The organism is Niallia sp. RD1 (assembly GCF_024219955.1).
Classification (GTDB): Bacteria; Bacillota; Bacilli; order Bacillales; family Cytobacillaceae; genus Niallia; species Niallia alba.
This window is the reverse complement of the sequence record NZ_CP100420.1, coordinates 4,019,871-4,135,213: the sequence shown is the minus strand read 5'-3', so window position 1 is coordinate 4,135,213 and position 115,343 is coordinate 4,019,871. Positions and strand designations below refer to the sequence as shown.

Below are 115,343 nucleotides of genomic sequence, written 5' to 3'. Positions count from 1 at the left end.
TCAAATAATTTTTGTAGGTTCATTTTGATTCCTCCTAATCTATAAAAACAGTGTCTGATGTTACCTGTTCATTGCTTGTTATTTTTACAACTGTTTTATCAGACGGTTTCAGCTTAAATGTCTCTATCTCGTAATCATCGATTATTGAAACCTTACTTACATAGCCACTTTTATAATTGAGAAATTCGCCATCCCAGTACCAATGATTAGTTAAGTTCGGATAATCTCTACTGTAATAGCTAATTTCAGATGGATTAATTGTTTTTAACAAAGCTTTTCTTCCAACGTAATCTATCTTCTTACCAAACTTAGGATAAGCTTCAATAAAATCGTCATATACTTCTGGCATAATTTCTTGAAGATGTGCTAAAAACAAAGGTACTTTTTCTTTCTGATAACTCGTTATTTCTCCACCCATCATTGCTTGTGGGCGATAAGAGCAGATGCGATATATCAAATCGCTATTGAATTTTTCTAACTCGATATATGAATTGCTGTTACTAAACAACGATGGATCTTCTACTACGTATTTTCCGCTATACGTCTTTGTAATTCGTATAAATGGATAAGGAAAAACAACAATATTATCGATTATTCCTAATTTTTGTGGTGGATAACTTAATTTGTTGTATTGTTCTTGATCTTGCCATTGCTTTTTAAATTGACTGTACTTCTTTGCTCTGCTTGTATATCCTCTGACTGTATTCACAGAGCCGAATTTACACCCTGAACTTAACGGAGCTCTTACATTTAGGCATTGTCCGTTTTTAAAAAAGGAACAATTTTCGTGTTTATCACAAGAAATAACACTTGCTTCAATCGGAGTTTCTTTTCCTCCAAATATGCTTTTACCACCATATAAACCAACATTGATAACTTCCATATTTACACTCCTTGCATTACAGTATCTAATTGTTTCTTCAACGATAAGAACCACTCTGTATCATTCGTATCAATCGCTAATCCAATCATTGCGATAATATCTGATTTTTCTAACTCTAAAGGTGCTGGTTGTACTTCATCTATTCTTTTTGCTGCTTTATGATTTACTACATATTCGCCAGTTGTTATGTCCTTTGCGTAGGATCCGATTGTTGCCCATGTATCTGTGCATCGATGAATAAATTCTATTTTCCCGTCTACTACTACCCAATCTCCTTCTCTCATTTTGATTCCTCCAATAAATTAGCGTTTTGATAGATATTGCCGATTACTTGGATAAAATAATTTCTACTTGTCATTTCTGATAGCTCTATACAACTGCCATATCTTCGAGTTAAAAAACCTCTGGTGAAAATTGTGTTAACATTGGGGTTGTAATGTTTAATTTCTTTTACTTTCAGACAAACAGTTCCAAAAAAAGCCCACTGTTCACCATCATTTTCATAATCAACCCATTCAATAGGTGCATAATATTCTCCACCATAGTGGCCGTCTTCAAAGACATGTAATATATCCCCTTCATAAATCTCCACACCATTTTTGTCTTTTAGGCCAGTGTATTGACGTAGAATTGCATCACCGTAATTTCCATCTAAAGAGAAGTGGCACCAGTCTCCAATAACTCCGCCGAAGTTTCCAACAACTGTGTTATCATTAAAATTGATTGATACAGGATTAAAATGTTCACCTGTTGGTTTATAGATAGCATCGAATTTAATCTCTCTCATCCATTAACAACTCCCACCCCTAATAAAATTCCTATCACACTTGCTACAACCCAAAAATATACGGGCCATAGCTTGTGATTGTGGTCTAGTAAAATATGTGTATCTTGCTGCGGTTCCTCAATATATGTTTCTATTTCTTTTCGTTCAGCTAACATATAAATACCGCCTATCCTTGTAATATTTTGATTGCTTGGCTTGCCTGTGATGATGTCCAGTTTTCCATATCAGCTGTTGTGTTCATGCGTTCTTTAAGGCTAGTATACAGACTGGTAAAGTCGTATTTATCCGTAACTTTTTTATTTAGCAGATTTTTTACAAGATTCAATTGTTTATCAGATGCTAAGTTTGTATTGCCGCTAGTGTTATTATTGTTTACGTTTCGTTCGTCTACGCTACTATCACCTTCTGGATCGTCTCCTGTAGGTATCATAAACACTTTCATTAACGCATACTTTTGCGCTCCTGTAATAGCCTTATATACAGCTTTATCACCTGCATCTTGACCTTCGCCAGCCATGTTAAAGACAATCGTTTCTCCTGTTTCTCCATCATAAAAAGTAAATTCCATATCTACAGTAACGATATATTCTGTTTTGCCTTTAGCATTTACATGTTCTCTTACATTATGGTTTGTCATGTTAGGGATCATCATGACTATTTTCTCGGCCAACACTTCACGTATTTTTTCAGCTACATCTGATTCTGTAGCATATTTGTATTTATGGAAAGCGTTAAAACCTTTCTTTTCTATATATTTAACTTCTTGCATTACTTCTGATAATTTCTTAACTAGCTTTCGTTGTTCAGTCATATTGATTCACGCTCACAATCTCTTTAATTTCGCCACGTTCTATCATTTCGTAATATGTTTGCTCGCTGAACGGAACGAAGCCGTTAGAACCGCTTATATGAGGTTTAGAAGCTATTAAGTAAATAATCATGTTAGCTTCAACTCAAATTTATCAGCACGTTCAATTACTTCTACACCTGGAATCACTTCACCGTTCGGATCGTATAATTTACCATTGTGAATTTGCGCTTGTTTTTTAATAGATGCCCAATCCGTTTTCACTACAGTTGAAACAAGGTTATTAGCTTTTGCATATTCCAGTAACGTATCATCATCTTTAATGAATTCCGGCTGCTGTTTCTTAAACGAGATTTTTCCGTATGGAAGGCTAAGTGTTTTCTTTGGTTTCTTCCCACTAGCTACTTGTTTTTCAATTTCTTCCGATAAATAATATTGCAGCATGTTAGCGTAATAAGATTGTTTTTCGGTTAGTGGTTCCTTTTCTTTTTCTCCCCACTCTTTTAATCGTTGTACATGTTCTTCTAATGTTTTAATTTTGTTTAGGAATGGTTCTAATTGCGATTCAACCACTTTATCAATCTCTTGTTTCTTTTCTTCAAAATATGCGATACGTCTATTGGCTTCAGACGCAGTTTCTAAATCACTTACTACAAATGGTGTAAACGTTTCTTCCTCATTCATGATTTCTTCTAATTCTCTATTGATTTCTGACATTTTATATCCTCCTTGATATTTTCATATATTATTGTTAGAATGTACGTAATGTATTTTGTTAAGGAACTAACTACGTGGCTGCGTATGTTAGTTTTTTTATTAATCTATTAGACTTGCCAAACATTGAAATAGAGATTCGCTTTTTCTGTTTGCAAGCATTTAACGGTTAAACCTTCATATAAGTTTTCTGTTTCCTTCATTTCTCCAAATACGGTTCTAGCTTCTTTCTTTGCTTGCTCATATGTTTCTTGATTAAAGTTACCCATTGATAATATGATACTTGCTCCGCTGTTTAGGGATTGGTTAATGTAATTTAGAAGTTGTACGTTATCCAATGTTCTTACCTCCTTATTGCGTAATAGTTTCGTATGTTGCGATTACTTCCTTCTCATATTGGCTACTTGTTTTTGAATCTTAACAGCAAGTAATTCTAATTCTTTAGCGCTCTTTTCGATAACGTCTAAGCGTTTGGACTTCCGTCTTATTGCTTGATATAAAATATCTTCATTCAATTGGTCTAATTGGTCGATAAGACTGAACAATTCTATATTTTTTTTGCTAGTTTTTACTACATAAGGTTTCAAAAGACCACCTTCTTTCTACCGCACTTAAGTTATCTACTACACATTAAGATATTTTTGAATTTGCTTGATTCGCTAACCAATTAGCAAAATTGATTTTTGTTACATACTTCAGGCGACCAATTTCCGTAGTTGGAAAATCAGTTTGTTTCATTAATTCATAACCGAAACGTCTCTTCTTATCAAAGAATTTTCCAACGTCTTCCGCTTTCATTAACTCTGGATAATCAACTAATAAATTAAGATAGTATTCTTGTTGCGCTCCCATCAAGAACCCTCCTTCCATTAAATTTGAACAATAATTCAAGTTTTTGCTTATAAAAAAATGAGTTATATCCATAGCTAGAAAAATTAGTTAACAACATCTTTCGTTTTTGAATGATAACTCAAGTTTTATTTCGTGATGCGATTGAATCAGTGTTCTATTTCATGTGTTTATCATAACTTTACTTGAATCATTAGTCAAGTAGTTTTGTGTATTATTTTTCTTCTTATTTCAATTTATTTCGTTTTATTTCATTCCATTTTTTAATATACAATCTTATCAATAGAATTATTATTCAAGATAAGCAACTTATATCTTGTGGATTTGTTCAAGTTTTAGGATAATGTATTTATGCTATTTTTATATATTAGGAGGGTGAACATTGAAGGGATTTGGAGTTAGAATTAGATCATTGAGAAAAGGAAAAGGATGGACACAAGAAGAATTAGCGAAACGTTTAGGAGTAACACACACATACGTTTCTAAGGTCGAATCAGAAAACACTACACCACCCATTGAGAGATTACAAGATTTTGCGGAAATATTAGATGTCTCTATTGTAGATTTATTAGCAGATAAAAAAGAACCACCTCAAGAATTAAAAGATGCTGGTGTTAAATGGATGATAGTTGGTAAGGAATTAGAGAAAAAAGGAATAACCCCCGAACAAGCGTTAAAATTTGCAGAAATAGTAGAAATGTTGGAAAGAAATGTGAATAATAAGGATAAAAAGTGATATTAATCACCAATATTACCAAACTCGAAACATGTCGAAAGATTGTTATTGTTTTCCTCTATTTTTTATCGTTAGATAAGCGTAATAATGATATACTAGATTATGTATTATAAGAACATTTGTTCTGCTTATTTTTCTTTTTGGTAGGGGGACCAACGTATGAGAATAGTTAGAGTTAGCGATTTACCTAAAGACACCATACTAATTACAGCAACATTGATAATTGTTGGAACAGGTAAAAAGGAGAGTAGGAAAAATGAAAGGATATGTGAGGAAACGCGGGAAGACATGGAGTTATACGGTTGATATTGGTCGAGATCCGGTTACGAATAAACGCAAGCAAAAAACAAAAAGTGGCTTTAAGACAAAGAAAGAAGCAGAAAAAGCATTAAATGAATTAAATTATGAAATTGGTAATGGTTTATGGATAGAGCCGACAAAAATAACTTTTACTGAATTTGCTAACGAGTTTCTAGTTAGTCATAAACCAAACATAAGACAAGTGACATTTGAACGTTATGCATCTACAGTTAAAAGGCAACTAATTCCATTCTTCGGAAATATGAAATTACAAGATTTAAAACCTATTCACGGTCAAAAGTTCAAGGATGAATATATTAAAAAATACAAAGTTTCGACAATGCGTAAAACTATCACATTTTTGAAACAAATTTTAAATCACGCAGTAGAATTAGAACTCATTAACAAGAACCCTTTTGAAAAGTTAAGTGTATCAGCTAAACGAAAAAGCAGTCTGCATGTTTGGACAGCAGCACAACTCAATAAGTTTCTTGCTGCTGCTAAAGAATACGATCGGTTTTATTACAACGTTTTTGCTTTTGCTGCTTTTACAGGGATGCGCAAAGGCGAAGTTTTAGGATTAGCAAGAATGAATATTGATTTTTCTAATAATGTTATTACTTTAAAACAAAGTGTTGTGGAATCGAAAGATGGAATAAAGTTATCTTTGCTTAAAAATGAATCTTCTTATCGGCAGATAGCTATTAATGATGTATGTGTTGAAGTGTTAAAAAGCCAAATCGAAAGAAATCAACAATATAAAAAGCTCTTTAAAAAAGAGTACCAAGATAACGGATTGATTTTTTGTAAAGAAAACGGAAGTATTTTCCGACCGACTAATCTAAATCGTCATTTTCGTAAAATTTGTAAGCTTGCTGGTGTACCAGAGATACGCATTCACGATTTACGCCATACACACGCAACTATTTTGTTAGAGTTAAAAGTTAATCCTAAATTAGTTGCTGATCGCCTTGGGCATTCATCGATAAAAATGACTTTGGATACATATAGTCATTCTTCTATTTCGATGCAGTCAAACGTTGCAGAATTGTTCGAAAAACGCGTAAAAGAATCATAATGTGGTCAAAATGTGGTCAAAAGAAAAGAAGCGCCCTCTTAAACACTGATACAAAGCGCTTCTTTTTAAATTACCACAATCCCGATTAAATTATGTCCACATGCATGACCTAATTCAGGTAAGGCATCATACTCTGCCATAAAGCCAATCACAGGACCGATTTTACCACTATCAAAGGTTGCTTTAAAAGCAGTAGGTAAATCACAAATTCCTGTTTCTACAGCGAATTGATGTTCTTTCAATGTATCAGTTAATATTTTGCAAGCTTTAAATTCCTCATGACCTAATTCAGGATTTTCGCCAATATAAATACTTATATTTTTAAATATCGATTCATTTTCATTAATTGCATCTAAGATGATTTGTTTCATCATTTTCGCACCTTTCTATCTTTCTACATTACTAGTTTACCAATTTTCTATGAAAAAGCTACTAAAAAATGTTTAAAAATAATTGTAAAAGTATATTTATGCATTATGGGTTAGACATTTACTTTAAATTGATAGGAACTATCCACAAAAAAACCGGTACATCCCTTATCGTAAAGATGCCCAGCGAATTTTTTGATTTATTTTATACCACTTATACTGTCCGTAAAGGTCTGATTGGTTCAACTAACCATCAGCTGGGGAGGAAGAAAACCCTCACTGATGGCAGTTTCACTTTATATTTTTTCCATAAAAAATCTCATTCATTTCCTCTGTAAGTTTTTCCGTTATAAAGATACGATCTGATGTAGATAGTTCATCTTCTTTATAGCCAAATAAATAATTATTTAAGTCAAATTGTTTCAACTTACATTTTGTATGAAAAATGTTTTCTTGATAAATATTTACATCAATCATATCAAATTGAGACTTCACATCGTCTGGAATATAGTTTTGAATGGAATTAATATCGTGATCGATAAAGAGTTTGTGCCCCTGTATATCCCGGGTAAATCCTCTTACTCGATAGTCCATAATCATAATGTCGGTATCAAAAGAATAGATTAAATAGTTTAATGCTTTTAAAGGCGAGATTTCACCACATGTAGAAACATCGATATCGGCACGAAAGGTACTGATTCCTTCATCTGGATGATATTCAGGATATGTATGTACCGTTATATGGCTTTTGTCGAGATGCATAACGACTGAGCCTGGAAGTGGTCCTGGTGATTCCTCAAAAACTTCCTTAGGTGCTTCTGTTACTGGTCCCTCTGAAACAAGTAGAGTGACGCTAGCTCCTTGTGGTTCATAGTCTTGTTTTGCGACATTTAATACATGCGCACCGATAATATCCGAAACATTTTTTAAAATTTTTGTTAGTCGATCTGCATTATATTGTTCGTCAATATATTGGAGATAAGCTTCCCGTTCACTTTTCGTTCGGGTATAACAGATATCGTACATATTAAAACTTAATGATTTCGTTAAATTGTTAAATCCGTGTAACTCTATACGCTGCTGAGGTGTTAAACTCATGTTTATCCCCCTTTTCCTAACATGTGAGTATTGTTATGTTACCCGAACAGGGAGTGGATTAACCAAAAAAATCACTATTCTCTCTTTCGTTAAAACGAGAGGTTAGTGATCATTTGGATTTTTAGAACATACTTAAATCATATTTTTTTGCGAGGATTTCTAATAACTTTAATCCTGCCACACTGTTACCTTTATCGTCCAAAGCAGGACCTGAAATTCCGATGCCGAAACGAGCTGGAACTGCTCCTAATATTCCGCCAGAAACACCACTTTTTGCTGGAATTCCGACTCGGACGGCAAATTCACCAGATGCATTGTACATTCCGCATGTTACCATAAATGTTTTGCAGATACGCGCAATAGAGGATGGCATTAATTGTTTGTTTGTTATTGGTTCTTTGCCATCTAAAGCGAAAACTATGCCAATTCGCGCTAAATCTAAACAGTTCACTTCAATAGAGCATTGCTTTGTGTATAAGTCTAATAATTCCTCTACATCTTCATTTATAATGCTGTGTTGTTTCATAAAAAAACACAGTGCTCTATTTAAATGAGAGGTTTCAAATTCGGATTTAGCCACCTCTTTTGAATAACTTATTTCTTGATTTCCCGACAGAAGTTTGACGAAATCAATGATTTTCTGAAATCGTTCTTCTACTGAACTACCTTTAATCATATGGGTAACAGCAAGTGCCCCAGCATTGATCATTGGGTTAAGCGGTTTTGATGGATTACTCATTTCTAGCTTAACAATTGAGTTAAAGGGATCCCCCGTTGGCTCATAGCCAACTTTGCTGAAAACGAATTCTTCCCCTGATTCTATGAGTGCTAGTGCTAATGTGATGACTTTTGAGATACTTTGTAAGGTGATTTTCTTATGAATGCAGCCTGCTGAATAGCAAGTACCGTCAGAATGATAAATTGCTACAGATAAATCAGCTGGATTGGCTTTACTAAGTGCGGGGATATAATCGGCAACCTTCCCTTTACTTGAATATTGTTTTGCTTCTAACAGAATGTTTTCTAATTCTTCATTTGATTGACAAGGCATTTTTTCACCAACTTTACTACAGATTTTTGCATACATTTTACCAATATGAGTTTAGTATACCCTTAGAAATGTAAAAAGAAAATGGTTACTATCTAAAGATATAATCTTTCCAATTCAGCAGGTGTTAATGCTTTGCTATAGAAATAGCCTTGGACTATATCGCATTGATTATCCTTAAGAAAATCGATTTGATCCTTTGTTTCTACACCCTCAGCGATTACAATGAAATTCATATTATGTCCCATATCAATAATAACCTTTGCTAAAGAACCTTTATGTCTTGGATGGCTGATATCATCAATAAAAGTTTTATCAATTTTAATCGTATCAATAGGCAGTGATCTTAAATAACTTAAAGAGGAATACCCCTTTCCAAAATCATCAATTGATATTTGAAATCCTAGTCTTTTTATATTATCTAATTCCCCTTTTGCTAATTCGATATTTTGCATGATGCTTTCCGTAATCTCTAATTCAATTTTTGCTGTATTTACTTGTAATCTTAGTACTTCTTGCTGAAGAAAAGGAAGGAAATCAATATACTGAAATTGGCGAGCTGAAATATTTATAGCCATTTTTACATCTTTCTTTCCGTTTGGGTCCCATTGCTTTTTTTGTGTAAATGCTTGTGTTATTACCCATTCGCCAATTGATAATATTAAATTTGATTCTTCGGCGATTGGAATAAATTCATCTGGAGACAAATAACCATATACTCCCATTGATGGAAGTTTCACTTTATTAGTTATCTTGTTCTTTTATTTGAGAATTTATTTTTATTAGAATAGGATGGGTGTGTTTGAAGAAAGCGAAAAAAAGGTAAACAGCAGGAATTACGCAAGCCTTCCTGCTATTTACCCTATAGCTCTAAGAAAGATTTGTTGTTTCTACTTGAATTCGAGGAGTATTCCATGTATCGAACCATTTTTTTGTAGCGGCAATAATGATAATAATCCCTAATATTAGCATGATGATGGAAAGCACAGCATTTAGCACATTATAACCTGCTGCTTCTGGATTTAAATAAACGTTCTTCACCATCCAAACACCGGCGTAATTTACGGTTACGAATAAATAGGCCATTGGGATTAAACATGTAAGCATATATCTTCGCTTATCAGCCATTTTTAGTATAACGGTTGCGCCAATAATAAGGCCGATTGTTGCCATTAGCTGATTGGATACACCAAATAGTGCCCAGACAGAGCTAATATCACCAGAGAATAAGAGGTATCCCCACATAATACATGCCAATGCGCTTGCAAAAATGGAACCAGGTAACCAATCTACTCTCTTAAGCGGTTTGTAAAATTCTCCGAGAAAGTCTTGAATTAAATAGCGTGCAGTTCTCGTTCCAGCATCAATGGCCGTTAGAATAAATACCGCTTCAAACATAATTACAAACTGGAAGAAATAAGAAGCAAGATGAGAGAACCAAGAGATTTCTGTGAATATATAGGACATTCCAACGGCTAATGTAACCGCACCACCAGTTCTGCCTTCTAAATCAATGCCGATTTCACGACTTAATTCTGGCAAGTTTGAAACACTCATCCCAAGTGTTTGAAAAACCTCTGGTGAGGAGTTTATCGCGAAATAATCACCAGGATGTAGAGCTGTAGCAGCAATAAGCGCCATAATACCTACCAAACATTCTACAAGCATCGCACCAAAGCCCACGACTTTAATATCGCTCCACTTATCAAGCATTTTCGGTGTTGTACCTGAGCCAACAAATGCATGGAATCCGGAAATAGCGCCACATGCAATCGTTATGGAAATGAAAGGCCATACTGGCCCTGCAATAACTGGTCCACCGCCATTTACAAATTCCGTAAATGCAGGAAATTCAATAGCTGGGTTGATGATAAACACACCGATAATAAGAGCAATAAACACGCCGATTTTCATAAAGCTACTTAAATAATCCCGAGGAGCCAATAGTAGCCAAACAGGAAGTGCAGCTGCAAAAAATGCATAAATAGGAAGAATAATAGCAAGTGTTTTTGTATCAAGTGTTAGCCAATCCCCAAGTACTGTACCTTGAATCATCGGTCCGACAAATACACCGATCATTAATAAGATGAAGCCAATAGTCGTACATAGTTTCAAGTTTCCCGTCTTTTTATAAAATATCCCCACTCCCATAGCAATCGGAATGGTGATTCCTACCGAGAACGTGCCCCAAGGATTTCTCTCTAAAGCATGCAGCACTACCATGGATAAACCGGCCATTGTAATTGTAATGATAAATAGCATCGCAAGACCTGTACAGAAACCCGCGACTGGGCCAAGTTCATCTTTTGCTACTTCAGATAAAGATTTCCCTTTTTTTCGCATACTAGCAAATAATACGACAGCATCATGAACAGCTCCCCCGATAACAGCACCAATCAAGAGCCAAATTAATCCAGGCAAATAGCCGAATTGTGCTGCAAGAATAGGTCCTACAAGTGGCCCAGCTGCAGCAATGGCTGCAAAATGATGTCCAAAGGTTACCCACTTATTTGTTGGTACGTAATCTTTGCCGTCATTTAATTCATGGGCAGGAGTTTTTTCCTTATCATTTAGTTTCAATACTTTTACCGCCATAAAGGTCCCGTATAAACGATAAGCAATCATTAAAATACATGCAGATGCTATTACGATTGTAACCGCATTCATTTTTATCTACCTCCTTTAATGGTTTTATTATAAAAAATGAAAAGGAGGAAAAAGCGTTTTCATGATAAAATGCAGAGAAATGATTTTGAAATGCAAAACTGACTGGATAAAATACAATGGTTTTATCCAGTCGGTTAAGTTATGTATTTCGAAAAGAATGAGGTTAAAATCCAAATAACAGCTTAATCTCTTTTGTATAGTTTCTACTTAATGGCACTTTCTCTCCATTATCCATACATAATAAATAGGTTGAGTTAAACCATGGTTCAATTTCGCTAATTTTTTCTTTATTAACCAAATAAGAACGATGTACTTTCATGATTGGGCTGTTTACTAATTTTTGTTCTAATTGCGTTAAAGTAAAGGTAATGACTAATTGCTCTTCTTCCGTAACAAGCAATGTTTTGCCATTTTGTGCACTAATATAGACAATCTTATTTAAATCAATGATCTTAATTCTGTCATTTGTCGTGACGGCTAATTTATTTTTTTGTATTGGAGTAGTGCTTTGGTTATTTTTTGATGTGTCATTCTTTTTCGTGCCTCTCCTATTTTGCAGTTTTACAATGGTTTGATTTATGCGTTCTTCTTCAAACGGCTTTAATAAATAGTCAACAGCATTCACATCAAAAGCTCGAAGTGCATACTCATCAAAAGCCGTAGCAAAGACTATTTCTGGTGCATTTCGTTTTTCTTTTATGCGCTCTGCTAAATTCATTCCGTTTTCTTCTCCAAGCTGGATATCTAAAAAAATAACATCTATTTCTTGATCATCTATTACTTGTAAAGCAGTATCTAAATCATCACATTCTGCCACTATCTCCATTTTATTGCTTCTTTTTAAAAGATACCTTAATTCATCTCTTGCTAATGGTTCGTCTTCCACTATTAATGCTTTAATCATCTACTCCCCTCCAGATCGTTGGTTCCTTAGATGGTAATGTAATCATCACCTTTGTTCCTCTATTCCATTCACTTTCAATCGTAAATCTCCCTTTATCTCCATATATCTTTTTCACTCTTTCCTGGATATTCCAAAGTGCAGTACCAGTACCAGTGCTAGAGGTGATATTTTTTTGACCAATCATGTAAAGAGTATCTTCACTCATGCCTTTGCCATCATCTTCTGTTATTAACACCATCTTGTCGTTATCTTTATAAGCACATATCGTTATCGTTCCTACTGTACCTTTTGAAAAAGCATGCCGAATCGAATTTTCTACTAAAGGCTGTAAAGTAAAAGGCGGAATAAGAACTTTTTTTAATTCAGACTCCACGGATTCATTTAAAATAAATTTATCAGGAAATCTAGCTTCTTCTAATGCTAAAAAGGCATGGACATGTTCTAATTCCTGACTTAAAGGGATTAACATATTTTTGGAACCTTGGATGTTACTGCGGAAATAGGTACTTAATTTGTGAATCATCTGCCGAGCCTTTTCCCCATCTGTGCGGATAAGCGCCGAAATTGTGTTCATGCTGTTAAAGAGAAAATGAGGATGGACTTGTGCTTGCAGTGCTTTAATTTCTGCATCCTTCAACAACTTTTGTTGTAGCTCTGCCTCTGCTAATTCAAGCTGTAAGGAAAATAACTTACTCAATCCTTCAGCTAATGTATATTCTACTAATTGAATGTTTTTAGGATTGGCAAAATAAAGTTTTAATGTGCCGACTGTTTTATTATTTGCTTTTAAGGGTAATAGAATGGCTGCGTGTAGTGGGCAGGCTTGATTGCTACACTGTATTTCATCTTTATTTTTGGCGATTAATATATTTCCTTCTCTTAACACTCTTTCTGTTAGTTTCGTAGACGTTTTTTCTAAAGGAATATGGTGATCTCCACCAAGGCCTTCATGTGCCAAAACAATCGACTTATTTGTTATAGACACAGCATCAGCATTGGTTGCTTTTAACATAATTTTAGCAACCTGTTTGCTAGATTCCGGGTTTAGCCCTTGCCGAAAGTAAGCTAAGGTAGATTGTGCAATATTTAAGGCAATATTTGTTTGTGCTGCTTTTGTTTTTTCCTCTTCTAAGAGAATGTTTTGAATAATATAAATAAAAATTAGCATCCCAAAGCCATTAATGACAATCATAGGAAAGGCAATAATCTTAACTAGTTCGAGTGCAAGTTGGAATGGCGACGCAATCAAAAGGATAAATACCATTTGAATAATTTCCATCGCAATGCCGATAATCACTGCTTTGCTGGCAGAATCTTGTTTAATGGAGTATTTCTTACCGATTAAGCCGGTCAATAACCCTGCCATGATGGTAGACAAGCCACAGGCTAATGCAGTAAAACCGCCTAATGTTAAGCGATGAAGACCAGCTATTAATCCCACGCCTAAACCTACTAATGGCCCACCAACCAATCCACCAATAGCAACACCCATAATTCTTGTGTTGGCAATAGCACTTGAAACATCTAATTCATGCTGCCATGTATGCGTGCTAATGCTTCCTTTTAATATTTCTACTCCAGTATAGTTACTAATAACTCCGAAGGCGCCAAAGATGAAAATTAAAGATAGTTTATCTTGCCATTGTGATTCATTATGGATAATGGAACGGAAAATCTTGATCCTCGACAATAAGAAGGCAAAGATAACTAAAATACCGACTCGTTCAATCATTAGTGGAAGTAGCTGTAGCAATATATTCCCCACCTTCCTATTTTACTCAACATCATTATAGTAAATTACAAGATTTATAGAAAGCCTTTTCAAGAGGTTTATAAGAAATTCTGTATATTTTTATTTCGACTCACTCGTATGATATGATTAACCAATAGGTGTGAAAGGTTGGATGATTATATGGCAGGAAAAAAATATTACGTAGTATGGAATGGCAGAAAAGCAGGGATTTTTTCTACTTGGGCGGAATGCGAAAGACAGACAAAAGGATTTAAAGGAGCATCATTTAAATCCTTTCCAACATTAGAGGAAGCAGAAAAAGCTTTTAATGAAGGTGGAAATGTAACAAAAACTGCTTCAAAAAGTACTACTTCTAAAAAGCAGGCTAGCACTTCTTTTGAGGCTATTGAGGAAAATAGTATATCAGTAGATGCGGCGTGTAGTGGAAATCCTGGCTTGATGGAATATCGAGGAGTAAATACGAAAACAGGAGAAGTTCTCTTTCACTATGGTCCTGTATTCGGTACCAATAATATTGGGGAATTTTTAGGGATTGTCCATGCATTAAGTCTACTGCAAAAACAAGGTAAGAACACAACTATATACAGCGACAGTATGACAGCATTATCTTGGGTTCGTAATAAAAAAGCAAATACTACATTAGTAAGAGATAAACGAACAGAGGAATTATGGAAATTAATGGAGCGCGCAGAAAAATGGCTAAAAGAAAACAGTTATTCAAATAAGATTTTAAAATGGGATACCAATAAGTATGGGGAGATTAAGGCCGACTTTGGTCGCAAATAACGAACTTTTTGTCCGATATGATAGCGTAAAATAAGCTTCTCATAAAAAAATACGATGAAGAAGCTGGGACATAAGTATTTTCAACCCAATACCCCCAAACGATTATACGTACATGCTAAGAAAGTTCGTATAATTGTTTAGGGTTTTATTTATTTTAAGAAAGAAGGTTTGTGGTGATCCCCGCAGCCTGAATATACTTCGCTTTCCATGGGGCAAGCGCCAGCCTCCCCGTTCCTGCAGGGTCTTGGACTTTCTCGCAGCTCCCATAGGAGTCTGCATGTATTCAGGCTGCTTTGTATTTCCTACTCATTATATTTTCTTTTAAAAAAATGATGGAACGAGTTGGTTTCGCTACTAAATGAGAGATTGTTCGTCTTTATCTATTATATATTTTGTTCTATCCCAGCCTCTTGTTGTGATTGAAATCTTGATTTTAACTACTTCTTATCTTAAAAGGGATAGATATTCAAAAGCAGTTAATCCATATACACTTTTAAAGTGTCTATTTAAATGGGTTAAATCAACAAAACCGCATTCTGTTACGGCTGCATATATATCTTTATTTTGTTCAATTAGCTGTTTTGCATATTCTACTTTACTATTTAGGAAATATTGGTAGGGAGAGGTTCCAGTATGAGTCTTAAACAATCTAATAAACTGAAATTTTGATAACTGGAGCTCTTTACATATCTCTTCTAACTTAAGTACATTTGCTAAGTTACTATGAATCATATCTTTTGCTTTTCTAATTAACACATTGTCTTTCTTAATGGATGAAGATGGATTTGTTTGTATAAGTCTATCTGTAAGTGAAAGTAGTAATTCAGCACACAGGGCCTCCTCTTTTTCGTTTAAAATTGCATGGGACAGCTTTAAAATTTTTTCTTCAAGTTGAACATCATAAATAATAGGTTGTGAAAATTGAATCAGTTCCTTTTTCTCTAATGCCTCTAATAGTAATTTTGGATCCAAATAGAGCATTACATAATCAAGACCTGTTTTATCATGGGCCATTCCGTCATGTGCCTGTTCTGGGTTGAAAAGCATTACTCCATTTGGATAAGATAACTGTAAACTACCATCTAAGGTATAGTGTTGAATTCCTCGCAATGTTACCCCTATCGCATATTCTTTATGAGCATGTTTTTTATAAGTAAAATCACGCATACTTGCTGATAGTGCCGTAATGCCAGCTGCTTTTTTATACAAAAATCTATCCATATTGTTCACCTCATAAAAGCTTGCCTACATCCAGTTCATTATTCCAGAATAAGCTAAAAATATTGCCATTAATATATTCACGATTTTCTTATGCCGCTGTAAAAAGCGCTTAAAGATTGTACCAAATAAAACCCATGTAATAAAAGCTAAAAATCCAATGATAGTGATCACAATAACTCCCATTGTTATGGCAGGTAGTTGCATATAGTTTGGCAATATAAAACTGGGAATCACGGTAATAGTAAAAAGAACTACCTTTGGATTAAAAAACTGCATAAGGAAACCTGACTTAAAGCTAGCTGAATGTTCAACGTTTTCTTTCGAAGAATCAGCTTTATATAGTTGATAAGCCAAATAAAACATATAAAAACTTCCTAGTATCTGCATACCGATAATTATTTTTGGGATGACCTCTATAAGCATAGAGTTTAACATAGCTGATAATACAAGTAGCAAACCAAAGGCAATAGTTGCGCCATATGTATATTCTAAAGCTTTTTTCGTTCCTTTATTATGCACGGTAGATAAAATGACAATATTAGTAGGTCCTGGTGTAAAAGTAACAATAACACAGTATAGTAAAAAAGCTGTAAAATCCATGAGCAAACTCCTTTCTTATGATTCTCATGGCATTATACAACGTCTTATTCATAAGCATATAGTACATTATTGCAGGTGAAAAACATGTTTAATTCCTTATTTAGCAAATAGTAGCTCTTATTTCTTTTTTACTAATTATTCACATTGATCTGATAGTATTATAGAATAGGTTATAGAAAGTAGCTACCATTATAGGGTTACTTCCCGTCCAAGCGGGGAATAAATGATTGTTTACATAGGAGTGAATGTTTTTGGCAAAGAAAGTTTATTTTAATCATGACGCTGGTATTGATGATCTAGTTTCTCTATTTCTTCTTCTTCAAATGGATGAAGTGGAGTTAATCGGTGTTTCCGTTATCCCGGCAGATGGCTATTTAGAGCCTGGTATCAGTGCTAGTAGAAAGATTATTGATCGATTTGGAAATGGAGCAATTGAAGTTGCTAGATCCAATTCTCGTGGAGTTAATCCTTTTCCGAAAGACTGGAGAATGCATACTTTTTATGTTGATGCCCTTCCGATATTAAATGAAAGTGGTGTTGTAAATGCACCTGAAAGCGAACTTTCTGCACATGAGCATTTAATCAAAGCAGTAAGGGAAAATCCTGACAAAACAACGCTTCTGTTTACTGGACCGCTAACTGATTTAGCAAGAGCTATTGAGATTGCCCCAGACATTCAAGCGAAAATTGACAAATTAGTATGGATGGGTGGAACATTTTTAGAGGTCGGAAATGTACAAGAACCTGAGCATGACGGTACTGCTGAATGGAATGCTTTCTGGGATCCTTGGGCAGTAGCAACCGTTTGGGCTAGCGATTTAAAAATTGAAATGGTTGCTTTAGAAAGTACAAATCAAGTACCATTAACCATCTCTGTACGTAACCAGTGGGCGTCCTTAAGAAGATTCACAGGTGTAGATTTTGTTGGCCAATGTTATGCAGCCTGTCCACCTCTTGTCCATGTTGAAACGAATTCAACCTATTATCTATGGGATGTGTTAACTACAGCAACAATTGGCAAAAAAGAACTTGTTAAAATGAAAGAAGTAAAATCAATCGCATTAACAGAAGCTCCATCCCAAGGGAGAATATTAATAAGTGAAGACGGTCGACCTGTTTCTGTTGTGCATGATGTAAATAGGGATGACTTTTTTGAATATATTACAGATTTGGCGAAGACTGCTAAAAAGGACTAATTAAAAAACCTATTTTTATGAAGTTTGTTTCTATTACTCGCAAGCTGAATAATTGATTTCCCCTTAAGAAAACAACAATTTATAGAAAATAGCCATTAAAAAAGACCATTTCCTCGTCCTATTTTTTTGAAAGTAGGAACAGTGTAATGGTCTTTTTACATTAATATTCTGCTAATGTTTCAATTATCCGATCTTCAATGTCTTTTCCTTTTTCTTCATCGACAAGGTGATTTAATAAAATAGAGAATATATATTTTTTCCCATCTTTACTCTCCATATAGCCAGACAATGAACTTACAGCGGTAAGCGTTCCAGTTTTAGCTAATACTTTCCCTTTTGTGTTATCAGAATTCAATCTATGTTGAAGCGTTCCGCCAACCATCCGATCTTCATTACCTGAAATCGGTAATGACTGACTGAAAGTTGGAAACCATGGCTCTGCCTGTACTTCATATAAAAGCATGCTTAGATCATCGGCAGATATAAAATCTATTGGAGAAATACCTGATCCGTCACGAATAAGCATATTATTTGGGTCAAGGTGGAAAGCCACTAATTCTTCTTCTAGTACCTCAATTCCCCTTTTAAAACTACCTTCCCCTTTCTTAACCACGCCCATTTCTTTAATTAGCGTCTCTGCGATTGTATTATTACTTAGTTTCATAAATGGAATAAGTAACTCAGAAAGTGGAATCGAAGAATGAGTTGTAATTATGGAAGCAATTTGTGGTGTCTTTCCTTTTTTGACCGTCCCTTTCCAGTGAATTCCTTCTTTCTTTAATGCTTGTTGAAACACGTCTAACGTGTATCTTGTAGGGTTATTAACGGAAATCCACTCTTTTTTTACGGAAGCGTTAATTGGTAGTCTTCCTGTAACAGTAACAACTTTACTGTTATGGTTCCTTTTTACTTTTAAGCTTGTTGCTGATTCTTTCGCACCTGTTTTGGCGTTATTTACAATGTTAATTTCATTTGTGTTAGGGAATGTATCTATTACGACCGGATCGCTTTCGTTTTTTCCAGGTTTTATTTCAAGTAATACAGTGCCAGCATCATATTCTTTATCTGGTGAAAGCGTTAATGCAGAGATTGGAGCGCCATAATAAGTGGTTTCATCGCTCCATGCTAAATCGATGGAATATGGCATGTCATCATACCACGAATCATCGCCTATAATATCCCCATCAATATAACGAATTCCTTTCTTTTTTATATCCTTAGATAGCTTGTCTAGATCTGATGCTAGGAGACTTGTATCACCATTTCCTTTTATGTATAAATTTCCTTTTAAACGGCCTTTATCCACCCTTCCATCTCCATAAATTTCCGTGATAAATTGATAATCTTCCCCTAAGACTTTTAAAGCGGCTGCCGAAGTCAATAACTTCATATTGGATGCAGGGGTTAAACGCAAATCACTCATATGTTCAAAAAGAATAGTTCCTGTTTCTTGATCCCGTATGCTAATTCCTGCTAAACTTCCCTTTAATTCAGGTTCTGTATTTAAAAGTGATTCCAATGCGGTAGATAATGTTGCTTTTTTATGATTTTCTGCTGCCAATGCTATCGGAGATAAAGGAATAGGTGTGCTGCCAGACAGGAAAATGGATAATAGTATTATAAGAAATAGTCCCTTTTTCAATAAAGGCATTTTCTCACTCCTTATCATTTCATTGTTCATTCATGGATAAGTTGGGCTAAAAGAATAGTCTGTCCTCATTTTAATAATTTAATCCTATTATATGCAGTCAGATTCTTAAAACTGACAGCCAGGACAATAAAAGCACTTTTTCGATGATATTTTTATCAACACTATTTTGTTCTTGCAGCGTGGACATATTTCTCCTTCTCTATCATATACTTTGCAACGTTCATCATAACTACCAGTTTTTTTATCGCCTACATAAAGTGGATGCTCCATATATCCTCCTATTGTAGTTGCTGATTTTAATGTTTGCAGCATGGAACGATAGAGCTTTCTATGTTCTGTTTCCTTTAACTTTTCTAGTTTTCTCATCGGCAAAATTTGTGCCTTATAACATATTTCATCAGAATAACAATTGCCAATTCCTGAAATGAAGTGTTGGTCTACTAATTTAAGCTTTATCGTTCCTTTTCTTTCCTTAAGTATATTTAGGAAAATTTCTTCTGTAAATTGAGGTTCTAACGGTTCTGGGTCAAGATCGCTTAGCATTTTGTTGCATTCTTTTTTCGTCAATAAATGAAGATACCCTAATCTTAATCCAATAAAGTATAAATGTTCTGCTCCAAATGATAACTGGACTTGAATGGTTCGTTTGGGCTTTTCCTCTTCACTCCCATAAAACATCCACCCACCAAGCATTAAATGTAATAAGAGAACCTTTTGATTAGATAGATGGAATAGTAAGTGTTTTGCTCTTCTTTCGACTTGAATAATGGAAGCATTGTTTAATTGGTTAATAAAAGATTGGGCTGGCATATTTATAGATTTATCTCGATTAATCGTAATAGAGGTAATCGGTCGACTAATAATTAATTCATTTAAGAGGATTTTATAGTTTTCCATTTCTGGCAATTCAGGCATCGTATCTTCTCTCCTTTGTATTTCCTTCTTATTTTTTTCCAGAATGATGAAAAACTATTTATCAAAAAAACAAAAAAACCATAGATAGCAGAAAAATTTCTTCTCTACTTATCTATGGTTTTCAGATTATTTTGTTGCATTCGTTTGTTTTTCTATGCGATAACCAAGTGCTTCAATCGCATAATCAATGCCTTGCTTCTAGGGTCAGTCCTGAATTTTACAAGTAAAAGTCCTATAAAAATCAACGAGGCATAATCATTTTGTGGATGTACTTACTAAATGATTATGCAGACAACTTTTCATTTAATGCAAATAAAAATAAATAAGCTAATTTTAATGCTTCCCCAATTTCCATCTCTTTTCGGAACCCACTAATTTTTTCTAAAGAAAAATTGAAATCCCAAAGGCCATCATTTCCATTGAACATTAAATGGTAAGAGGAATCATCTCCTGTTAAATGATTTTCCAAAAACGTTCGAATCTCCTTTTCTGCCTTTTTAGGACATTTTAACCCACATAAAATTTCGTATGTATCAAAAACAGAATCAACTTCTAAAGACATAGAATCAACGGAAACAATGTCAAATGCTTTCGTCTCTACATAGAGGTAAAATTCTATATTTCTCTCTAAATAACGTACTTCTTCTTTTAGAATCGTTTTTTGAACATTTTCTGTCACTACTTCGTCGGTTTCTTTATTGGCAAGCTCCATATACAAATCAGAAAAACGTTCAGCTGTATGTTCAACCACTATATTTTCGTCTATAAGACCTTCTTTTTTAACATAATTCAATTCCTCTTCAAAAAGAACTATTTTTTCTTCCGTTTGTAATTTTCTTTCCTCTAAATACTTATTCATTTCTTTTTTTAGCATGGTATGAACTCCTTTCACTATCACAACTATAGATTTTTGTACCAAAATTAAATTTTATCCGGCAATAAGACCCTTACCATAAGCTTGCGAAAAATCGAAGAAGCTAGGGGTTGAAACGTTCTCGTCAAGGTCGGATAGTGCAACTAACCATCAGCGGGGGATATGGAAAAACTCCCACTGATGGAAGTTTTCTTTATCTTTTTCCCGTTCGCTTTGTTGGTTTTGTCCATTTTTTTGTTGGAGATTGAGTTGAATTTGCTCTATTCTTACTGTTATTTGAAAATGGTTTACGTTTACTGTCACTTCCCTTTTTATCTGATGTGGCTGAGCGGGAAGATTCATCTTTATTTTTAGTAGAACTTTGTTTTTTGTAAGTCTTTTTCTGTGGTTTCTTTTCCATTCCTTTTTTATCTGAATCAGATTTTTTAGGTTGTTGGATTTTTTCGATTTTAATATCTAATTGATTTTCTATTGAATCTAACAAAGGTCTATCATCAGAGGAATAAAAGGTAACCGCATATCCTTCGGTGCCAGCTCTTCCCGTTCTGCCTATTCGATGAACGTAGGACTCTGCATCTTGAGGAATATCGTAATTATAAACATGTGTAATTCCATCAATATCTAACCCTCTTGCAGCAACATCTGTCGCAATTAATAATTGGAATTTTCCATCCCGAAATGCTTTCATTACTTGCTCTCTTTTTGTTTGAGACAAGTCACCATGCAATTGACCGCAGCTAAATTTATTTGCGAGCAATACTTCATATAATTTTGTTACACGACGCTTTGTTCGGCAAAAAATTACGGCCATATAAGGATTTGCTTCCTTAACTAAGGTCATTAACGTTCCCTGCTTGGCGCGATCAGTTGTATGTATACTTACTTGCTTAACGGTTTTTGCAGGTCCTTGTTTTGCTTCCACGGTAAAATATTCCGCATTTTTCGTATATTTCTTCGCAAGCTTTTCAACGTCCTTTGAAATGGTTGCAGAAAATAACATTGTTTGTCTTGATGTAGGGATATGTCTCATAATATAGCTAATCTCATCTAAAAATCCAATATGAAGCATTTGGTCTGCTTCATCTAGTACAAAATAGGAGATTTTACTTAGATCAATCGTTCCTCGTTTTATATGATCAATTAATCTACCTGGTGTAGCTACAACAATTGATACGTCTTTCTGTAAGACTTTCAATTGCTTGTCCACGTCTTGTCCTCCGTAAACAGCTAGAACCTTTACTGTCTCTTGTTTCATTTTCATGATTTCATCTGTTATTTGAATAGCAAGTTCTCTAGTTGGCGTTAAAATTAGCGTTTGAACGTGGTTTGCATCGGCATCCATTTTTTCTAGTATCGGTAGTACAAAAGCAAATGTCTTTCCTGTTCCTGTTTGTGCTTGCGCAATTAAATCTCCACCTTTAAGGAGTGGTGGAATCACCTTTGTTTGAATAGGGGTTGGATGTTTAATTCCTTGTTTTTTGAGCTTTTCAATGGTTGATGGAGACAATCCGATGTCTGTAAATGATTGCATTGTTATACCTACTTTCCCTTCGTATATACGATTTCTATTTTCTTATTTTGGCTTTTTCTACTGAAATTATCAGTTGAAATCTTCTTTGCAAAATGAAAAGACTACAAGCAGAGACGAACATGCAAACTCTACTTGTAGCCTGGCATATGCATATATTAATAGCGATTTAATTCTTTTATAATTTCCTCTAAGGCATCTTGGCTTTTGTTCTTTTCCATTTTTTCAATCATTACTTGCTTGTTTTCTTGAATTTGTTTTAAGGTGTTAAGGAAATGGTCTTTCGTTAAAGCTTCCTCTTCTATCATATAGGAGTAGCCATTTTCCGTAAAGACTTTCCCATTTAATATTTGATCGCCTCTACTTTGCTGTTTTGTTAATGGAATAATAAGCATCGGTATTTTTAATGCAAGAAATTCAAAAATCGAGTTTGATCCACCTCTTGTAACGACCACTTCTGTAGCAGCTAAAATATCAGCTAATTCTTCATAAACATACTCAAATTGTTGATAGCCTTTTATCCCAGTATGCTTTTCTGAAAGATTTCCTTTGCCACATAGATGAACGATTTGATACGTTTGTAATAGTGTTTCTAAATTATCACGAACCACTTCATTTATTTTCTTTGCTCCTAGACTTCCTCCCATAATGGTAAGGATCGGTTTCTGACTTGTAAATCCAAGAGCGAGTCTCCCTTTTGATACAGAACCAGTGAGAATTTCTTTGCGAATCGGAGACCCGATTGCTTTGCTTTTTTCTTTTGGTAAATAGCGTAAAGTCTCTTCAAAAGAGGTGAATATTTTCGATGCAAATCGCACCGATAATTTATTTGCCAACCCAGGTGTTAAATCACTTTCATGGAGTATAACGGGAATCTTAAGTTGGCGGGCTGCGATAACAACTGGTACGGATACAAATCCACCTTTTGAAAAAACAACATTTGGTTTAATTTTTTTCAGTACTTTTCTAGCGTCATAACAGCCTTTTATTACTTTAAAAATATCTTTAATATTCTCTTTAGATATATATCTTCTTAACTTTCCACTAGAAATGGGATGATAGGGTATATCAATTTTTTCGATTAAATCCTTTTCGATTCCTGCTTTACTACCGATATAAGCTATATCCCAATCTTGCTTGTTTAACTCATTAATAATGGCAATATTAGGCGTAACGTGGCCTGCTGAGCCCCCACCTGTAAACACAATTTTCTTCAAAATGTATTCGACTCCTATTCTTTGGTTCATTTTCGCAGCGAAAAAGCCAGATGTTATCTTTTTCGAATCTGGCTTCTAACTAGTTTAAATATATGATGGTTACACTAATTTCAGAATCTCTTCAATGGCGTATGCAACCCCATCATCATTATTACTTTTTGTAATATCACTTGCTCTTTTTTTGATTTCCTCAGGTGCATTTTCCATGGCAAATGATCTTGTAGAAACTTCAAATTGTGTTATATCATTCCCTCCATCTCCAAAGGAATAAACCTCATTAAAGGTAAGATTTCGAAGGTTTTCATAGCGACGAATTGCTTTTCCCTTTTGTGCTTCACTTGAGGTGATTTCACAGTTATTTGGAAAGGAGGATGAAAACGAAATAGTCTCCTGTTTTCTTAATACTTCTTTTACTTTATCAATTTTTTCTAATTGTGTTTCATCAACAACAGCTACTAATTTATATATTTTGAGATCTTTTAAGTGTAAAATAGCCTCATAATCTTGCTGATCAAACAGCGCTTGAATCTCATCCCAAGACTTTCCTCTTAACAGAGGAAGAGTACCAGGAAAACCGCCTTGGTTCGTATAAACAAGAACACCAACTTCAAGTTTTTGTAGTGTTTGTAGTAAGGTTTGATACAAATCAAGTGAGATTTCCGTTTCATAAAGAAGTTTTCCTGTTTCATCATACATCATACTGCCATTTAAGCAAAAAATCGGTAGCTCTAATTCCTTCACTCCTCTTACTTTTATAACATCTGCGTATTGTCGTCCTGTATTTAAAATAACATCTATATGATGTTGCTTAAGTTTTCGAATAACGTTTCTATTTGCTTCTGATATTTGATGATGGTCATCCAATAAAGTTCCGTCTAAATCAATGGATACACATTTCATTTTTCTTTTCCCCCTAGCAATTGCAACAATTGATCCTTCCATTATTGTAGCATACATTTTTCGTTTTTTTCTTTTTCTCTATATTGTTTTCGAAGCTTTTCATACTACTAATAATTAGTATGGTTTTTTATTTGTATCTAATGGTTCTAATATGGATTCAATATCTGCCCTTTTTGGCTCTAAAAATGGTGGTAGTGCTAGAGATTCACCTAGATGTTCCAGTTCTTCATCTGTCGCAAAACCAGGTCCATCTGTTGCAATTTCAAATAAGATACCATTTGGTTCTCTGAAATAAAGAGACTTAAAATAAAAACGATCTACAAAACCTGAATTTTGAAAACGTGCATCATTTATTTTTTAAATCCATTGATAGAGTTCGTCTTCATTGTCCGCCCGTAAAGCTACGTGATGAACACCGCCTCTGCCAAGTCGCTGTACTTTCAAGTCAGTGCGTTCCTCTAGGTGAATTTCCGCCCCAGAACCTCCCTCACCAGTTTCGAACACCATTATATGTTGTTGATTCTCAATTGTGGATGGAAAGCTATTTTTTAAGCGAAATCCCAGCAAATCTGTTAATACGCGAATAGTCGATTCTGTGCGGCGTACAGTTAATTGTACGGGTCCAAGTCCTGTAATCGCAAATTCTGTTGGAACTGGACTTTTATCCCATGGAATACCGGATTTTACACCGTTATCGTTTTCATCGGATACTAAGAAAAAGCGTTGTGTTTCAAAGTCTCTAAATTCTAACGTTAATCTGCCTGCTCTTTCGCTAATTTCTCCATGTTTTACACCATAATCATCGAAGCGTTTCAGCCAAAATTCTAACGCTTTATTACTTGGAACACGTAAAGAAGTTGCAGAAATGCTGCTCACTCCTTCTCTGTTGGGGGCCATATGTGGAATTTCAAAAAAAGTCAACTCTGTTCCCGGATTCCCCTGTTCATCTCCATAAAATAAATGATAGACAGATGGATTATCTTGATTAACTGTTTTCTTTATAAGGCGAAGACCTAAAATATCGGTATAAAATGGATAGTTCTCTTTTGCTTTCGCTGTCATGGCAGAAACGTGATGAATTCCTTTTAAATTCATATGAAGTTTCCTCCTTCTATGTATGTATGAATAACTTTCTACTTGTTTGAAAGTTATAATCTAACTATAGGTACAAGAAAATGATAGTTGCAGACGAAAAAGGGCATCTGCACCATAGTGAAGTGTTTTTACTCATCTTTCAACAATGGTAGCATTAATAGGATGCCCGTTTATTTAGGGTTATATTTGTATATCAAGTTGTACTGGACAATGATCGCTTCCCATTACATCGCAATGAATATTAACATCTGTTATATTATCTTTTAGTTGATTAGAAACGATAAAATAGTCGATTCTCCAGCCGATATTTCTTTCCCTTACTTTAGCCATATAGCTCCACCATGTGTACACATCTGTTCGCTCTGGATATAAATGTCTAAAGCTATCAACAAATCCTAATTCTAATAAACTGGTCATTTCATTTCTTTCTTCTGTTGTGAATCCCGAATTCCCTATATTTGGTTTCGGATTTTTCAAATCAATTTCTTGATGAGCAACGTTTAAATCACCACAATAAATGACTGGTTTGATTGCCTCTAATGATAAAATATATTGTTTTAGTTGCTTTTCCCATCCTACTCGATAAGATAATCTACTTAAATCACGTTTCGAATTAGGTGTATAAACATTTAATAGAAAGAAGTTTTCAAATTCTAAGGTAATGGCTCTTCCTTCTAATTCTTCAAAATCTTCTCCAACTCCATATGTTACAGCAAGCGGTTTTTCTTTTGTGAAGACAGCAGTCCCTGAATAGCCTTTTCTTTCTGCATAATTCCAAAACTGATGGTAGCCCTCTAACTCTAATTTAATTTGTCCTTCTTGTAGTTTTGTTTCTTGCAGGCAAAAGATATCTGCATCTATTTGTTGAAAGAAATCTATAAAGCCTTTTTTCACACAGGCTCTAATTCCATTCACATTCCAAGTTACTAATTTCATCTAATTCTCCTCACTATATCAATCTTCTAATAAATAAGACTATCACGAAATAGAGATTCGATAAAGGATAATATCTTGGCAGAAAAAGTTACGATCCATTCTTATATTTAGTGAGTTTAACTAAGTTGTATTACCACGTGATTATTTGTAATGCTGGATGCAAAAAAATTCATAACTAATTCAGTTATTGGAGAACTGCTAAATAAAATAGTAAATCGCCTAGTTACACTCGCCTTTGACTTTTATGCTGTAACATGGCAATTTACCTTATTTTTTAATTAACATAATGTTATTATGATAAACTCAATTGCCCTTTACTAAATTTTCGGTAGAATGCTGATAAAGAAGTTGATTAATTCCTTCTTTTATTTCATATCCGTACATTGGCATTCCATGTCCTGAATATAAAATATGTGGATCAAGTGCTAATAATTTTTCTATTGATGTGAAGCTAGTTTCTACATTCGGTGTGAAGTATGCTGGCGGTCCATGAATTTCTTTTTTCTGCATTAACACGGCAAATAACGACTCTTGTCTAACGGTAATAAGTGCATCCCCTGCTAATAGCAGACCGTCTTTTTCTCTAAATAGGGAGATATGACCATCCGTATGTCCCGGTGTATGGAGCCATTTCCATCCTTCTAAAAAGTATAAGGAATCTTCAGCTGAAATCACTTTTATATTGGAATGAAAAGCAATTCCATCGCGTGGATAAAGTGGGGAAAGAAAAGACATCATCCCCTTTTCTTTAAATGGTGTGGGAGGAGGATATTTTTTCTCACTTTCTAAATAGGACATTTCTTTTTCATGAATATATACGGGAACATCCCATTCTCTCACTAATGTTTGCAGTGCTCCGATATGGTCGAAATGTGCATGTGTTAAAATAATTGCTAACGGTTTTTTATCTTTAAAAAGCTTCTTTGAATTTTTCAAAATGAATGGAGCAGAAAATGGAACTCCTGTATCAATAAGTACCCACTCTTCCTTTGTTTCCCCTAATCCAGCAATATACGCAATATTGGCTATGGCTGTTCGATAGCCATAAACATTTTCTGCAATCTTCATCTAAGGAGACCTCCTTCTTACTTATAGTGTGACCAAATGAAAGAAAGAAACACATCGATTTTTCCTCTTTGTTAATCCTGCCTTCGTAGTGTAAATATGACTTGTAAGAGAAAATGATTGATAATTCAAATGAAACAGTGTACTATACAGTTAATTAAATAGTTATGGTTACACATTAAGTGTGATCGCCTTCGGGGTCGGGTGAAATTCCCAACCGGCGGTGATGAGTATCGGTATACTCTAAGCCCGTGACCCGTTTTATATTTAATATTGACTCCTACTATTCATTTGTTAATAATATTTTTAGCAGTGAATCAGTTTACATATGGTCAATACATAAAACGGTGGATTTGGTGAGAAACCAAAGCCGACAGTATAGTCTGGATGGGAGAAGGCAAAATTCATGACCAAAGTATATGCTTTATAGAATTCGTCAAGGAAGTTTTTTCTTGTCTGCTATAGGTTTGTTTTGTTATATTTTTACGGTTTGTTCAACCAAATTGCCACATATTTATACTTGTAATATGGAGAGTAGCGGCAATCGGCAGCGACTGGTAGCCAATATAACGTAAAACAATTTAGCCTTTCTATAATGCAATATGTTTATTTAAGTATACAATGACCCCGTATAATTTTTTTATACGGGGTTTTTTATTTGGTATTTTATTTAAAGTTTAGTTTATCTAAGTTGGTATGGCAGAAACCTATGCTCGATGCCCCTTATTAAACTTTAATTGATACATGTAAATATTTTTTGACCCCAATACACTATTTAAGAGCTTCGATTTTTCTAGAAAGGAGGAACTTCCTTTGTTTACAGGGCTAGTGGAAGAATTAGGTGTTGTGAAGCATAGTAAAAAAACGGGACATACAATTTCTCTTTCGATTCAAGCTGACCGAATTATGGAAGATATAAAAATTGGTGACAGTATTGCAGTAAATGGTGCTTGTTTAACGGTTACTTCCTTTAACAAAGGATGGTTTACAGTGGATGTGATGCCAAATACTTTCTATGACACGACATTGCAGCATCTTAAAAATGGTCAATCCGTCAACCTTGAACGTGCTATGCTAGCTAATGGTAGATTTGGTGGACATTTTGTTTCAGGTCATGTTGATTGCACAGGAACCATTTTGTCTACAGAAAATATAGAAAATAGCACATTAGTAGAAATTCGCATCCCGGAAGATAAGGTTCATCTGACAATGGAGAAAGGTTCAATCACAATTGATGGAACTAGTTTAACCATCTTTAAAACGACAGCTAACTCCATCTTTGTCTCACTAATTCCGCATACTTCTATCGTTAGCATTATTGGGCATAAGCGAAAAGGTGATCTTGTAAATATTGAGTTTGACCTTTTGGCCAAATATTTTCATTCGCTTATGGCGAGATCCAAAGAACCACTCATAAAAACAGAGTCAAAACTGAACGCTTCATTTTTAAAAGAAAATGGCTTTTTTTAAAAACAATTTACAGTGAAAGGAAGAAAACAATGTTTGATTCCATTGAAGATGCTTTATCAGATTTAACAAAAGGCAAAGTGGTTATTGTTTGTGATGATGAGGACCGGGAAAACGAAGGTGATTTCATTGGGTTGGCGGATCATGTCAGCCCAGAAATGATTAATTTTATGGCAAAAGAAGGTCGTGGGTTAATCTGTGTACCAATTCCGCAAAATCTCGCTACTAAACTTGATCTCCCTCCAATGGTAACAAGCAGCAGTGATCCGCGAAAGACTGCTTTTACCATTAGTATAGATCATAAGGAGACTTCAACGGGAATTAGTGCACATGAACGCGCCTTCACCATAAGCAAAATGGTTGATTCAAACGCAATCGCTGATGACTTTACTAGACCTGGTCATATCTTCCCTTTGATAGCAAAGGATGGTGGTGTGCTAAAGCGGAACGGACATACGGAAGCTGCTGTTGATTTGGCGATCCTTGCTGGAGCAACCCCTATCGGCATTATTTGTGAAATTTTAAAAGAAGATGGAACAATGGCAAGAGTAAACGATCTGCATCTATTGGCTAAAAAATGGGCTCTAAAAATGATTACGATTCAAGATTTAATTCAGTATAAAAAAAGTTTATTACAAGAGGTGGAGTAAAGTCTGAAATAATTATTGAAATCACTATCTCAAAAAGAATGCATGACAAATAAACCATCATTGGATGATTTTTTTAAAATTTATACGACAAAATCAAGATGCTTCTAACACATGATAACCATGGTTTTTAGCTAATAAAATCGCTTGTTCTACCGTGATTTCACGGTTTACTGGAAGAACATCCGATTTTAAATATAATTCAGCGTTATAGGCTTCTTTCTTTTTGAGAATATTGTAGATAGCTGTTAAAAGCATTCGTGCAATCGAAATAATTGCTCGTTTGTGACCACGGCGTTTTCTTAGCCGTAGGTAACGGTTTCGAATTTCGGGATGTTTTTCACTTTTAACCACTGCGGTTGCACATTGCACCAAAAGTGGTTTTATGTAACATCCAGCTCTTGAAATTCTTACTGACTTTTTCTTGCCGGCACTCTCGTTATTTGTGGGTGTAAGTCCTGCCCAGGAGCATAAATGCTTAGCTGTCGGAAACACGTCCATATCAACACCTATTTCGGAAACCACGGCAATGGCGGAAAAAATGTTTTTAAAAGACGGAACAGTTAAGATTAAGTTGATTTCATCATGGTAGGACGCGGCAAGTGAAAGAATAATTTTTTCAAGATCTGCTTTACGGGCTCCAAGGTCTTCATAATGTTGTTTAATAACCTTTAATTTTTCAGCCTGTTCAGATGTAATGTATCCATCAATAGCGAGCTCGAGTTCAGGAAGTTTATGCTTCATGGAGCCATGAATTAAAGGTTCTAAATCAAATGAGGTGTCTAATGGATCCTTTAGTAGCTTCTCAATAATGTTCATGGAGCTTTTGCCGAAGGTATCCGAAACAATATTTCCAAGCTGAATATTAGACACAGTTAAACTGTTTTGAAGACGGTTTTTCTCACTCGACATAAAGTTAGTCAGCTTGAAGCGATAACGCATAAGGTCACGAAGCTGCCTAATCTCAAGTGGAGGCATAAAGCTTCCGGCTACAAGATCATGTTTAAATAAATCAGCAATCCATTTAGCATCTTTTTTATCGGTTTTTTTACCGCGGATTGCCTTGACATACTTAGGATGCGCCAAGGTGATGTTACAGGAATCTTCTAGTACATTGAACACAGGAATCCAGTATTTCCCGGTAGATTCCATACAAACATCCTGACAATCATTTTCACAAAGCCATTGTGACAGCTCAAGCAATCCTTTTGTATAGGTTGAAAAGCGATGGCGTTTGTAAGTGGTTACTCCTTTGGAAGTGGAGGCAATACAAGCCACAACAAAGGATTTGTGGACATCAATTCCACAACAAATGGGATAAACAATTTTTAAAGCCATAGGGAAAACTCCTTTATAAGATTTATAGGGATAGACAACATTGACTGATTGCCCAGCAATAAACGAGTAATGTTTATACAAAGATAAGTCTGCGTGCTCGAAGTCACACTTATTTGTGCTTGGAAAGGCAATCTACACATATAAAAATGCGGTCACTCCACAACTGGAGCAGCCCACTCACCTCCGCGTGATTTGTAGTTGATTGGTATCCCTATGGCTATAGATTTGCCAAAATAACGCTCAGTGCAAACTTGTTTCATTACGTTTTGTGCCTTGAGCGAAGCGAAAGGAATGGATATAAAAATGAAACAAGTATTTGAAGGAAATTTAATTGGAACTGGCTTAAAAATCGGAATTGTTGTATCGCGTTTTAATGAATTTATCACGACAAGACTTTTATCTGGAGCGGAAGATGCTCTTAGCCGTCATGGTGTGAATGAAGACGATATTTCAGTTATGTGGGTACCTGGTGTATATGAAATACCTTTAGCAGCAAAAAAATTGGCTGCGTCTGGTAAATATGATGCAATCATTACAATTGGGACTGTTATTCGCGGAGCAACACCACATTTTGACTATGTAAGTAATGAAGTAGCAAAAGGAGTGGCTAATGTTTCTTTAAGTACAGAGGTCCCTGTTATCTTCGGAGTCCTTACTACTGAAAATATTGAGCAAGCGATTGAAAGAGCCGGTACGAAAGCTGGAAATAAAGGGTATGAGGCTGCTGTTAACGCCATTGAAATGGGTAATTTATATAATCAGTTAACAAACGCTTAAAAGAAAGAATAAAAAGGCTGGGACATAAGTATTCCAGCCATAGATAAACCCGAACAACTATCAAAGAATCCTAAATGGTTGTTCGGGTTTTATTAGTTTTATAAAAGGTTGTTTCAGTACAGTTAGTGTTAATATCCGCAGCCTGAATACACTTCGCTTTCCATGGGGCGAGCGCCGAGCCGCTTCGGCCTCTGGCCTGCAGGGTCTCGGACTTTCTCGCAGCTCCCATAGGAGTCTACGTGTATTCAGGCTGCTCCATATTTCCTACTAATTCATTTTTTCTAAAAAAACAATATTTTTTAGGGTATTGCCTTTAAAAACGGAGTGGAATGGAGCGGAAGACACTCGACTCCTGCGGGAAGTAGAGCAAAACCTAAGACCCCACAGGCTTTAGCCGAGGAGGCTTAGGTTGCTCCCCGCGGAAAGCGAGTTTCTGTAGCGCAATGGAACGAATTAGTTTTTACACTTGACTATATTTAAAAACATAAATAACCATTGTATAAAAGAAACCTTTATTTAAGAGATAAATTAGAGATTGTTCGTCTTTACAGATTGGCTATTTAGTTTTGTCCCAGCCTCTTTATCATTGTTATTAAAGTTGGAAATAAGAAATCAACATTCCTCCAATGGCTCCCGTAATAACGATTATCCATGGTGGCGATTTCCAATAGACTAGCATCGAAAACAAAACAGCAGCAAAGGCAAAATCTGTTGCATTTAAAATACTACTAGTCCATATGGGATGATAAAATGCAGAAATCAAAATCCCAACAACAGCAGCGTTTACTCCCAATAAAGCACTTTGAATCTTAGCATTCTTGCATAAAGTGTTCCAAAATGGAAGCACCCCGATAATTAATAGAAAAGCGGGCAAAAATATCGCAAATGTCGCAAAGATTCCCCCACCCCATCCATTAATGACTGTTCCGATATATGCGGCGAATGTAAATAATGGACCTGGAACAGCTTGGGTTGCACCGTATCCTGCAAGAAACGCTTCTTCACTTAGCCATTCACTTGGAACAAATTCACGCTCTAATAGAGGTAATACTACATGTCCTCCTCCAAAAACAAGAGAGCCAGATCGGTAAAAACTATCAAACATTGCGATCCACGGGTAAGCAAATATCTCACGAATAACTGGTAATAGGAATAAAAGAACAAAAAATAATCCTAAACAAAAACTAGCAAATTTTTTTGAAATGGGAAAGGAAATATATTCATGACTTTGTTCGATCGATTGTTGCTTATATAGGAAATGACCGATTACAGATGCTAGTATAATAACCCCTATTTGCGAAAAGACACTTTGCCATAATAATGTGATTACTAATGCGAAGAGTGCTATCGTCTTTCTTTGCAAGTCGGGTGTTAAATTCTTCGCCATACCGAGTATTGCATGGGCAACAATAGCAACTGCGACCATTTTAAGGCCATGAATCCAACCAGCATTTTCTATATCTAAACCTTCTATCAAACTTGCAAATATTATTAATCCAATCACGGATGGAAGTGTAAATCCTAAAAAGGAGATAATTCCGCCAATCAGTCCTCCCCGAATAATTCCTATCCCTATTCCTACTTGACTGCTGGCAGGACCAGGGAGAAATTGGCAAAGAGCTACTAAATCGGCATAGCTTTTTTCATCTAACCATTTCCTACGACGGACATATTCATCATGAAAATAACCTAAATGAGCTATGGGACCGCCAAATGAGGTAAACCCTAACTTTGTGGAAATAAGTAAAATTTCTAAAAAAGTTTTACTTTTCTTCGACTGTTTTGCTTTCTCCAATGATAAGCCTCCAATAACAATTAGTATCTTTATTATATAGGATGAAAGATATTTGACCAAGTTAAGCAAAAGAAACTTTACAAAAAATTAATAAAGTGAAACTTTCATCAGTGTGGGTTTTCCTTCATCTCCCACTATCTTCCTCGTATTTTCCTAAGCATGAGCAGGGAGTCTTACTGTCCGTTAAGAGTAGGATAAAAAAAGCTAATGACGATTTCATCAGTGTATCAAATCGTCATTAGCTTTAAGTTTACATAATATTATTATCATAAACCCTCTATTGCTTTACTTACTGCTATTGTTAATTCTTCTGCTATTTCCTCTAATTTAGGTTGCATGAGGTTATTGGTGATAGTTGGAAAAGTACCTGTAGAGTTAATCTCTAAAAAACCAGTCATTCTTGTATGATTCGCATCTTTTTCTTCAACCATAAAATAGCCATTCCCATCAAAATGATCATTGATCCCTTGCAGCTGAAAGGTAACTTGGGAAGGTTCTTTCCATTCTATTATGGTTACTTTCATCTCTACTTTTTTCTTAAAGAGTCCCATATCAATTTTAAACTCCCAAGTTGAAACCTTTTCGTTGATAATGTGATGATTAATATACCCAGGCACTAATGGAGCCCAGTTATTCATGGAGCGAACAAAATCCCATACTTTTTTCGCATTTGCACGGACGATAATTGAATGTTTCTTACTTGGCATGAAAACACTTCCCTTATCTTTCATTGACAGACGAATCCCTTCTCCCATTTACAAGCTCATTAAAACTAGCTTTGCCGTAAAAAATAGGGATTGCATTTTTATCACCCATCAAAACTATATATATTCTGCCAAATGTCCGAATATGAGTTTAAAATAAGTTAACATAATATATTTATAGTAACCTTATAAGTAATCGGATATTTCTAAATCCATCGCTTTCTCTTTTTGGGAATCAGAGACATGGGTATACTTTTGAGTCGTATTTAAATTCGTGTGACCAAGCAGTTCCTGTACAGTCCTGATGTCTCGACCATCTCGAACTAAATGTGTAGCAAAACTATGTCTTAATTTATGGCTGGAGATTCCTTTTTCCTTCCATTTTAATTCTGGATATTCCTTTGACATCTCATCAATAATTCGCTCTGTAATTTCCTGAATCCTCCTTCTGGAAATTCGCTTTCCTCTCCGCGAGATAAAGAGTGCATCCTCCTGCCCTTTCATCGGAAAAATCCTATTTTCTTCTATATATACATATAATTCTTCCATTAACTTTTTCGGTAAGGGTATGTATCGTGACTTATTCCCTTTTCCTAACACATGGATCCCTCTATTTTGATGTATAGAAGACAAATTAAGAGAATGTATTTCCATTACTCGTAAGCCTGCAAATGCCATTAATCCGAGGATCACTTTATTGCGTCGTTGATGCTGTTTTTGCGATACTTTTTCAACCATATCAAAAAATGATTTTAATTCATCCTTTTCTAGGTAGCTTGGTAGTTTTCCCTTCTGTTCTTTTGCACTCTCCAAATCGATTGCTGGATTTTTTTGCACAAGTTCATAATCTACTAGACATTTATAAAAGGAACGAATCGCTGTTAATCTTCTATTTCTTGAAGTAGATGAATTTGCTCGCTTTGTTTTTAACTCATTCATAAATAACGTTATTTGTAATTTCTTTACTAAATTTAAATCGATGTATTCTTCTTTTTTTCGCGTAATAAATTCTAAAAAGAAATAAATATCGCGCAAATAATTTTCAATAGTAAATCCACTATAGTCCTTATTATCCATCTCCGTCCGAAAAAGGGTCAATTCCTCTTCATACCAAGAAGACAGCGTTTCTTTTGTAATCATATATATGGCCACCTAATCTGTAAAATAGTAAGTTTAGTATACTATATTTCTATAAAAACCGCACATAAGAGATATTATGCGCGGTAATGATGATAAAACTCCTACAAAAGAATTACTAATAAATTTGAATGCAATTACCTATAGTGTTTTTTCGTTTAAATTGGGGTAGCGTCAGGAAAATGCGGATTTACAACGTTAAGGAAATCAAAATATAAAAAGCCTAATTTCTCGGTGTTATAAGTGAAAAATTAGGCTTTAGTTACTTCATTAAAGCGCCTGATTGTTGAAGACTAAAGTTTATATTCACCAAGAAAATTGATGTGCTCTTATCTTAACAAATTTTATTTAGGACTTACATGTATGCCTTCACTCTCTCGCCAATCTGCGTAAAGTATACGCTTTACATTATCATATCCATTGGTAGTTAATTGGTTATCTAACCACTGTTGATCAAATCCGAGTTCATGTAAATTATCCCATAAAATTTCCCCATCTATAATTAACGATGTTGGGAGGTCTACTGGACTTTCTGGAAGATTGAGATCTTGCTTGTCTGGTTTTTGATACTTGGATTTTAATAATAAACTTATTTGCCCATTAGCTTCCAATATACCGTATTTGACTTCGCGAACTGAGAAGACATTATTTTGACGGAGTATACTCAATACTTGATTTACATCCAATTTGTTCTTTGTAAGTAACTTTCTGTCCATAACACCTCATAAGCCCCAAAATGAACTTGGACAATAAGAGTAATATTTATTATACTGCTTAATGTACCAAGGAGGCTGACATCATGAAACGAATAAAACATTCTAAAGAATTTAAATTACAAGTCATCAAGGAAGCCCAAGACACAGGGAAGAATACCCTTGTAGCTCGCCGGTATGATCTGAATCCCAATATGGTTAGTCGCTGGGTTCGTGAATACAAAGATGGTAAATTTGGTGAAGTAGATGTGGCTGTGCTGCCAGATATAGACTCCAAAGAATTATCCAAAGAAAATGAAAAACTTAAAATGTTATTAGGTGAAAAAGACCTTGAAATAGCGATCCTGAGGGATCTTATAAAAAAGAAAAACCCTCACTTGCTGAAAAGCATGAAGTAGCTAACAAATGGATTCAAAAAGGCTACTCGATTTCAAAGGTGCTTAAAATCATAGGTATTCCTCGATCCACATACTATTATCAAAAGAATTATCGTGTTGAGGAGAAAAAAGTAAGTGAGGGACGTCCAGCACCAGGTTATTCGATCCAAGAGGACGGTCAAAAGATATCAGACGAACAGATTAAAGAATTTCTACTAGAAGAGATTGCCGGTGATTGCTATAACTATGGTTATCGCAAACTCACTAAGGTCTTAAGGCGAAAATACAAACTTAAAATTAACAAGAAAAAAGTATACCGGATTTGTAAAGAATTGGACATCTTACGCCCACAGCGCCAAAAGAAAGTCTCATACCCTAGGAAACTAGCAAGAAATCGCATTATTACAAGATCTAATCAGCTATGGGAAGCTGACATTAAATATGGCTTTATCGAAGGTGAGGATCGCTTTTTCTTTGTCATGTCCATCATCGATGTTTATGACAGGGGCATCATTACCTATCATATGGGATTAAGCTGCACTGGAGATGATGTCAAACAGACACTGAAAAGGGCATTATTAAAACGCCAACAATATGATGAATTGGAAAAACCTGTAATCCGAACAGACAATGGACCGCAGTTTATTTCCCATACTTTTGAAAAGTTTTGTGAAGATTCCAAAATTGAGCACGAAAGAATTCCACCAAGAACACCAAATATGAATGCTCATATTGAGTCTTTCCATCGCATTTTTGAGGACGATTGCCTATCCAGATGGCAGTTTGAAACCTACACAGAAGCATATCAAGAAGTCATGAATTTTATGGAGTTCTACAACGAGAGACGTATGCATTCTAGTATACTAGATTTGTCACCAAAGGAATTCTATCAAAAACAAGATTCATTGGTGATCAAGGAGGTTCGGGTGTAATGGATGTATTCATTCAAAGCATCAGCTTGATTTGGAGTGGCGGGCATGATAGCCTCGTTCGGCGATGCCAATGTTGTAAAACAGCTGGCTTCTTGGCAGGAGAATCATGCCCGCAGAGGCTCCATGTCAAGCAACATGGCCTTTTTGAAGAATAATGAAAGAAATCTATAAAATAAAAAACTGAGGAAATGAAAGAATAAGAGAGTTATTGTCCAAAATTCGGGGGTTAATCCGACACCATCTCGAATGATGATGTTAGGATTGCCTAATAAGAGAGAACGTGTCGATTTATTTTTTAGAGTCATAAACTCTATTCCCAACATAAGAAACGTCCACAATCCGATGGCATATAAAAAATGAAAAATCCCTACCTTATCTTCATAAATGGTATTTCCTAAAAAATCTCCAAGGCCTAACACAAAAACTAAGTGAAACGGGGTTAACTGATAGATGGATGTTCTGCCTGTTATGATAATGATAAATAATAAAGTGGCAAAACCAACGATGACTTTGATCGTCAGTAAACCAATATTAACTTCTTCCATAGTTTTTTTCCTCCAATTTAAATTTTACTTAGTTGTAAGATCTTGAGGTTTAGATAAAGATGCTAGTTTTAGTATTAAAGCTCGAGTTACAATTCCAACCATGATGTAATATATGAATGAATATCTGTATCTCCACTCTAAATAATTAACAAGTTTGACCCACTCGCAAAAGGGTTCACCTATATAGGCATATGTTAGTGCCATAATGATCTGGGCTAAAATAAAAGATTTCCATGTTCTAAAATATTGATATAACAACATGTAAGCTACAGGTACCATTGAAAAATCAAAAGGAAAGGCTCTAGGAATAAAAGGTAGGAATGCAATGGGGTAATCCCAAAAACTATATTGTGCACCAACTACATCTAATAAGGTTGTTGTCAAGATAATTACGGATTATGGTACCAAATAACAAAATTTCTAAAATAATGTCTCGTTTAACAAGTTTAGCCCATATAACCCAAGGCACAACTAAAAAAACGACAATGCTCCCGATTTTCAATCCTGTTTGGAGTATTATTTTCCACTATAGTTTCCTCCTTATTGATTCATATTTTGTGAAGGTTGATTTACATACTGTTGCATCTGTTGAAGCAGCTGTTGATAGTGTCGATCATGCATTTGTCCAGCTTGTTCAAGTGCTGCTCTTACTTCGGGATTTTGACATTGTTGAGCGAAAAAATGCATTTTCTTCATCGCAAGTAAATTCCAGCTTAACATATCGTTTACATAGAGATGATCCTTTGTTGACATTATTTCAGGCGGTTGTGTCATTAAAGCTTGTGCTTGTTGATTATTCATACCCGTCTGCATTTGTTGCATGATGTTTCCTCCTTGTTAACAATGTTGTAATCACTTTGGTAGATTGCCACACAGCGGTCAAAAATATGCAGGTATTTTAGACTAGTTTTAAAGACTCCCCCACCTCTAGATAGCATTAAATACTCCCCACCTATACGCAGGTGGGGAGTATTTGTGGCTAAACTAAATATTAATTTATACTATTCCAGATTCTGTCTAGGTCCAAGGCAACATATATTTTATCACCATTAATTTCCTTATGTATAATAGGATTGGAAAAATACTGATTTATATTTTTATTAAATTGCTTATACCTTGCTCGTGGTTTTGGTCCATATAAATCGTTTCAGGATAGTCCTTATACATACTCCGTCTACCTCTTTTTTAATTTTATGAAAAATGCAAACTGCATCAATACTCCATTTCTAAATAAGCATACCAGTCTTGCTTCTCGAAAAGGAAAATCCCCCTCGAATTGTAAAACAATTGTACTTTAATCAGCTTTTACAAAAGTACAACCGTCAAATTTACCCTATTCTCTCTTCCTTGATTTTTTTTGCCAAGAGTATTTTTTCCGAAAATAATAAAAATATAATTCGAATTTTAAAAACTTTGTATGAATAAATATTTCTATCTTCAAACATTCTAAGAAAGGTTTCAAAAAAAATAATAGGAGGTGTTATTCATGACAGTCATAAATGACGTTAAAACAGCTCTAGCAGGATTGAAAAGTGCTCAAGCTAGCTTTGAAACATTTGCTCTTAGTACAGATAATCAACAAGCTAAGCAACTTTACCAAGATGCAGCTAAGCAAACCCAATCCGTTGTAGACAGCATTGAACCACGTGTTCAACAAATCGAACAAGAAGAACCTCAATACAAACAACAATAATTAAAAAGACAAAAAAGGTTGGTCCAAGTAAACCAACCTTTTTTACTCTCTCAATAATGGATAAAACACAGAGGTGATTTTTCATGATATATAAAATAAAAAAAATTAAAGATCAGTCTTTTAGTATTAACGGTTATCGGAATAGAATCAGGATGTAACGGAAGCCAGAATCAGTTGGGTGAAAATAATAACGATTTGAGTATTTCACAGGTACATACAAGCTTTCTTTTTCGATTCTTAACACTGAACGGATTGAAGCGCTAAGGCAGCAACAATCACCTATACTAAAACAATATTAACGAGAAATAAATGAGGAAAGGATGCCCTTATTGAATCACTGAAACGGAAGACCATGAAATTAGAAGGTGATAACAAACAACTTAGTGAGTAATTAGTTGCTTATACAGAGGTATTTAAAAAAGTTTAGTTTATGGAGAGAATGGTGCTCTCCATCCCTGCCTGTTGAACAAACGGGCCATTAACTGAGTAAATTCTTTTCAAATGAGATCTTCTTAAGGCACTATGGATTAAAGCACAAATTCTAAACATAGGAATATGATAATTTTATAAAAATATGAGGGAATGATCAAAATGTATAATGTTCCAATCACGTACCCATATCCTTATTACGTCAACCCATCAATATATAACTCAAACTTGATGTTAAGAAATAGTCAAGGAAAGGATCGACTAGTATTTGAGGCAATACTTGACGGAATAAAAGGAGAAGCTTCAGCCATTGATTTATATAGCCGACTAGTAAATTTAGCACCAAATCAAAAGCATAAAAATGACATTCTGAATATTTTAGAAGACGAAAAGGTACATTGGCAGCAACATACAAATCTGTATATTTCGATGACTGGAAGACAGCCTGTGTACCAAATCGAGAAAGTATCTTTTCGAAATTATCGTGAAGGACTGCAAAAAGCTTATGAAACGGAATTAGCGAATTATGAAGAATATCGAAATGATTATTTGCTTTTGCAAAATTCACCAGTTGGTGATGTATTCCTACGTGCTTCCACAGATGAAATGGAGCATGCTAAACGATTGGCCTTTTTAAAATCATTTAAGAGCAAAGATAAAATTGAATTAAAAGATTATGGACCAGAACCGTTTATCGTTAATATACAGGAAGCTACGAAGCAAAACAATACGTATCGTACCGTTTTATGGACAGGAAGACATTTGCAAGTTACCTTGATGAGTATCAATGTTGGAGAAGATATCGGTTTAGAAATTCACCCCACAGTTGATCAATTCTTGCGTATTGAACAAGGTCAAGGGATTGTTCAAATGGGGGATCGTAAAGATAATTTAGATTTTGCAGAAAAAGTCTATGAAAACTTTGCCATTATGGTACCTGCTGGTAAATGGCATAATGTAACCAATACAGGTAATATCCCGCTAAAACTTTACTCTATTTATGCGCCGCCTCAGCATCCACATGGTACCGTTCACGTAACGAAAGCTGATGCCATGGCTTCTGGTCGTTGTTTTATGGCGAACTAAAATCGCTTGCAGAAAGTACACTATAACTTATCTGAAGAGCAGTAGTAGCCTATCACTGCTCATTTTTTGAAATGTATTTTGCTATTTTCACGTGTCAAATCATTAAAAAATTAAATAATAAAGCTACTTTTAAACACATAGTTTTGTTTTTTATATAAGTATTCAACTAATTAATCCTAAATTGATTCGAATACTTGAATAGCCCTATAGGGAAAATGACTTCATCATTTTCTTTAACATACAGAAATGGGCGCCTTTAACGAAACAGTGCTTGTCCTATTGCAATTGATTATTTTCCTTTTAAAATAAACCATCACCTATTAACCATTAAACTTTGCAAAAAAAGCCTCGAAATGCTTAATTTCTGGGCTTTACTTCTTATATGAACGTTTTTGTTACGGTAATTATATAAAAAAGTCTATTTTCACTAGTGTTGCATTAATTTATTTTCACTATTAAAAATACTCAAAATGTTCCATTTTATTATTTTGTGCAAAGAAAAAGTCCTTTATAATGGATAAGTCAGGTGGTAACCCGTCCAAATCCACTAAAAAAGGACCAACTCATGGACAATATTACACGAAAAACTTCATTTGGACAATGGTTTTCACCAATAAATCTTCAACTTTTTGAAGAAACCGTGAAAACGTTGAAATTAGATTACTATACGAAAAAACTAAAAACAGACTCATTTCTAAAATTACTCCTTTTTGCACAGCTACAAGAAGTCGAAAGTTTGCATGAGCTAAGCGATTGTCTTTTCGACGACCAACTACAAAAAGGCATTGATCTTGATTCAATCAGTATTTCTCAGCTCTCACGCCGATTAAACGGTATAAATTCAGATTTATTTCAAAGGCTTTTCCTTGATTTAGTCGCACAAATTCATGCAAAAACACATTATACAAAGCTTATTATGCCGTTAAAAATCATTGATTCAAGCACATTGCCACTTAATTTGACCAATCATAAATGGGCAAAGTTCCGCAAAACAAAAGCAGGTGTCAAGTTGCATTTGAGACTTGTGTTTATGGAAAAAGGGAGTTCCTATCCTGAAAAGGCTGTTTTAACAACGGCAAAAGAACATGATCGTGGTCAGCTTGAAATCATGGTTGATGATAAAGAATGCATGTATGTGTTTGACCGTGGCTACCTAGATTACGAGCGCTTTGACCGAATGACAGATGATGGTTACTTTTTTCTTTCAAGGCTACGGAAAAACGCAGTCATACGGGAAGTTTATAATTTTAAACTACCCGAGAATTCAGCTGTTTTGTCAGATCAAATGGTGTTGATTGGTACGACTCAAAACCGTGCTGAAAATTACTTTCGTCTTCTAAAAGTGATGGATTCAAAAGGAAATGAACTGCATTTAATTACCAATCGTTTTGATTTGAGTGCCGAAGAAATTTCAGAGATGTACAAATCACGGTGGGCAATTGAGTTGTTCTTTAAATGGATCAAACAGCATCTCAGCATCAAAAAGTTCTACGGTCAAAGTGAATGGGCCATTCAAAACCAAGTGTTTATCGCACTGATTGTTTTTTGCCTATATGTTCTCGTACAACTTGAAACAAGAAGTAAGCGAAAAACCTTACAAATTAGCCGTTATTTAAGGGCTGCATTGTGGAAACCAGCCCATATCTGGCTTCGAAAGATTGAAGGGAAAGCCATCCCTTAATAAGCAAATTGTTGTTGTCGCACAAGTCTAATTGTAAAAAAAACCCAAATGGATGGAGCCACCTTTGAATAGGTATTTACCTTTTTGGCTCTAAACAAGGAGGATAATCAGACTGAAAATTGCGACAATATTTATGCAACACTAGTGATAAAAAACTAAAATAAACTTTTTAGTAACTTTATTTACCTAAGAAAGATTGTAAAATACTAACTTAACTAAAAGGTACATTAATTGAGTAAGCAGCAAAAAAGGATCTTCTTACTGGAAGATCCTCAGAGGGTTTGTCAAACCGCTGGGAGGTGCGAACCACTTCGGTTTTATGCCAATGGTTTCTTCAATGAGAGCATTCGTCTTTTCTAACTCTTGTATGGTATCACTTTTAGATCGCTTCTTAAGATCTGGATGACTATAAGCATGATTTCCAATTTCATGGCCTTCCCGATAGATCATCTTAGCTAGGTCAGGATTCTTTTTAACCCAGCTACCATCGAAAAAAAATGTCGCCTTGACCTTGGATTCCTTTAGTGTGGTAAGGATCGTTGGAATGTACTCATTACCCCAAGCAACATTTATTAATAACGCCACCATAGGCTTTTCTGGATTTCCTTTATAAATCGGGATGGGTGCTAGATTTTCTAAATGGACATTTGGAGGTTTTTCCTTATAAACAACTTTGTTTTTGTGAAAATTACCATCTGATTTCATTTTTTTATAACTAGATTCAATATCTACATCCAATCCATTGTATCCAGGAATTGCCTTCCACACTCTATCGACTTTTGCATCAATCGGTTCAATTTATGTTCCTCTCTATACACTTTAATTTCTTTGTAAAGTTCATCATTTTTCTCCTTTAAGGCTGCTGTACCAGAGCCAATAGTATTAAATGGTCCAATAAGATCCGTAATTGTTAAAATGAAAGTACTTAAAAACACTATTAAGTATTAGCGAATTTTTTCCTCATAAAACTCCTCCGCAATATAAACTAATAATTTTAAAATACCCATCAACAATAGACTTATGTAATTAAAAAAAACAATCATAACACTAATCTTATAGGCTTATTATTCCCATCCCATTAACTACAGCGTAGGAAAAATCGGCTTTCTTCATGTCGATATTGCTTAGCGTATGTTTCCACGTTTGTTGTTGGGACTCTCAATAAAAAATTATTTTCCTTTAATTAAGGATGTTATTAAACCCACAGAGGTAATAGCTATACATGAATAAATGAAGGTATCTAATTTTAATAAAGCCAGACATGCCAACACAATAATTCCATCTATCAGTATGATTACAAGTGCAATATTTAACGAAAAAGTTTCAGAAATAATTTCAGCTAGTAAGTCAGTTCCTCCAGTACTTGTCTTATATCGCAGCATTAGACCAACACCAACTCCAATTATTGCACCTCCAATTAGTGCGCTTGCAAGTTGGGGAATAAAAAATTGAGAACGAAGAGGAACAAGTAAATCAATAAATAAGGACGAAACCAATAAGCCTTGCAAACTACTAAAAAAATACTCTTTTTTATTTATTGAGGAAAATATACAAATAGGGATACTTAATGTTAATGCTAAACTATATTGTCCAGAAATTGACGGTATACTTTGTCCCGATTTTGATGGAGAAAATGACCAAAAAATGGAGGCTGCGAATCACTAAGCCTCCATTTTCAATATCAAATTCCAATTTTATATATCTCATTTTCCTTTAAATCAAGCTTTACACCTTCAGATCCCATTACAATATACCACTGCCTATCTAATTCCAACCGACAAGGAATTCCAATGTCTCCTTCAATACAAAGTTCAAAAAACTCACCACAATGTATCATGTAGTTATCATCATCCATTACCACTGACCAGCAATCTAAATCCTTCTCATAGATCATATTCAACCACAGTCTGCTCATGACAGTTCCCCCTGAATGACATGCTTAACCATATGATCATCAATGATACGACGTCCATTTTGGGCTCCATACAGGAGACTGTGTGTGCATAATTTATTTATAAGTCTTGGCGTTCCACCAGAAAACCGATGAATTTCCTCCAAAGCACCGTCTGAAAAGATTTGTTGGTCTACCCCAGCATAATCTAGATGTCGTGAGACATATTCATTAACCTGAGCCTGATCATAGTGACTTAATCTAAATTGAATATCAATTCTTTGGCGAATGGCTGCGTATGATTGAAGACGCAGACGGTCCCATAATTCACTTTGTCCCACAAGGATAAGAGCCATCGGACTTTGCGCATCCATTTTAAAATTCAGTAAAAATCTAACCTCCTCAAGCATCTCACGGTCTAACAGGTGGGATTCATCTATTACAACTACGGGTTGGATCCCATGAATGCCTCTCATTAACTCAATTTCCCGATGTAGCTGCCGTTTTGCATCCCCTCGATAAAATTTCGCTTCCGACCCCAACTGCTCTAATAATCCTTTATAAAAATGCCGGGGAGTTAGTTTTGAATCGGATAAATATAGTACTTGAAATTTGCCGCCATCAAGGCCATCGACAAATTTCCGAATTGTTGTGGTTTTCCCAGTGCCACAATCTCCGGTTAATACGGCAAATAACTGTCTTTCTGCCGCATACTTTAACCGGCCCAAAACTTCTTGCATCGTAAACGATTCATAAAGTTGAGTTGGAGGAACATCCCGAGTAAAAGGGGTATGTTTCATTCCATAAAAGTCCTCAAACATCTTCGCCATCCTCCTTCCAAATAGCACGGAAAGAAACGGCTGGAGCTTGCTCAATTTTTCGTTCTTGATGCTTCTGTTCGGCTGCTTTAAGAAGTCTGGAAGAATCAGTTTTATGTGATTGGAGATGTGAAGGCAATGTTGGACGTTTCCCAGCTCTTTCACCAATCACAAGCTTTTTGGCTTTCCACGGGGAATGCCCCTCGTATTCAATTGTTAGCTCATCCAAGTACGCAGGGTCATAAACAACATCTACTTGACGACCAATAAAGGATAGGCCAACCTCATATTTCTGATCCATAAAACTAATGCATCCCGACTTATCTACTTTCCGCGTCTCACAATGCAAGAATGCATTCGCTAGTTTGTCAGGATCAATAAATCGAAGGGCTTTTTTATCGCTTCGAAAAGCAGTTTCAGGGCTAATGTTCTCCCCAAGACCGGAATGTGGTTTATTTTGATAACACTCTGATAACCATACTTGAAAGAGCTCATTCAAGCGATCTAATGAATTGGGCTTTTCAAGCGCTGCTTCACCTAAGAAAGAGTCTACCACTCTATTAAAGCGTTCAACCTTTCCTTTTGACTCAGCCGCATACGGTTTTGCATAGATTAGCCTTGTGCCTAATTTGGAACAAGTACGAGACATCCACCTAGTTCTGTACTGTTTACCGTTATCAAAATAAACAGCATCAGGGACGCCGTATTTTTGTATAGCGTTTCGAAAAGCATCTTCTATAATCCTGGAATCTAGGGTAGGATAGAAGGCACCATGCAGAATAAATCGGGTTGCGTCGTCTATTATAGCTACTAAATAGACCTGCTTCTTCGTGCCGTTTGGTCCAATGGGCAAATAAGGTCCATATTTAATATCCGATTGCCACAGCTGGTTACGATGACGCTTTTGAAATCGTCTAGCCGCTACTCCTGTTTGAGAGTAGAGCCTCATTTGCCTAGAACTATATCCTCTTTCAGTTAACTTTTCTTGAAGGGTTGAACGTTTTAGCTGCCCTGGTTTAGCCAAGCCCTCCCACTCTAGTATTTGAATAATTTGGGCAACACTTCTAGTAGGGGCTTCTTTTCGAAGAAGAATCGCTTGATCCAATAAATGCGAGGGAATGCCCTCTTTTTTCATTTGTTCTGAGATTCCTTTTGGCTTTAGCCCTTCAAAACTTTCATTACGATACTGCTCAAGGTAACGTCTGATTGTCCTTTCAGAAAGACCGCTGGTCTTACATATATGGTTTTTCAATTCCTTTGCTTTTCCAGCATCTAGCCCTTCCGCCAACAAAGGGGCAATGAGTTGGAACCTTTGTACTGCAATCTCTTCTGCCTTTTTTTGATTTCTCATGATAACACTCCTTTTACAAATGTGATTATCATGAGTGTAAATCAGCTTTCTTCGGACAAGAATGCAGAACGGGTATGTAGCCACAAATTAAAATTCACAATTGGCCGGACAATTCTCTCCAGCCATCTGGGGGCATTCCCCACCAGCCGTCCTATTCTTTGAAGTGCAGGCTCTGAATTTGCGGACGTCAAATTCAAAGGGACCTCGCCTTGTTTAGTTCGAAGCACAATAGACATAAGACAATTAGCCCAGTAATCTACAAAATAATTAAACCAATTTAACCAACGAAATAGGGTAGACTCATCAGCTGGAACATCATGTGAAGAAGGGTTCGAAAGAACCGACTCAATACACTCTGCCTTATACCTCTTATATGGAACTAAGAAATCTGGTAATTCATGATGAATCCGGCCGCATTGATCACAACCTAATCGCCGAATGTTGTATACTTTTGTCTCTCCAGAACTTTCTCTTGATTTTCTATCTCTAGTACCAATTACGCTCATGCTTTTCCCGCAACAGGGAGAAGGAATCCTCCCCGCACCTCTAACTAAAAACTCCTTTGTTTTCAATTAGTTTATAATCTGATACAATAATCATATGGTTTTTTAGGGGACGTCTCCCGTATATCTGTTGGCGCAGGTATACATAATGGGAGGCGTCTTTTCCTTTCTCCAGAATCATAATCATAAATGTCGAAATGTTTCGAATCATGTACATATGGACATTATAACCGTCTAATTCTGGACAGGCAACACCGTCAACTTTCGGTCATTTTGAATTAGCAAAAACAACTTAACCCCACCATTATAATACCAGTTGGAAATTTAAAATAATAATGAAGTAATAGTGCGATCCCAAGGATTCCACCATCTATTAAATGATGAGGAACTAGAAACCCATTCACACCAACTCCTAATAACAGACTTCCAATAAGAGTAGCTATTAATTTCTGAAAAATAACAATCACCTTGTCTCATTTTTAATCTAATAATATGTCGGGGTTTTAAGGTTAAGAATAAGAATGCAGAGAAAAAATTAAATATATTAGGGAATACTTCATTTATTAGGGGATAATCGCCTCCACTTTCCCCCTTTCTTAAAAGGCATTAAAGTACCCCATAAGAAGGACTTTTTTTAAGTGTCCATCTTATAGGGTACATTTTATAACGGAATGGGGCTTTTTACTATCGTGCCAGCGAAAGAATGCTAATGTAATGTCATTTCAACCTAGTGATTATACAATGATTATTAATAGCGATTCTCGTATAGAAGCTACAATAGTGAGCTTGAATGAAAAAGGATTACGTCTTTTACTTGATGGATATGTAATTTATACCGAGATAAATTTATAGATGCATTGTTACTTGAGAAGAATATGAATAAACTAAACAACCAATCTCCGATTACAATAGGTTACCAAACGATAATACTTCAACAAATGTATCTGATTTGTTGAATATAAAATAAAAAGCAGTCGATTTAGCAATACCGACTGCTTTTTTATTTGCTAATTTTTAAATGTACCACGTCTTCCTAAAGCTAAACTAATCCATAAAATCGCGATGAAGGCGATAATTAAAATATATAAATAGGATTTCGGGTCTTTATCAGAAATAGGCAATGTGACATTCATACCAAAAAAACTAAACACAAGGGTCGGTAACGTTAAAAAAACTGTAAATAGCGTGAGTGTCTTCATCGTGTTATTTAATCTATTGGATATCAAAGAAGAATAGGAACCCGTAATACTGTTCAAAATTTTTGTATATAACTCTGTAGTACCTATTGCTTGGTTGTTCTCTATACGAATATCTTCTAATAATGATTTATCTTCCTCGTATAATTTGACTGAACTTGTTCGAAATAAGCGATTAATTACTTCTACATTTGCTGTTAAGGAAATTAAAAAATAAACTAAACTTTTTTCAATTTCCATTAGGTCATATAACTGCTTGTTAGTTAAGGAATTTCGTAAATTGCTTTCAATTTTAAGACGTTGTCTATTCAGTAATTTCAGCTTTCCAATATATTGACTTGAAATGTTGAATAATATTTCTAATGCAAGTCTTGTCTTCATGGAAGTATTAATATTTCTTTTTATTAACTGTTCCTCAAAGTGAAGGGACTGACTACTAATGGTTACTATATAATCTTTGCCTAATAAAATACCGATCGGAATTGTAATATACGATTCAAATTGCTTATTATTTATATCAATGATCGGAAAGTCATTAATTATTAACGTACAATCCGTTTTTTCATCGTACTCAACACGTGCATTTTCTTCTAAATCTAATGGGTCTTCTAAAAATTCTAAAGGAATATTGTAATGTAATGAGATTTCATTCAATACTTCTTTGGTAGGAGCCGTAATATTTAACCAGCAGTCCTTTTCTAATCTATAATTTTCTTCCATTTTCCCATTTAAATCCGTTTTATAAATTTTCAACATAGTTTCACAACCTTTCGATTTATTACGATTGCTTGTATATTGAATAATCCTTCGTAAACGGAGAGCGCTCCTAAATCAAAAATGACTATGTTACATACAGTATTTTAAATTACCGGTCCAATAAATTAGTAAATACAAATTAAAATAGGGGAACCTGTGGAGATAGACTTGTATACTCTCCGTATAGAACATTTACGCAATATAAACTTTTTATACACTTTAATACTCCTGTCCAAAATAGAATGTTCCCCCTTTCAAATTTTAAAACCCTCTAGAGAAATATCTAGAGGGTTCGATACGCATAAGTAAAAAGCATATAGTCTCCTCCATAGTCGAGCTTTGGCACTATACAACGTAAAGGATAATCCTTAGCTACCTTATGAAAAGCCTTAATTCGGCAGTTCCTGTTCTACCCATTGGCATCTTTCGATGTTTCAGGGCAGTAGCCTATGTTTGTATAGGAGCCTCACCTAACGAGGACTGTAACCCTTAATATTGTACACTTGCTCATTAAAATTAGTCAATAACATATGGTATTCTGATTGAGTCAAGTTTTTGTGGGAGTTTTTTTAGCTCCCTTTTTTATAAAGTAAAACCTCTAAGTTTGTATCCGCTTTCCAATTGGTTTTGTTCTTCCAACTGTTGATTCTCTCATTTTTTAAAAACCTTTTAATCCCTGTAAGGCAAAGTGAACGGGTTTTCCAATCGCTTGATTTAAGTATGGCATGTTCTGACGCACGGTTTCTGTTACTAATTTTGTGGGTATTTTTCTTTTCGCTCGATGCTCTTTCTTTGATTTTTCCGTGGCTTTTTCCCATTTCCCATATATCGTTTGGATGGATAGGTCATCCTTCAATCCAATCCACAAGCGCGCCATGCTCATGACCCCTTTTTTGCTCCAGGCTCTTCCATTCTTTAATCGTTTGGCTAATTGATTCATCATCGCCTCTGCACTTCCCATTGGACGATACGCTGTCGTGTCCACACCTTTTTCCTGTAACCAACTACGGTAATCTTTTATGGTTTCCTGATGATGCGTTAAAAAGGCAAGGAAATGCTCTAGTTTTTCTTCTTTTTCTGGTGTATCCATTGTTCCTACTGCGCTATTCAACTCTAGAAGTAATGTTTCTACCTGGTAGTTTCTTAACGCTCTTTTCACGTAGCGGTATCGAGGATAGCTCTTCATTAGTTGCTTCATCGAACGAGCGACATGAAAACGGCGCGTTCCCGAAAATACTCCCGACATGCCGTTATCCAGCCTGCTCCATCACCATTAATAATAAGCAAGGTTTGGGTAGGATCATACGCATAATGATTCTGTAAGAACGTTTCAAAGGCTTCCCAAAAGGGTTCTTTTCCTTCATAAAGAAAATGCCTTTTATTTCGGAGCCTGATTCGCTTTCCGTTTTCTTTCCATCCCTCGTGTACAGCGGCGAATTTCAACTCCCATCCACGCTTTTTCTTTTCTTGACTCTTCACATATAATCCATCTACTTCGACAAACAATACCTTTTGAAAAGGGCGTTTTTCCTTAGCGGGAAGTACGCTTGTTTGAAGAAGATGTTGCCGTAATGCTTCGTGGCTCATCGCCGAATAGCCTAAAAATTGTTCGAACGTTTCCACCGCCTTTCGATAGGAGGAGCCATTCGTCGCTAGTTCTAGCCCCCATTCTTCTAGTAGCGGACTAAATCCCTTATTCCCCTGAAACTGTAAATAGTGATCTAATAGACAAATATATTTTTTAGTCACACGATCAAAATAATAATTACGCTTCAGCTCCACAGCTCCAAACGCTGTATCTAATCGTATTTCTCGTTTATCACGTAAAGCAAATCTTCGTTTGTCTAGTTGCTTTGCAATCTCTTGATCCCAATTTTCTAACGTTTGAATAAGGATTTCTTGAAACGTCATTTGTAGTGTTCGAAATAAAGTTTTTTCCAATTCTTTTAATGATGGCATTTTTATGTTACATTGATTCATGAGAGCCTCTCCTTTTCGTAGTTTTCGCCAAATTCTACTTTACAAAAGGATGCTCTCTTTTTTAATGCTTAATTTTTTCCAGCTACCGCGCTCTCGCTTGGTGGCCTTTTTGTCTAGTTGGGGGACGCGTCCCAATGTCATCAAGTTAAGAAACCAGTAATTACCAGTGGTAAACCAAAATTGATGTTTATAATATTCTGATAACTAAAAAAGCCAATAGGATGCCCGGGAAGTGCCTATTTAATTTTTTTGGCATTTCCCTGATTTTCCTATTTGTTCGTTTTGTTAGATAGCTGGTCGTTGTCCAAATCCATGTTTATTCGCATTTAGCCCTCTGGAACGTTTAAATTTCCTTCCAGGTCTAATTGGGACTCTATTTCGCTGAACTTCGTTCAGTAGGTCTTTATACATCTTTTTTCTTCGCCTTTGACTTGGTTCAATGATTAAACAAATGAGCTTATCTTTTAGTGCGCCAATTAAAATATTGGTGTTAGTTTTATATTTGTGCTTTAAGTCTTTATCCTTCTGATCCTCGGCGATGATCACATCTGACTCATGCTTTAGTAGGGAAGCCATGTTGCTTAAAAATAAAGCAGCATAAAACTCTTGTTCAATCGTCTGTTTTGTTTCGCCTGAGAATCTTTCAATCTGTATTTTGTTTTTTAAGACATCGTATTTTGTTTCGATTGACCATCGTTTAAAGTACAACTCTTTAAAAGCCGGAATATCAAAAGACTCATCTAATATATTCGTTATAAGTAATTCATCTTCTCCAGAGCCTAATGGGATACGGACCGCACGCAAACGCATGACGTTGCTTTTATACTTGAGTTCAATGACCTGATCAGGGATCCCTTCTTTTATAGCGGCTCGGTAAAAATTAACTGGCGTTCTAACAACAAAATTCACTTTATTCTTCAAAAGATAGTGAAAGAAATATTGAGATGGATACCCACGGTCAAAAAGAAAAAGGTCGTGGTTAGAACGCAGTTCTAGGAAACTATCAATTAATTCTATCGCTACTGTGCGCTCGCTATCTGTACATTTTGTGATTATCCCCTTTACAAATAAATCATTTCCGATATCATAAATAGTAGATACCATGGCTCTGGCAAGTTCCTTGCCATTGCCCTTTGATGCGCCGAAGGTATCTCTTAGCCTTTGGGAATTGGCTATTTCTATGATAGACGCATCAATCGCATATAACCGGAAGCCCTTATATTTAAAGGAGTTATTTGTCTGATAAAACCACGTCGTAATGGTGTCAAATAACGTCTTGAAGGCTTCTGGTTTTATTTTTTTTCGCGCTTGTGAAAATCCCTGTTTACTTATAATTTCTCCTTCTTTTTTAATCAACTCAAAAAAGTCATTCAACTCAATCTGCAAGCTTCTCGTTACTAGATTTAGCACAAACAAAATTGTTTCTGGGAAAGTCAATTTGCCTCCTTTACGTGTAAAGTAGGTTGATTTCATGCGGGAATCGCACATGAAATGGAAATCGTACAATACCTCCCTACATACTTCAATCGCTTCTAAAAACTTGCTTTTTTTCAACAAAAAAACCCCATTTCGTACGAGATATACCAAGAACTGGTATTCACGCTGATTATGGAGGTGTTTCTGAAAAGTCAAGGGGTTTTTTCAATTTTATACAACAATTTTATGAATCTTTTTTAATATTTACATATTTTTACAATTTAGGTTTATGACATTGGGACGCGTCCCCCAACTAGACAAAAAGGATATTTATTCTCCCACAAATATTTTACTCATACCTTTAGTAATCTATCCTTATTAAAAACATTCGTTTTTGATAAGAAATTTTCCTTTATTCGCCTATAGTCAATTGGGGCATATTTTAAGGTAATGAAGGAATTTAAATGTATCATCTTGAAATTGTAAGTATTTAATAAAAGGGAGTTTTTTTAGGAGGGAGTTTTTGAGTTCAAATCCAAAATTGCGACTAACACAAAATGAAAAAACAAAACTTAGAAAAGCTAAAGTGAAAATAAGTGAAGTACATACTCTTAGTACCGAACAATTAGCTCAGATGCTAAATATTCCAGATGAGAGAGCAAGGACTGTTAAAGGTCTAGCTGAGTTTCAAACTGTTCCTTCCATTGGTTATAAAAATGATCCCAATAGTAGTAAGCAATGGTTTGATTTCACAAATGAAAGAAAGAAGTATCGAGAAAAAGTAGGTTATCCTGAGGGAAGACCTAAAACAGCTTGGTATGAATAAAGGAGGAAAAAATGAAAACAAAACTAGCACATGTCAGAGTCAATGTTAAAAATTTAGATGCAGCTATTGATTGGTATACGACTAAATTAGGGTTTAAAGTAGCTGCTATATGGCCGCCTGAAAAGCCTAACTATGCCCATTTTGAAGCAGAATATGGAGCGACATTCGCTTTAATGGAAGATAATAATTATCCGTCACACGGGCGGTATAATTTTAATATTTCAGATGTTGATGCATTATGGTCTGAATTAAAAGACCACGTTAATGTGATTGAAGAACTGTTTTCAACTCCTTATGGGACAAAAAAATTCACCATTAGTGATTTAGATGGAAACGAATTAGGTTTTGTTCAAGAATCTGAAAGCTAATTTCCTTCTTCAGCTATAGGGATCTTTTCCAGAGTAAGGTGTGCGCTCTTTTCACGTCTAAGTGTATATTGCAAAAACAAGCTAATATCATGTTCTAAGACATTAGCTGGTTTTTGCTACTAATTGAAATAATGAAAATTACGAGACTTTCAACTTAATAGGTATTCGTTGATCCATATTTAGTTCAAAAGTACCGTATGGATTGACATGATGATAAAATAAAGGTGTTAATCCCCTAAAATCTTCTGGAGTCATTTTCCTCAACCAATATTGGTTGTTGTCATAAAGCACTTCTTGTACCATTAAGGTATTCATATAGACTAAGCAATTTTGCAGCAATTGAAGTGATAAGGCAGAAACCTCTTGATCTTCTATCGAATTGGAACGAATTTCACTGTTTTTTCCATAGAAAATATAGGTATTCACCGAGTTCCATTGTTCAACTGTATTTAATCCTTCATGGATCTCTCTGCGAATCTCTTCATAGTGTAAATAATCACATAAAAAGATTGTTTTAATCGCTTTTCCTAATTCACATAAAGCCTGATAAGTTGGATGTTTCGTATCCCGTGTAAATCGCTTTAATATAGATTCGGCAGAAGCAGTACCCAATCGTAGAGCAGTTGCGAACTTAATGATTTGTTCATACTGTTGTCGAATTAGATCCCAATTAATCGGTCTACTTAAAGCCTGTTGGAGGTGAGGGTACTCCTCATTCATGCCGGCTTCTGGACGATATATCTTTTGAGACCCGATATTTTTAAAGCGTGGCATCAGTTTAAAACCAAGTAGATGACAAAAAGCAAAAGCAACGACACTTTGTCCATGTGTATCGACATAATTTCTGTCAACATCCATGTCCGTACAGTGACGAAGAACCCCTTCCATCATTGCTGCCACTTCCGAAGAAAGACAGGACTTCAGCTGAGAATAAATACAAGCTGACTTACGATCTGTATGCCAATAGATCATGACACCATGTTTCTTATAACGAGGATGCCATTCAGAAAGTAGGTTTTGATCCCAAGAGCCAAAATGTTTTGAATCGGAAGCACATGCAGTGGTGGCTTCTCCCCATACTTCTTTCATTCGATTGTAGATGATATGGTTGGTAACCTCTGCGTTGGCTTTTCGCAAATGATCCTTATGAATAAATTTTTGACGTATATACCGAAGTTCCCGATAACTATCTAGGTGGTTTCCGGCAGAAACTGTTTTCAAACCTGTATTCGTTCCTAATCCAAATAAACTTAGAAGAAGCCGTCGTTGAACGGTTTCTCGATCTAAAATCTCTCGATTGGCTGTGGTTTTAAAGTGTTTGGTAAACTCCGTGTGAAAATCTGTTTCTTTTAGTAAATCCAATAGGTTAATGTCAGACCAACGGTTCTTAATCTCCTGTTTAAGCTTCGTTACATGTGGAGGTTCTGGTTGCTTTTCGAGTGGAGTAAGTCTAATCCACCCCTTGTTATTTTTAGTAGTAATCGCTACTTTTTCGTTGCTTTGATCGCCTAGCCCTTGATTCAATAAATGGAGTTTATCTTTCATCAACTGTATAATATCTTTGATAAAAGGCTCTACATCAAGAGGGGCTTTCAGTGCTTGAAAATGTTCTTCCTTGTGCTCATCAAAATCTTGAGGGAGATCTTCATCCGGGTTTCGATATCGATTAGCGCCCTCAATCCAAATTTCTTTACAACGAAGTCTAGTACGAAGCGATTGTATCACAGCAATTTCATAATTGATTCGATTCACTCTCTCAATCCCTTTGCTGTCTGTCTCGACAATAACGTCTTTCTATTTCGGCTGAATTACACCTTCAATGGGAACTTCATCTCCAGCAGCAAAATAACGCTGCCCACTTTCTCCATACTCTCGAATAAGTTGGATAGCCTCGATGATCGGCTGATGAAATTGATTATTCGAGCGAAAAGTAAGGTTGTTTAAAATTTTAGAAAGGGACTTTCGATAATGCCCTTGGTAAGAAGAATGCATTTTTGTATAGATTTTTTCTTTGTACTCTCGGCTATTCTTTGTCATGTCCTTAATAATATCTCGAATCATATCAGAGCTAACAATAGGGAATAGAGTATCTTGAATGACCCCTTCTGGGTGATCCACGGTTGCTTTTAACAAATTGACAATATGTTTATTTTTCCCTTGGACTCTTTCTAATTCTTCTACTGCTTCTTTACGGGTTGTATTTTTGGCCTTATTTCCGAATTTAAGCGTAATTTCATCCAATAAATCAGCTAAATAATCAATGACTTCCTCATGACGATGCGAAAATAAAATGACAAGAAGGGTATAGCGTATAGGTTCAGGGTGTGCACGTAATTCCGTTACGGTTTCTGTGGCTGCACGAAGTCGATATTTTTTTACTAGTTTAGGAGATATCTGTTTACATAAACCATCAGGAATTTGAAGATGTTGAATGGCTAATAATTTTTTGATTTCCATTTCTATTGTACTTACACTTGGTTTGCTGGGAGAAGATAAAAGCTGACGAAAAGTTAAAATATCTGATTCCTTTTCCTTATGAAACGCTTCTTCAAAACCTTCTGGTGATACTTCATCAGCATAAGATTCCAGAAGCGCATCTAATCGTGAACAGGTCTTAGGAGGAAGTTGCTGATAGGTCATTTTATATAAACTCTTTTCAAAATGATCGACAGCAGATTCAATCATTCGCCTTAAGCTTCCTACTGAAGGAGGTTCAACTTTCCACGTACGAAAGAGACTGTATGCTTTTCAAGTAGTCAATATCATGTGTAAACTGAACTTGTTCTCCTAACCATTCTGCAAAAAGATGATTGTCATTTGCAGTTAGTTCTCGAAATCCAAAAAGGTTACGTATTGCCTTTCGATGTTCTGTATAACTTCTTTCTTTTCCACCCCAACCATAGTTATCAAAAAAATCCTCAACCGAAGCATCTACTTGATTAGCTAAATGTTGAACAACTTCTTTGGGCACATCTTGCTTCTTGTTAGGAAACTGTGCTTCCTGTTGAAAATATTTAAGAATAACTGCAAACCCTATACGGTTTGCGCTTGTTTTCTTACTTAGCACTAAGTGATTTTCATTTGGCAATAAACTAAAATGTTCATCGAGTTCATTTTGATTCCAATTTCTCTTCAATGGCTTCCCTCTTCTCGCTATGTCTTTTTATAAACAGTATAAATTTCGACATAGCGAGCTATCAACAACACTTATCAAAATTACCAAAAACAATTTTACTTTTATTGGTAATAATCTTGCGGACTAGAGCAGCTACCCTGTCACTAAGCCTTAAAGGACCATAATGTTAAACAAACATGTCTAGATTAAACCAAAAAAGACAACCTATTGGATTGTCTTTTACTCTATATTTAAACCGGAAAATATTTCGTTAAATCTTTCAAGGATAAAGTCAATAAAATACCTACTTGCTATTGGTAACACCCTTTTGTCTTTATATGCCAAACTTATTGTGCGTGCAACAAATGGAGAGATTGGTTTTGTTAGAATATTATACGGACATCTATCTAAGACTAGTTTCGGTAAAATTGATATGCCAAGACCTTGTTCAACCATAGACATAATTGCATAATCGTCATGTACGCGGAATTGTATATTAGGTTCAATAAAATTTTGTTTAAAAATAGTTAATGCTTCATTTATTTCTCCTTCATCTAAAAGTATAAAAGGTTCATCTGTTAGTTCTTTCAATGAAACTTTGTTTTTAGATGCTAATCTATGACTTTTTGGCACTACGGCAAGCATTTCATCTTCATTTAATGGAATGGTTGTTAGTTTAGATACAGCAGCGGGGTTAACAAAGCCAAAGTCTACGAACCCTTCTTTAATCCAGTTAGAAATAACAGTATACTCTCCTTGATATATATTAAAAGAAACAGATGGGTACTTATTTTTAAAATCCTTTATCCAGTTTGGTAGCCAGTGACATGCAACGCTAGAGAATGTTCCAATACGAATAAGTCCACTTTGTAACCCCATCATCTCGTTTTGCTTTTCCAATAATTCCACATGTGAATTGCTAATATTTCTAATGTAAGGTAAAAATTCTTCGCCATCTGGTGTTAAAGTTATACCAGTTCTAGAGCGTAAAACAAGAGTTGTTGAAAGTTCTTTCTCTAAGGAATTCACCATCTGACTAATGGCAGACTGAGTATAGCCTAGTTCTTCAGCAGCCTTAGTAAAATTACCTGTTTCAATTACTTTCATAAAAGCATGATATGTGTTCATCCTATATACTCCTTGTATTAGAAATCATAATAATTCCATTATAAATATTAATTTCACTAATGTATATGTAGATGATACGATATAGCCACTAGTAAATACCTGAAAGGATAAAATTAGATGACACAAAAACAGGCAAATTTGTTATTGGCAACTGTCTCTTTAGGGTGGGGGACATCTTATATTTTTATGAAGCTTCTGGTGGATTCTGTTTCTCCTTTCACTGTAGTAGCCTTACGATTTGGAATTGCATTTCTAGTTATGATTGTGATTTTTTATAAAAAGCTAATTAGTGTAAATACTAAAATATTGAAATACAGTGCCATTGTAGGAGCACTTTTATGCGGGATTTTCATTGCGCTTATGTATGGAATGAAAACGACAACAGCTTCTTCAGCAGGCTTTTTAACAAGTACAACGGTCATTTTAGTGCCTATATTACAAACACTAATTACAGGAAAATTACCTCGCAAAGAAATTACATACGGGGTTATAACTGTTTCCATTGGCTTATCACTACTTACAATTACAAATAATTTTACATTTGCATTAGGTTCACTTTTATGTTTGGTTGCTGCCCTTCTTTATGCGGTACACATCATCGTTACAAATTACTTTGTTCAAGAGCTTGATGCACTTCAATTTGGGATGTTTCAACTGGGTTTTGCTAGTATTTATGCTACTATAGGTATTTTCTTATTTGAGACACCTGCTTTACCAATTGAAGCAGTGGAGTGGTTAGCACTACTTGGTTTAGCGATCATATGCTCTGCTTATGGTTTTGTGATGCAACCAATCGCTCAAAAGTACACAACTCCTGAAAGCACCGGTTTCGTATTTTCTCTCGAACCAGTTTTCTCAGCAATATTTGCATTTATCTTCCTAAGTGAAAACATGGGAGGACAAGGATATTTAGGTGCTTTGCTCATTCTCGTTGGTGTATTAATTGCAAACCTGCCATCAAAAAAGCAAATGATATTGGAGGAGATAAAGGAATGAATATTTTAATTATCTACGCACATCCAGAACCGAAATCTTTTAACGAGGCATTAAAGGACCTAGCTGTTTCAGAATTAACTTTATTAGGTCATCAAGTCAAAGTATCCGATTTGTATGATATGAACTTTAAGGCTGTTGCGGATAGCGACGACTTTATCAAACGAGAAAATAATGAGTTTTTAAAATATGCAGTAGAACAAAAAAATGCAGTTAAAACAAATAGCTTTTTGAAAGATATTCAAGAAGAACAAGAAAAACTTGTTTGGGCAGATTTTGTTATTTTCCAATTTCCTCTTTGGTGGTACTCGGTTCCAGCCATCTTAAAGGATGGTTTGATAGAGTTTTTGCTTCGGAATTTGTTTATTCAAGGGATATGCGGTATGACACAGGTGGCCTCAAAGGAAGGAAAGCAATGTTATCAATTACTACAGGTTCTCCAAAAGAGGCATATACTCCATATGGAATGGATGGAGATATACATGAAAAAATCCTTTATCATATCAATCATGGGATGCTTTATTTTGCGGGGTTCGATCCTGTAGAGCCATTCATTGCTTGGACTCCATCACATGATGAAGAAGAACGAAAAAGCTATTTAGAAGAGTATAAAAGGCGTTTACATCATCTTTTAGAAATACCTTCAATTCCATATCATCCACACTCACATTATGACGAAAATCATCAGTTGAAAAGCGAGTATAGATAGTAATTTGTTGTTAAAACTACCGAGTGCATTATGAAAGAGTTTTTCAACAAATGATTGAATTGTTGGCTGGCGCATTGTATTATTTGTAGTCCATTCCATAAATTTTATTCTAATGTTCATTGTGTTAATAAAGAACGTGGAGTTACTACTCTTGTAGATACCACTGCAGAAACCATTATTAATGAATTGGGCATTCAAACATCTGACATTCTTAACAAAAATGCAGTCGTATTTGTTGAAGGTAAAGATGATTATATTCTATTTAAGGAATTAATTGATAAGATTGCTAAGAACAAAGGGTATGGTGAAAACTTTGCAGGTCAAGAAATTGATATTATTCAAACGGATGGTTTTGACAAAATGAGTTTCTACGCTAATGCAAAGATTCTTCACAAAGACGCTGTGAGAACACCATTCTGGGTCATAACAGATTCTGATGGTGAAAATGTGGATGATAGAATACGCTTTTTAATAGACAAGGGTTCGTCTAATGGTGTTAGATTATTTTCTGAGCAATTAAAGGTACTAACAGAATACGCAATAGAGTCTTATTTCTTGGATCATACTTTAATTAATACTGTTTTTGCTATTGAGTTAGAAGCTGTACAAAAAATGTGTGACAGATATTTCCTCAAATATGAAGAGGAAAGATTAAAGGTACAAAGAAATCAGGGAAGTAAACGGAATTTCCAACAAAACTTAAAACCTAAAATTATGTTCTCAAATTTAGGGAAACAACAAGCACATATCGAACATATTCTAACGACTTATTACGATGCTGATGAAGAATTTAAGAATACTAGAACAGCTTTAATCCAACAATGGGAACAACGAGCAGAACCTATCAATTATTTTTTAGAAAAAATTACATTAGACCAATTAAAAGAGTCTAAAATGACAGAAATTATCTCAATTCTTGAAGAGATAGTTGATACTGTTCAAAATAATCGGCGATAAAAAAACAATTCTCTTTTACTTCAGCATTTTAAAAGAGTAAAATGTTTCTGGCATTTAAATGATGTTGGTTTTGGCAGTATGTTTATATATCAGTTTGTATTATTTCTTAATGAAAAACTGTATAAACACTGATATTTATACACAATTGGCAAGCAGTGTATTCGGCAATCAAAAAATGCTGTTAGTGGCAGTATATTTTACGAATTGAAAAAGAGCCAAAGTATACAAGTAGTGAATAAAAACTTGCATATTTCAGGCTCTTTAATTTAATTCCTTATTGTGTTGAAGCACCCGTTAATGAAATATTTATATAATCTTACCAGTGTACTTGAAATTTATTACCATTTGGATCATAAAAGTGGAAAAAGGCATGACCATTATCTTCTTGTATATCCTCCACCTTAACTTGATTATTAATTAGATGTTGATGAAATTCAGATAATTCTGGGCTTGTAAAGCCTATACTGAAAGCTGATTCATTATTAACTGTAAAATGTGCAAATGTGTCATCTTCAGTTGGAACTAATATAAGTAAAAAAGGACCTTCATTTACTTTTATAATTGCATATGGGTCCTCAGTAATGTTTAATAACCGGAGTCCTAATACATCTCTATACCATTGTGCAGACTGCTCTAAATCTTTTACAGGAATTCTAATATAATGTACTTGTTCAATATATGATTTACTCATAATCTACCTCTCCTTTATTTAATCGGGTATATCTAATAATTCCTTTTTTATATTCCTTTTTCCTTCCGATTTTTAAATTAAACTGCCCCGTTCGTATTATAAGGTTAACCAGAATGCTAAATATTTCTGGTTGACCATTTTTTATATGGTTTTATTATATCAGTAGCCAGGGAAGAACGTAACTGCTCGTGGGGCTTTGATCCCGTCAACTAAACCGTTCGCCCCCTACTTGTAGAAACATGATTGAGGCTGGTTGGGACATAGATCTCGTATAACAAGCGAAGCTGTGACACTGCATGGAGGTAACAGGGGTACTGGCAAATTACTAGTTTAGGAGGAGATTTAGAATGAATCCAGTCGTTGGTCTGAATGTTTCAAAAGGGGAAAGTCAGGTTCAAGCATTTTTAGATAAAGGCAAACCTTACCGTAGGAGTTTTAAAATTTCTCATACTATGGAGGGGCTTAGTTCACTTGTTTCTTTTCTTGAGGATGTGAAAAGAGATTCTGGCAGGAAACCATCAATAGTTTTAGAAGCTACTGGGCATTATCAAACTCCAGTTGTTCATTACTTGGAGGAACGGTGTGACCGTCAAGTAGAATGGGTTCTTACGCACTTTTGGTGAAGGGATATCAAGAATGGTATAGTAAGATAAAAAGGAGTATGGCAATTCATGTTTAATTTCTATCCTTCATTCGAAGGAGTTGAGCTTATTTCTTCGTTTCAAGCAGCCCATAGCTATATTTATATTCTAAAATCTAGCTATCAGTCTTGTTCTTGCCCTTCTTGTGGCAAGACCTCATCACGAGTACATAGTCGTTATACACGTTTTGTTCAAGATTTAGCTATTCAACAAACGTCTATCCATCTACAACTACAAGTAAAGAAATTTTTTTGCGATAGTTCGACATGCTCAAAACGGATATTTACCGAGAGATTTTCCTGGCTTCAATCTTATCAAAGAAAAACAAATCGTTTGCAAGATTTATTGCAACAAATTGTTTTATCTGCCAACTGTATGACGGTATCTAAAGTGACGAAATTACTAGGATTCCGGACAAGTCATGATACGCTTCTCCGCGTACTTTATAAATTGGAACTGCCTGCTCAACAAACCTTGGTTCACATTGGAATAGATGACTTCGCTTTTAAAAAACGCAATCGCTATGGAACGCTTATTATCAATCACGATACAAGACGACCTGTGATGATTTTAGAAAGTCGGACAAAAGAAAATGTGACAGAATGGTTGAAACAGCACCCTGCTATACAAACGGTAAGTCGTGATGGCTCGACTTCTTATGCTTCTGCCATTTCTGAAGCTCTACCTAATGCACAACAGGTAGCAGATCGTTGGCATCTATTGAAAGGACTATTTGATGCATTAAAAGAATCTCTAAACCAGTATGTTCCTAGGGAATGGAAGAAAACAGAATACACAAAAACTAATGAACCGATTCCCCTAGTACGGAAATTGGATGCTCAACGAGAATTGCATGAGGAGCGAGTCTGGCAACGCAGTCAACAAGTTCAAGCATTGGTTCAGCAAGGAAAAAAGATTGCCTGGATTGCTCGACACATGAGCATAAGTCGTGGCACAGTGTATGCAGACTTACAACGAAAACAGAAACCAGATTTCCATCGTAACTCTATCTTAAATCCATTTCTCTCCTCCATTCAAAAGTGGAACCTAGAGGAAAAGACTGTAGATGAAATGGAAAAATTTCTTCGAAAGAAGGGATACAAAGGCTCACGCTCTACTCTCAACTCGGTTGTCGCTCAAATACGAAGAGAACAAAAACTTGGAAAAACTACACTCCAAGTATCTCGAGCAACTCTTTTATGGTCTATATGGACAGAGACCCATTTTGAAAAGTGGAAAAATAGTTTACCAGTGGAATTTCACAAAGAATTTCCTGAGTTGAAACAAATTCATCGTATGATTCAAGACTTCTTATCTATTGTTCGTAAAAAGCAGGCGGAAAGCTTAATAAATTGGCTTATAAAATATAAAAGCTTACCTTTTTCAGCTATCCAAACATTTATGAGCTATATAGAGAAAGACATAAAAGCAATTACAGCAGCATGTTTCCTCTCTTTTAGTAATGGAATAACGGAAGGGCATGTTAACCGACTCAAAACCATCAAACGAATGATGTATGGACGTGCGAGCAGCAAGCTATTAACGCAAAGAGTATTATTAACTTTATAGAGAAAATGTTTTTCTAAAAAAATATTAGAATTCTTTTATATCCAGACATATACGTTTTCACCAAAAGTGCGTAAGAGCCGTAGAATGAAACAATTTTTGCTCGTTATTTTGAAACACTTTGTTCCCCAAATATGGTAGAACGATGCTTCATACGATAACTATCTTCATTTAAATGAATGATTTCTACTCGGTGAAGAATCCTATCTAGAATTGCTGTTGTTATAGCTTGATCACCCAATAATTCTCCCCATTCTTTTGGTGCCTTATTAGAGGTCAAGATAATGGAAGACTGATTATACAAGTCATTAATTAAATGAAAGAACATATTAGCTTCTTGTTGATCCATTGCCATAAACATTAAGTCATCTATTATGACTAAATCAGCCTCTCTAATTCTTTTCATTCTTGCTTTTGACTTTCGTGTGATTTCTTCTGTTTTCAGGTTATGAATTAAATCTCCCATTGATGTGAATATCGCTTTAAGTTTTTATTGAAAAATATTGACAAACTATTAGCTGGTTTAGTTGGATAAGAATAAATCTCCCTATCCTAAAAAATCTATATATCGTCCTATTTTTTGTTCTTTAGCTCTCTGATAGACATGCCATGCTCCCACTAAATCTTGAAAAGCTAGCCCCACGGATCCGTATACTGTAATTTGGTCGTTATTTGTTCTTCCTAAACTTTGGTCGAGAATAACCTCACCAATTTCAGCATGAATGTTATCCTCTGTTAATCCTACTCCACCTATAGCTCCCATTTGCACTGCAAGATCTCTATCATCGCAAATAAATATGGATTTCTCGATTAGCTCTGCACTAACTTCACATTTACCTGGCTCATCTGGGCCAAGTGTCGTAATATGCACACCTTTCTTAACCATGTTTGAAAATACAAAAGCCTCTCTTGACCATGTAGCAGTAATAATAATATCTGCATTGTATATTGCCTCTTCAACACTATTACAAACAGTTATGGGAATATTTAACTCCTCAGTCATATTCTTTGCAAAAGAACTTGCCTTTTCAAGAGATTTGTCATAAACATATACTCTAGAAATTTCCCTTAGATGTTTAAGAGAGAGAAGTTGAAGTGTACTCTGGACTCCTGCGCCAATAATTGCCACATTATCAGCATCCCTTCTTGCTAATAAATGAGTACCAATAGCACCAGATAACCCTGTTCGAATCGCAGTAATATAGGTAGAATCCATTATGGCTAATAGTTGTCCTGTTTCAAGATCATGGAGGTTTATGACACCTTTAATAGATGGGGAATGAGTTGGAAATTTAGCATGATCCTTTACCGTATATGCTGGAATATTTGAGATCAGTCCAGGGAACAAGAGCATAACACTGGTGTTTTCTTGAGGAAGGCTAGAACGGGCTCTTTGCGCTGGGATCTCACGAGATAAAGAATATGAAGAAAAGGCTGCTTTTAAAGCTGGGTAAAGCTCTAAAGGCTCCAATAAGTTCTGTTTCTGTACGAGTAAGCAATAATGTTTTCATTATAAAGAATTCTCCTTTATCTAAAAGGTGGTGATTAGTAAACATAATAATTAGAGATTATATTCGCTAACATTTCTTTAATAACCTCTTAAAATATAGATAAACTCTCAATTCTGAATCATCTTCCTTCTTCAACAAACCTGCACTATTAGTACAATAACTTCTACGATTAGGCACTTCGCCTTCTCGAAGTTAGTTAAATATGGTTATAAAATTATTCTATCAAAAATAACTTTTGAAATTTTTTTAATAATGTTACTCCTGAGTCCGTGACGTAATTAATAATAAATGTGCCCACAAAGCCTGATATAATAATGTTATCAGCTGATTTATGTTGATAATTTTATTTCACCAGGCAGGTGTTGAAATTGGTTAAGTTTATTTTAGAAGATTCCGATGATACATTAACGACCCATTCGGGTCTAGGTTTAATAGGTTTGCTTTTATCAAAAACAAAATTTTACAAACGTTTTTCATCCTTAAAGGTCCCAGAAATCAAGTCGTCTCCGGCCATTCTTAATGGGGATGTTACCACTTCTTATGTGGGTCTATTGTGCCAAGGTAAGAATGATTTCGACCATATCGAAGAATTTCGAGATGATCCCTTCTTTTATCGTGCATTGGATATTCAAGTGGTTCCATCAAGTCCCACACTACGGCAACGACTCGATCAAATTGCCAAGGTGACTGGATGGAAATCCATTGTTCTGGAAGAATCGGCTAAACTAATACGGCAATTTGATTCTCCTGTCACTCCAACAATTACTAGTGACAAAAAATCATACGTACCTCTGGATATTGATGTATCGCCATTTGATAACTCAAATACTAAGAAAGAAGGGGTTAGTCGCACATACAAAGGATGTGACGGGTATTCCCTTCTTTCTTAGTATTTGGGTCAAGAAGGCTACGTTGTAAATGTGGAACTTCGGGAGGGAAGCACACACGTTCAAAAGGATACTGAGAAATTTCTCGAGAAAAGTATTATATATTCTCGGATGATTACTGATCTATCGTTATTGGTCCGTATGGATGCAGGAAACGATAGTGTCGAAAACCTAAAAGTTTGTGTGAATGAAAAGGCCGATTTCATAATTAAACGAAATCCTCGCCGTGAAAAGCCTGAAAACTGGCTCATGGTAGCTGAACAATTCGGTAAATGCGTTCAGGAGCGAGAAGGAAAACGTGTATTCTATGGTGCTTTAGAAACAACTCCAAAGGGAATGAAAAAAGCCATTCGCCAAGTCTATAAAGTAACAGAAAGAACGATTGATAAAAACGGCCAAATCCTCTTAATCCCAGATGTTGAGTTTGAGAGCTATTGGACTACCCTACCTAATGAAACAGAGGAAATAATTAGCCTTTATCACGAACATGCCACTTGTGAACAATTCCACAGTGAATTAAAAACGGATTTAGACCTAGAACGTTTCCCTTCTGGGAAATTTGCCACCAATGAATTAATCTTACATCTTGGATGTTTAACCTACAATCTCCTTCGGATTATTGGCCAAGAAAGCCTGAAATCAGGGGATGCGCCGCTTAAAAGAAAGGTCTTCCGTCGCCGAGTAAAAACGGTTATCCAGAATTTGATTACATTAGCTGCAAAATTGGTAAAGCATTCCCGAAGAATTTACTTAAAGTTTGGAAATCATAGTCCTTGGTTTCCTACTTTTAAACGACTGTATCTTTCATTTACAACATAAGCCTAGGAAACTGAATAGGTAATAAGACCTGAAAAAAATTATAGGTAAGCAGGTTTTATTTAGTGTACACAAAAAACAATCAATCCAACTTAAATTAGTACGAATGGCAAGAAAATAAGGAATTCCTAAAATTATCGGAAGAATTATTTTTTATCACGGATTCAGGTAATATTTAATATACCATCTCACTAGTGTTGCATTAATTTAACTAAAAAAATAGACACTTCTAACACCTCTTAGGAAAAATCACCTTAGTCTGAAGTCAGACTAAGGATGTTCATCTCTTTGACTATACGGCAAAAATTAACAGAGAAAGTTAACCAGTAATGTTTTAATATTTTAAGCACCCTCTAATCAATTTAAAAAAAATATTTTTCCAAAGATTTTATTTTCAAGATTCGACTTAATGATATTATATAAAAAATGGTACTACTTTTTTGTTATGTGTCTTAAGATCATCCAAGATAGCGAAATAAACCATTATCCTTTTAAAATAGGCATCACTTTATCAATAGCTTCTTGTAGTTTTTCACTATTTTTACTATACATTTGCTTAGCTTCTTTTGATTCGGTTCCAAGAGCAAATAGTTCTAAGTCTGCTTGACATTTTTTCAAGGTTGAAAGAATTAAGGGCCTTTCTTGTGGGGGGGCGACTTGTAATTTATCGTCAAACAGATCAATCGTTAACTCTCCGTAAGAATTAACCTGTCCCAGAAATACATTTTCAATCGTTACCCCTAGTTTTTCTAATTCAGTTTGTAGCCAAGCCCGACTTCGTCCAATCGTGGCTAGTGGTTCATCCATTATTGTACCATCCATAATAATGGTCTGAGGCTCCTTGATTGAAGCAACCTTCAAGTTTATATCCTTTGCTGTTAAAGGTTGATTTTCTTTCTTTAGCATCACAGATAAATCACCTGTTGCCTCTAAAACAGCAAATTCTACATCAGAGACTTGAAAGACATCCTTCCTGCGAAGTAGCTCTAACAGTTCATCTGTCGTATATCTTTCCTTTTTTAAATTATCTTCCATAATCTTCCCATCTTTGATAAATACAGTTGCTTTTCCTTCTATAAAATTGCGAAAACCTTTGCTTTTTAAGGAAATTAAACCAGCGAAAAAGGGGATAGCCGCAAAAATGACAATTCCAATAATTCCGTGAAAAAAGTTCCGTTCAAGTCCTATAGCCACTTCTGCACCAATACTTCCAATTGACATACCGGTGACATATTCAAAGAAAGATAGTTCAGAAATTTGCTTTTTCCCTAACCACTTTGTAATGAAAAATAAAACAACAACATAGAATGCTGAGCGTACAGCTATATCTAACCATTCAGGCACTGCTTACACCTCCTGTAAATATAGTTTTTCTAGAAACCTTTGTACTGAAGTTCCTCTCCTTCTAGTTCTCCTACTCTTTTTTTTAAAACTTTTGTTACTTCGTGTACTACCATCATAGCCTCATGCAAAGTTCGCTTCGGTTCATCATCAAGAGTCCGTAATGCTAAACTTGAGAGACTTGCTTCTACCCCTTTTAGACTGGCAAAACACTGTTTAACATCTGATCCTACTGTCATCCTAATTCTCCTTATCCTTTTGGCTTAAAAATTAAAGCTCCTATCATGCCGAAAACAATGGCAGCTGAAATACCAGAACTAGTTACTTCAAACATTCCTGTCAGTACACCAACTAACCCATGTTTTTCTGCTTCCTGCATCGCACCATGAACAAGGGAATTCCCAAAACTTGTAATCGGAACGGTAGCCCCTGCCCCAGCAAAATCAATCAAAGGCTCGTATAGTCCAAATCCATCTAAAAGAGCCCCAATCACTACAAGAGCACTTAAGGTATGACCTGGTGTCAATTTAAATACATCAAACATAATTTGCCCAATGATACAAATTAAACCGCCTACGACAAAAGCCCAAAAATAGATCATGTTAATTGTTCACCTCCGTATTCAATTGACACTGCATGGGCGATACAAGGAATTGTTTCATTTTGCTGAAAGGACAACGGTGAAAGCAAAGCACCTGTAGCTACAACTAACATTCGTTTAAATTCACCTTTTTTCATGCGGTTTAATAAATGCCCATAAACTACCGTTGCTGAACAGCCTGCACCGCTTGCTCCTGCAAGAACGGGTTGTCCTTCCCGATAAATCATAAGGCCACAATCCTGGTATTGTTCTTCACTAATAGGAGTTCCATGCTTTTTAAATAGATCCATGGACACTTCCTGTCCGATTTGGCCAAGGTCACCGGTTACAATTAAATCGTAATAAGATGGCTCAACATTTCGTTCCTTTAAATGGGCTTCAATGGTATCAACCGCAGCTGGCGCCATAGCTCCTCCCATGTTAAATGGATCTGTCAATCCCATATCGATTACACGACCAATTGTGGCAGATGTGACATGAGGTCCTTCCCCAGAATCACTTAATAGGGCTGCACCTGCACCAGTAACCGTCCATTGTGCCGTAGGTGGCTTTTGTCCACCATACTCAGTTGGATACCGAAATTGTTTTTCAACAGCTGTATCATGACTGGAAGCTCCTGTTAACAAATATTTCGCTCCTTTTGTATTTACAATATAAGCACCTAGAGCCAGTCCTTCCATCGAGGTAGAGCAAGCACCGAATAAGCCAAAATAAGGAGCTCCAATCGTTCTGCTAGCGAAACTTGTTGGGGTGATTTGATTGATTAAGTCCCCAGCTAGGATAAATTGAACTTGATCCTTTTGTATGCCCCCTTTTTCCATGGCTTTTTGGCAAGCCTCTTCAAAAAGGATTTTATGTGCTTTCTCATAGGAATCCTGCCCAAGCCATAAATCAGCATGAAGAGTATCGAAATCATCTGGGATAGCACCATTGGCTTCAAATGGTCCACCAACGGTTCCAGTGGAGATAATGACAGGCTTTTGTTCGAAGATCCATGTACGATGACCTGCTAGCATTATAAACCACCCCACTGGATTAAAGTGGTTTTAATTAAGGCAATGACAAAAGAAGAAAAAACACCAAATAAAATAACCGCCCCCGCTAATTTAAACATGTTGCCACCTACGCCCAGTACAAATCCTTCGGTTCGATGCTCAATGGCAGGCGATATAACCGCATTGCCAAAACCTGTTACAGGTACAGCTGTTCCAGCCCCACCAAATTGGGCCATTCGATCATATACGCCAAAACCAGTAAGAAGCATTGTAATAAAAATTAACGTACCCACCGTCGGATTTCCGGCCGTTTGCTCAGTAAAATCGAAATAATAAATGTAAAAGTCTGAAATAAGCTGACCAATCAAACAAATAAGTCCACCGGTTAAAAAGGCCTTAATACAATTTTTAACAACCGGTCTTTTGATCTCTCGTTGTTTTTGCAATTTTTGATATTCCTGTTGCACAGGAGTAAGTTGTTTCTTTTGATTGTTAGACATAACTCGATCCTTCCTCTTTAGGTTTGTTCCTTCATAAGACTTTTCAGTTTGTTCAAATCATTTTTTAAGTTCTTCTTATTCATATCGTTTTTTTTCAGTCTTTGCTCGACCTTTTCAAGCTCCCAGAATATTTTTTTATCAGTCGAAACAAAAACTTTATAGTCGGGATATTTTTTTTCTAAGTCGGATTTTACTGACTTCTCGATACTCTTTAATCGAAATCGATCAAAATTCTCAACTTTAATCGCTGCCATAAGCTCTTTATCAGTATTCACAGCTTTTACGTCTGTAATATCTTCCTTGGCAATTATCTTTTCTTTCGCATGATTGGCAACGGATTGATCAATTGGCTTACTTGTATGTACTTGTGAAATACCAAAAGTACTATTACCTTGAATAAATTCATTTTGATTACCATTACATCCTGATGCGAAACCAATGACCATTATAATAAAAAGTAGGTTTTTCAATGTGGTTATTTTATCTTTCAAAAAAATCACCTCCATTTTTTCCTATTATTTGAACAGCTGAAAAAAGGTTGGTTAAGAGGCCAACCTTTTTTCGCCTTACTAATTACTGTTGTTTGTATTGAGGTTCTTCTTGTTCGATTTGTTGAACACGTGGTTCAATGCTGTCTACAACGGATTGGGTTTGCTTAGCTGCATCTTGGTAAAGTTGCTTAGCTTGTTGATTATCTGTACTAAGAGCAAATGTTTCAAAGCTAGCTTGAGCACTTTTCAATCCTGCTAGAGCTGTTTTAACGTCATTTATTACTGTCATGATAATTTCCTCCTTGAATTTTTTTTTACTCTTTTATTTTGCTTTATGGAGAATTTTTTATTCAATGATTTTTGGGAAATTTAAATCTAAATTATTTTTGACGTATAGCTCCATTTTTTCGATAATAACCCCTTTTCCATATCCCCATCATTTCTTCTATTTCTCGTTGACAGCAATAGCTCTTATAACTTTTCATTTTTTCTTTTCTCAACTTCAATTTCTTTTACACCCCTACCTTTATAAAATAAGATGATTGTATTTCCTGAAAGGACCATTTTTCGGATATTATCCCAAAGTTTTAAGAGTTTCTCCCTCTTAATCATCCTATTTATGGGTATTTAACATTGAAAATGTAATAACAAAGATAAACGCATGCATTTGTCGCCGTATTAAGGTTTGTCTAATACATAAAAAGGAACTGTTTTGTTATTAAACATCAAATTTTTCATACATTTTAGAAGGTGAAAAAATGACAACAAAACAAAATAGAAATCCTTTCAACGTTTAACGTTAAAACCAAAAAAGGACATTGAAGAAATAAAATTTGGGATTAAACTGGGAGAAAAAAAGGAAACCAAAAATCCGAGATTGGGCGAAAGAGATGTATAGCTATATTTGATGGGGATTAATACAGAATTACAGGTAGGTGACATTGTCAAATTAAAAGTTGGAGATGTGAAAGGGAAAAATTCTTTTATATTCTGGAAGGCAAGACAACAAAAAACAGAAAGTAAATATTACCTGAATTATTCATACTTCGAACTTAAGTCATAAATAATACCAAAATATAATACTTTTCTACACCCTCGAAAAAATTCATAGTAAATTGGGACACTTCGATGTGGTTTTCAAGCAAGTGCTTGAAGAAAGTCGGTTTTTGGGCAGACTACTCCCTTGGTCAGACATTAACTTTTAAAAAACAGGTATTAAGATGGTTACTCTAGCTTCAAGTTCTGAATTCGCCGAAGTACTTTCCAAAAGAATTCTTGGTACACAAAACTTGAAGATAGTTTAAAGTAAAGGGATCTTCCTGACTTTACTAATTTACTAGCAACTTTAATAATCCGTGTTCGTATTGTTTCGATTTGCATAGTCTTTTGTTCTTCCGGAAAACAAAGTGTACGCAGCCAATTCGTTAGGTTATAAGCTAGCAGACTCAACATCATCTTTACTTCGTTTACCTGGAAAGAATGACTATTCATTTTATCTAAATAGAAACCATTCTTGGCTTCCTTGATATAGTTCTCCATCGTACCTCTTTTCTGGTAAGAAAGAACAATATCTTTTGGTGAAAAGGCGTCTATCAAGTTCGTTACAAAAAAGGAATGCGTGAAAAACAACTCGTCTGCAGGACGGATGGATTTAATAATCACTTTTCTAGGCTTAGACCATGATTTCGCTTGATAAATGGTTTCTTCATAATAACATTCCGTATTCGTGACCTCGGAAGTCATAGATGATGGATGGAGTTCATCCGCAATTCGTTGTAGATTGGCATTTGCTTTGAGTCGAATAACGTAATAGACTGATTCTTTTTCGCACAAATCGTACAGAGCTGGGATGGCAAAGCCACTATCACCACGAACAAGTGGTGTAGTTTCTGGGAACTTTTCATTGTAATGTTCAATGAGCGGTTGAATGAAATCAACAACACCGTTAGAAGTATAGACATTCCCAGGACGAAGCTTAGCTTTGATAAAGTCACCGGTTACTCCATCGAAGGCAACTAATGGGTGGAAACCGACTGTTCCGTAATGGGCATTGTAAGCCGCGGACTCTTGATTTCCATAGGTATCTGAATGCGTGGAATCCAAATCAAAGATGAGTGCTTTGGACTCTCTGATTTGATGTGCTTTGTCAATAAGGTCTTGGTTAGCTAGATTTAATTCCGCTATGGATTGGCTATCAAACCGTTTAAAAAATCGTGACAAACTAGGCTGGGAAGCTAATGCATCCGTTCCAATAATTTGAGTGAATACAGGGTCTTTCGTTAGTTGATCGGCAGCGTCGTCTTCGGAATAGCCAGCAATGATTTGATATATCTTTTGACGAAGCAAGTTTTCATTTGAATGAAAATAGTAAAGTCTGTCATCTTTCAAATTTAAATGTTTAGCCAATGTTTCTGAAAAACCAATTTTTTCATCGAATTCTCTAAAGATGAATTCACCCGTATCGGACGAAAGAGAACCTCCATCATTTGATAATTTGACCTTATGATTGAAATCAAGCGTTAATTGCGGTAAAGTAGCCATTATAAGAATCCTTTCTGATGGTTATTTCGTAGTTGCTTTAACCTTATCAGAAACGGATTCTTTTTTCATTTATTAAGTGAATTACTTCTTAACAAAAAAGCTTATTATACAGGCGTTAGTTGCCAATTAATGATTTTCTATGAATAATTCAGGTATTAGTATGCTATCTAATAGAATTGATAAAAAAAATTGGATACATAATTGTTTCAAACTAAAAAGAATCAATATCTCTACCTAAGAATACAGGGAAAAAAGTGTTTATAATACTCATTAGAAGGTATGATAAAGAAGGAATTGGCAAACTTTGCACCAAAGATTCACTGTAAGCCAGTTTCTTTTTTGGATAGGTTTTTAAAATCATGTTTTAATCAAATATTAAATTATGGCTCTTATCACAAAAGGCAAAGGGATATCATCAAATTAAAGATATATTTTACGCTTCTGTTAGAGATACCGACCATTCACTAAACATTAACACATTTGATATTAGCGACTAATCTTAAAACGACTTCCCCTCCCTATATTAATCCTTTTCTAGACTTGATCGGCAAATAGAGAGATTTAACCTGAAAGTCGAGGCGGCTGCACTTGATTCGGGGTACCTTACAAATCCTATTTGTAAAGGCTTATCTGAGAATTCATAAAGGTAATCATCAAACAAAACCTAGTTGATTAACTCCCCTCTATCTATTTCAACTGAATTGGTGTCCATTTTTATGATCAAAAATAAAGTCCTCTATAAAGAGCGATAGTGTTTCTACAATTCTCAAACCTTTTTAAATAGCCGTTTAATAAGCAGTCAATCTCGTATGTTAGTTGTTACCTTATAAATCTACACAACACAATACACCCAAGAGAATTAAAAATGAAGGCAAAAAAACCACCCACGATGTTGTGGAGGCCACTGAAAAAGTCCAATTTTAAAGGTAGTTGATAGTTCATTTGATAGAACTTTCAACTGCCTTTTTACTGTATAATATGAGTATCAAGTGTTTAGGTGGTATCCAAGTGATCTCAAATCAGGAATCTTTCAACCTTAGTCCATATATGACTTTATACGATATTGTTGTACCAAAAGATAATATGCTTCGAAAAATTAATGAACTGGTAGATTTTACATTTATATTAGATGAATTGAAAACAAAATACTGTCTGGAAAATGGACGCAATGCAATATCGCCAATTCGTATGTTCAAATACTTACTTCTTAAATCCATTTTTGATTTGTCAGATGTAGATGTTGTGGAACGGTCCAAATACGATATGTCATTTAAATATTTTCTCGAAATGTCACCAGAGGATTCAGTAATTAACCCAAGCTCATTAACGAAATTTCGTAAACTCCGTCTTAAAGATGTGGGTTTATTAGACATGCTTATTGGCAAAACCGTTGAGATTGCTCTAGAAAAAGCGGATTGGACATACAACAGTTGATTCATCTTTCTTCGGATTTAAAACACATTTAGCTATGTGTGATGAGCGAATTATTACTGCTGCGATTGTTACTACAGGCGAGAAAAGTGATGGGAAATACTTGAAAGATCTAGTTGAGAAAAGCAAAATAGCAGGAATGACAATTGATAGAATCATTGGTGATACAGCGTATTCAGAGAAAGATAATATCCAGTATGCAAAAACAGAAGAAGTTCAACTAGTATCCAAACTAAATCCCCTGATTACACAAGGTAGACGTGCTAAAGAGGATGAGTATGAGTTTAATAAAGATGCAGGTATGTACGTTTGTCAAGCAGGTCACATGGCAATACGAAAAGCACGAACAGGAAAGAAGAATCAAGGAGAAAATCAAAAAGACACCTATTACTTTGACATTAAAAAATGTATGGTATGTCCGTTCCGTGATGGCTGTTATAAAGAAGGGGCAAAAAGTAAAACCTATTCTGTTTCCATAAAATCCACTGAACACAAGGAACAAGAAGCATTTCAAAACAGTGAGGAGTTTAAGGAACATGCACGCTCTCGATATAAAATGGAGGCGAAAAATAGTGAATTAAAACATAGACACGGGTATGAAACGGCATCATCTGCGGGTCTATTTGGTATGGAAATTCAAGGAGCTACAGCAATATTTGCAGTGAACCTCAAGCGAATACTGAAACTTCTTAATGAAAAAAATAAAATAGAAAAGGAAAAAGGCAATTTTCCGCCTAAAAAACCGGCGGAAAATTGCCTTTTTGCATTCATTGGAAATTAAAGAAATAAAAAACTTAAGTTTTTCAGTGGCCTCGTCACAAAGGAAGGTTGTTTTTATAAAGTCATGGTCTAATTAAAACAATTGCTGTCCCAAGAGCATACTTGAGACTGAAAAGGCACCAGCAGGTGGTAAAACATTAGTATATATGGGAGGTCCCAAACGGGTTGTAAAGGTTGTAGCAATCCAATTTCCGTATTCACCAGCCAGCAAAGAGGGAGGTTTCATTATAAACCGTCCACTTAAAATGAAATGCCGAATGCTTATAGCGGTCTCATCAAATATTGTCAAGTTGCCAAAAAAGGAGGCATATGGTGAATCGAAACTTATTTGTTTAGCGCTTTCGTCCCAATACCCATTAATCGGAATAGGTATACCACGAAAATTAACTGTACCTACTACTTTGTTGTCTACAATGGAATCAATGATAAGTATACCTCTAATAATGGATCTCCCCGCAATAGAAGCATCAATCCCCCATACGGATGGAAAGGGGATACTAACTTTGGCTGTCTTTGGAATTTTCAAAATTAACCTCTCCTTGATTATTTTATGTGTATGGATTGAGTTGTATTTAATCATAATCCTGTAGTAATGATACAGTATATGCACAGAGAATCACTTAGGTGTTTTGTTAAGAAAGAAGCATCAATAATCAATCAGCCTACTGTCTAGATGAACAAGAGTTTGCCTGACCCACGAAAAATATGGAACATTAATTGCTGCTCATACATATGGTCTCGCATTTGGAAAATTTCTTAGCTTTAAAATAAATCATCTAATTCAATGAAATGTAATGCCTATCATCACCTATTTTTATATGTGTCTCAGACGAATTCCTATACCTCCGTTACTCTTCGATCATATTTTATTTGTACGAGGTGGTGTAAAATGTTTAAATTATATTTAGATCCTGGTCACGGGAGAATGGACCCAGGAGCTATTGGCAATGGGATGCAGGAAAAAGAAATTACCTTAAATATTTCCCATAGCATCCGAAATCTCTTGGAAAACCATTATGAAGGCCTGTAAATTAAAATGAGTAGAACAGCAGATATTACGCGCAGCTTGAAAGAACGTACAGATGATGCGAATGCTTTGGGTACGGGGGCCAAAGGATGGATTTGTGGTGAAGTGGGAGTCAATGTGGCGTTAATTCGGAAACGAATCAAATCAACCAGCATGGTTTATGAAACGAAAAAAGTAGGCGTTCGCACGAAAACAACCGTTGCGATTCTATACATGCGTGACATTGTTGATCCTAAGATTGTTCAAGATATAAAGAATAAATTAGATGATCTTCACATTGACGGAGCGTTTAGCGCCACTCAGCTAGAAGAATTAATGGAACCGACAAAAGCATTATTTCCTTTGATGGGGTATACAGGAAGACCAGACTTTACCGTGAACTGTATGCTCAATGGGCGTGTAGCGTTGATTGTGGATGGTACACCGGCTGCGTTGATTGCGCCTGCCAATTTATTTTTGCTTGTGAAAGCACCCGAAGATATCCACTTTACTGCTTTGGCAGCTACATTTGGTCAAACGCTTCGTTTACTTGGCTTGTCCGTATCGCTACTGCTTCCTGCATTTTTTGTTGCTATTCTTTCCTATCATCAAGATCAGCTGCCCTATTATCTACTTGCCACTTTGGGGATTAACCGGTTGGGAATCCCTTTTGATGTGGCAGTTGAAATGTTTATTGCACTTCTCTTCTTAGAAATCCTGCGGGAAGCTGGTATCCGATTGCCATCTGCGGTCGGCTCCACGGTAACGGTTGTAGGAGGACTTATCCTGGGGGATGCGGCCATTCGTGCTGGATTCTTATCCCCAGGTATCGTTGTCATCGGAGCAATTACAAATCTTTGGTTCAACTTTATCGAGCCTATCATTGGCTGGAACGATTAGTACCTTACGCTTTTTTCTTTTCATTCTGTCTGCCACGCTTGGCATTTATGGCTTCTTTCTTGGATTATTTATTGTGCTCAGCCATTTAGCCTCATTGCGTTCATACGGCTTGCCTTACTTGGCCCCAATATCACCTCCATTTAAAGACTTGGCCAACGCTTTGTTTCGATTACCTTGGCCATGGCGAAACACTCGACCGGACATGTTGAAGACACGAGATTCTACAAGGCAAGGGGACAGGCATAAATGAGGAGATATAAAAGTATGGTTGCACTTTTCCTTCTTCTCACCCTTACCGGTTGCTGGAGCAGATATGAAGTGCAAAACATGAACTATGCTACGGCTGTTGGAATAGACTATGTCGATGGCCAATACACCTTATATGTGCAATTGCTTGATTTCTTGACAGTGGCCAAGCTGGAGGGACAGCAAAAAGCGGAGCAGCCCCCGGTTTGGGTGGGCAAAGGCGAAGGTTCCTCGTTTACAGAGGCGGCAAATGATTTGTACAGTACATCACAACAGCGCTTAAACTGGGGACAAATCTCTGCCATCTTGTTCAGCGAGAGATTGATGAAGGAAAACAAAGTCGGAGAAGTGCTGGAATTGATCAACCGTTATCGTGAAATAAGATACTTGGCCTGGCTGTTTAGTACAAGAGAGCCTCTTGAAGAAATCTTGCTGGCAACTCCATTTTTTAGATTATCGCCAAAGGCATCCATTCTTCACAATCCCGAGCAAAGTTTCAGACAGTTCTCTATCCTTGCTCCGGTCCGCCTGCAACAATTTGTACTGGACTCAAACGAAAAGGCTAGAACCAGTTATATACCGGAATTATCGCTTCGCAAAGGTCAATGGCAGGAAAGTAATAAACCAAAAGAGCTGCTTAGATATTCAGGCGTACAAGTATATGATCTAAACAATTATTATGGACGAATGGATCTTAAGGATTTGTCGGGAATGCCCTGGCTAAGTACTCACACGATCCGAGTACCTCTTGATTTGTTTACCGAAGAGAAGCTTGCGGCTGTTCTTGTCGCAGAAAAACCCAAATATGAAGTGACTCCTATTGTGAAATTGAACAAGGCGTATTTCGATATTTCAGTAAAAGTGAAGGCGGGGATCAATGAATTGCATACGGACCTTACCGAAAAGGAACTCACACAAATGGCTCAGGAAAAAATAGAGGAGCAAATCCGCAAAACGTATCATACTGCTTTTAAAGAGGGTATAGATATTTACAATTTGGGCGAATCTTTGTATCGCAAACATCCACATCAATGGAAGAGCATAGCCACAGGAAAACAGCAACTCGTTTTAAACCAAAATCCCCTGCGCCATGTAAAGGTTGAGGTGAATATTGTTTACCCTGGAGGATATAAATTACATGAACATGGTGAATCCACCTCGTGATTCTGGCAAGTGAAATTATTAACTCACCTTGCTTCTTCTGCTTAGCGTTGGGGAAGCAAGGTTTTTGTTTCCCAAAAAATAGTTTAACGTTGTAAATCCGTATTTTCCTGACGGAACCCCTTCAGGTTTTTATCAAGTTCCTCAGCTTACCTGCTCTTTATCTGTTTGTTAAGAACGTTTTAAAAATGCCTTTATACTTTTAACACCGGCCTTGTTTGCAAAGGAAAATTATACTTGCAGAATGCAACATATTTATCCGTTCGGAAAGAAAACAAAATTTATTTTGTTAAATGAGACAAATGCCTAGTCTAGGGACATAAGTGAAACATACCATAGAATTGTAAATTGGTTTTAAAAGGTATTTAACCTCATTTTACACGCGATATTGCTTCTTTTTTTAGAAGTGAAAAAATTTAAAAAGGGTGATAAAAAAATGGAAGCCCAAACGGAAAACTATAAATATTTATTGGGATGGTGTACCGACATTTATGTTCATTGGGAAAGTGTGAAACCGAAGTTCTCAAAACTCTTTGACTTAAGAACTTTAGAGGAATGGGAAGAGACATGGCGTAATTTAATGAGTAAATTACAAAAAAATTTAACAGTAGACTCTGAGGACTTTGAGTCAGCTACAAGTCTGTATGAACAGTGGGAGGTGCTATACAAAGAAGCACATCCAAATCTAGAGGGTAATGAATCCGATGAGAGAGAAAATTCGGATCAGGATTTGAAAAGTGAAACATTAATGGCAATAAAGCCTTTTGTTGATTATGGTCTAAAAGAAGTTACTCTTACTTCCTATGAACATGCGCTAACTGAAATTGCCGCAATGGCCTACCTTCTGGGAAAAGGCTTTGATCAACAAACAGCTTATAAAACCGTTGAATCTTGGGAAGTAAATGAAATGTTCGAAACCGAATATGGAAGATTCAAAATGAATAAATATTAAAATAATTTATTAGACTTTCTTTCTTTTTTTAACACTCTGATGTATAGATAGAAATTAAACTTTAAACTCTTGTATTTATGATTATTACGAAACGAGGAATCTACTTTTGCAAACTGCACAGAAACTCATGGTTAGTATACCTTTTCCATCAAAATGGGGTATTTCGGCTTCTATAGCCGGTCGACCCATTATTTGGGGAGTACTCATCATTAATTCTATTACAGGTAATAATAAAGTATCTGGTACAATTAATTTTCGTGGTACACCTATTCAAATTAATGGGTATTGGGAAGAAAACACCAAACAAATAAGTTTTGATTCACCATATGCCTCATTTTTTGGTAACTTAACTATATTTGATGATCCCTCGATTAGAATTCGTCATTTCGTTTTAAGTGGACGGTTTATTATGAAACCTCCCTCTTTGCTTGCAGGTGAGTACGGAACTTGGATTGCTACAACTGATACAGCACTCACTGAACCTCCTATATATCAGAACGGCGTTCCTCCTGCCGGAGTCTTTTTAACATCAGATATCCTGTACTAAATCACTACCCTCCCGTTACACTATGGTAAGATATCTTTATATATATCACATATATTAGGCGCATTAGTCCGTTAATCCACTTGAATAAATTATTTTTGTGTCACCCCGAATAATACTCTTTTTTTAGATTATGGTAATGGTTTCACATCAACCGGTTTTTAAATAGTATTTAGGAATGGATTCATTTTGACAATCGATTGCCCCCTTATCCATAAAGCCGATTATTTCTCGTAAGTTGAGGAAAAATCGGCTTTATTCATGACGAATTATGCTTAGCGTATGTTTTAAGCGCTTTTTGTTGGTGGGATCCCTTATATATAAAATAGCCTTATAATCAAAACGGTTGCTATATTTCATTGCTAAAAACTTTTATTGATTCCAAATTCTCTTTAAATCCAATGGAACGAATACCTTATTCCCATGTATCTCCCTATGTATGATAGGATTTGAAAAGCATTGATCTAAACTTACCCCTTCTTTTTTATGCCTAGCTCTTATAAAGTCTTCGGGTAATCGCATAACACTTGCTCCTTTTATATTTTTTATAAAACAACTCTTGGTAAGAAAACTTAGTTTTTATTCGCTCTCTGTAATATACCAAGAATGTTGCGACATAAAGCTTAGAATTGTAATTTTTACGAACGTGTGCTTCAGTTATTTTTTTTTATGAGACTGGGCTTGTTTGTTTTGTTGTCTTACTTGTTGTTCATTATTTTTGCTTGTAAACTCATTTCCTTATTGATTTTGTGCTCCTTGCGTACTGCCTTGGGAAGCTTGGCTTCCATCTTGGGCTTATTGCGGTTCTTCTTGTTCGATTTGTTGAACGCGTGGTTCAACGCTGTGTAGAATGGATTGAGTGTGTAGCCTCTTGGTAAAGCTGCTTAGCTTGTTGATTGCAAATGTTTCGAAGCTAGCCCTGTCTTTACGTCATTTTTTACTGTTATAAATAACGCCGCCTTTAATTTTTACTTTATTAGAATGATGTATAAGAATATTTTTTATAACTTCCAATTTTATCCTGATTTTAAATGACCAAAAACCCACAGTTATGTAATTATATGCCCAATAAGAGAGAACGTGTCGATTTATTTTTTAGAGTCAAGAACTCTATCCCCAACATGAGAAGCGTCCACAATCCGATGGCATATAAAAAGTGAAAAATCCCTACCTTATTTTCATAAATGGTATTTCCTAAAAAATCTCCAAGCACTAATACAAAAACTAAGTGAAACGGGGTTAACTGATAGATGGATGTTCTGCCTGTTATGATAATGATAAAAAATAAGGTGACAAAACCTACTATGACTTTGATTGTCAGTAAACCCAAAAAAACTTCACCCAAAGTTTATTCCTCCATTTTATATTTCACTCGATTTCAAAAATCCCTCATGTTTTAAAATATTTATATTACAACATGTAAGCTAAATTAAAATCAGAAAGATAAAAAATACGGGTTTTTTCAACTTATAATAATGGAGAAAGCACGCGAGCACCCTGTTCAACTATGCGCTCAGTCAGGGATCGTTGCAGCAAGTCTTCAATTCTTAATGGTACAGAATCAGTAAGATCCCTCTCGAACTGCTCTGTGAGTTCCCTTGCCACATCAGCACTGTACACGACTTGACACACCTCATAATTCAGGCGAAAACTTCTCATATCATAGTTTGCTGAGCCTACGTCTGCAATCTCCTCATCGATGGTCAACACCTTCGCATGTATCATTCCTTTGTCGTACTGGTAGATTTGAACTCCAGCTTGGACTTTGCCGACTCGAAGCCAAGCCCGCCTACAGTAAAATACCTTAAAGCATCGGCGATTATCGATGCTGAATCACTATATGTATCAGGTAACTTATCAGACTCATTATGAGAAGAGGTCAATCTTTTACGATGAATAAGCTTGGGATTTGATATGCTAAGATATAGTAAGAAACCAATGACAGGCAAAACAAGGACGATTACTATCCAATTCAAAGCTTTGGCTGGCCGACGAACTTCCCAAATTGCTATGAATAACATAAAGAACGTATTTAACAGGTATAGATAAAAAATCCACTCCAACTAAAATTCCCTCCTTAGTTTTTCCATTATGATGTACAAACAATGTACATCATGTAGAAGTTTTATAACAACGAAAAGCAACGGTTTCAAAAAGGGATTATTGCCTTTTGCTTTGGGCATCTTCCAATCCATTCTTTACATTAATTAAGCCACTACCAAATTCGTGATCAGTTCCAGGGATTCCTAAATCATAAGTAGAATTCTTAATAATGTCTATTACTTCTTGGTTCGTTAAATTAGGGTTTACTGAAAGCAAGAGGCCAGCAAGTCCTGCCACATGAGGCGAAGCCATAGAAGTACCTTAAAGCTGCATACTGCTGGTTAAAATAGGTGCTCGGAATTTGAACTCCGGGAGCTGCAACATCGATATAATCTCCATAATTTGAGAAAGGGGCACGTTGTCCGGTGTAACTTACGGCGGCGACACTTAGAACCTTAGAAAAAGCAGCTGGATAGCTCGGCTGCATAGTATTTTCATTTCCTGCTGCAGCAATCAAGACAACATTTTTACTGTATGCATAATCGATTGCCCCTTTTAAAAGGGAAGAATGCTGATAATTGCTAAACTCATATTAATGACATCGGCTCCATGATCCACTGCCCAAAAAATCCCTTTTGCTATATCAAAGGTCGTCCCATGCCCTTCGGCACCCATTGCTTTTATAGGCATTATTTTGTTATACCAAGTGATGCCTGCAACACCTTCATGGTTGTTTGTTTCCGATGCAATGATTCCTGCTACATGGGTGCCATGCCCGTTGTCATCATCAGGGAAATTATTATTCAACAGTACATTATAACCATTTGTAATTCGTCTTCTCAAATCAGGATGGTCCAGATCAACGCCAGTGTCTATAACAGCAATAATGATATGTTCATCCCCTTTGGTGATATCCCAGCCTGCTTCTGCTTGAATTGCCGATAAGTTCCATTGGTATTGTTCTCTATATAGCAAATCATTAGGAAGTCCAATTTGATTTTGCAGATAAAGATAATTGGGTTCAGCAAATTCAACCATAACCTGTCTGTTAAAATATTCAATAAGTTCCTTGGTCGAAAGCGTATTAGAACGAAAAACAATCGTAGAATTTAGCTTTTTAATGATAGTGCCATTTATCTCCTGTGTTATCCTTTTTATTTCCTTTGTTGAGGGAAGAGTATTGAATGTAACGTTTACTTCTTTCTTAATATAATGACTCTCAGTTTTTTCATTGTGTTTAATTAGAAAAACGGAAGGTTCATTTTTTAATTGATTCTTGATGGTTTGACCCATGGAAAGGCTGTTTATTTGAAGAACATTTTTTCGTTTTCAACATTTTGGACATTGGTTATAGGGGGATTAAATTTGTTTTTGACAGCAACTGTTTTATTTTCGGGATTCTCTTTGTTTCTTGTATTTGGTACTATGAATAATAACCCTATGGATAGAAGAATAAGTACGGAAACAGTAACCAATAAGGACTTTCGTAATTTTGTCATGAGACACCTCTATAAATTTATTATTAGAAAATGTTGCAATATAAGTATTAAATTTCTTATTAACATCCTTGAATCTTGATACAATCGAGTAGGAGGCACGTTTCCGTGCCGACCTCTCACACCACCGTACGTACCGTTCGGTATACGGCGGTTCGAAAGTTTATGAAATCACCTTCGATAAGGATTTTAAACCTTGTTCTTGCCAGTATTGATTATTTAAGGCAAGATGTAATATAGGGTTATTTGATAGGCGCCAATATCCCTTTCGGGAGTTGGCGTTTTTCTTTGCTTCCTCCCTAGATATCCCGAGCTTCATAAGGTTCTTATATTTCGTTTTCACCATTTTCCACTCTTTCCACCTACACGCTCTTAATCTACGTCTCGTGTGACTATCGATTTTATACGCGTATTTCTTAATATCCGCGACTTTAAAGTAATTCCCCCAACCTTGTATCAATTGATTTATTTTCTTCACACGAAATTCCATACTTACTCCCCAATTTCGGTTTGTGAGTTTCTTTAGCTTTTCTTCAAACCTTTTCTTTCGCTCTTTTGGCACGAATATTCTAGTTTTCCTTCCCCTTTGGTAGAAGCTTACACCTAAGAATATCCGCGCTATCGGCTTTCCCACCGCACTTTTCTCCTGATTCACCTTCAGCTTCAATTTTCTCTCGATAAATTGAGTGATGCCTTCTTTTATTCGTTCTCCTGCTTTCAGGCTTTTAACGAAAATATTGCAGTGAGTAGACCGAAGGAACCTCCCCCTCAGTCTCTCTCAGAACCGTACGTGAACCTCTCAGCTCATACGGCTCCCATTATTCATCGCCGGTTGTATTCCATATTTCCAATGCACAAATAACTTGCGTTCTCGATGTGCAATAGCTCCTAACCAATGTTCCGCTCTTCTTCGATGTTTTCGCTTTTTGTATTTTCGGCGAACCCATTTTACCAAGCAACTATTAATATATCGCAGTACACTGTACATTTCTGATTTATAGAAATGTCCATAGTAATTAATCCAACCTTGGATTTTCTTATTGAACATGTTGGAAATATCCTGCAGTGTTTTATCTACTTTGAGCTGTAGTCGCCAACTTCTCACTTCTTTTCTGATTGCTTTCTTTGCCTTGTCGGCAATAGCTGGCAAGAAGTTTGTAAAGAATTTTCCATATTTATTCTTTGAGTGCCTTGGACGAAATGTGTATCCTAGAAAATCGAAAGAGATAGTCGAATAGTCCCCTTGCCTATCATCATCTTTACAATAGACAATTTTCGTTTTCTCCAGGTTCAACTCCAATCCAAACAATTGAAATCTTTCTTCCAGTTTTCGTTGAAGATATTTGGCTTGTTTCAATGAAGCACAGTGTGCTATTCCATCATCAGCGTATCTTGCCCAAGGAATACTTGGAAATTCTTTTGTCATAAAATCATCAAATGTATAATGAAGAAATAGATTCGCAAGAACTGGACTGATGACCCCTCCTTGCGGAGTGCCAGAAGTCCGCTCTGTTAACGTTCCGTCTTCCATTTGAAAAGGTGCAGTTAGCCATCTTTGTATATATAAGATGACCCATTCTTGATTTGTATGACGTTTTACCATTTCAATGAGGTAATCATGTCGGATATTATCAAACAGTCCCTTAATATCGAACTCTAATACAGTCTTTCCTCCAACATCTTTTCCTTGTAGCCTCGATCGCATGAATCGCCGATTTATTTGGTCGATATCCATAAGAATCCTCATAAAACAATTTCTCCACTGATGGTTCAAAATATAATTTCGCAACCATCTGTGCCACTCGGTCTTCGACTGTAGGTATACCAAGTGTTCTTGTTCCACCGTTCTTTTTGGGAATAGCTATTGCTTTTACTGGTTTAGGAAAATAGCTTCCTGAGGACATACGATTCCATAGTTTGTACAGATTATTCTTCAAGTCTAGTTCGAAGCTCTCAATAGACTGTTCATCAATCCCGTATGCCCCTTTGTTGGCTTTAACTCGCTCAAATGCAGTCATTACTGCATTCTTTGAAATACTAAACGGTTTTGTTTCTTGCATAGGTTCCTCCTCCTTTCAAAGTTGACCTATCCTTTGAAACTGAATAACTTGGATTCTTCGCTCCGTTTCTATTACAGAAGTTTCATCACTACTACAACCCAATCTGCCCCTATGACTGCATCGGTACTCTTTTCTTGTGGGTCTTCCACTTGAAATACTCCCTTAACATCAGCCCGTAGGTTCCCACGTTCCGTACAAACGCCTGTGTTATGTTCATGCCACCTCTATGCCGCCCACCACTTAGACAGTAAACAGGTTTCCTCTAAGCTCATCCTAGGTTAACGACTACCCCCTAGTTTTGATGGAATCTCTACGCTTTCGACATTTCCGTAAGTGGTTCACATGTTCATTCATCTCCATAACACGCACTTGACAGTTCTTGACTGCCTTTTCCTTAACGCTCAATACCATAGCTTTTGACTACAGCACCTTAAGGTAGTTTGAAATCTCCACCTGTATGGCGACTCCGACGGGCCCACCGTCATCATTTGTACAGCATAGCTGCTTTGAGTAGTCTCGCTACTCACGCACACTTTCGTGGCGCACAATCGTCTGCATATCTCACAAATTTGTGTCCACGTTTCTCTAATTCTTTATCTAATTCGTGAAGCATAATGTTGCTTAATAACGGACTCAACGGACCACCTTGTGGTGTTCCTTCTGTATTCGGTTTAACTAACCCATTGTCCATCACTCCTGCTTGGAGATATCTTCTGATTAATTTCAAGGTTGGTTTATCAGTGATCGTTTTCGCGATGAGGGACATTAGTTTGTCATGGTTCACTCGGTCGAAAAATTTCTCTAGGTCTATGTCTACGACAAAGTTGTATCCATCTTCGATATATTGTCTTGCTTGTTCTATCGCTTGGTGTGCACTCCTGTTTGGTCTGAATCCGTAGCTATAAGAACTAAATTGCTTTTCGAAAATGGGAGTAAGTTTCTGTACAATTGCTTGTTGAATGACTCTATCTGTCACGGTAGGGATTCCAAGTTTCCTTGTTCCTCCGTTTGGTTTGGGGATATCCACCCTTCTTACTGCTTTAGGTTTATATTTTCCTTCTCTAATAAGTTCCGTAATCATTTGACCTTCTTCTTTCAAATAAAGGCGAGTAGCTTCTATATCTTTCGCATCGACTCCTGCTGCTCCTTTATTGCTTTTAACCTTCTTGAAGGCATGGTTCAAATTATTCAGTTCTGTTATCTTTTCAATTAAACTTATCGTTGATTTCATATTGTTCCCGTGCTGTTGAGGTTGCATAAGGATAACTCCACTCTATATACGGTTCTCCAGTTTTCCGAACCTTCGTTTCCCATATAGTCATTTTGTTTCTGCTTCTTCGTTTCCTTATCAATACCTCTAGCTCGGTCGCTCCTTTCGTTCCGTCCTTCTCAAATCCTAGATTTGATACTATGACTTCGGCTGACTTCTCTTGATTCAGCTATCTATCACTAGATAGGTTCCCAGTAGGATATTCAAGAGACCTCCCGGGGTAAGTTCACTCGCTTTCTCCTCATCTATCTGCCACATTTATTCTCATTTCATCCGGGGATATTTAGGACTTCGTTTTGTTTAGCAAACTCATCCTGAAATGAAAACCTCTAATGTGATTCGTATACCTCAGACCAAGGATTTGCCTAGGGCTTCCTTCAGATTCCGCGTCACCACGGACACCCTTGCCTTCGACTAATGGTTCGCATATCCCAACGCCCATAGCGGACTTACACCGCCTAGCTAGTGAACATGCCCGGCACACTAAAGAACACCGTTTGAGAACAAACGGTGTATAAACTTATTCATCAATAGTATCTGGATCTTTTGCGTCTTCAGGATCTTCAATTGATTCTTCTGTATCAGGGGTGACATTATGTTCATCAATAGTATCTGGATCTGTTGCGTCGATTGGATCTTCAATTGGTTCTTCTGTATCAGGGGTGACATTATGTTCATCAATAGTATCTGGATCTGTTGCGTCGATTGGATCTTCAATTGGTTCTTCTGTCCCTGGAGTTACATCCTCCGGTGGTGGATTATTATCGTCATCTCCATTATTACACCCCAATAACAAGAAAATTGAAAGAAAAACTGTTGATAAAAGTTTCATCCACTTAAGATTCATCTTTACCGCCCTTTCGATTGTTGTAATTTCTAAATTATTTTCTCCGTTTATTCTTTATTTATTCAGATAGTCTAAAAAGAAATTTGATGAAATACAGCAATAAGCAATTATGTATAGACTTATGATAGATAATATTACAAAGTTTCCCTATTTTATCCGATTCTATTTTTTGCTTTCTGAATAACCTCTTCTACAAACTGATCCAATTTACCCTATTCTCTCTTCCTTGATTTTTTTTGCCAAGAGTATTTTTTGCGAAAATAATAAAAATATAATTCGAATTTTAAAAACTTTCACTAGTGTTGCATAAATAATATCTAAATTTTCAGTTAAATAGTTCCTGCCTTTTATAGCCAAAAAGTTAAATGCCTAATTAAAGGTGGCTCCGTCCATTTGGAAATTTATTTACAATTAGGCCTGTTAGACTAGTGCGACAACGACAATTTGCGAATCAAGGAATAATTTTTCCTTCAATCTTTCGAAGCCAGATATGCGCTGGTTTCCATATCGCTGCCCGTAAGTATCGGCTAATTTGTAAGATTTTTTGCTTGCTTCTTGTTTCAATTTGCGCGAGTACATGTAAGCAAAAAACAATTAGCGCAATGAATACTTGATTTTGAATCGCCCATTCGCTTTGACCGTAAAACTTTTTTATACTGAGGTGCTGTTTGATCCATTTGAAAAACAACTCAATTGCCCAGCGTGATTTGTACATTTCTGAAATTTCGTCAGCACTCAAATCAAAACGATTTGTGATTAAATGGAGTTCATTTCCTTTTGAATCTAAGACTCTTATTAGGCGAAAATAATTTTCAGCACGGTTTTGTGCTGTACCTATCAACACCATTTGATCTGATAAGACAGACGTATTTTCAGATAATTTAAAGCTGTACACTTCACGTATTACAGCGTTTTTCCGTAGCCTTGAAAGAAAAAAGTAGCCATCATCAGTCATACGGTCAAATCGTTCATAATCTAGGTAACCACGGTCAAACACATACATGCATTCTTTGTCATCTACCATGATTTCGAGCTGTCCACGGTCATGTTCTTTGGCAGTAGTCATAACGGCTTTTTCAGGGTAGGAAGTTCCTTTTTCCATAAATACAAGCCGCAGATGCAGCTTCACTCCAGCCTTTGTTTTGCGGAATTCCGCCCATTTATGATTCGTCAAATTGAGTGGTAAAGTGCTTGAATCGATGATTTTTAATGGCATCACAAGTTTCGTGCAGTGCGTTTTGACGTGAATTTGTGACACTAAATCAAGAAACAGCCTTTGGAATAGATTTGGATTTAACCCATTTAAACGGCGTGACAGCTGAGAAATACTAATAGAATCAAGGTCAATTCCCTTTTGAAGCTGATCATCAAAAAGGCAATCCCCCAGCGCATGAAGGCTTTCTACTTCCTTGTAGCTGCGCAAAAAGAAGTAATTTTAGGAACGACTCCGTCGTTAATTTTTTCGTGTAGTAATCTAATTTCAATGTTTTCACCTGTTCATCAAAAACTCTAAAATTTATTGGTGAAAACCATTGTCCAAATGAAGTTTTTCGTGTAATCTTGTCCATGAGTTTAGTCCTTTTATAGTGGATTTGGACAGATTACCACCTGACTTATCCATTATAAAGGACTTTTTCTTTGCATAAAATGATAAAATTGAACATTTAGAGTATTCCTAATAGTGAAATTAAATTAATGCAACACTAGTGATATTGCTTATATAACAGGATTTCATGAGCAATTTATTCATGCTTCCAATAATCGAAAACCGGATAAAGAAGAAACAATTATTATTTAAGTAGTTCAGTTTTGGAGTAGAAAATTATAAATGGATACCAGATCCACATACCAAAAAACAGTGAATTTGATGTCAAAATAGCAACCCACTTTAGCACATAAAAACGCTTGGAATTTTTCCAAGCGTTTTTTACTTATTTTTTAGTATTTACTAATTCGAAACGCTCACAGACCAACATCATATCTTCCGAATATTCAAGCCCTAAATCACTCAATTCTTTAGTAAAGAATTTTTCGTGGGCTTCTTTCCAGTATTGATAAGTTCTATCTCCTTCACCTTCTGCAATAGCAAAATCCTCTGGAACCTCATTCATTGGCATTATTTTCACATCAACTGTTTTAATAATCGCTAAAGGTTCATCTTTACTATTTAAGATAATACTGTAATCTTCAACTGAAGGTAGTGGCTCGTTTTCATTTTCATAAAAAATTAGCCCCGAACAAGTGGCTGATTTTACACCATCTATTACTAATTGAGCCAAATGGTCTGGATTGTCTCCGAATTGCCACGCACTTACTCTTTTTGGTTTTTCTTGACCTTGAGATTTCCAAAATTCATCCCAATATATTTGCGATGCTTCATTCATATTTTTTCTCTCCCTAATAAAATTGATAGGCAATCTACCTAAAATAAATTATATCATTCAAATCAAAAACCTTCTCGGTAATGCCCAGCCTTTGAGCAGGAGTTAGTTTCTTTCCATCAGCAGTTTTAAAAGGTAGGCAAAAGTTAAAGTAAGTTCTCAAAATGGTTAAAGCATATTGAGCGTATTTCGGATTAAAATTCGCATAAATATAACTTTTTCCTTCGCCCCTTGCGGTCATTAAAGGACGTTCAAGGATGGACAACCTTCTTCTCATTTGTTGGATAAAAGCATTGGTGGCATTATCATTTACCTCTAATACCATTTCAGCAATATCTTTTGGCTCATAGGAAGAAAGGTCTGTTGTGCAATCTACCAAATGAAAGCCTTTATCTTTTGATGCCAACGGATGTTCAATTGGATTATTGGCATATTTATTAAAGGACTTTTCTCTGTTTGAAACTTGTTCGTGAAAAGTGTGTCGGCTAAACAGTTCGGTCAAATAATATTTAGCCAACTTCCTTAAATTTTTTGTATCATAACCACTTTGAAAACCCCACACCAACAAATCCTGTTTGGCATCTTCAAACTCCTGCAAACATCGTTTTCTTGATTTTTCTCGGTCAACAAGACTTAGAAAATGATGGGCATCGTATTGTTTGATTTCTTTGGCAAAAACACGAAAGAAAGCTGTTTTGATTGAACTGTCATTGTCGCTAATCATTCGCCATTCATTTGCCTTTACAAGCTGTTTAATTAGCCAATAATGAGCAATATTCGTGTATGTTGCGTTGACGTGCAGACCATCTACATATTGGCTCCTGTGTCTGATTTTATTAATGTCGTGCGTATATTGAGCATATTCTTCTTTTTTCTCTTTAGGTGGTTCTTGAGGGTAATGAGAAAAATCTAACCTTGCATTTTTCTTGGCGAACTCATTCAAGTGGTCATCTTTATATTGAATGGTATCCAAAGCCAATTCTTCAAAGGTAATATCCCAATCATAAGCGACATCAGAACGAAAAGCATACCTTGAAAAAACCTCTGAAGTAACGACAATGTATGTTTGCAAATTTAAATCTTCCAATCCCCGAAATTTACTTCCACCTTGACCTTTTATCCGAACATTGTTGAGTAAATAATGCATCTTATCGGTATTTAGCCACATTTCCTTAAAATGCTTGTCCTTTAAAGGTTTTGTTTCGTATCTGTCCAAAAACTCTAAACATCTACGATAAAGCCATTCTAACTTTTGATAATATGTTCCAACCCCAATATCTAAAATTTCACAAGCACGACTGATAAGAACCTTGTTTAACAGCAATTTTGCAAATGTGGGAAGTATGTCATTTCTTTGTTGGTGATAGGTGGTAGATTGTTTTCTGTTCGGCAAAACATTGGTGATTTTTTTACACTGTTTACATTGCCACCTTTGAGAATTACTTGTACTTTTCCCTTGCTTATAAAACTCTTTTTTATGGTCAAACGGGGTAAAACCTTCGTTTATACAGCCTTCTTTATGAAACACATAATCTGGTTCAACATCTTGAACTGTTTCAATTCTGACAAGCCGATTAATTTCTTCTGCAATAGACCAATTAGAATAGGGATAGGAACTAATGTCCGATACAACACCTACATTCGGCTGTATGGGGTCAGGATTGCACCTAATAACCTTACTTCGGTTCTTCGTACTTCCAGTTAATTAATATCTACTTGGTTTGTTTAAAACCTTTTCAAATCGTTCTTGGTCTCTTCCAAACCATTTGCAGAATGGGTCTGTACAAAAGTTATATTGAATTTGAAATGTTTTGTCATTCCAATGAAATTGAACAGGGCTAAAAAGTAAATGGTTGTATCTTTTAGCGTATTTTGTGGTGTCTAAAATGCCATAATGTTTTTTTCTATCTTCGATGTCGCCATCTGATACAGGCGGAACAACCGATACCACTGAGTCTTGTTTATTAGACAACCGCTTCAAACTAGCCAATAGATTTCACCTTCACCATATCTTCAATTTCCATCTGTTTTATTAACCGTTTGTTATTTCGTTTTTGCTCAATCCATTTAATGAAGTCTTTGTCGTCAAGAATGTTTTGCAAGAACTTATCGGCAACTTCACTTTCGCTATATTGCGTGTATTCGGCATAATATTTCACAATGGCTTGAGACCTTTCGGAAATCAGCCAATCAACCTTATCTGCATTTGTATTCTTGGGTTTAATGAACTTCACCGCATATCAACCTCCTTATTCAAATTATAACAACTTTCGACCTAAAATTATCAACGAAATTAGAACAACTTTTGGCATATGACCAACAGCCATTGTCCATCTTCTAATTAGTATGCCAATTAGTGTATTATTTCATACCCAATTTGCCAGTAAATATTGATATATCAACAAAAATAAAGAGTCCAATTCATATGCGAATTGAACTCAAAATTGTGGTGTTAATTTAATTTTTCTACCTTAAAACTGAACTACTTAGAATGGACTGGCAAGAGCTATTTTCTTCGGAAAACAAGGAGAGCTTAGGGAACGAACCATACAGCATCAATTGCAAAGAGCCAGTGCCTTAAACATCATTATCAATGCCATCAGTATCTGGAATACTTTACATCTAACAAAGGCAGTTGAATATCAAAAACGGTCAGGTAGTTTTAATGAAGAATTATTGCACCATATGTCACCTCTAGGTTGGGAACATATTAATTTACTTGGAGAATACCATTTTAATTCGGAGAAAATGGCCTCGTTAGATTCTTTAAGACCCTTGAAACTTTCTTAACGTTGTTAAAACTGGGGGAATAGTCGGGGAAATGGGCTTAGCGTTGTAAATCCGCATTTTCCTGACTGTACCCCAAATTGGGATAATTAGGAATAATATTAAGGGGTGGTAGTTTGAAGATTTTATTTCTTTTGCTAAGCCTATTAAATTTTCTCGATGGAATATTCACTTTTCTTGGAATCCAATTTAATCATATATCTGAATCAAATCCGATTATGAATCACTTATGGGAAATTTCTCCTTTCTTATTCCTTTTGTTAAAAATTGGTTTATCTTTATTTCTCTTTTACCTAGCAATCTATTTTTATAGTAAAAATACTCGTACCTGGATTTTTCTCCTATTTATTCCATTAGCATTATATTCTTCCGTTATGGTTTTGCATATTGTTTGGATGACGAATATTTAGTTTGCAATAATTTTATTATGTAATTTAAAGTCCTCCTATCTTTTTACTAGAATAACCATTAAAATAATATTATACAAACAGTAAGGAGTTAGGATTATGAGTGTACATAAAGAAATTACCAAACATGTAGAACAAATCAATTCTCGTGTCAATCATTTTAAGCAATTAGATCAGCTACGTGAATCCTATATTGAAGAAGCGATACTGCTTTGTAAAGCTGGGGAGAATTTTTCGGTTGATAAAATAAATGATGTAACCGAGCAAATGAATGAATTAGCTAGACTTGGTGTTGTTCCATCAAGAAAAAAGGTTACTAAAGCAATGGTAGTAGAATTTGCTACTCGTTCTATATAAAGTGAAACTTCCATCAGTGGGGGTTTTCTTTCATCCCCCCACTGATGGTTAGTTGAACCAATCGGACCTTTACGGACAGTTGATCTCCCACCTACTCTCATATGCTTGAGGTGGCCTTCTTAGTCTTACTATCCGTTAAGAGTGGGATAAAATAAAAACAACCTTGTTTGCTCGTGAAGTTCACGGCCAAGGCTGTTTTTTATACTCAAATATTCTAGTAATTCTCTATGACTGGATAAAAACGAAGGATTGCTTTTCCAATAACTGCTTCTTCAGAGATACAACCAAGTTGTCGACTATCGGTACTTTTTTGCCGATTATCACCAAGTACAAAAATATGTCCCTTTGGTACTTTTATCTTGAGATTTTCCGTTAATTTTTGATTAGGGAGTAAATGTTTCTTTTTTTCCTGTAAGTAAGGCTCATCATATTTATGACCGTTTATATAAAGAGCGTCATCCTGAATCTCGATGGTATCGTCTGGTAAGCCGATTACTCTTTTTATATAGTCCTCCTTCTCAATCGGTGAATGGAAAACGATTGTATCAAAGTGCTTTATTTGCCCCACTTTGGAAACGATAATTCGATCTTGATTCTCATATGTCGGTTGCATGGATTGCCCTACTACTTTTACAGGGGTAAAGATAAAGTTCCGGCATATAAAAACGAATACTAATGCACTAATAAGCGCAATAATCCATGACTTTAGTTCTTTATTAAACTCTGCATTCATGTAGATATTCCTTCCCCCCTTTCCTATACAATCATTATCAATTCACCATTTTATACATTAGAATATCGTCTACATATTCATTTTCAGCTATTTTAAACTCCTTTATTTTGCGACCTTCTTCTATAAATCCCATACGTTTATAGAAAGATATCGCTCGATAATTTGTTGAGAAAACTCTTAAAGGAATTTAATTCCATTATAACATATGATTTGTTTCCATTACTCTTGCTGTTTTCTTTTTTTTCTAAAAATAATCCAAACAATTACAATAACTGCAACTGGAATTAGAATCGGAGATAATCCAATAGCGAGTACTACTACACTTGATAAGAAGGAGATAACCCCGTTTATTGTACTGACAAACTGGCTTTTCGCTTTTTGCCAAGTATTTAAGGAGTCGCTATTTTTGATGTTTCCGACCTTTACTAACTCTTCTTCTAATTGAATGGTAACAGTGGAATAGTCGACATTATTTTTTAAGTATTTCATTCTCCCTAAGATTTGCTCTTTTTGCTCTTGTACAGTGGCTAGGTCGTTTGATATTTTCAGAAGATCTTCTGTTTTCTCTGCCTGGTCCATTAACGTTAATAGTCGTTTTTCTACTGCTTCTTTGGCTTTTAATCGAGACTCAAGATCAACAAATTCCTCTGTGACATCATTACTGCTTATATTTTTTTCGATTACTTTTATACTATTTTTTTCCACTTCATTTATATAGGATTGGAAATTCGCTTGTGGAACTTTCACAATAATCGATCCATTAATATAATCAGTGCCACTATTGTAAATAGATGATTGTACTACATAACCGTCAAGTTCGGTTGCTTTTTTCTGAATTTCTTCTTCTACTTGATGATAGTCCTTAACTTGTAAGGATAAATTAGCATTGTAAATCATCATGCGGTCATTTTCTGTTATTTCTGTTCCACTAGTATTCTTAATCTCTTTATCAGCGGATGCTAATTGGTCTTCCATCACTTCTCCTTCATGAGAATCCATTTGTGCTATTTCATTATTTGCAGCTTTCTCCGTACTATCTGCGCTTTTATTTTCTGATTCTTGGCTGCTACATCCTGCCATTAAAAGTAGAAAAAATAGAATGCCAATAAAGGAAGTTCTATACTTTTTCATCTTTCATACCTCCTAAGTTTAGTTACTCATTAGACGGATATTAAAATAATAAGTTTCAATATTATTACATATTTATTACAAAGCTGCTTCGTAAAGTTTTCTTTCTTAAAGAAAACAAAAATTTTACAATCAACTGGATATACGCTAACACCAATTCTCTATTCTGTGTATATGATAATACAAGTTTACTTTCGGTGATAATTACTTTTGATGAACATACAATGGTATAAAATGAGTTGGAAATATGCTTAGATGGAGGGATTTTTGTGGAGTTAGACAGGCACAAGGAAATAACCTTTCAAAACTTGCAAGAAAAAAATATGACGTTTGATATTGTTTTTCAACGTATCCTTGCCTTTATGTCTAGAAATCCGGCTGGAAATTATCAATTGATGATTGGTACAGATTCCCAAGTGCATGCGAAGCATACCACCTTTATTACAGGAATTGTGATTATGAATAAAGGGAAGGGTGCATGGGCATGTATCAGAAAAGTTGTTTTACCGAGAAAAGTATTAAGACTTCATGAGAAAATTTCCTATGAGACGACGTTAACCGAAGAAATTGTTAGTCTTTTTACCGAAAATAAGAAAAACCAGTTAATAGATGTTGTGCTTCCTTTTGTTTATCAAGGAGCAACTTTCTCTATTGAAGGACATATTGATATTGGAGCAGGTCAGAGAAATAAAACACGAGATTTTGTAAATGAAATGGTAGCAAGAATTGAATCAATTGGGATTGAACCAAAAATAAAACCAGATTCATTTGTTGCTTCCAGTTATGCCAATAAATACACAAAGTAGTCTCTTCTTGCATTAAAATAACCTGTCCTAAAGCAGAACAGGTCTAAACAATTAATCTTCTTTTGTTGCAGCAATCTCTTCGGAAACTTTTTTGTTCTTATTAATAAAATGAATGATAAAGGTGATGATAAACGCAGCAATTAGAATCGCAAAAAATACATAATGATCTAATTCAAAACCAAAGATACTTGCGAACATTTTCGCCGCGATTATACCAATTAAAACAAAAGCAGTATTCTCTAATTCTGGTACTTTTTCAATTAAAACTAAGAATAATTTAGCGACCGTTCTCATCATTAAAATCCCAAGCATTCCACCAATTAAGAGGATCCAAATTTCATTTGATACAGCAAGTGAGGCTAATATGCTATCAACGGAAAAAGCTAAATCCATTAATTCTACAGAAATAACGGTAGCCCAGAATACCCCGAAAAGTCTTATTGTCCAACTATTTTTTTTCATCGCTGAAGCATCCTCGTCACCATCACCAAGCCAGAAATGCTTAATTACAATCCAAGCTAAGTATGCTGCTCCAACTACTTTAATCCATGTAAAGTGGATTAAATAAACGCCTATTCCAATAAAGAAAAACCGGAAAAAATAGGCTCCAAATAAACCATACGTTAATGCTTTTTTTTGTTTGTCAGGCGGTAAATGTTTAACCATCACCGCTAAAACGAGTGCGTTATCCGCTGATAATAAGCCTTCTAAAATGACTAACGATCCAATTAATCCCCATGAAACTGGATCTGTTAATACTTCTTCCCACATCTCCCAATCAAAAAATGAAGCATAGGTTGATAATATTTGATGTAAAACGTCCACTTAAAAAGCCTCCATTATATATATGTAATGATATGGAAGCTATTATACTCCTATCATTTTCAGATAGCAACTTTATTTAAGATATTCCCATTATTCTTCATAAATCATCTTTACGGTCATACCACCATCTACCATGAGGTTTGTCCCTGTAATAAAATTATTTTGCGGATTAGTTAAAAATAGACAAGCCCTCGCAATATCTTCTGGTTTACCTACTCTTTTTGACAAATGCTGTTCATGATCGATTTCGCGAAGATTTTCATAGTCTTTTGTTTCAATCCATCCTGGTGAAATACTATTTACAGTTATATGTGCGTCTGCAAGACTATTTGCTAATGCATGTGTAATGGCCATAATACCACCTTTGCTAGCACTATAGCTTTCCGTATTAGGCTCAGACATATATGCTCTACTAGATGACATATTGATAATCGAGCCTTTAGAGTCCTGATCTCGCATGATTTTTGCGACTTCTCTTGAACAAAGAAACACGCTGCGGAGATTTGTATTTATTACATCATCCCATTCTTCAATCGTTAAATCGTAAAACGATTTAAAAACTCCTTTGCCCACATTGTTTATCAGAATATCAATCTTTCCAAACTTCGCTTTTGTTGTATGAACAAGATGAATGATTTCCGTTTCGCTTCGTACATCTGTTTTGATAAATAATGCTTTTTCCTTTTGTTCAATAGAATCAAGAAGTTGCTTCCCTTGGCTTTCATCTATATCTGCCAGCACAACATATGCTTCTTCCTGCAAATAAGCTTTTGCAATTGCTTTACCGATTCCATTACTAGCACCAGTAACAATTACAACTTTATCTTTGAACATCCTATTCGCCCTCCATCCATATAAAAAAAAGCAAGCTAATTTCTCAGCCTGCCTCTTTATATTTATTCTTCAGTGATTTCTACTTTTTCCATTACATCGCCATTTCTCATCGCCTTAACAGTAGAGATTCCAGATGTAACTTGTCCAAATACAGTATGAACACCATTTAAATGTGGTTGTGGATCATGAACGATAAAGAATTGGCTGCCACCTGTGTCACGACCAGCATGTGCCATAGAAAAAGCGCCTTCAACATGTTTATGAGGATTTCCTTCTGTTTCACATTTGATTGTGTATCCAGGACCGCCTGTTCCATTACCATTCGGGTCTCCGCCTTGGCTTACGAACCCAGGAATAACACGGTGGAAAGTTAGACCATTATAGAACCCTTTTTTAATAAGTTCTACAAAATTAGCTACTGTTCCAGGAGCTTCATTTGGATATAATTCAAATTCAATTTTTTCACCATTTTGCATTAGTATGTATCCTTTTGTTGCCATGTTCAACATCTCCTTATTTCAAAATCAACTTTTATCATATCATCTTTTGCTAGAGAAAGAAAATATTACGTCCCTATTAGATTGAGTCAAGTTTTTGTGGGAGTTTTTTTAGCTCCCTTTTTTATAAAGTAAAACCTCTAAGTTTGTATCCGCTTTCCAATTGGTTTTGTTTTTCCAACTGTTGATTCTCTCATTTTTTAAAAACCTTTTAATCCCTGTAAGGCAAAGTGAACGGGTTTTCCAATCGCTTGATTTAAGTATGGCATGTTCTGACGCACGGTTTCTGTTACTAATTTTGTGGGTATTTTTCTTTTCGCTCGATGCTCTTTCTTTGATTTTTCCGTGGCTTTTTCCCATTTCCCATATATCGTTTGGATGGATAGGTCATCCTTCAATCCAATCCACAAGCGCGCCATGCTCATGACCCCTTTTTTGCTCCATGCTCTTCCATTCTTTAATCGTTTGGCTAATTGATTCATCATCGCCTCTGCACTTCCCATTGGACGATACGCTGTCGTGTCCACACCTTTTTCCTGTAACCAACTACGGTAATCTTTTATGGTTTCCTGATGATGCGTTAAAAAGGCAAGGAAATGCGCTAGTTTTTCTTCTTTTTCTGGTGTATCCATTGTTCCTACTGCGCTATTCAACTCTAGAAGTAATGTTTCTACCTGGTAGTTTTTTAACGCTCTTTTCATGTAGCGGTATCGAGGATGGCTCTTCATTAGTTGCTTCATCGAACGAGCGACATGAAAACGGTCCATGGTGAAAAAGGCGCGTTCCCGAAAATACTCCCGACATGCCGTTATCCAGCCTGCTCCATCACCATTAATAATAAGCAAGGTTTGGGTAGGATCATACGCATAATTATTCTGTAAGAACGTTTCAAAGGCTTCCCAAAAGGGTTCTTTTCCTTCATAAAGAAAATGCCTTTTATTTCGGAGCCTGATTCGCTTTCCGTTTTCTTTCCATCCCTCGTGTACAGCGGCGAATTTCAACTCCCATCCACGCTTTTTCTTTTCTTGACTCTTCACATATAATCCATCTACTTCGACAAACAATACCTTTTGAAAAGGGCGTTTTTCCTTAGCGGGAAGTACGCTTGTTTGAAGAAGATGTTGCCGTAATGCTTCGTGGCTCATCGCCGAATAGCCTAAAAATTGTTCGAACGTTTCCACCGCCTTTCGATAGGAGGAGCCATTCGTCGCTAGTTCTAGCCCCCATTCTTCTAGTAGCGGACTAAATCCCTTATTCCCCTGAAACTGTAAATAGTGATCTAATAGACAAATATATTTTTTAGTCACACGATCAAAATAATAATTACGCTTCAGCTCCACAGCTCCAAACGCTGTATCTAATCGTATTTCTCGTTTATCACGTAAAGCAAATCTTCTTTTGTCTCGTTGCTGAGCAATCTCTAGATCCCAATTTTCTAATGTTTGAATAAGGATTTCTTGAAACGTCATTTGTAGTGTTCGAAATAAAGTTTTTTCCAATTCTTTTAATGATGGCATTTTTATGTTACATTGATTCATGAGAGCCTCTCCTTTTCGTATTTTTCGCCAAATTCTACTTTACAAAAGGATGCTCTCTTTTTTAATGCTTAATTTTTTCCAGCTACCGCGCTTTCGCTTGGTGGCCTTTTTGTCTAGTTGGGGGACTCGTCCCAATGTCATAAACCTAAATTGTAAAAATATGTAAATATTAAAAAAGATTCATAAAATTGTTGTATAAAATTGAAAAAACCCCTTGACTTTTCAGAAACACCTCCATAATCAGCGTGAATACCAGTTCTTGGTATATCTCGTACGAAATGGGGTTTTTTTGTTGAAAAAAAGCAAGTTTTTAGAAGCGATTGAAGTATGTAGGGAGGTATTGTACGATTTCCATTTCATGTGCGATTCCCGCATGAAATCAACCTACTTTACACGTAAAGGAGGCAAATTGACTTTCCCAGAAACAATTTTGTTTGTGCTAAATCTAGTAACGAGAAGCTTGCAGATTGAGTTGAATGACTTTTTTGAGTTGATTAAAAAAGAAGGAGAAATTATAAGTAAACAGGGATTTTCACAAGCGCGAAAAAAAATAAAACCAGAAGCCTTCAAGACGTTATTTGACACCATTACGACGTGGTTTTATCAGACAAATAACTCCTTTAAATATAAGGGCTTCCGGTTATATGCGATTGATGCGTCTATCATAGAAATAGCCAATTCCCAAAGGCTAAGAGATACCTTCGGCGCATCAAAGGGCAATGGCAAGGAACTTGCCAGAGCCATGGTATCTACTATTTATGATATCGGAAATGATTTATTTGTAAAGGGGATAATCACAAAATGTACAGATAGCGAGCGCACAGTAGCGATAGAATTAATTGATAGTTTCCTAGAACTGCGTTCTAACCACGACCTTTTTCTTTTTGACCGTGGGTATCCATCTCAATATTTCTTTCACTATCTTTTGAAGAATAAAGTGAATTTTGTTGTTAGAACGCCAGTTAATTTTTACCGAGCCGCTATAAAAGAAGGGATCCCTGATCAGGTCATTGAACTCAAGTATAAAAGCAACGTCATGCGTTTGCGTGCGGTCCGTATCCCATTAGGCTCTGGAGAAGATGAATTACTTATAACGAATATATTAGATGAGTCTTTTGATATTCCGGCTTTTAAAGAGTTGTACTTTAAACGATGGTCAATCGAAACAAAATACGATGTCTTAAAAAACAAAATACAGATTGAAAGATTCTCAGGCGAAACAAAACAGACGATTGAACAAGAGTTTTATGCTGCTTTATTTTTAAGCAACATGGCTTCCCTACTAAAGCATGAGTCAGATGTGATCATCGCCGAGGATCAGAAGGATAAAGACTTAAAGCACAAATATAAAACTAACACCAATATTTTAATTGGCGCACTAAAAGATAAGCTCATTTGTTTAATCATTGAACCAAGTCAAAGGCGAAGAAAAAAGATGTATAAAGACCTACTGAACGAAGTTCAGCGAAATAGAGTCCCAATTAGACCTGGAAGGAAATTTAAACGTTCCAGAGGGCTAAATGCGAATAAACATGGATTTGGACAACGACCAGCTATCTAACAAAACGAACAAATAGGAAAATCAGGGAAATGCCAAAAAAATTAAATAGGCACTTCCCGGGCATCCTATTGGCTTTTTTAGTTATCAGAATATTATAAACATCAATTTTGGTTTACCACTGGTAATTACTGGTTTCTTAACTTGATGACATTGGGACTCGTCCCCCAACTAGACAAAAAGGATATTTATTCTCCCACAAACATTTTACTCATACTCCCTATTATCGATTATTCTTTTACTGGTTCCTCATAATCAATTCCTTTTGTATCTACAGTAACTTGTTTCATCTTCATTTCTTTTAATGGCTTATCGTTATTCTCATCTCTATCTGTAGAGACAATTTTATCGACGACATCCATTCCTTCTATTACCTTACCGAACGGTGCGTATTCGCCATCCAAATGAGGTGCGTCTGCGACCATAATAAAGAATTGAGATCCGGCTGAATCTGGCATTTGAGATCTTGCCATACTGATAACGCCTCTTTCATGCTTTAAGTCGTTTTCAAAACCATTCTCCGAAAACTCTCCTTTAATAGAATATCCTGGTCCACCTGTTCCATTTCCCTTTGGATCGCCACCTTGAATCATAAAATCGGGAATGACGCGATGAAAAATCAGCCCATCATAAAAGCCTTGATTTACTAATGAAATAAAATTATTCACTGTATTTGGCGCTTTATCTGGATAAAGTTCTACTTTAATTTTCGAATCATCCTCCATAATAATAGTAACGATAGGGTATTCGTCTGAGGAAATCGCTTTTCCTTGTGATTTTTCTCCTTCATTTAGTGGTTCCGTGTTCTTCGTTCCACATCCTGAGAGTAATAATAAAAGGATGGATAAACTAAAGAATAGCATCATCCAACCAGTCCGTTTTCTACACACCATGACTTTTCCTCCTATGCTTAGATTCCTCCCTATTTTAGCGAAATCTTCTTTTCTGCACAATAAATAACCTTTAATAAAGAAAGTTAAAAAAGAGGCTGGGACAAAACTAGATAGCCAATCTGTAAAGACGAACAATCTCTAATTTATCTCTTAAATAAAGGTTCCTTTATACAATGGTTATTTATGTTTTTAAATATAGTCAAGTGTAAAAACTAATTCGTTCCATTGCGCTACAGACACACGATTCGCCGGGGAGCAACCTAAGCCTCCTCGGCTAAAGCCTGTGGGGTCTAAAGATTGCTCTACTTCCCGCAGGAGTCGAGTGTCTTCCGCTCCATTCCACTCTGTTTTTAAAGGCAATTCCCTAAAAAATATTGTTTTTTTAGAAAAAATGAATTAGTAGGAAATATGGAGCAGCCTGAATACACGTAGACTCCTATGGGAGCTGCGAGAAAGTCCGAGACCCTGCAGGCCAGAGGCCGAAGCGGCTCGGCGCTCGCCCCATGGAAAGCGAAGTGTATTCAGGCTGCGGATATTAACACTAACTGTACTGAAACAGCCTTTTATAAAACTAATAAAACCCGAACAATCATTTAGTATTATTTGATAGTTGTTCGGGTTTATCTATGACTGGAATACTTATGTCCCAGCCTCTTTGTGATTACGTTAAAGATTTTAATAGATAACTAGCTAAATATGGAGAATGAATACGGACTGCAAGGGAAGGTGGCTTGCTTTTATTCACCAATTCTGATGGAAAGCCAAACCAAACTACCTTTTGATCGATAACGACCATGGGAAATGGTATTTCAGAAGTAGATACGATCTTTGCCCGACCGAAAAGCTGCTTCCACTCTTGTGTTAAGATTTCTTTCCGTTGGGGAATGGATAAAAACACCTCGCTTTTTGAGCGCTCCATGTCTTTTTTTAATAATTCTATCCTCTGTCCATGCGTCCAAAATAACTTTGGATTCTTTTTTTGAATCCACTCGCCAATTTGTTGATTAGTTATCACACTATTAACCATTTCCTGATGGTTGACAAGCTGACGAATCGTTTTTCTATTATCAATTGTCGTTTTCATATAATGTCTGTTTACTATATGAATAAATTTTCCTTTAGCCCTACTTATCGCAACATTAATTAAACGCTCACTCTCTTTTCCTGTTAAAAGCATTCCTGGTCGTGAAAGTGGATTACCTTCCACACTATCAAAGATAATTACATCTCTCTCGCTGCCTTGAAAACGATGAACTGTTGCTATTGTTAAGCGCTTTTCTTCGAGTGCTTCAGGGAAAAATTCATATGCCATTGCTTCTACTATTTCAGCTTGAGCTCGATATGGTGTAACATAGCCAATACTAGTTCTTTTCTCACTTAATGCCTCATTGATAACTTGTAAAGCTAGTAAAAGATGCATATAATTCACTCGTGATTTCGAGCCTTTTTCAAAAGTTGCATAAACTCCGAAATGACTAGAATCTAGTAAGACACTTGCGCTCCCCTTGAAAGGTGGTTTGTCAGCAATGGATTTTCTTTTCTTCTCCACGTGCTTATGATCCCCTACCAATGAATGATAGATATATTTATTAGTAAATTCTGAGATGCTTGGATGCATTCGTCTTTGCTCGTTTAGTAGTAAAAGTTGGGGATGCAATGATGAACGATGCACAGTATTTGCTACACCTGTTGCATGAAAGACATCTTCCTTTAACCATTTGTCTACCAATGCATGGCGACTTGATGCAATCGGTGGTAGTTGTTTAAAGTCTCCACATATAATGATTCGTTTTGCAAGGGATGCAGCAAAAGCCACTTGTGGAATATATGCCATGCTGGCTTCATCTAAAATGACTAAATCGTATTCATCTTCATAAATGGCAGGATCTGTCGCTGCTTTGGCTAATGTAGTACCCACAATCTTCGCTTTTTGCATAAATTGTAATTCTCTTTTACGGATTTTTTCCATGACACTTGCCAATCTTTCTTCCATTTCTAACAGCTGAGAAGAATCTCTGACTGTAAACGAACTTGCAAGATCTTGTTTAAGCTTACGTTTTTCTTCGATAAACTGTTGTCTTTGCTTTGCAAGATCCATATCTTTTTTATCAAGCAAAGAGCTAGATGTAATTTGCTCTTGTTCCAGATTGCCATTGCTGTTATTTCCCCCGTATCGCAGGATATCGCCCAGTTTAAAACGGCCTTTTTCTTTTATCGTTGAGGTTATTTCTGTCAGTAGTACATCAACTGCCTGATTACTTTGGGCTAAAAGCAGTATTCTTTTCCCTTTCCAATAACGTTGTAATGCCACTCTTGCAAGTGTGTACGTTTTTCCTGTTCCTGGTGGTCCCCATACAAAAGAGACTTGATTATACTTACATCTAAGCGAAAGCTCATGAACATTATTTTTTAGCTCTTCACTAGGATGCTTAGTTGCTTCGCTAGGATGCATTAATTTTACTATTCTACTAAGCTTCCGTTTATTCTTTTTTATCAAATCAAAGCGAATTTGCAGCTGTTCTAAAAGTTCCCAGGGATCATGGGACAAATAGGCTTCAGCAATATCCTCACCAATCATCTTTTCTAAAATGACTAAAAGGCTCTTACCATCTGCCGATAATACTCGTCCTTTAACTGCCAGAGATCCCCAGTGGATGATTACATTTGAGCCAATGGGAACCTTTAGATTGCCGATACTTTCAAAATAATAGGTATAATCATTTTCTGTATTTAATCGTATCCCATTATATAAAGCAACTTTAGATTGACTATATTTTTTTAAATAATTTATTTCTATTTGCAGCGCTTGTTGCCACTGTTTGATTGTAGTGATAATGTTTGTCATTTTTCACTCTAATTCCTTTTCTTAAAAAATCGATTTTTCTATTATAGCACTTAAAAGAAAAGAAGGATAGAAACAGGAAAATCCAGTTCTCTCCTTCTTGCTTAATTTTTTTCTTCCATTTGTTTTTCTATATATTCATCGATTTTTGTATCTAACCGTTCTAAACTTTTTAATGCGCGTTCTTTTGTTATCTTACGATAGTGATGATGGCCACCAGGCTCCTCGTCCTTCTCATCAGCTAATTTGACTATTTTTTGCAGTGGTGATAGAGTGGCCGATCCTCCTGGAATAAAACTATCTGTATGAAAAAGGACCGCTAACGCTATTTCTTTTGCTTTTACAGGATTTTCTCCTAAACGAATTAATAATTTATGCGCTCTTTCCGCACCCTTAATTGGATGAATGTCATTTTGTCTATATAATTTATAATCCCATTTTCCATCTTTATACCAGGTGTAATGACCCATGTCATGTAAAAATCCGGCTTTAGCTGCATTATCGACATCGACATTTGATTCTTTTGCCATTTCAAAAGCATGATAAGCAACTGCCAGAGCATGAGCTAAACCTGATCGGGTAATATATTTTTGGGCAATATGATGGTTATAAATATCAATAAGCTTAACATCTCTCATCTCCGACACTTCCTTTCTTTATAAAAACCTCCCTACAAGAGAGAATTTATTTTCTTATTTGCTTTCTCCTACCCCTATTAAACCGATTAAAAAAGTATTTTTCCTATTATATTATATTTTTTATAAAATGATAATAAAAAACACCTAAATATGCGAATTTACTTGCCTTTTAAGTGAAAAGTGTTTTCTTTAATTAATTTGTTTAGTTTTTAAATTTTTATAATATTTTGAATAGGTTGTGATATGGGAGAGTATACAAAAAGATGTGATCTATCGTCCATCACATCTTTTTGTATTTTTATGCATTTACAGTAGGTAAAATGGAAGCTCCCATTAAGTATTCATCTACTTTTCTAGCAACTTCTCTTCCTTCGTTAATTGCCCACACAATCAAACTTTGGCCTCTTCGTGCATCTCCAGCTGCAAAAACACCTTCAATATTTGTTGTAAAATCACCGTATACTGCAGCAACTTTGCGGTTCGATGTTTCTAGACCAAAATGCTTTAATACAGGTTGTTCTGGTCCTTCAAAGCCGATTGCGATAAAAACTAATTGTGCTGGCCAAATTTTTTCCGTACCTGGAATCTCTTTAAATATAAACGTTCCGTCTTCTTGCTTTACTTTTTCCATCGAAACTGTGTGTAATTCTTTTAATCTTCCATCTTCGTCTTTTACCAGCTTTTCCGTTTGAATGCCATACTGTCTTGGATCTTCGCCAAATTTTTGTTCAGCTTCTTCATACGCATAATCTAAGGTGAAAATATTTGGGGCAGCTGGCCACATATTCTCACTTGTTCGCACAACGCCTAGCTTTGGATGTTTACCAAATTGAACAACGCTTTTGCAGTTTTGACGAAGGGCAGTCGCTACACAATCAGCACCTGTATCACCACCGCCAATAACAATAACATCTTTTCCCGCAGCATCGATGAAGTTTTTGTATTGAAAATTAGAATCTAATAAACTTTTCGTAACGCCAGATAAATAGTCCATTGCAAAGTGAACACCCTCTGCATCTCTGCCTTCCATCACTAAATCCCTTTGTTTTTGAGCACCAGTACATAGAATGACTGCATCATACTTTTCTCTTAACTGTGAAGCTGTTATGTCTTTTCCTACCTCTGTATTGGTAATAAAATCAATACCCTCTTGTGTTAGTAACTTCACTCTTCGCTCTACTTCTTTTTTCTCGATTTTCATATTCGGTATGCCATACATTAATAATCCGCCAGGTCTATCCGCTCTTTCATATACTGTTACAGAATGCCCTGCTTGATTTAATTGATCTGCACTTGCAAGCCCGGCTGGTCCCGATCCAATGATCGCAACTTTCTTTCCTGTTCTCCTTGCAGGAATACGCGGTTGAATCCAGCCGTTTTCAAACCCTTTATTAATAATAGTTCGTTCAATATTTTTAATCGCAACTGCTGGGTCAGATATAGCAACCGTACAAGATCCTTCACATGGAGCTGGACAAGCACTGCCGGTAAACTCAGGAAAGTTATTCGTTTTTAATAATCTCTCTAAGGCTTCTTTCCATCGCCCTCTATAGACTAAATCGTTCCACTCAGGAATTAAGTTATGGATTGGACAACCTGATGTAGTTCCCGCAATTTCCATCCCTATATGGCAGAATGGTGTTGCACAGTCCATACATCGTGCTCCTTGTCTTTGAAGTACCTCATCAGAGAAAGGAGCAGAATATTTTTTAAAATCTTTTAGGCGGGAAAGCGGATTTCTTTCTTCCGCTTCCTCCCGATTAAATTCGATGAATCCAGTTGCTTTCCCCATCCTGTTCTCTCCTTTCTACTGCACTAATACGGTTATTTTATTTGTTTGTTTTTTTTTGTCTTGTTTGGAATTATTCTCAAATGCTTCCATTGCAGCTGCCTCTTCTGACAGGCCGCCTTCCAACCCTTTTTGAATATTTGCAATCATTCGTTTATAGTCTTTCGGAATCACTTTCACAAACTGTTGTACGTATTTATCCCAATTAGCAAGCACTTGTTGAGCTGCTAAACTATCTGTTAGTTCCATATGTTTTTCAAGGAGCCCTTTTATTCTCTCTATTTCTGCTCGTTCTTCTAACTTTTCAAAGATAATCATTTCTTTATTGCATAATGCTTTAAATTGTTCAGCATCTTTAGATAATACATAGGCTACTCCACCTGACATACCAGCTGCAAAGTTTTTCCCTACATCTCCTAATATGACCACTTCTCCACCAGTCATATATTCTAAGCCGTGGTCACCTATGCCTTCTACAACTATACTCGCCCCACTGTTACGAACAGCAAATCGCTCTCCTGCTTTTCCGTTAATAAAAGCTTCCCCACTTGTTGCACCGTAAAAAGCCACATTTCCAATAATGACATTATCTTTGGCGTCAAAGGAATTGACAGATGGTGCTTTTGCGACAATTCTTCCGCCTGATAACCCTTTTCCAATATAGTCGTTTGCATCACCGGTTAAATATAAACTCATGCCTTTAGGGATAAAAGCACCAAAGCTTTGGCCTGCTGAACCGGTGAAATGTAAATTAATTGTATTTTCTGGAAGACCTTCTTCCCCATATAGCTTCGATACTTCACTACCTACGATAGTGCCTGTTACGCGATTTGTATTTCTGATTGTATAATGCAAATCCAACATTTCTTTATTAATGATTGCTTTTTGAACGGCTGGAAGAATTTTTTGAATATCTAAGCTTTCATCAATTTTATGATTTTGTGGTGTTTCAAACGTTCTAGGTCCATCCACTTGATATAAAAGCTTCGATAAATCTAAATCTTTTGCTTTCCAATGTGTTTTTGCTTCTTCGCTGACTTTTAGTACATCTGTTCTACCAACCATTTCTTCCACTGTGCGGAATCCTAATTGTGCCATCAGCTCACGTACTTCTTCAGCGACAAAACGCATGAAGTTAACGATATGATCTGGATCGCCAGCAAATTTATAGCGTAATTCTGGATTTTGTGTTGCGATACCTACTGGACATGTATCTAAGTGACAAGCACGCATCATCACACATCCCATAACAATTAGCGGAGCTGTTGCAAAGCCAAATTCTTCTGCTCCCATAAGAGCTGCAAGCACAACGTCTTTCCCTGTCATGAGCTTACCATCAGTTTCCAAAACAACACGATTTCGTAAACCATTTAGCATAAGTGTTTGATGCGCTTCTGCTAAACCTAATTCCCATGGAAGACCCGTATGTTTAATACTTGTTTTAGGTGATGCTCCTGTTCCCCCGTCATATCCACTTACGACGATTACGTCTGCTGCCCCTTTTGCAACGCCAGCAGCAATCGTACCAATACCGCCTTTTGAAACTAATTTAACGGAAATACGTGCATCTCTATTGGCATTTTTCAAATCATGAATTAGTTGAGCCAAATCCTCGATCGAATAAATATCATGATGCGGCGGTGGGGAAATTAATCCTACACCTGGTGTGGAACCACGGACCTCTGCAACCCACGGATATACTTTATTACCTGGTAATTGCCCGCCTTCACCTGGTTTTGCACCTTGCGCCATTTTAATTTGCAATTCTTTGGCGTTAATTAAATAATGACTTTTTACACCGAATCGTCCCGAAGCAATCTGCTTAATATTACTTCTTCTGTTGTCACCATTTTCATCTATCATATAGCGGGATGGATCTTCTCCACCTTCTCCACTGTTACTACTTGCGCCTAATCTGTTCATCGCAATTGCTAATGTTTCATGTGCTTCCTTACTTAACGATCCAAAAGACATTGCACCAGTCTTGAATCGTTTTACAATGGATTCGACTGATTCCACTTCATTAATATCAATCGGCTGTCTAGTAGCATTAAAAGCTAATAAATTTCGTAAAAAACTCATGCTTTCTTCGTTGGCTGCTTCAGAGAATTGTTTGAATAATGAGTAATCCCCTTTTCGACATGCCCATTGTAAAGTATGAATGGTTTTCGGATTAAAGGCATGATGTTCCCCGCCTTTTCTCCATTGAAAGTCACTGCCGGAATCTAGCGTTTCATCAATCGATTCTTGATAGCCTAATTGATGCCTTTTCGATGCCTCTTCTGCAATAGTATTTAAACCAATACCACCAAGCTGTGATACAGTGCCTGTAAAGTATCGATCAATTACTTCTTTACCGATGCCAACAGCTTCAAAAATTTGTGCTCCTCGATAGCTTTGTACAGTAGATATACCCATTTTAGACATTACTTTTACGACACCTTCTGTAATCACTGTATTATATCTTGCTACCGTTTCTTCATATGAAAGGGATAGAATCCCATCTTCTATAGCTTGATTGTAGGTCGCATACACTAAATATGGATTAATCGCATCTGCACCGAAACCAATTAAACTTGCAAAATGATGAACTTCCCTTACTTCTCCAGACTCTACAATAATACTTGCTTTCGTACGAAGTCCTTTTTTAATTAAGTCTTGATGCAATGCACTTACAGCAAGTAAAACCGGAATCGCTTTTTCTTCCTTGTTCATTGTTCGGTCTGATAGGATAAGCAAAGATACACCTTGTGCAATTGCTTCTTCTGCTTTTTCTACGAGAAGATTTAAACTACTTTCTAAGTTATCTGTAAACAAGGCATCTAGAGTTCTTGCCGTGAATTTTGAAGACGTATTGGCTCGTAATTGCTCTACATTACTATTTGATAAAATAGGTGTTTTTAATTGGATTCGATAACAATTACTTGCATCAGGATGTAATAAATCACCTTCGGCTCCTAACCAAGAAAGCGTTGATGTAACTAAGTGTTCCCGAATCGCATCAATCGGCGGGTTAGTAACTTGCGCAAATAGCTGTTTAAAATAGTTAAATAAGGATTGTGGCTTATTAGATAACACGGCTAGTGGTGTATCATTGCCCATTGAGCCAATTGGGTCTTTTCCCTCTAAAACAACTGGAAGCAAATTCTTTTGGACATCTTCATACGTATAGCCAAAAGCTTTTTGTCTTGCAAGTAAATCAGCGAATGTTTCTGCTTTTTCTTCTTTTGTTTCCTCTAATCGAATGACTTCTTCTAACCAATCAGCGTATGGATGCTCGGAAGCAATCGTATTTTTCAATTCCTCATCAGAAACAATACGTCCTTCTTCAAGATCAATTAATAGCATTTTCCCTGGACTTAAACGCTCTTTATAAAGGACATTTTCTTCTTCGACTGGTACAACTCCAACTTCTGAAGAAAATACGATATAGTCATCTTTCGTTACATAATATCTCGCCGGACGTAAGCCATTACGGTCAAGAATAGCACCGATTTGTTTTCCATCTGTGAATGTAATGGCCATTGGACCATCCCAAGGTTCCATTAAGCTACTGTGATACTCATAAAAATCTCTTTTTCCCTTTGTTATATGCGGATTTTCTGTCCAAGGCTCTGGAATCATCATCATTGCTGCATGAGCAGGTGTGCGTCCCGATAAGATAAAGAATTCTAATGCATTATCAAATACAGAAGAATCACTTCCGTTAGCATCCAAAATTGGCAGAACCCTTTGTAAATCCTCTCCAAAAACTTCTGACACAAATTGCTGCTCTCTTGCTTTCATCCAGTTAAAGTTTCCCCGTAATGTATTAATCTCACCGTTATGAATTAAATATCGATTGGGATGCGCTCTTTCCCAGCTAGGAAATGTATTGGTACTAAAGCGAGAGTGGACAATCGCAAAAGCAGATACAAAAGTTGGATCTTGCACATCTAAGTAAAAGCTTTCTACTTGATCAGATGTTAATAATCCTTTATAAACAATCGTGCTGGAAGATAAACTTGCAAAGTAAAATTCTTTTCCTTCCGTTCTACCCCAATTTTCCGCTAATTTGCGGATAATATATAGTTTCCGTTCAAAAGCTAATTTATCTTTGTTTGCTTGATTTGATTGAATGAATACTTGGCGAACAACCGGACAGCTTTTCTGTGCGACTTTTCCGATTTTTCTGAAATCTGTAGGTACAGTTCTCCATCCTAAAAGTTCTTGGCCAACTTCTGCAATATATTCGTTAATTTTTGATTCAATTAAGTCTCTATTAGGATCTTCTTTGGAAAAAAAGATCATACCAACAGCATATTTGCCACTCTCTGGAAGAGCAATATTTTCTAACTCTTTTCGAAAAAAGGCATCAGGTATTTGCACCATTAAGCCAGCCCCATCTCCAGTTAATGGATCACTTCCTTGCCCGCCACGATGATCCAATTTACAAAGCATACTTAAACCTTTTTTTACAATGTCATGTGTCGCTTCCCCTTTTATATGAGCGTACAGTCCGATTCCACACGCATCATGTTCAAATTCCGGTCTATATAAGCCCTGTGCTTTTTCCATTTGGTTGTACGTCATTTCAACCACCCCTGTCAGATTTTCTAACAACTTTTTCAATTCAGATAATTTAATTATACTATACAAATTCATATGTACAATATATCATTTAGATAGAACTAATCTAAAAATTAGATGATAAAAAGTGCAGGCACTGAGACAAAAACCATACAAACTAGTCAACTAAGTGAACCAAGTTCTGCTACAATGGCACTAACTAAGGCTTAAGGTATTTTTTTGTGTTTACTTATGCCTTGAAAGTTTGTTAGGTGAGACTATTTAAACACAGCAGGATTTAGTTTAATTTTATCCTACTCTTGATGGAGAGTAAGCCCGCTCAAACAAAGGAAAATCGATGAGTGTTGAAGCTCTCCCGTAAAGATCCCATAAGTGCAACTAACCATCATAATTAATAAAAAAGAAGGTCGTTAAAATGGAACTTAGACAATTAAAATACTTTATTGAGGTAGCGGAAAGGGAACATGTTTCAGAGGCTGCTGAACATCTTCATGTTGCTCAATCTGCTGTTAGTCGCCAAATTGCAAATTTAGAAGATGAATTAGGCGTTCAATTATTCGAACGAGAAGGTAGAAACGTAAAATTAACTTCGATTGGAAAAATTTTTTTAACCCATTCTCTTTCCATCATTAAGTCGGTTGATCAAGCTATTGAACAAGTAAATGCCTATTTGGATCCCGAAAGAGGTTCCATTAAAATAGGCTTTCCAACTAGTCTTGCTAGTCATTTGCTGCCAACCGTTATTTCTGCCTTTAAAGAAAAACACCCGCATGTAAAATTTCACTTGAGGCAGGGCTCTTATCATTTTTTAACCGAAGGAGTAAAAAACAGAGATTTAGATTTAGCCTTCTTAGGTCCTGTTCCAACAGACGACTTTTTATTAACGGGAAACATTCTGTTTACAGAAAAAATCTTTGCCTTATTGCCAAGTAACCATGTGTTAAGTGAAAGAAGAGCACTTAGATTACGTGATTTGCGTAATGATCAATTTGTTTTATTTCCAGAAGGGTATATATTGCAAAAAATCGCTTTTGATGCGTGTAAACAAGAAGGGTTTTTACCAAATATAAATGCAGAAGGCGAGGATTTAGATGCGATAAAAGGATTAGTTTCTGCAGGAATGGGTGTGACACTTTTACCAGAAAGTACTTTCTATGACAATGTTCCAAAGTTTACAGTGAAAATTCCAATTGAAGACCCCATTATTAACCGAACGGTTGGTATTATCGTCCCAAGCAATCGGGAATCTCCTCCATCTGTTCAAACCTTTCGCAGATTTATCATCGACTTTTTTACTATATTAGAAAAATACCAGTAATAAAAGCAACAAGAAGGGTCAAATCTTTTAAAAAAAATTTTGACCCTTCTTTTCACCCGTTTTTTATTTTCCTAAAACTTCCTTCACTAAAGAATGGAAAATAGTAAGTGCATGATCAATTGGTTCTGGTGTAGTCAAATCGACGCCTGTTTTCTTAAGCAGTTCAAGAGGGTAATCAGAACTTCCACTTTTTAAAAAGTTTAAATAGTTTTCTACGTCCTCTTTCTTTCCTTCTAAAAGTTTGTCTGCAATATTAATAGCAGAAGCAAATCCGGTCGCATACTTATATACATAAAATGGTCGATAAAAATGAGGGGTCCTCGACCAGCCATACTTCACTTGCTCATCTACTACTAAATCACTCCCATTGTATGCTTTAAATAATTCCTCATAGGTTGTATTGAAAAAATCCAAGGAAAGCGGCAATCCATTCTCAGCTTGCTCATGGACAGTTTTTTCGAATTCACTAAACATTACTTGAGTAAAAAATGTTCCTTTAAAGCTATCGATAAAATGATGTAGTAAATGCTCTCTTTTATCTGGATCTTTTTCTATTTTTAATAAATGCCTAATTAGCAAAACTTCATTAACCGTAGAAGCCACTTCTGCTACAAAAATGCTATATCCTGCACTTATTTGCGGCTGATGCTTGCTACTAAAATAAGAATGCATACCATGCCCACATTCATGAGCTAAAGTAAATAGACTATCTAAATCGTCTCGATGGTTAAGAAGAATATATGGGTGCACACCGTATAAACCTAAATTATATGCACCTGATCGTTTTCCTGGTGTTTCCCGCACATCTAAGTAACGCTTCT

General features: G+C 35.9%; 107 protein-coding genes, 17 pseudogenes and 2 riboswitches (2 of these 126 cut by a window edge). Of the genes and pseudogenes, 32 read left to right on the top strand and 92 right to left on the bottom strand.

The window, feature by feature from the left end; all coding sequences use genetic code 11:
* The 10 genes from NKG37_RS19780 to NKG37_RS19735 all read right to left on the bottom strand — a co-directional run.
* A protein-coding gene (locus NKG37_RS19780; RefSeq protein ID WP_254415179.1) for a dUTP diphosphatase crosses the window boundary here: on the bottom strand, nucleotides 1-23 show its beginning. 556 nt of this gene lie to the left of the window's left edge; 23 of the gene's 579 nt are visible here — the first part of the coding sequence; the start codon lies at nucleotides 21-23; its stop codon lies off the left edge, out of view.
* Nucleotides 24-34: 11 nt separating this feature from the next.
* Nucleotides 35-883 carry a hypothetical protein gene (locus NKG37_RS19775; protein WP_254415178.1) on the bottom strand — a complete coding sequence of 283 codons (849 nt, stop codon included), beginning with the start codon at nucleotides 881-883 and terminating at the stop codon, nucleotides 35-37.
* A 2-nt stretch (nucleotides 884-885) separates the two neighbouring features.
* Nucleotides 886-1,167, bottom strand: coding sequence for a hypothetical protein (locus tag NKG37_RS19770; RefSeq protein ID WP_254415177.1), 282 nt, complete (start codon nucleotides 1,165-1,167; stop codon nucleotides 886-888).
* Entirely contained in the window at nucleotides 1,164-1,670 is a 507-nt protein-coding gene (locus NKG37_RS19765) for a YopX family protein (RefSeq protein ID WP_254415176.1), read from the bottom strand. Before NKG37_RS19765 ends, NKG37_RS19770 begins: the two co-directional genes overlap by 4 nt.
* Nucleotides 1,667-1,825, bottom strand: a complete 159-nt coding sequence (locus tag NKG37_RS19760; protein ID WP_254415175.1) for a hypothetical protein — start codon at nucleotides 1,823-1,825, stop codon at nucleotides 1,667-1,669. Before NKG37_RS19760 ends, NKG37_RS19765 begins: the two co-directional genes overlap by 4 nt.
* An 11-nt stretch (nucleotides 1,826-1,836) precedes the next feature.
* Nucleotides 1,837-2,481 carry an ERF family protein gene (locus NKG37_RS19755; RefSeq protein WP_254415174.1) on the bottom strand — a complete coding sequence of 215 codons (645 nt, stop codon included), beginning with the start codon at nucleotides 2,479-2,481 and terminating at the stop codon, nucleotides 1,837-1,839.
* Nucleotides 2,482-2,607: 126 nt separating this feature from the next.
* The gene (locus tag NKG37_RS19750) at nucleotides 2,608-3,195 is read right to left on the bottom strand and encodes a host-nuclease inhibitor Gam family protein (protein WP_254415173.1); all 588 of its coding nucleotides are present in this window, start codon (nucleotides 3,193-3,195) and stop codon (nucleotides 2,608-2,610) included.
* Between the two features lie 107 nt (nucleotides 3,196-3,302).
* On the bottom strand, nucleotides 3,303-3,530 hold the full coding sequence (locus tag NKG37_RS19745) for a hypothetical protein (protein ID WP_254415172.1): 228 nt from the start codon (nucleotides 3,528-3,530) through the stop codon (nucleotides 3,303-3,305).
* 42 nt (nucleotides 3,531-3,572) lie between these two features.
* Nucleotides 3,573-3,779 carry a hypothetical protein gene (locus NKG37_RS19740; protein ID WP_254415171.1) on the bottom strand — a complete coding sequence of 69 codons (207 nt, stop codon included), beginning with the start codon at nucleotides 3,777-3,779 and terminating at the stop codon, nucleotides 3,573-3,575.
* A gap of 43 nt (nucleotides 3,780-3,822) precedes the next feature.
* Nucleotides 3,823-4,044 (bottom strand): DNA-binding protein, encoded by a 222-nt coding sequence (locus NKG37_RS19735; protein WP_254415170.1) that lies wholly within the window; start codon nucleotides 4,042-4,044, stop codon nucleotides 3,823-3,825.
* Between the two features lie 379 nt (nucleotides 4,045-4,423).
* Here NKG37_RS19735 and NKG37_RS19730 point away from each other — a divergent pair, with 379 nt between their 5' ends.
* On the top strand, nucleotides 4,424-4,777 hold the full coding sequence (locus NKG37_RS19730) for a helix-turn-helix domain-containing protein (protein WP_254415169.1): 354 nt from the start codon (nucleotides 4,424-4,426) through the stop codon (nucleotides 4,775-4,777).
* 256 nt (nucleotides 4,778-5,033) lie between these two features.
* Nucleotides 5,034-6,155, top strand: a complete 1,122-nt coding sequence (locus NKG37_RS19725; protein ID WP_254415168.1) for a site-specific integrase — start codon at nucleotides 5,034-5,036, stop codon at nucleotides 6,153-6,155.
* Between the two features lie 68 nt (nucleotides 6,156-6,223).
* Here NKG37_RS19725 and NKG37_RS19720 read toward each other — a convergent pair.
* The 7 genes and pseudogenes from NKG37_RS19720 to NKG37_RS19690 all read right to left on the bottom strand — a co-directional run.
* Nucleotides 6,224-6,526: pseudogene (locus NKG37_RS19720) on the bottom strand (amidohydrolase); the annotation flags it as partial.
* 288 nt (nucleotides 6,527-6,814) lie between these two features.
* Nucleotides 6,815-7,621, bottom strand: a complete 807-nt coding sequence (gene speD, locus NKG37_RS19715) for an adenosylmethionine decarboxylase (RefSeq protein WP_101731152.1) — start codon at nucleotides 7,619-7,621, stop codon at nucleotides 6,815-6,817.
* Between the two features lie 121 nt (nucleotides 7,622-7,742).
* On the bottom strand, nucleotides 7,743-8,672 hold the full coding sequence (glsA, locus tag NKG37_RS19710) for a glutaminase A (RefSeq protein WP_169188603.1): 930 nt from the start codon (nucleotides 8,670-8,672) through the stop codon (nucleotides 7,743-7,745).
* 92 nt (nucleotides 8,673-8,764) lie between these two features.
* On the bottom strand, nucleotides 8,765-9,409 hold the full coding sequence (locus tag NKG37_RS19705; protein WP_145999716.1) for an EAL domain-containing protein: 645 nt from the start codon (nucleotides 9,407-9,409) through the stop codon (nucleotides 8,765-8,767).
* A gap of 130 nt (nucleotides 9,410-9,539) precedes the next feature.
* On the bottom strand, nucleotides 9,540-11,336 hold the full coding sequence (gene cstA / locus NKG37_RS19700) for a carbon starvation protein CstA (RefSeq protein WP_254415167.1): 1,797 nt from the start codon (nucleotides 11,334-11,336) through the stop codon (nucleotides 9,540-9,542).
* A 163-nt stretch (nucleotides 11,337-11,499) separates the two neighbouring features.
* Nucleotides 11,500-12,240 (bottom strand): LytR/AlgR family response regulator transcription factor, encoded by a 741-nt coding sequence (locus NKG37_RS19695; RefSeq protein ID WP_016203727.1) that lies wholly within the window; start codon nucleotides 12,238-12,240, stop codon nucleotides 11,500-11,502.
* Nucleotides 12,233-13,993 (bottom strand): sensor histidine kinase, encoded by a 1,761-nt coding sequence (locus NKG37_RS19690; protein ID WP_016203728.1) that lies wholly within the window; start codon nucleotides 13,991-13,993, stop codon nucleotides 12,233-12,235. Before NKG37_RS19690 ends, NKG37_RS19695 begins: the two co-directional genes overlap by 8 nt.
* Before the next feature lie 159 nt (nucleotides 13,994-14,152).
* Here NKG37_RS19690 and NKG37_RS19685 point away from each other — a divergent pair, with 159 nt between their 5' ends.
* Nucleotides 14,153-14,779 (top strand): ribonuclease H1 domain-containing protein, encoded by a 627-nt coding sequence (locus NKG37_RS19685; RefSeq protein ID WP_169189678.1) that lies wholly within the window; start codon nucleotides 14,153-14,155, stop codon nucleotides 14,777-14,779.
* 444 nt (nucleotides 14,780-15,223) lie between these two features.
* Here NKG37_RS19685 and NKG37_RS19680 read toward each other — a convergent pair whose 3' ends face one another.
* Nucleotides 15,224-16,000, bottom strand: coding sequence for an AraC family transcriptional regulator (locus NKG37_RS19680; RefSeq protein ID WP_016203730.1), 777 nt, complete (start codon nucleotides 15,998-16,000; stop codon nucleotides 15,224-15,226).
* Nucleotides 16,001-16,024: 24 nt separating this feature from the next.
* Complete coding sequence (locus tag NKG37_RS19675; protein ID WP_254415166.1) at nucleotides 16,025-16,600, bottom strand: LysE family translocator; 576 nt, start codon at nucleotides 16,598-16,600, stop codon at nucleotides 16,025-16,027.
* 251 nt (nucleotides 16,601-16,851) lie between these two features.
* Here NKG37_RS19675 and NKG37_RS19670 point away from each other — a divergent pair, with 251 nt between their 5' ends.
* A complete protein-coding gene (locus NKG37_RS19670; protein WP_254415165.1) occupies nucleotides 16,852-17,796 on the top strand; it encodes a nucleoside hydrolase in 945 nt (314 codons plus the stop codon).
* A gap of 160 nt (nucleotides 17,797-17,956) precedes the next feature.
* Here the strand turns inward: NKG37_RS19670 and dacB are convergent, their stop codons facing one another.
* The 9 genes and pseudogenes from dacB to NKG37_RS19625 form a co-directional block, all read right to left on the bottom strand.
* Nucleotides 17,957-19,447 carry a D-alanyl-D-alanine carboxypeptidase/D-alanyl-D-alanine endopeptidase gene (dacB, locus tag NKG37_RS19665; RefSeq protein WP_254415164.1) on the bottom strand — a complete coding sequence of 497 codons (1,491 nt, stop codon included), beginning with the start codon at nucleotides 19,445-19,447 and terminating at the stop codon, nucleotides 17,957-17,959.
* A 105-nt stretch (nucleotides 19,448-19,552) separates the two neighbouring features.
* Nucleotides 19,553-20,362, bottom strand: a complete 810-nt coding sequence (locus NKG37_RS19660) for an Fpg/Nei family DNA glycosylase (RefSeq protein WP_254415163.1) — start codon at nucleotides 20,360-20,362, stop codon at nucleotides 19,553-19,555.
* Nucleotides 20,363-20,645: 283 nt separating this feature from the next.
* Nucleotides 20,646-21,236: a branched-chain amino acid aminotransferase gene (locus tag NKG37_RS19655; RefSeq protein ID WP_169188598.1), complete on the bottom strand. Its 591-nt coding sequence runs from the start codon at nucleotides 21,234-21,236 to the stop codon at nucleotides 20,646-20,648.
* Nucleotides 21,237-21,429: 193 nt separating this feature from the next.
* A complete protein-coding gene (locus tag NKG37_RS19650) occupies nucleotides 21,430-22,767 on the bottom strand; it encodes a DEAD/DEAH box helicase (protein WP_016203736.1) in 1,338 nt (445 codons plus the stop codon).
* A 155-nt stretch (nucleotides 22,768-22,922) separates the two neighbouring features.
* Nucleotides 22,923-23,981 carry an undecaprenyldiphospho-muramoylpentapeptide beta-N-acetylglucosaminyltransferase gene (locus NKG37_RS19645; protein ID WP_016203737.1) on the bottom strand — a complete coding sequence of 353 codons (1,059 nt, stop codon included), beginning with the start codon at nucleotides 23,979-23,981 and terminating at the stop codon, nucleotides 22,923-22,925.
* A gap of 99 nt (nucleotides 23,982-24,080) precedes the next feature.
* A complete protein-coding gene (locus tag NKG37_RS19640; protein WP_169189677.1) occupies nucleotides 24,081-24,881 on the bottom strand; it encodes an HAD family hydrolase in 801 nt (266 codons plus the stop codon).
* Nucleotides 24,882-24,995: 114 nt separating this feature from the next.
* Nucleotides 24,996-25,976 (bottom strand): annotated as a pseudogene (locus tag NKG37_RS19635) (ring-cleaving dioxygenase).
* A 180-nt stretch (nucleotides 25,977-26,156) separates the two neighbouring features.
* Nucleotides 26,157-26,912, bottom strand: coding sequence for an exodeoxyribonuclease III (locus tag NKG37_RS19630; protein ID WP_169188595.1), 756 nt, complete (start codon nucleotides 26,910-26,912; stop codon nucleotides 26,157-26,159).
* Nucleotides 26,913-27,215: 303 nt separating this feature from the next.
* Nucleotides 27,216-27,980, bottom strand: a complete 765-nt coding sequence (locus NKG37_RS19625) for an MBL fold metallo-hydrolase (RefSeq protein WP_254415162.1) — start codon at nucleotides 27,978-27,980, stop codon at nucleotides 27,216-27,218.
* A 183-nt stretch (nucleotides 27,981-28,163) separates the two neighbouring features.
* A riboswitch (FMN riboswitch) is annotated at nucleotides 28,164-28,380 on the top strand.
* Nucleotides 28,381-28,790: 410 nt separating this feature from the next.
* Here NKG37_RS19625 and ribE (NKG37_RS19620) point away from each other — a divergent pair.
* Together ribE (NKG37_RS19620) and ribB are read left to right on the top strand one after the other, a co-directional pair.
* Nucleotides 28,791-29,447, top strand: a complete 657-nt coding sequence (gene ribE / locus NKG37_RS19620) for a riboflavin synthase (RefSeq protein ID WP_016203743.1) — start codon at nucleotides 28,791-28,793, stop codon at nucleotides 29,445-29,447.
* Nucleotides 29,448-29,476: 29 nt separating this feature from the next.
* Entirely contained in the window at nucleotides 29,477-30,094 is a 618-nt protein-coding gene (ribB, locus tag NKG37_RS19615; protein WP_016203744.1) for a 3,4-dihydroxy-2-butanone-4-phosphate synthase, read from the top strand.
* A gap of 93 nt (nucleotides 30,095-30,187) precedes the next feature.
* Here the strand turns inward: ribB and NKG37_RS19610 are convergent, their stop codons facing one another.
* Nucleotides 30,188-31,429: an IS110 family RNA-guided transposase gene (locus NKG37_RS19610; protein WP_254415161.1), complete on the bottom strand. Its 1,242-nt coding sequence runs from the start codon at nucleotides 31,427-31,429 to the stop codon at nucleotides 30,188-30,190.
* A gap of 303 nt (nucleotides 31,430-31,732) precedes the next feature.
* On the opposite strand from NKG37_RS19610, the gene ribE (NKG37_RS19605) reads away from it, so the two are divergent.
* Nucleotides 31,733-32,206: a 6,7-dimethyl-8-ribityllumazine synthase gene (ribE, locus tag NKG37_RS19605; RefSeq protein WP_016203745.1), complete on the top strand. Its 474-nt coding sequence runs from the start codon at nucleotides 31,733-31,735 to the stop codon at nucleotides 32,204-32,206.
* A gap of 592 nt (nucleotides 32,207-32,798) precedes the next feature.
* On the opposite strand, the gene NKG37_RS19600 is transcribed toward ribE (NKG37_RS19605), so the two are convergent.
* The 4 genes from NKG37_RS19600 to NKG37_RS19585 all read right to left on the bottom strand — a co-directional run bounded on the left by NKG37_RS19600 (nucleotide 32,799) and on the right by NKG37_RS19585 (nucleotide 36,558).
* On the bottom strand, nucleotides 32,799-34,001 hold the full coding sequence (locus NKG37_RS19600; RefSeq protein ID WP_016203746.1) for a chromate transporter: 1,203 nt from the start codon (nucleotides 33,999-34,001) through the stop codon (nucleotides 32,799-32,801).
* A 266-nt stretch (nucleotides 34,002-34,267) separates the two neighbouring features.
* Nucleotides 34,268-34,708, bottom strand: coding sequence for an SRPBCC family protein (locus NKG37_RS19595; protein WP_254415160.1), 441 nt, complete (start codon nucleotides 34,706-34,708; stop codon nucleotides 34,268-34,270).
* A gap of 183 nt (nucleotides 34,709-34,891) precedes the next feature.
* Nucleotides 34,892-35,845: a tyrosine-type recombinase/integrase gene (locus NKG37_RS19590; protein WP_016203748.1), complete on the bottom strand. Its 954-nt coding sequence runs from the start codon at nucleotides 35,843-35,845 to the stop codon at nucleotides 34,892-34,894.
* A gap of 341 nt (nucleotides 35,846-36,186) precedes the next feature.
* The gene (locus NKG37_RS19585) at nucleotides 36,187-36,558 is read right to left on the bottom strand and encodes a DUF421 domain-containing protein (RefSeq protein WP_235993214.1); all 372 of its coding nucleotides are present in this window, start codon (nucleotides 36,556-36,558) and stop codon (nucleotides 36,187-36,189) included.
* An 83-nt stretch (nucleotides 36,559-36,641) separates the two neighbouring features.
* On the opposite strand from NKG37_RS19585, the gene NKG37_RS19580 reads away from it, so the two are divergent.
* Nucleotides 36,642-37,864 (top strand): IS3 family transposase gene (locus NKG37_RS19580; RefSeq protein WP_173026407.1). Its coding sequence is split into 2 segments (ribosomal slippage): nucleotides 36,642-36,930 and nucleotides 36,930-37,864, totalling 1,224 coding nucleotides; the frame shifts between segments, so codons are not numbered across the junction.
* 104 nt (nucleotides 37,865-37,968) lie between these two features.
* Here NKG37_RS19580 and NKG37_RS19575 read toward each other — a convergent pair.
* The 3 genes from NKG37_RS19575 to NKG37_RS19565 all read right to left on the bottom strand — a co-directional run bounded on the left by NKG37_RS19575 (nucleotide 37,969) and on the right by NKG37_RS19565 (nucleotide 39,222).
* Nucleotides 37,969-38,409: a hypothetical protein gene (locus tag NKG37_RS19575; RefSeq protein ID WP_254415159.1), complete on the bottom strand. Its 441-nt coding sequence runs from the start codon at nucleotides 38,407-38,409 to the stop codon at nucleotides 37,969-37,971.
* 24 nt (nucleotides 38,410-38,433) lie between these two features.
* Nucleotides 38,434-38,793 carry a CBO0543 family protein gene (locus NKG37_RS19570; protein ID WP_254415158.1) on the bottom strand — a complete coding sequence of 120 codons (360 nt, stop codon included), beginning with the start codon at nucleotides 38,791-38,793 and terminating at the stop codon, nucleotides 38,434-38,436.
* Between the two features lie 156 nt (nucleotides 38,794-38,949).
* Nucleotides 38,950-39,222, bottom strand: a complete 273-nt coding sequence (locus NKG37_RS19565) for a hypothetical protein (protein ID WP_144521971.1) — start codon at nucleotides 39,220-39,222, stop codon at nucleotides 38,950-38,952.
* Between the two features lie 673 nt (nucleotides 39,223-39,895).
* Here NKG37_RS19565 and NKG37_RS19560 point away from each other — a divergent pair.
* The 3 genes from NKG37_RS19560 to NKG37_RS19550 all read left to right on the top strand — a co-directional run bounded on the left by NKG37_RS19560 (nucleotide 39,896) and on the right by NKG37_RS19550 (nucleotide 43,298).
* Entirely contained in the window at nucleotides 39,896-40,102 is a 207-nt protein-coding gene (locus NKG37_RS19560) for a DUF1657 domain-containing protein (protein WP_013352384.1), read from the top strand.
* Between the two features lie 660 nt (nucleotides 40,103-40,762).
* On the top strand, nucleotides 40,763-41,617 hold the full coding sequence (locus NKG37_RS19555; protein ID WP_251555222.1) for a cupin domain-containing protein: 855 nt from the start codon (nucleotides 40,763-40,765) through the stop codon (nucleotides 41,615-41,617).
* A gap of 565 nt (nucleotides 41,618-42,182) precedes the next feature.
* Nucleotides 42,183-43,298 (top strand): IS4 family transposase, encoded by a 1,116-nt coding sequence (locus tag NKG37_RS19550; RefSeq protein ID WP_254415157.1) that lies wholly within the window; start codon nucleotides 42,183-42,185, stop codon nucleotides 43,296-43,298.
* Nucleotides 43,299-43,556: 258 nt separating this feature from the next.
* Here NKG37_RS19550 and NKG37_RS19545 read toward each other — a convergent pair whose 3' ends face one another.
* The 11 genes and pseudogenes from NKG37_RS19545 to NKG37_RS19495 all read right to left on the bottom strand — a co-directional run bounded on the left by NKG37_RS19545 (nucleotide 43,557) and on the right by NKG37_RS19495 (nucleotide 53,266).
* Nucleotides 43,557-44,036 (bottom strand): polysaccharide deacetylase family protein, encoded by a 480-nt coding sequence (locus tag NKG37_RS19545; protein WP_254415156.1) that lies wholly within the window; start codon nucleotides 44,034-44,036, stop codon nucleotides 43,557-43,559.
* Nucleotides 44,027-44,233, bottom strand: coding sequence for a hypothetical protein (locus NKG37_RS19540; protein ID WP_254415155.1), 207 nt, complete (start codon nucleotides 44,231-44,233; stop codon nucleotides 44,027-44,029). Before NKG37_RS19540 ends, NKG37_RS19545 begins: the two co-directional genes overlap by 10 nt.
* Before the next feature lie 234 nt (nucleotides 44,234-44,467).
* Nucleotides 44,468-44,836 (bottom strand): YitT family protein, encoded by a 369-nt coding sequence (locus NKG37_RS19535; protein WP_254416426.1) that lies wholly within the window; start codon nucleotides 44,834-44,836, stop codon nucleotides 44,468-44,470.
* A gap of 143 nt (nucleotides 44,837-44,979) precedes the next feature.
* The gene (locus NKG37_RS19530; protein WP_254414818.1) at nucleotides 44,980-45,213 is read right to left on the bottom strand and encodes a DUF5348 domain-containing protein; all 234 of its coding nucleotides are present in this window, start codon (nucleotides 45,211-45,213) and stop codon (nucleotides 44,980-44,982) included.
* A complete protein-coding gene (locus tag NKG37_RS19525; protein WP_367976433.1) occupies nucleotides 45,210-46,010 on the bottom strand; it encodes an ExeA family protein in 801 nt (266 codons plus the stop codon). The genes NKG37_RS19530 and NKG37_RS19525 overlap by 4 nt, the downstream gene beginning before the upstream one ends.
* Nucleotides 46,003-47,358, bottom strand: coding sequence for a DDE-type integrase/transposase/recombinase (locus NKG37_RS19520; protein ID WP_254414816.1), 1,356 nt, complete (start codon nucleotides 47,356-47,358; stop codon nucleotides 46,003-46,005). Before NKG37_RS19520 ends, NKG37_RS19525 begins: the two co-directional genes overlap by 8 nt.
* Nucleotides 47,359-47,399: 41 nt before the next feature.
* Nucleotides 47,400-47,864: a DUF6431 domain-containing protein gene (locus NKG37_RS19515; protein ID WP_254414815.1), complete on the bottom strand. Its 465-nt coding sequence runs from the start codon at nucleotides 47,862-47,864 to the stop codon at nucleotides 47,400-47,402.
* Nucleotides 47,865-48,154: 290 nt separating this feature from the next.
* Nucleotides 48,155-48,319: pseudogene (locus NKG37_RS19510) on the bottom strand (YitT family protein); the annotation flags it as partial.
* Nucleotides 48,320-48,868: 549 nt separating this feature from the next.
* Nucleotides 48,869-49,813 carry a magnesium transporter CorA family protein gene (locus tag NKG37_RS19505; RefSeq protein ID WP_254415154.1) on the bottom strand — a complete coding sequence of 315 codons (945 nt, stop codon included), beginning with the start codon at nucleotides 49,811-49,813 and terminating at the stop codon, nucleotides 48,869-48,871.
* A gap of 317 nt (nucleotides 49,814-50,130) precedes the next feature.
* A riboswitch (M-box (ykoK) riboswitch) is annotated at nucleotides 50,131-50,298 on the bottom strand.
* 173 nt (nucleotides 50,299-50,471) lie between these two features.
* Nucleotides 50,472-51,724: pseudogene (locus NKG37_RS19500) on the bottom strand (ISLre2 family transposase).
* Between the two features lie 354 nt (nucleotides 51,725-52,078).
* On the bottom strand, nucleotides 52,079-53,266 hold the full coding sequence (locus NKG37_RS19495; RefSeq protein ID WP_254414795.1) for an IS4 family transposase: 1,188 nt from the start codon (nucleotides 53,264-53,266) through the stop codon (nucleotides 52,079-52,081).
* Nucleotides 53,267-53,732: 466 nt separating this feature from the next.
* Here NKG37_RS19495 and NKG37_RS19490 point away from each other — a divergent pair, with 466 nt between their 5' ends.
* Together NKG37_RS19490 and NKG37_RS19485 are read left to right on the top strand one after the other, a co-directional pair.
* Entirely contained in the window at nucleotides 53,733-54,035 is a 303-nt protein-coding gene (locus tag NKG37_RS19490; RefSeq protein ID WP_254415153.1) for a hypothetical protein, read from the top strand.
* A gap of 11 nt (nucleotides 54,036-54,046) precedes the next feature.
* Nucleotides 54,047-54,403: a VOC family protein gene (locus tag NKG37_RS19485; RefSeq protein ID WP_254415152.1), complete on the top strand. Its 357-nt coding sequence runs from the start codon at nucleotides 54,047-54,049 to the stop codon at nucleotides 54,401-54,403.
* A 138-nt stretch (nucleotides 54,404-54,541) separates the two neighbouring features.
* On the opposite strand, the pseudogene NKG37_RS19480 reads toward NKG37_RS19485, so the two are convergent.
* Together NKG37_RS19480 and NKG37_RS19475 are read right to left on the bottom strand one after the other, a co-directional pair.
* Nucleotides 54,542-57,539: pseudogene (locus NKG37_RS19480) on the bottom strand (Tn3 family transposase).
* A gap of 219 nt (nucleotides 57,540-57,758) precedes the next feature.
* Nucleotides 57,759-58,646, bottom strand: a complete 888-nt coding sequence (locus NKG37_RS19475) for a LysR family transcriptional regulator (protein WP_254415151.1) — start codon at nucleotides 58,644-58,646, stop codon at nucleotides 57,759-57,761.
* A gap of 117 nt (nucleotides 58,647-58,763) precedes the next feature.
* Between NKG37_RS19475 and NKG37_RS19470 the strand changes: the two genes are divergently transcribed.
* From NKG37_RS19470 to NKG37_RS19455, 3 genes and pseudogenes are all read left to right on the top strand, one after another.
* Entirely contained in the window at nucleotides 58,764-59,642 is an 879-nt protein-coding gene (locus tag NKG37_RS19470; RefSeq protein ID WP_254415150.1) for a DMT family transporter, read from the top strand.
* A pseudogene (locus NKG37_RS26400) lies at nucleotides 59,639-60,201 on the top strand (NAD(P)H-dependent oxidoreductase); the annotation flags it as partial. The gene NKG37_RS19470 and the pseudogene NKG37_RS26400, both read left to right, overlap by 4 nt.
* A 201-nt stretch (nucleotides 60,202-60,402) precedes the next feature.
* Complete coding sequence (locus tag NKG37_RS19455) at nucleotides 60,403-61,305, top strand: TOPRIM nucleotidyl transferase/hydrolase domain-containing protein (protein WP_254415148.1); 903 nt, start codon at nucleotides 60,403-60,405, stop codon at nucleotides 61,303-61,305.
* A 316-nt stretch (nucleotides 61,306-61,621) separates the two neighbouring features.
* Here NKG37_RS19455 and NKG37_RS19450 read toward each other — a convergent pair whose 3' ends face one another.
* Nucleotides 61,622-61,996 carry a VOC family protein gene (locus NKG37_RS19450; RefSeq protein WP_254415147.1) on the bottom strand — a complete coding sequence of 125 codons (375 nt, stop codon included), beginning with the start codon at nucleotides 61,994-61,996 and terminating at the stop codon, nucleotides 61,622-61,624.
* Between the two features lie 347 nt (nucleotides 61,997-62,343).
* On the opposite strand from NKG37_RS19450, the pseudogene NKG37_RS19445 reads away from it, so the two are divergent.
* Nucleotides 62,344-62,574, top strand: a pseudogene (locus NKG37_RS19445) (transposase); the annotation flags it as partial.
* Nucleotides 62,575-62,667: 93 nt separating this feature from the next.
* Entirely contained in the window at nucleotides 62,668-64,206 is a 1,539-nt protein-coding gene (locus NKG37_RS19440) for an ISL3 family transposase (RefSeq protein ID WP_254415146.1), read from the top strand.
* A 103-nt stretch (nucleotides 64,207-64,309) separates the two neighbouring features.
* On the opposite strand, the pseudogene NKG37_RS19435 reads toward NKG37_RS19440, so the two are convergent.
* Nucleotides 64,310-64,681: pseudogene (locus NKG37_RS19435) on the bottom strand (ATP-binding protein); the annotation flags it as partial.
* A gap of 69 nt (nucleotides 64,682-64,750) precedes the next feature.
* On the bottom strand, nucleotides 64,751-65,674 hold the full coding sequence (locus tag NKG37_RS19430; RefSeq protein WP_254415145.1) for an ornithine cyclodeaminase family protein: 924 nt from the start codon (nucleotides 65,672-65,674) through the stop codon (nucleotides 64,751-64,753).
* 402 nt (nucleotides 65,675-66,076) lie between these two features.
* On the opposite strand from NKG37_RS19430, the pseudogene NKG37_RS19425 reads away from it, so the two are divergent.
* Nucleotides 66,077-67,420 (top strand): annotated as a pseudogene (locus NKG37_RS19425) (IS1380 family transposase).
* 480 nt (nucleotides 67,421-67,900) lie between these two features.
* On the opposite strand, the gene NKG37_RS19420 reads toward NKG37_RS19425, so the two are convergent.
* The 9 genes and pseudogenes from NKG37_RS19420 to NKG37_RS19380 form a co-directional block, all read right to left on the bottom strand.
* On the bottom strand, nucleotides 67,901-68,761 hold the full coding sequence (locus tag NKG37_RS19420; RefSeq protein ID WP_254415144.1) for a DUF421 domain-containing protein: 861 nt from the start codon (nucleotides 68,759-68,761) through the stop codon (nucleotides 67,901-67,903).
* A 29-nt stretch (nucleotides 68,762-68,790) separates the two neighbouring features.
* The gene (locus NKG37_RS19415; protein ID WP_254415143.1) at nucleotides 68,791-68,997 is read right to left on the bottom strand and encodes a DUF1657 domain-containing protein; all 207 of its coding nucleotides are present in this window, start codon (nucleotides 68,995-68,997) and stop codon (nucleotides 68,791-68,793) included.
* Nucleotides 68,998-69,008: 11 nt separating this feature from the next.
* Entirely contained in the window at nucleotides 69,009-69,359 is a 351-nt protein-coding gene (gene spoVAE, locus NKG37_RS19410) for a stage V sporulation protein AE (protein ID WP_098797242.1), read from the bottom strand.
* Entirely contained in the window at nucleotides 69,356-70,375 is a 1,020-nt protein-coding gene (gene spoVAD, locus NKG37_RS19405) for a stage V sporulation protein AD (RefSeq protein WP_061794311.1), read from the bottom strand. Before spoVAD ends, spoVAE begins: the two co-directional genes overlap by 4 nt.
* Nucleotides 70,375-70,854, bottom strand: coding sequence for a stage V sporulation protein AC (spoVAC, locus tag NKG37_RS19400; RefSeq protein WP_254415142.1), 480 nt, complete (start codon nucleotides 70,852-70,854; stop codon nucleotides 70,375-70,377). The genes spoVAD and spoVAC overlap by 1 nt, the downstream gene beginning before the upstream one ends.
* A 17-nt stretch (nucleotides 70,855-70,871) precedes the next feature.
* The gene (locus NKG37_RS19395; protein WP_009336487.1) at nucleotides 70,872-71,345 is read right to left on the bottom strand and encodes a YhcN/YlaJ family sporulation lipoprotein; all 474 of its coding nucleotides are present in this window, start codon (nucleotides 71,343-71,345) and stop codon (nucleotides 70,872-70,874) included.
* 82 nt (nucleotides 71,346-71,427) lie between these two features.
* Nucleotides 71,428-71,634, bottom strand: a complete 207-nt coding sequence (locus tag NKG37_RS19390) for a DUF1657 domain-containing protein (RefSeq protein WP_013352384.1) — start codon at nucleotides 71,632-71,634, stop codon at nucleotides 71,428-71,430.
* A 935-nt stretch (nucleotides 71,635-72,569) separates the two neighbouring features.
* Nucleotides 72,570-73,886, bottom strand: coding sequence for an IS1380 family transposase (locus NKG37_RS19385; RefSeq protein ID WP_109768540.1), 1,317 nt, complete (start codon nucleotides 73,884-73,886; stop codon nucleotides 72,570-72,572).
* Nucleotides 73,887-74,553: 667 nt separating this feature from the next.
* Nucleotides 74,554-74,706 (bottom strand): annotated as a pseudogene (locus NKG37_RS19380) (transposase); the annotation flags it as partial.
* A gap of 188 nt (nucleotides 74,707-74,894) precedes the next feature.
* Here NKG37_RS19380 and NKG37_RS19375 point away from each other — a divergent pair.
* Nucleotides 74,895-76,008, top strand: a pseudogene (locus tag NKG37_RS19375) (transposase); the annotation flags it as partial.
* 162 nt (nucleotides 76,009-76,170) lie between these two features.
* On the opposite strand, the gene NKG37_RS19370 reads toward NKG37_RS19375, so the two are convergent.
* The gene (locus NKG37_RS19370) at nucleotides 76,171-76,623 is read right to left on the bottom strand and encodes a hypothetical protein (RefSeq protein ID WP_254415141.1); all 453 of its coding nucleotides are present in this window, start codon (nucleotides 76,621-76,623) and stop codon (nucleotides 76,171-76,173) included.
* Between the two features lie 363 nt (nucleotides 76,624-76,986).
* Between NKG37_RS19370 and NKG37_RS19365 the strand changes: the two genes are divergently transcribed.
* From NKG37_RS19365 to NKG37_RS19340, 6 genes are all read left to right on the top strand, one after another.
* The gene (locus NKG37_RS19365; protein WP_254415140.1) at nucleotides 76,987-77,127 is read left to right on the top strand and encodes an N-acetylmuramoyl-L-alanine amidase; all 141 of its coding nucleotides are present in this window, start codon (nucleotides 76,987-76,989) and stop codon (nucleotides 77,125-77,127) included.
* Nucleotides 77,128-77,133: 6 nt separating this feature from the next.
* The gene (locus NKG37_RS19360) at nucleotides 77,134-78,003 is read left to right on the top strand and encodes a spore germination protein (RefSeq protein ID WP_254415139.1); all 870 of its coding nucleotides are present in this window, start codon (nucleotides 77,134-77,136) and stop codon (nucleotides 78,001-78,003) included.
* Nucleotides 77,897-78,253: a spore germination protein gene (locus NKG37_RS19355; RefSeq protein WP_254415138.1), complete on the top strand. Its 357-nt coding sequence runs from the start codon at nucleotides 77,897-77,899 to the stop codon at nucleotides 78,251-78,253. The genes NKG37_RS19360 and NKG37_RS19355 overlap by 107 nt, the downstream gene beginning before the upstream one ends.
* Nucleotides 78,254-78,267: 14 nt before the next feature.
* Nucleotides 78,268-79,413, top strand: coding sequence for a Ger(x)C family spore germination protein (locus NKG37_RS19350; RefSeq protein ID WP_254415137.1), 1,146 nt, complete (start codon nucleotides 78,268-78,270; stop codon nucleotides 79,411-79,413).
* Nucleotides 79,414-79,846: 433 nt separating this feature from the next.
* On the top strand, nucleotides 79,847-80,362 hold the full coding sequence (locus NKG37_RS19345; RefSeq protein ID WP_254415136.1) for a hypothetical protein: 516 nt from the start codon (nucleotides 79,847-79,849) through the stop codon (nucleotides 80,360-80,362).
* Nucleotides 80,363-80,489: 127 nt separating this feature from the next.
* On the top strand, nucleotides 80,490-80,909 hold the full coding sequence (locus NKG37_RS19340; RefSeq protein WP_254416425.1) for a hypothetical protein: 420 nt from the start codon (nucleotides 80,490-80,492) through the stop codon (nucleotides 80,907-80,909).
* Between the two features lie 792 nt (nucleotides 80,910-81,701).
* On the opposite strand, the pseudogene NKG37_RS19335 reads toward NKG37_RS19340, so the two are convergent.
* From NKG37_RS19335 to NKG37_RS19255, 17 genes and pseudogenes are all read right to left on the bottom strand, one after another.
* Nucleotides 81,702-81,827 (bottom strand): annotated as a pseudogene (locus tag NKG37_RS19335) (DUF1657 domain-containing protein); the annotation flags it as partial.
* A 136-nt stretch (nucleotides 81,828-81,963) separates the two neighbouring features.
* Nucleotides 81,964-82,251, bottom strand: coding sequence for a DUF421 domain-containing protein (locus tag NKG37_RS19330; protein WP_254415135.1), 288 nt, complete (start codon nucleotides 82,249-82,251; stop codon nucleotides 81,964-81,966).
* Between the two features lie 122 nt (nucleotides 82,252-82,373).
* Nucleotides 82,374-82,969: pseudogene (locus NKG37_RS19325) on the bottom strand (phospholipase D-like domain-containing protein).
* 97 nt (nucleotides 82,970-83,066) lie between these two features.
* A complete protein-coding gene (locus NKG37_RS19320) occupies nucleotides 83,067-83,261 on the bottom strand; it encodes a S8 family serine peptidase (RefSeq protein ID WP_254415134.1) in 195 nt (64 codons plus the stop codon).
* On the bottom strand, nucleotides 83,206-83,466 hold the full coding sequence (locus NKG37_RS19315) for a S8 family serine peptidase (RefSeq protein ID WP_254415133.1): 261 nt from the start codon (nucleotides 83,464-83,466) through the stop codon (nucleotides 83,206-83,208). The genes NKG37_RS19320 and NKG37_RS19315 overlap by 56 nt, the downstream gene beginning before the upstream one ends.
* A gap of 38 nt (nucleotides 83,467-83,504) precedes the next feature.
* Nucleotides 83,505-84,242, bottom strand: coding sequence for a S8 family serine peptidase (locus NKG37_RS19310; RefSeq protein WP_254415132.1), 738 nt, complete (start codon nucleotides 84,240-84,242; stop codon nucleotides 83,505-83,507).
* A gap of 11 nt (nucleotides 84,243-84,253) precedes the next feature.
* A complete protein-coding gene (locus NKG37_RS19305; RefSeq protein ID WP_254415131.1) occupies nucleotides 84,254-84,448 on the bottom strand; it encodes a hypothetical protein in 195 nt (64 codons plus the stop codon).
* 160 nt (nucleotides 84,449-84,608) lie between these two features.
* Nucleotides 84,609-85,079 (bottom strand): group II intron maturase-specific domain-containing protein, encoded by a 471-nt coding sequence (locus NKG37_RS19300; protein ID WP_254415130.1) that lies wholly within the window; start codon nucleotides 85,077-85,079, stop codon nucleotides 84,609-84,611.
* A 165-nt stretch (nucleotides 85,080-85,244) separates the two neighbouring features.
* Nucleotides 85,245-86,180, bottom strand: coding sequence for a reverse transcriptase domain-containing protein (locus NKG37_RS19295; protein ID WP_254415129.1), 936 nt, complete (start codon nucleotides 86,178-86,180; stop codon nucleotides 85,245-85,247).
* Nucleotides 86,089-86,505 (bottom strand): RNA-dependent RNA polymerase family protein, encoded by a 417-nt coding sequence (locus NKG37_RS19290; protein WP_254415128.1) that lies wholly within the window; start codon nucleotides 86,503-86,505, stop codon nucleotides 86,089-86,091. The genes NKG37_RS19295 and NKG37_RS19290 overlap by 92 nt, the downstream gene beginning before the upstream one ends.
* Nucleotides 86,506-87,049: 544 nt before the next feature.
* Nucleotides 87,050-87,736, bottom strand: a pseudogene (gene ltrA, locus NKG37_RS19285) (group II intron reverse transcriptase/maturase); the annotation flags it as partial.
* A gap of 559 nt (nucleotides 87,737-88,295) precedes the next feature.
* Nucleotides 88,296-88,622, bottom strand: a complete 327-nt coding sequence (locus NKG37_RS19280; protein ID WP_254415127.1) for a hypothetical protein — start codon at nucleotides 88,620-88,622, stop codon at nucleotides 88,296-88,298.
* A gap of 451 nt (nucleotides 88,623-89,073) precedes the next feature.
* Nucleotides 89,074-90,190: pseudogene (locus tag NKG37_RS19275) on the bottom strand (IS4 family transposase).
* Between the two features lie 363 nt (nucleotides 90,191-90,553).
* The gene (locus tag NKG37_RS19270; RefSeq protein WP_254415126.1) at nucleotides 90,554-91,006 is read right to left on the bottom strand and encodes an ASCH domain-containing protein; all 453 of its coding nucleotides are present in this window, start codon (nucleotides 91,004-91,006) and stop codon (nucleotides 90,554-90,556) included.
* Between the two features lie 34 nt (nucleotides 91,007-91,040).
* Nucleotides 91,041-92,531 (bottom strand): insertion element protein, encoded by a 1,491-nt coding sequence (locus NKG37_RS19265; RefSeq protein ID WP_254415125.1) that lies wholly within the window; start codon nucleotides 92,529-92,531, stop codon nucleotides 91,041-91,043.
* Between the two features lie 177 nt (nucleotides 92,532-92,708).
* Nucleotides 92,709-92,993 (bottom strand): hypothetical protein, encoded by a 285-nt coding sequence (locus NKG37_RS19260; protein WP_254415124.1) that lies wholly within the window; start codon nucleotides 92,991-92,993, stop codon nucleotides 92,709-92,711.
* Nucleotides 92,986-93,237, bottom strand: coding sequence for a hypothetical protein (locus NKG37_RS19255; RefSeq protein WP_254415123.1), 252 nt, complete (start codon nucleotides 93,235-93,237; stop codon nucleotides 92,986-92,988). Before NKG37_RS19255 ends, NKG37_RS19260 begins: the two co-directional genes overlap by 8 nt.
* A gap of 256 nt (nucleotides 93,238-93,493) precedes the next feature.
* Between NKG37_RS19255 and NKG37_RS19250 the strand changes: the two are divergent.
* The 3 genes and pseudogenes from NKG37_RS19250 to NKG37_RS19245 all read left to right on the top strand — a co-directional run.
* A pseudogene (locus NKG37_RS19250) lies at nucleotides 93,494-93,793 on the top strand (Tn3 family transposase); the annotation flags it as partial.
* Nucleotides 93,794-93,906: 113 nt separating this feature from the next.
* Entirely contained in the window at nucleotides 93,907-94,200 is a 294-nt protein-coding gene (locus NKG37_RS26395) for a DUF5658 family protein (RefSeq protein ID WP_367976063.1), read from the top strand.
* Nucleotides 94,201-94,296: 96 nt separating this feature from the next.
* Complete coding sequence (locus NKG37_RS19245; RefSeq protein ID WP_254415122.1) at nucleotides 94,297-94,554, top strand: DUF2533 family protein; 258 nt, start codon at nucleotides 94,297-94,299, stop codon at nucleotides 94,552-94,554.
* Nucleotides 94,555-94,768: 214 nt separating this feature from the next.
* Here NKG37_RS19245 and lepB read toward each other — a convergent pair whose 3' ends face one another.
* The 3 genes and pseudogenes from lepB to NKG37_RS19230 form a co-directional block, all read right to left on the bottom strand.
* Nucleotides 94,769-95,287, bottom strand: a complete 519-nt coding sequence (gene lepB / locus NKG37_RS19240) for a signal peptidase I (RefSeq protein WP_101731163.1) — start codon at nucleotides 95,285-95,287, stop codon at nucleotides 94,769-94,771.
* A gap of 37 nt (nucleotides 95,288-95,324) precedes the next feature.
* A pseudogene (locus NKG37_RS19235) lies at nucleotides 95,325-95,474 on the bottom strand (GNAT family N-acetyltransferase); the annotation flags it as partial.
* A 32-nt stretch (nucleotides 95,475-95,506) separates the two neighbouring features.
* Nucleotides 95,507-96,418, bottom strand: a complete 912-nt coding sequence (locus NKG37_RS19230) for a DUF4349 domain-containing protein (RefSeq protein ID WP_016203824.1) — start codon at nucleotides 96,416-96,418, stop codon at nucleotides 95,507-95,509.
* Nucleotides 96,419-96,684: 266 nt separating this feature from the next.
* On the opposite strand from NKG37_RS19230, the gene NKG37_RS19225 reads away from it, so the two are divergent.
* Entirely contained in the window at nucleotides 96,685-97,221 is a 537-nt protein-coding gene (locus tag NKG37_RS19225; protein WP_254415121.1) for a ribonuclease H-like YkuK family protein, read from the top strand.
* 51 nt (nucleotides 97,222-97,272) lie between these two features.
* On the opposite strand, the gene NKG37_RS19220 is transcribed toward NKG37_RS19225, so the two are convergent.
* The 4 genes from NKG37_RS19220 to NKG37_RS19205 form a co-directional block, all read right to left on the bottom strand.
* Nucleotides 97,273-98,046, bottom strand: coding sequence for a TerC family protein (locus NKG37_RS19220; RefSeq protein WP_016203822.1), 774 nt, complete (start codon nucleotides 98,044-98,046; stop codon nucleotides 97,273-97,275).
* A gap of 90 nt (nucleotides 98,047-98,136) precedes the next feature.
* Nucleotides 98,137-98,880 (bottom strand): SDR family NAD(P)-dependent oxidoreductase, encoded by a 744-nt coding sequence (locus NKG37_RS19215; protein WP_101731164.1) that lies wholly within the window; start codon nucleotides 98,878-98,880, stop codon nucleotides 98,137-98,139.
* A 62-nt stretch (nucleotides 98,881-98,942) separates the two neighbouring features.
* Nucleotides 98,943-99,380, bottom strand: coding sequence for a peptidylprolyl isomerase (locus tag NKG37_RS19210; RefSeq protein ID WP_016203820.1), 438 nt, complete (start codon nucleotides 99,378-99,380; stop codon nucleotides 98,943-98,945).
* Nucleotides 99,381-99,577: 197 nt separating this feature from the next.
* Nucleotides 99,578-100,894 carry an ISLre2 family transposase gene (locus NKG37_RS19205; RefSeq protein ID WP_254414903.1) on the bottom strand — a complete coding sequence of 439 codons (1,317 nt, stop codon included), beginning with the start codon at nucleotides 100,892-100,894 and terminating at the stop codon, nucleotides 99,578-99,580.
* Nucleotides 100,895-101,288: 394 nt separating this feature from the next.
* On the opposite strand from NKG37_RS19205, the gene NKG37_RS19200 reads away from it, so the two are divergent.
* Nucleotides 101,289-102,476 carry an IS4 family transposase gene (locus NKG37_RS19200; protein ID WP_254414795.1) on the top strand — a complete coding sequence of 396 codons (1,188 nt, stop codon included), beginning with the start codon at nucleotides 101,289-101,291 and terminating at the stop codon, nucleotides 102,474-102,476.
* Nucleotides 102,477-102,703: 227 nt separating this feature from the next.
* Here NKG37_RS19200 and NKG37_RS19195 read toward each other — a convergent pair whose 3' ends face one another.
* From NKG37_RS19195 to gltB, 5 genes are all read right to left on the bottom strand, one after another.
* Nucleotides 102,704-103,366 carry a peptidylprolyl isomerase gene (locus NKG37_RS19195; protein WP_040343696.1) on the bottom strand — a complete coding sequence of 221 codons (663 nt, stop codon included), beginning with the start codon at nucleotides 103,364-103,366 and terminating at the stop codon, nucleotides 102,704-102,706.
* Between the two features lie 661 nt (nucleotides 103,367-104,027).
* On the bottom strand, nucleotides 104,028-106,211 hold the full coding sequence (locus tag NKG37_RS19190) for an AAA domain-containing protein (protein WP_169188592.1): 2,184 nt from the start codon (nucleotides 106,209-106,211) through the stop codon (nucleotides 104,028-104,030).
* 101 nt (nucleotides 106,212-106,312) lie between these two features.
* Nucleotides 106,313-106,846, bottom strand: coding sequence for an HD domain-containing protein (locus NKG37_RS19185; protein ID WP_254415120.1), 534 nt, complete (start codon nucleotides 106,844-106,846; stop codon nucleotides 106,313-106,315).
* A gap of 298 nt (nucleotides 106,847-107,144) precedes the next feature.
* Complete coding sequence (gltD, locus tag NKG37_RS19180; protein ID WP_254415119.1) at nucleotides 107,145-108,638, bottom strand: glutamate synthase small subunit; 1,494 nt, start codon at nucleotides 108,636-108,638, stop codon at nucleotides 107,145-107,147.
* 15 nt (nucleotides 108,639-108,653) lie between these two features.
* The gene (gene gltB, locus NKG37_RS19175) at nucleotides 108,654-113,207 is read right to left on the bottom strand and encodes a glutamate synthase large subunit (RefSeq protein ID WP_169188591.1); all 4,554 of its coding nucleotides are present in this window, start codon (nucleotides 113,205-113,207) and stop codon (nucleotides 108,654-108,656) included.
* Between the two features lie 412 nt (nucleotides 113,208-113,619).
* Here gltB and NKG37_RS19170 point away from each other — a divergent pair, with 412 nt between their 5' ends.
* Nucleotides 113,620-114,522, top strand: a complete 903-nt coding sequence (locus tag NKG37_RS19170) for a glutamate biosynthesis transcriptional regulator GltC (protein ID WP_254415118.1) — start codon at nucleotides 113,620-113,622, stop codon at nucleotides 114,520-114,522.
* A gap of 63 nt (nucleotides 114,523-114,585) precedes the next feature.
* Here the strand turns inward: NKG37_RS19170 and pepF are convergent, their stop codons facing one another.
* Nucleotides 114,586-115,343 carry the 3' portion of an oligoendopeptidase F gene (pepF, locus tag NKG37_RS19165; protein WP_254415117.1) on the bottom strand. 1,033 nt of this gene lie beyond the right edge of the window, so the window shows 758 of its 1,791 coding nt (coding positions 1,034-1,791); its start codon lies off the right edge, out of view — the gene reads right to left on this strand; the stop codon is at nucleotides 114,586-114,588.

What these genes read in the sequence shown, in the direction of transcription:
- NKG37_RS19775 (WP_254415178.1), bottom strand. Translation starts at nt 883, where the DNA reads ATGGAAGTTATCAATGTTGGTTTATATGGTGGTAAAAGCATATTTGGA.
- NKG37_RS19770 (WP_254415177.1), bottom strand. Translation starts at nt 1,167, where the DNA reads ATGAGAGAAGGAGATTGGGTAGTAGTAGACGGGAAAATAGAATTTATT.
- NKG37_RS19765 (WP_254415176.1), bottom strand. Translation starts at nt 1,670, where the DNA reads ATGAGAGAGATTAAATTCGATGCTATCTATAAACCAACAGGTGAACAT.
- NKG37_RS19760 (WP_254415175.1), bottom strand. Translation starts at nt 1,825, where the DNA reads ATGTTAGCTGAACGAAAAGAAATAGAAACATATATTGAGGAACCGCAG.
- NKG37_RS19755 (WP_254415174.1), bottom strand. Translation starts at nt 2,481, where the DNA reads ATGACTGAACAACGAAAGCTAGTTAAGAAATTATCAGAAGTAATGCAA.
- NKG37_RS19750 (WP_254415173.1), bottom strand. Translation starts at nt 3,195, where the DNA reads ATGTCAGAAATCAATAGAGAATTAGAAGAAATCATGAATGAGGAAGAA.
- NKG37_RS19735 (WP_254415170.1), bottom strand. Translation starts at nt 4,044, where the DNA reads ATGGGAGCGCAACAAGAATACTATCTTAATTTATTAGTTGATTATCCA.
- NKG37_RS19725 (WP_254415168.1), top strand. Translation starts at nt 5,034, where the DNA reads ATGAAAGGATATGTGAGGAAACGCGGGAAGACATGGAGTTATACGGTT.
- speD (WP_101731152.1), bottom strand. Translation starts at nt 7,621, where the DNA reads ATGAGTTTAACACCTCAGCAGCGTATAGAGTTACACGGATTTAACAAT.
- glsA (WP_169188603.1), bottom strand. Translation starts at nt 8,672, where the DNA reads ATGCCTTGTCAATCAAATGAAGAATTAGAAAACATTCTGTTAGAAGCA.
- cstA (WP_254415167.1), bottom strand. Translation starts at nt 11,336, where the DNA reads ATGAATGCGGTTACAATCGTAATAGCATCTGCATGTATTTTAATGATT.
- NKG37_RS19695 (WP_016203727.1), bottom strand. Translation starts at nt 12,240, where the DNA reads ATGATTAAAGCATTAATAGTGGAAGACGAACCATTAGCAAGAGATGAA.
- NKG37_RS19685 (WP_169189678.1), top strand. Translation starts at nt 14,153, where the DNA reads ATGGCAGGAAAAAAATATTACGTAGTATGGAATGGCAGAAAAGCAGGG.
- NKG37_RS19680 (WP_016203730.1), bottom strand. Translation starts at nt 16,000, where the DNA reads ATGGATAGATTTTTGTATAAAAAAGCAGCTGGCATTACGGCACTATCA.
- NKG37_RS19675 (WP_254415166.1), bottom strand. Translation starts at nt 16,600, where the DNA reads ATGGATTTTACAGCTTTTTTACTATACTGTGTTATTGTTACTTTTACA.
- dacB (WP_254415164.1), bottom strand. Translation starts at nt 19,447, where the DNA reads ATGCCTTTATTGAAAAAGGGACTATTTCTTATAATACTATTATCCATT.
- NKG37_RS19660 (WP_254415163.1), bottom strand. Translation starts at nt 20,362, where the DNA reads ATGCCTGAATTGCCAGAAATGGAAAACTATAAAATCCTCTTAAATGAA.
- NKG37_RS19655 (WP_169188598.1), bottom strand. Translation starts at nt 21,236, where the DNA reads ATGCTAAAAAAAGAAATGAATAAGTATTTAGAGGAAAGAAAATTACAA.
- NKG37_RS19650 (WP_016203736.1), bottom strand. Translation starts at nt 22,767, where the DNA reads ATGCAATCATTTACAGACATCGGATTGTCTCCATCAACCATTGAAAAG.
- NKG37_RS19640 (WP_169189677.1), bottom strand. Translation starts at nt 24,881, where the DNA reads ATGAAATGTGTATCCATTGATTTAGACGGAACTTTATTGGATGACCAT.
- NKG37_RS19630 (WP_169188595.1), bottom strand. Translation starts at nt 26,912, where the DNA reads ATGAAATTAGTAACTTGGAATGTGAATGGAATTAGAGCCTGTGTGAAA.
- NKG37_RS19625 (WP_254415162.1), bottom strand. Translation starts at nt 27,980, where the DNA reads ATGAAGATTGCAGAAAATGTTTATGGCTATCGAACAGCCATAGCCAAT.
- ribB (WP_016203744.1), top strand. Translation starts at nt 29,477, where the DNA reads ATGTTTGATTCCATTGAAGATGCTTTATCAGATTTAACAAAAGGCAAA.
- NKG37_RS19610 (WP_254415161.1), bottom strand. Translation starts at nt 31,429, where the DNA reads ATGGCTTTAAAAATTGTTTATCCCATTTGTTGTGGAATTGATGTCCAC.
- ribE (WP_016203745.1), top strand. Translation starts at nt 31,733, where the DNA reads ATGAAACAAGTATTTGAAGGAAATTTAATTGGAACTGGCTTAAAAATC.
- NKG37_RS19595 (WP_254415160.1), bottom strand. Translation starts at nt 34,708, where the DNA reads ATGCCAAGTAAGAAACATTCAATTATCGTCCGTGCAAATGCGAAAAAA.
- NKG37_RS19590 (WP_016203748.1), bottom strand. Translation starts at nt 35,845, where the DNA reads ATGATTACAAAAGAAACGCTGTCTTCTTGGTATGAAGAGGAATTGACC.
- NKG37_RS19585 (WP_235993214.1), bottom strand. Translation starts at nt 36,558, where the DNA reads ATGGACAGAAAGTTACTTACAAAGAACAAATTGGATGTAAATCAAGTA.
- NKG37_RS19575 (WP_254415159.1), bottom strand. Translation starts at nt 38,409, where the DNA reads ATGGAAGAAGTTAATATTGGTTTACTGACGATCAAAGTCATCGTTGGT.
- NKG37_RS19565 (WP_144521971.1), bottom strand. Translation starts at nt 39,222, where the DNA reads ATGCAGACGGGTATGAATAATCAACAAGCACAAGCTTTAATGACACAA.
- NKG37_RS19560 (WP_013352384.1), top strand. Translation starts at nt 39,896, where the DNA reads ATGACAGTCATAAATGACGTTAAAACAGCTCTAGCAGGATTGAAAAGT.
- NKG37_RS19555 (WP_251555222.1), top strand. Translation starts at nt 40,763, where the DNA reads ATGTTAAGAAATAGTCAAGGAAAGGATCGACTAGTATTTGAGGCAATA.
- NKG37_RS19550 (WP_254415157.1), top strand. Translation starts at nt 42,183, where the DNA reads ATGGACAATATTACACGAAAAACTTCATTTGGACAATGGTTTTCACCA.
- NKG37_RS19530 (WP_254414818.1), bottom strand. Translation starts at nt 45,213, where the DNA reads ATGAGCAGACTGTGGTTGAATATGATCTATGAGAAGGATTTAGATTGC.
- NKG37_RS19525 (WP_367976433.1), bottom strand. Translation starts at nt 46,010, where the DNA reads ATGTTTGAGGACTTTTATGGAATGAAACATACCCCTTTTACTCGGGAT.
- NKG37_RS19520 (WP_254414816.1), bottom strand. Translation starts at nt 47,358, where the DNA reads ATGAGAAATCAAAAAAAGGCAGAAGAGATTGCAGTACAAAGGTTCCAA.
- NKG37_RS19515 (WP_254414815.1), bottom strand. Translation starts at nt 47,864, where the DNA reads ATGAGCGTAATTGGTACTAGAGATAGAAAATCAAGAGAAAGTTCTGGA.
- NKG37_RS19505 (WP_254415154.1), bottom strand. Translation starts at nt 49,813, where the DNA reads ATGTTGAAAATTTATAAAACGGATTTAAATGGGAAAATGGAAGAAAAT.
- NKG37_RS19495 (WP_254414795.1), bottom strand. Translation starts at nt 53,266, where the DNA reads ATGAAATCAACCTACTTTACACGTAAAGGAGGCAAATTGACTTTCCCA.
- NKG37_RS19485 (WP_254415152.1), top strand. Translation starts at nt 54,047, where the DNA reads ATGAAAACAAAACTAGCACATGTCAGAGTCAATGTTAAAAATTTAGAT.
- NKG37_RS19475 (WP_254415151.1), bottom strand. Translation starts at nt 58,646, where the DNA reads ATGAACACATATCATGCTTTTATGAAAGTAATTGAAACAGGTAATTTT.
- NKG37_RS19470 (WP_254415150.1), top strand. Translation starts at nt 58,764, where the DNA reads ATGACACAAAAACAGGCAAATTTGTTATTGGCAACTGTCTCTTTAGGG.
- NKG37_RS19450 (WP_254415147.1), bottom strand. Translation starts at nt 61,996, where the DNA reads ATGAGTAAATCATATATTGAACAAGTACATTATATTAGAATTCCTGTA.
- NKG37_RS19440 (WP_254415146.1), top strand. Translation starts at nt 62,668, where the DNA reads ATGTTTAATTTCTATCCTTCATTCGAAGGAGTTGAGCTTATTTCTTCG.
- NKG37_RS19415 (WP_254415143.1), bottom strand. Translation starts at nt 68,997, where the DNA reads ATGACAGTAGGATCAGATGTTAAACAGTGTTTTGCCAGTCTAAAAGGG.
- spoVAE (WP_098797242.1), bottom strand. Translation starts at nt 69,359, where the DNA reads ATGATCTATTTTTGGGCTTTTGTCGTAGGCGGTTTAATTTGTATCATT.
- spoVAD (WP_061794311.1), bottom strand. Translation starts at nt 70,375, where the DNA reads ATGCTAGCAGGTCATCGTACATGGATCTTCGAACAAAAGCCTGTCATT.
- spoVAC (WP_254415142.1), bottom strand. Translation starts at nt 70,854, where the DNA reads ATGTCTAACAATCAAAAGAAACAACTTACTCCTGTGCAACAGGAATAT.
- NKG37_RS19390 (WP_013352384.1), bottom strand. Translation starts at nt 71,634, where the DNA reads ATGACAGTAATAAATGACGTTAAAACAGCTCTAGCAGGATTGAAAAGT.
- NKG37_RS19385 (WP_109768540.1), bottom strand. Translation starts at nt 73,886, where the DNA reads ATGGCTACTTTACCGCAATTAACGCTTGATTTCAATCATAAGGTCAAA.
- NKG37_RS19365 (WP_254415140.1), top strand. Translation starts at nt 76,987, where the DNA reads ATGTTTAAATTATATTTAGATCCTGGTCACGGGAGAATGGACCCAGGA.
- NKG37_RS19360 (WP_254415139.1), top strand. Translation starts at nt 77,134, where the DNA reads ATGAGTAGAACAGCAGATATTACGCGCAGCTTGAAAGAACGTACAGAT.
- NKG37_RS19355 (WP_254415138.1), top strand. Translation starts at nt 77,897, where the DNA reads ATGCGGCCATTCGTGCTGGATTCTTATCCCCAGGTATCGTTGTCATCG.
- NKG37_RS19350 (WP_254415137.1), top strand. Translation starts at nt 78,268, where the DNA reads ATGGTTGCACTTTTCCTTCTTCTCACCCTTACCGGTTGCTGGAGCAGA.
- NKG37_RS19345 (WP_254415136.1), top strand. Translation starts at nt 79,847, where the DNA reads ATGGAAGCCCAAACGGAAAACTATAAATATTTATTGGGATGGTGTACC.
- NKG37_RS19340 (WP_254416425.1), top strand. Translation starts at nt 80,490, where the DNA reads ATGGTTAGTATACCTTTTCCATCAAAATGGGGTATTTCGGCTTCTATA.
- NKG37_RS19320 (WP_254415134.1), bottom strand. Translation starts at nt 83,261, where the DNA reads ATGGCTTCGCCTCATGTGGCAGGACTTGCTGGCCTCTTGCTTTCAGTA.
- NKG37_RS19310 (WP_254415132.1), bottom strand. Translation starts at nt 84,242, where the DNA reads ATGGGTCAAACCATCAAGAATCAATTAAAAAATGAACCTTCCGTTTTT.
- NKG37_RS19305 (WP_254415131.1), bottom strand. Translation starts at nt 84,448, where the DNA reads ATGACAAAATTACGAAAGTCCTTATTGGTTACTGTTTCCGTACTTATT.
- NKG37_RS19295 (WP_254415129.1), bottom strand. Translation starts at nt 86,180, where the DNA reads ATGGATATCGACCAAATAAATCGGCGATTCATGCGATCGAGGCTACAA.
- NKG37_RS19290 (WP_254415128.1), bottom strand. Translation starts at nt 86,505, where the DNA reads ATGCAAGAAACAAAACCGTTTAGTATTTCAAAGAATGCAGTAATGACT.
- NKG37_RS19280 (WP_254415127.1), bottom strand. Translation starts at nt 88,622, where the DNA reads ATGAATCTTAAGTGGATGAAACTTTTATCAACAGTTTTTCTTTCAATT.
- NKG37_RS19270 (WP_254415126.1), bottom strand. Translation starts at nt 91,006, where the DNA reads ATGAATGAAGCATCGCAAATATATTGGGATGAATTTTGGAAATCTCAA.
- NKG37_RS19245 (WP_254415122.1), top strand. Translation starts at nt 94,297, where the DNA reads ATGAGTGTACATAAAGAAATTACCAAACATGTAGAACAAATCAATTCT.
- lepB (WP_101731163.1), bottom strand. Translation starts at nt 95,287, where the DNA reads ATGAATGCAGAGTTTAATAAAGAACTAAAGTCATGGATTATTGCGCTT.
- NKG37_RS19230 (WP_016203824.1), bottom strand. Translation starts at nt 96,418, where the DNA reads ATGAAAAAGTATAGAACTTCCTTTATTGGCATTCTATTTTTTCTACTT.
- NKG37_RS19215 (WP_101731164.1), bottom strand. Translation starts at nt 98,880, where the DNA reads ATGTTCAAAGATAAAGTTGTAATTGTTACTGGTGCTAGTAATGGAATC.
- NKG37_RS19210 (WP_016203820.1), bottom strand. Translation starts at nt 99,380, where the DNA reads ATGGCAACAAAAGGATACATACTAATGCAAAATGGTGAAAAAATTGAA.
- NKG37_RS19205 (WP_254414903.1), bottom strand. Translation starts at nt 100,894, where the DNA reads ATGCCATCATTAAAAGAATTGGAAAAAACTTTATTTCGAACACTACAA.
- NKG37_RS19200 (WP_254414795.1), top strand. Translation starts at nt 101,289, where the DNA reads ATGAAATCAACCTACTTTACACGTAAAGGAGGCAAATTGACTTTCCCA.
- NKG37_RS19195 (WP_040343696.1), bottom strand. Translation starts at nt 103,366, where the DNA reads ATGGTGTGTAGAAAACGGACTGGTTGGATGATGCTATTCTTTAGTTTA.
- NKG37_RS19190 (WP_169188592.1), bottom strand. Translation starts at nt 106,211, where the DNA reads ATGACAAACATTATCACTACAATCAAACAGTGGCAACAAGCGCTGCAA.
- NKG37_RS19185 (WP_254415120.1), bottom strand. Translation starts at nt 106,846, where the DNA reads ATGAGAGATGTTAAGCTTATTGATATTTATAACCATCATATTGCCCAA.
- gltD (WP_254415119.1), bottom strand. Translation starts at nt 108,638, where the DNA reads ATGGGGAAAGCAACTGGATTCATCGAATTTAATCGGGAGGAAGCGGAA.
- gltB (WP_169188591.1), bottom strand. Translation starts at nt 113,207, where the DNA reads ATGACGTACAACCAAATGGAAAAAGCACAGGGCTTATATAGACCGGAA.
- NKG37_RS19170 (WP_254415118.1), top strand. Translation starts at nt 113,620, where the DNA reads ATGGAACTTAGACAATTAAAATACTTTATTGAGGTAGCGGAAAGGGAA.